Annotated in this window: 97 protein-coding genes, 1 pseudogene and 1 riboswitch (2 of these 99 cut by a window edge); of the genes and pseudogenes, 55 read left to right on the forward strand and 43 right to left on the reverse strand. The window is 69.9% G+C overall.

Features of this window, described 5'->3' with window-relative positions; all coding sequences use genetic code 11:
- Nucleotides 1-5, forward strand: partial view of an IlvD/Edd family dehydratase gene (locus Pme01_RS11220; protein ID WP_168115420.1) — the final stretch only. 1,711 nt of this gene lie to the left of the window's left edge; only the last 5 of its 1,716 coding nucleotides appear in the window; its start codon lies beyond the left edge, outside the window; the stop codon is at nucleotides 3-5.
- 19 nt (nucleotides 6-24) lie between these two features.
- On the opposite strand, the gene Pme01_RS11225 is transcribed toward Pme01_RS11220, so the two are convergent.
- Nucleotides 25-1,128: a GH12 family glycosyl hydrolase domain-containing protein gene (locus Pme01_RS11225; RefSeq protein ID WP_168115419.1), complete on the reverse strand. Its 1,104-nt coding sequence runs from the start codon at nucleotides 1,126-1,128 to the stop codon at nucleotides 25-27.
- Between the two features lie 369 nt (nucleotides 1,129-1,497).
- Here Pme01_RS11225 and Pme01_RS11230 point away from each other — a divergent pair, with 369 nt between their 5' ends.
- Both Pme01_RS11230 and Pme01_RS11235 read left to right on the forward strand, forming a co-directional pair.
- On the forward strand, nucleotides 1,498-3,570 hold the full coding sequence (locus tag Pme01_RS11230) for a prolyl oligopeptidase family serine peptidase (RefSeq protein ID WP_168115418.1): 2,073 nt from the start codon (nucleotides 1,498-1,500) through the stop codon (nucleotides 3,568-3,570).
- Nucleotides 3,571-3,625: 55 nt separating this feature from the next.
- A complete protein-coding gene (locus Pme01_RS11235) occupies nucleotides 3,626-4,060 on the forward strand; it encodes a VOC family protein (protein WP_168115417.1) in 435 nt (144 codons plus the stop codon).
- 22 nt (nucleotides 4,061-4,082) lie between these two features.
- Here Pme01_RS11235 and Pme01_RS11240 read toward each other — a convergent pair whose 3' ends face one another.
- The gene (locus Pme01_RS11240) at nucleotides 4,083-4,979 is read right to left on the reverse strand and encodes an SDR family oxidoreductase (protein ID WP_168115483.1); all 897 of its coding nucleotides are present in this window, start codon (nucleotides 4,977-4,979) and stop codon (nucleotides 4,083-4,085) included.
- Between the two features lie 118 nt (nucleotides 4,980-5,097).
- Between Pme01_RS11240 and Pme01_RS11245 the strand changes: the two genes are divergently transcribed.
- From Pme01_RS11245 to Pme01_RS11255, 3 genes are read left to right on the forward strand one after another with little or no spacing between them, the layout of a single operon-like run.
- Complete coding sequence (locus tag Pme01_RS11245) at nucleotides 5,098-5,901, forward strand: formate/nitrite transporter family protein (protein WP_168115416.1); 804 nt, start codon at nucleotides 5,098-5,100, stop codon at nucleotides 5,899-5,901.
- 35 nt (nucleotides 5,902-5,936) lie between these two features.
- Nucleotides 5,937-9,221 (forward strand): acetyl-CoA carboxylase family protein, encoded by a 3,285-nt coding sequence (locus tag Pme01_RS11250; protein WP_168115415.1) that lies wholly within the window; start codon nucleotides 5,937-5,939, stop codon nucleotides 9,219-9,221.
- 22 nt (nucleotides 9,222-9,243) lie between these two features.
- Nucleotides 9,244-10,647 (forward strand): FAD-binding oxidoreductase, encoded by a 1,404-nt coding sequence (locus tag Pme01_RS11255; protein ID WP_168115414.1) that lies wholly within the window; start codon nucleotides 9,244-9,246, stop codon nucleotides 10,645-10,647.
- 8 nt (nucleotides 10,648-10,655) lie between these two features.
- On the opposite strand, the gene Pme01_RS11260 is transcribed toward Pme01_RS11255, so the two are convergent.
- A complete protein-coding gene (locus Pme01_RS11260) occupies nucleotides 10,656-11,429 on the reverse strand; it encodes a cyclase family protein (protein ID WP_168115413.1) in 774 nt (257 codons plus the stop codon).
- 97 nt (nucleotides 11,430-11,526) lie between these two features.
- The gene (locus tag Pme01_RS11265) at nucleotides 11,527-13,173 is read right to left on the reverse strand and encodes a thiamine pyrophosphate-binding protein (RefSeq protein WP_168115412.1); all 1,647 of its coding nucleotides are present in this window, start codon (nucleotides 13,171-13,173) and stop codon (nucleotides 11,527-11,529) included.
- Nucleotides 13,174-13,353: 180 nt separating this feature from the next.
- On the opposite strand from Pme01_RS11265, the gene Pme01_RS11270 reads away from it, so the two are divergent.
- Nucleotides 13,354-14,460: a lysylphosphatidylglycerol synthase transmembrane domain-containing protein gene (locus Pme01_RS11270; protein ID WP_168115411.1), complete on the forward strand. Its 1,107-nt coding sequence runs from the start codon at nucleotides 13,354-13,356 to the stop codon at nucleotides 14,458-14,460.
- Nucleotides 14,461-14,522: 62 nt separating this feature from the next.
- On the opposite strand, the gene Pme01_RS11275 is transcribed toward Pme01_RS11270, so the two are convergent.
- Together Pme01_RS11275 and Pme01_RS11280 are read right to left on the reverse strand one after the other, a co-directional pair.
- Nucleotides 14,523-16,583: a PQQ-dependent sugar dehydrogenase gene (locus tag Pme01_RS11275; RefSeq protein ID WP_168115410.1), complete on the reverse strand. Its 2,061-nt coding sequence runs from the start codon at nucleotides 16,581-16,583 to the stop codon at nucleotides 14,523-14,525.
- A gap of 69 nt (nucleotides 16,584-16,652) precedes the next feature.
- Nucleotides 16,653-17,609 (reverse strand): LamG-like jellyroll fold domain-containing protein, encoded by a 957-nt coding sequence (locus Pme01_RS11280; RefSeq protein ID WP_239088158.1) that lies wholly within the window; start codon nucleotides 17,607-17,609, stop codon nucleotides 16,653-16,655.
- Nucleotides 17,610-17,847: 238 nt separating this feature from the next.
- Here Pme01_RS11280 and Pme01_RS11285 point away from each other — a divergent pair, with 238 nt between their 5' ends.
- The 6 genes from Pme01_RS11285 to Pme01_RS11310 all read left to right on the forward strand — a co-directional run bounded on the left by Pme01_RS11285 (nucleotide 17,848) and on the right by Pme01_RS11310 (nucleotide 23,470).
- Nucleotides 17,848-18,879, forward strand: coding sequence for a LacI family DNA-binding transcriptional regulator (locus Pme01_RS11285; protein ID WP_168115408.1), 1,032 nt, complete (start codon nucleotides 17,848-17,850; stop codon nucleotides 18,877-18,879).
- A 129-nt stretch (nucleotides 18,880-19,008) separates the two neighbouring features.
- Entirely contained in the window at nucleotides 19,009-20,229 is a 1,221-nt protein-coding gene (locus Pme01_RS11290; RefSeq protein ID WP_239088159.1) for a cytochrome P450, read from the forward strand.
- Nucleotides 20,226-20,873 carry a TetR/AcrR family transcriptional regulator gene (locus tag Pme01_RS11295; protein WP_168115406.1) on the forward strand — a complete coding sequence of 216 codons (648 nt, stop codon included), beginning with the start codon at nucleotides 20,226-20,228 and terminating at the stop codon, nucleotides 20,871-20,873. The genes Pme01_RS11290 and Pme01_RS11295 overlap by 4 nt, the downstream gene beginning before the upstream one ends.
- A gap of 19 nt (nucleotides 20,874-20,892) precedes the next feature.
- Entirely contained in the window at nucleotides 20,893-21,093 is a 201-nt protein-coding gene (locus tag Pme01_RS11300) for a ferredoxin (protein WP_168115405.1), read from the forward strand.
- Nucleotides 21,090-22,277 carry an NAD(P)/FAD-dependent oxidoreductase gene (locus Pme01_RS11305; protein WP_168115404.1) on the forward strand — a complete coding sequence of 396 codons (1,188 nt, stop codon included), beginning with the start codon at nucleotides 21,090-21,092 and terminating at the stop codon, nucleotides 22,275-22,277. The genes Pme01_RS11300 and Pme01_RS11305 overlap by 4 nt, the downstream gene beginning before the upstream one ends.
- 5 nt (nucleotides 22,278-22,282) lie before the next feature.
- On the forward strand, nucleotides 22,283-23,470 hold the full coding sequence (locus Pme01_RS11310; protein ID WP_168115482.1) for a cytochrome P450: 1,188 nt from the start codon (nucleotides 22,283-22,285) through the stop codon (nucleotides 23,468-23,470).
- A gap of 139 nt (nucleotides 23,471-23,609) precedes the next feature.
- On the opposite strand, the gene Pme01_RS11315 is transcribed toward Pme01_RS11310, so the two are convergent.
- Both Pme01_RS11315 and Pme01_RS11320 read right to left on the reverse strand, forming a co-directional pair.
- The gene (locus Pme01_RS11315) at nucleotides 23,610-24,188 is read right to left on the reverse strand and encodes an LURP-one-related family protein (RefSeq protein WP_168115403.1); all 579 of its coding nucleotides are present in this window, start codon (nucleotides 24,186-24,188) and stop codon (nucleotides 23,610-23,612) included.
- Between the two features lie 562 nt (nucleotides 24,189-24,750).
- A complete protein-coding gene (locus Pme01_RS11320; protein ID WP_168115402.1) occupies nucleotides 24,751-25,917 on the reverse strand; it encodes an RtcB family protein in 1,167 nt (388 codons plus the stop codon).
- 410 nt (nucleotides 25,918-26,327) lie between these two features.
- Between Pme01_RS11320 and Pme01_RS11325 the strand changes: the two genes are divergently transcribed.
- From Pme01_RS11325 to Pme01_RS11340, 4 genes are all read left to right on the forward strand, one after another.
- Nucleotides 26,328-26,525: a hypothetical protein gene (locus Pme01_RS11325; protein WP_168115401.1), complete on the forward strand. Its 198-nt coding sequence runs from the start codon at nucleotides 26,328-26,330 to the stop codon at nucleotides 26,523-26,525.
- 139 nt (nucleotides 26,526-26,664) lie between these two features.
- Entirely contained in the window at nucleotides 26,665-27,564 is a 900-nt protein-coding gene (locus Pme01_RS11330) for a Gfo/Idh/MocA family protein (protein WP_168115400.1), read from the forward strand.
- 393 nt (nucleotides 27,565-27,957) lie between these two features.
- Nucleotides 27,958-30,207 carry a carbon starvation CstA family protein gene (locus Pme01_RS11335; protein ID WP_168115399.1) on the forward strand — a complete coding sequence of 750 codons (2,250 nt, stop codon included), beginning with the start codon at nucleotides 27,958-27,960 and terminating at the stop codon, nucleotides 30,205-30,207.
- 2 nt (nucleotides 30,208-30,209) lie between these two features.
- Nucleotides 30,210-30,449, forward strand: a complete 240-nt coding sequence (locus Pme01_RS11340; RefSeq protein WP_168115398.1) for a YbdD/YjiX family protein — start codon at nucleotides 30,210-30,212, stop codon at nucleotides 30,447-30,449.
- A gap of 79 nt (nucleotides 30,450-30,528) precedes the next feature.
- Here Pme01_RS11340 and Pme01_RS11345 read toward each other — a convergent pair whose 3' ends face one another.
- Nucleotides 30,529-31,305 carry a LysR substrate-binding domain-containing protein gene (locus Pme01_RS11345; protein ID WP_168115397.1) on the reverse strand — a complete coding sequence of 259 codons (777 nt, stop codon included), beginning with the start codon at nucleotides 31,303-31,305 and terminating at the stop codon, nucleotides 30,529-30,531.
- A 160-nt stretch (nucleotides 31,306-31,465) separates the two neighbouring features.
- Here Pme01_RS11345 and Pme01_RS11350 point away from each other — a divergent pair, with 160 nt between their 5' ends.
- Nucleotides 31,466-31,846, forward strand: a complete 381-nt coding sequence (locus Pme01_RS11350; RefSeq protein WP_239088160.1) for a DUF5997 family protein — start codon at nucleotides 31,466-31,468, stop codon at nucleotides 31,844-31,846.
- A 56-nt stretch (nucleotides 31,847-31,902) separates the two neighbouring features.
- Here Pme01_RS11350 and Pme01_RS11355 read toward each other — a convergent pair whose 3' ends face one another.
- From Pme01_RS11355 to Pme01_RS11365, 3 genes are all read right to left on the reverse strand, one after another.
- Entirely contained in the window at nucleotides 31,903-32,217 is a 315-nt protein-coding gene (locus Pme01_RS11355) for a MoaD/ThiS family protein (protein WP_168115396.1), read from the reverse strand.
- On the reverse strand, nucleotides 32,214-33,329 hold the full coding sequence (locus Pme01_RS11360; protein ID WP_168115395.1) for a WD40/YVTN/BNR-like repeat-containing protein: 1,116 nt from the start codon (nucleotides 33,327-33,329) through the stop codon (nucleotides 32,214-32,216). The genes Pme01_RS11355 and Pme01_RS11360 overlap by 4 nt, the downstream gene beginning before the upstream one ends.
- A gap of 216 nt (nucleotides 33,330-33,545) precedes the next feature.
- Nucleotides 33,546-34,706, reverse strand: coding sequence for a branched-chain amino acid ABC transporter substrate-binding protein (locus Pme01_RS11365; protein ID WP_168115394.1), 1,161 nt, complete (start codon nucleotides 34,704-34,706; stop codon nucleotides 33,546-33,548).
- Between the two features lie 152 nt (nucleotides 34,707-34,858).
- On the opposite strand from Pme01_RS11365, the gene Pme01_RS11370 reads away from it, so the two are divergent.
- Nucleotides 34,859-36,919, forward strand: a complete 2,061-nt coding sequence (locus Pme01_RS11370; RefSeq protein WP_168115393.1) for a putative bifunctional diguanylate cyclase/phosphodiesterase — start codon at nucleotides 34,859-34,861, stop codon at nucleotides 36,917-36,919.
- 177 nt (nucleotides 36,920-37,096) lie between these two features.
- Nucleotides 37,097-38,536 carry a DEAD/DEAH box helicase gene (locus tag Pme01_RS11375; protein ID WP_168115392.1) on the forward strand — a complete coding sequence of 480 codons (1,440 nt, stop codon included), beginning with the start codon at nucleotides 37,097-37,099 and terminating at the stop codon, nucleotides 38,534-38,536.
- A gap of 261 nt (nucleotides 38,537-38,797) precedes the next feature.
- Here the strand turns inward: Pme01_RS11375 and Pme01_RS11380 are convergent, their stop codons facing one another.
- The 4 genes from Pme01_RS11380 to Pme01_RS11395 all read right to left on the reverse strand — a co-directional run bounded on the left by Pme01_RS11380 (nucleotide 38,798) and on the right by Pme01_RS11395 (nucleotide 42,534).
- The gene (locus tag Pme01_RS11380; protein WP_168115391.1) at nucleotides 38,798-39,001 is read right to left on the reverse strand and encodes a cold-shock protein; all 204 of its coding nucleotides are present in this window, start codon (nucleotides 38,999-39,001) and stop codon (nucleotides 38,798-38,800) included.
- 301 nt (nucleotides 39,002-39,302) lie between these two features.
- Nucleotides 39,303-40,004 carry a class I SAM-dependent methyltransferase gene (locus tag Pme01_RS11385; protein WP_373315483.1) on the reverse strand — a complete coding sequence of 234 codons (702 nt, stop codon included), beginning with the start codon at nucleotides 40,002-40,004 and terminating at the stop codon, nucleotides 39,303-39,305.
- 509 nt (nucleotides 40,005-40,513) lie between these two features.
- Nucleotides 40,514-41,539, reverse strand: a complete 1,026-nt coding sequence (locus tag Pme01_RS11390) for an NAD(P)-dependent alcohol dehydrogenase (protein ID WP_168115390.1) — start codon at nucleotides 41,537-41,539, stop codon at nucleotides 40,514-40,516.
- Between the two features lie 41 nt (nucleotides 41,540-41,580).
- Nucleotides 41,581-42,534: a sugar-binding transcriptional regulator gene (locus Pme01_RS11395; protein WP_168115389.1), complete on the reverse strand. Its 954-nt coding sequence runs from the start codon at nucleotides 42,532-42,534 to the stop codon at nucleotides 41,581-41,583.
- A gap of 156 nt (nucleotides 42,535-42,690) precedes the next feature.
- Here Pme01_RS11395 and Pme01_RS11400 point away from each other — a divergent pair, with 156 nt between their 5' ends.
- The 4 genes from Pme01_RS11400 to Pme01_RS11415 are packed head-to-tail and all read left to right on the forward strand — an operon-like array spanning nucleotide 42,691 to nucleotide 47,455.
- Entirely contained in the window at nucleotides 42,691-44,064 is a 1,374-nt protein-coding gene (locus tag Pme01_RS11400) for an ABC transporter substrate-binding protein (protein ID WP_168115388.1), read from the forward strand.
- 8 nt (nucleotides 44,065-44,072) lie between these two features.
- Entirely contained in the window at nucleotides 44,073-45,074 is a 1,002-nt protein-coding gene (locus tag Pme01_RS11405) for a carbohydrate ABC transporter permease (RefSeq protein WP_168115387.1), read from the forward strand.
- Nucleotides 45,071-45,964 carry a carbohydrate ABC transporter permease gene (locus tag Pme01_RS11410; RefSeq protein WP_168115386.1) on the forward strand — a complete coding sequence of 298 codons (894 nt, stop codon included), beginning with the start codon at nucleotides 45,071-45,073 and terminating at the stop codon, nucleotides 45,962-45,964. Before Pme01_RS11405 ends, Pme01_RS11410 begins: the two co-directional genes overlap by 4 nt.
- 12 nt (nucleotides 45,965-45,976) lie before the next feature.
- On the forward strand, nucleotides 45,977-47,455 hold the full coding sequence (locus Pme01_RS11415; RefSeq protein ID WP_168115385.1) for a mannitol dehydrogenase family protein: 1,479 nt from the start codon (nucleotides 45,977-45,979) through the stop codon (nucleotides 47,453-47,455).
- Between the two features lie 89 nt (nucleotides 47,456-47,544).
- Here Pme01_RS11415 and katG read toward each other — a convergent pair whose 3' ends face one another.
- Entirely contained in the window at nucleotides 47,545-49,758 is a 2,214-nt protein-coding gene (katG, locus tag Pme01_RS11420) for a catalase/peroxidase HPI (protein ID WP_203935551.1), read from the reverse strand.
- A 70-nt stretch (nucleotides 49,759-49,828) separates the two neighbouring features.
- Entirely contained in the window at nucleotides 49,829-50,215 is a 387-nt protein-coding gene (locus Pme01_RS11425) for a Fur family transcriptional regulator (RefSeq protein ID WP_205864082.1), read from the reverse strand.
- Nucleotides 50,216-50,406: 191 nt separating this feature from the next.
- Here Pme01_RS11425 and Pme01_RS11430 point away from each other — a divergent pair, with 191 nt between their 5' ends.
- Entirely contained in the window at nucleotides 50,407-51,600 is a 1,194-nt protein-coding gene (locus Pme01_RS11430) for an MFS transporter (RefSeq protein WP_168115383.1), read from the forward strand.
- A gap of 256 nt (nucleotides 51,601-51,856) precedes the next feature.
- Complete coding sequence (locus Pme01_RS11435; protein ID WP_168115382.1) at nucleotides 51,857-52,369, forward strand: hypothetical protein; 513 nt, start codon at nucleotides 51,857-51,859, stop codon at nucleotides 52,367-52,369.
- Nucleotides 52,370-52,565: 196 nt separating this feature from the next.
- Here the strand turns inward: Pme01_RS11435 and Pme01_RS11440 are convergent, their stop codons facing one another.
- Nucleotides 52,566-52,769: a DUF397 domain-containing protein gene (locus Pme01_RS11440; protein ID WP_168115381.1), complete on the reverse strand. Its 204-nt coding sequence runs from the start codon at nucleotides 52,767-52,769 to the stop codon at nucleotides 52,566-52,568.
- Nucleotides 52,717-53,640 (reverse strand): helix-turn-helix domain-containing protein, encoded by a 924-nt coding sequence (locus Pme01_RS11445; protein WP_168115380.1) that lies wholly within the window; start codon nucleotides 53,638-53,640, stop codon nucleotides 52,717-52,719. Before Pme01_RS11445 ends, Pme01_RS11440 begins: the two co-directional genes overlap by 53 nt.
- A gap of 149 nt (nucleotides 53,641-53,789) precedes the next feature.
- Here Pme01_RS11445 and Pme01_RS11450 point away from each other — a divergent pair, with 149 nt between their 5' ends.
- Nucleotides 53,790-54,038, forward strand: coding sequence for a hypothetical protein (locus Pme01_RS11450; RefSeq protein ID WP_168115379.1), 249 nt, complete (start codon nucleotides 53,790-53,792; stop codon nucleotides 54,036-54,038).
- 11 nt (nucleotides 54,039-54,049) lie between these two features.
- Nucleotides 54,050-54,304, forward strand: a complete 255-nt coding sequence (locus tag Pme01_RS11455; protein ID WP_203935552.1) for a hypothetical protein — start codon at nucleotides 54,050-54,052, stop codon at nucleotides 54,302-54,304.
- Between the two features lie 8 nt (nucleotides 54,305-54,312).
- Here the strand turns inward: Pme01_RS11455 and Pme01_RS11460 are convergent, their stop codons facing one another.
- From Pme01_RS11460 to Pme01_RS11485, 6 genes are all read right to left on the reverse strand, one after another.
- A complete protein-coding gene (locus tag Pme01_RS11460; protein ID WP_168115377.1) occupies nucleotides 54,313-55,719 on the reverse strand; it encodes a helix-turn-helix domain-containing protein in 1,407 nt (468 codons plus the stop codon).
- Nucleotides 55,720-56,151: 432 nt separating this feature from the next.
- Complete coding sequence (locus Pme01_RS11465; protein WP_168115376.1) at nucleotides 56,152-57,717, reverse strand: serine/threonine-protein kinase; 1,566 nt, start codon at nucleotides 57,715-57,717, stop codon at nucleotides 56,152-56,154.
- Between the two features lie 86 nt (nucleotides 57,718-57,803).
- A complete protein-coding gene (locus tag Pme01_RS11470; RefSeq protein ID WP_168115375.1) occupies nucleotides 57,804-60,995 on the reverse strand; it encodes a type I restriction endonuclease subunit R in 3,192 nt (1,063 codons plus the stop codon).
- A gap of 4 nt (nucleotides 60,996-60,999) precedes the next feature.
- On the reverse strand, nucleotides 61,000-62,280 hold the full coding sequence (locus Pme01_RS11475) for a restriction endonuclease subunit S (protein WP_168115374.1): 1,281 nt from the start codon (nucleotides 62,278-62,280) through the stop codon (nucleotides 61,000-61,002).
- Nucleotides 62,277-64,268, reverse strand: coding sequence for a type I restriction-modification system subunit M (locus tag Pme01_RS11480; RefSeq protein WP_168115373.1), 1,992 nt, complete (start codon nucleotides 64,266-64,268; stop codon nucleotides 62,277-62,279). Before Pme01_RS11480 ends, Pme01_RS11475 begins: the two co-directional genes overlap by 4 nt.
- 76 nt (nucleotides 64,269-64,344) lie before the next feature.
- Nucleotides 64,345-66,309 (reverse strand): N-6 DNA methylase, encoded by a 1,965-nt coding sequence (locus tag Pme01_RS11485; protein WP_239088161.1) that lies wholly within the window; start codon nucleotides 66,307-66,309, stop codon nucleotides 64,345-64,347.
- 94 nt (nucleotides 66,310-66,403) lie between these two features.
- On the opposite strand from Pme01_RS11485, the gene Pme01_RS11490 reads away from it, so the two are divergent.
- The 6 genes from Pme01_RS11490 (at nucleotide 66,404) to Pme01_RS11515 (ending at nucleotide 72,310) form a co-directional block, all read left to right on the forward strand.
- Nucleotides 66,404-66,925 carry a DUF4352 domain-containing protein gene (locus tag Pme01_RS11490; RefSeq protein WP_168115371.1) on the forward strand — a complete coding sequence of 174 codons (522 nt, stop codon included), beginning with the start codon at nucleotides 66,404-66,406 and terminating at the stop codon, nucleotides 66,923-66,925.
- A 74-nt stretch (nucleotides 66,926-66,999) separates the two neighbouring features.
- Nucleotides 67,000-67,842 carry a ribonuclease HI gene (locus Pme01_RS11495; RefSeq protein ID WP_168115370.1) on the forward strand — a complete coding sequence of 281 codons (843 nt, stop codon included), beginning with the start codon at nucleotides 67,000-67,002 and terminating at the stop codon, nucleotides 67,840-67,842.
- Between the two features lie 13 nt (nucleotides 67,843-67,855).
- Nucleotides 67,856-70,264: an AAA family ATPase gene (locus Pme01_RS11500; RefSeq protein WP_168115369.1), complete on the forward strand. Its 2,409-nt coding sequence runs from the start codon at nucleotides 67,856-67,858 to the stop codon at nucleotides 70,262-70,264.
- Entirely contained in the window at nucleotides 70,261-70,653 is a 393-nt protein-coding gene (locus tag Pme01_RS11505; protein ID WP_168115368.1) for a hypothetical protein, read from the forward strand. Before Pme01_RS11500 ends, Pme01_RS11505 begins: the two co-directional genes overlap by 4 nt.
- Nucleotides 70,654-70,736: 83 nt before the next feature.
- Nucleotides 70,737-71,450, forward strand: coding sequence for an Rv1352/Rv1906c domain-containing protein (locus tag Pme01_RS11510; RefSeq protein WP_168115367.1), 714 nt, complete (start codon nucleotides 70,737-70,739; stop codon nucleotides 71,448-71,450).
- Nucleotides 71,451-71,509: 59 nt separating this feature from the next.
- Entirely contained in the window at nucleotides 71,510-72,310 is an 801-nt protein-coding gene (locus Pme01_RS11515; RefSeq protein ID WP_239088162.1) for an N-formylglutamate amidohydrolase, read from the forward strand.
- A 178-nt stretch (nucleotides 72,311-72,488) separates the two neighbouring features.
- On the opposite strand, the gene Pme01_RS11520 is transcribed toward Pme01_RS11515, so the two are convergent.
- Nucleotides 72,489-73,616 carry a YncE family protein gene (locus Pme01_RS11520; RefSeq protein ID WP_239088163.1) on the reverse strand — a complete coding sequence of 376 codons (1,128 nt, stop codon included), beginning with the start codon at nucleotides 73,614-73,616 and terminating at the stop codon, nucleotides 72,489-72,491.
- Between the two features lie 611 nt (nucleotides 73,617-74,227).
- Between Pme01_RS11520 and Pme01_RS11525 the strand changes: the two genes are divergently transcribed.
- A complete protein-coding gene (locus Pme01_RS11525; protein WP_308441047.1) occupies nucleotides 74,228-75,091 on the forward strand; it encodes an aminoglycoside phosphotransferase family protein in 864 nt (287 codons plus the stop codon).
- Nucleotides 75,092-75,363: 272 nt separating this feature from the next.
- Here Pme01_RS11525 and Pme01_RS11530 read toward each other — a convergent pair whose 3' ends face one another.
- The 3 genes from Pme01_RS11530 to Pme01_RS11540 all read right to left on the reverse strand — a co-directional run bounded on the left by Pme01_RS11530 (nucleotide 75,364) and on the right by Pme01_RS11540 (nucleotide 78,211).
- Nucleotides 75,364-76,398, reverse strand: coding sequence for an AF_0692 family protein (locus tag Pme01_RS11530; RefSeq protein ID WP_168115364.1), 1,035 nt, complete (start codon nucleotides 76,396-76,398; stop codon nucleotides 75,364-75,366).
- A gap of 68 nt (nucleotides 76,399-76,466) precedes the next feature.
- Nucleotides 76,467-77,135, reverse strand: a complete 669-nt coding sequence (locus tag Pme01_RS11535) for a response regulator (protein ID WP_168115363.1) — start codon at nucleotides 77,133-77,135, stop codon at nucleotides 76,467-76,469.
- Nucleotides 77,132-78,211 carry a sensor histidine kinase gene (locus Pme01_RS11540; RefSeq protein ID WP_239088164.1) on the reverse strand — a complete coding sequence of 360 codons (1,080 nt, stop codon included), beginning with the start codon at nucleotides 78,209-78,211 and terminating at the stop codon, nucleotides 77,132-77,134. The genes Pme01_RS11535 and Pme01_RS11540 overlap by 4 nt, the downstream gene beginning before the upstream one ends.
- Before the next feature lie 204 nt (nucleotides 78,212-78,415).
- On the opposite strand from Pme01_RS11540, the gene Pme01_RS11545 reads away from it, so the two are divergent.
- Together Pme01_RS11545 and Pme01_RS11550 are read left to right on the forward strand one after the other, a co-directional pair.
- Nucleotides 78,416-79,165: an isocitrate lyase/PEP mutase family protein gene (locus Pme01_RS11545; RefSeq protein WP_168115362.1), complete on the forward strand. Its 750-nt coding sequence runs from the start codon at nucleotides 78,416-78,418 to the stop codon at nucleotides 79,163-79,165.
- A gap of 137 nt (nucleotides 79,166-79,302) precedes the next feature.
- Complete coding sequence (locus Pme01_RS11550; RefSeq protein ID WP_168115361.1) at nucleotides 79,303-82,464, forward strand: M36 family metallopeptidase; 3,162 nt, start codon at nucleotides 79,303-79,305, stop codon at nucleotides 82,462-82,464.
- 71 nt (nucleotides 82,465-82,535) lie between these two features.
- Here the strand turns inward: Pme01_RS11550 and Pme01_RS11555 are convergent, their stop codons facing one another.
- From Pme01_RS11555 to Pme01_RS11595, 9 genes are read right to left on the reverse strand one after another with little or no spacing between them, the layout of a single operon-like run.
- A complete protein-coding gene (locus tag Pme01_RS11555; RefSeq protein WP_239088165.1) occupies nucleotides 82,536-83,339 on the reverse strand; it encodes a putative hydro-lyase in 804 nt (267 codons plus the stop codon).
- Between the two features lie 5 nt (nucleotides 83,340-83,344).
- Complete coding sequence (locus tag Pme01_RS11560) at nucleotides 83,345-84,229, reverse strand: 5-oxoprolinase subunit C family protein (RefSeq protein WP_239088166.1); 885 nt, start codon at nucleotides 84,227-84,229, stop codon at nucleotides 83,345-83,347.
- Nucleotides 84,226-84,849: a 5-oxoprolinase subunit PxpB gene (gene pxpB, locus Pme01_RS11565; protein WP_239088167.1), complete on the reverse strand. Its 624-nt coding sequence runs from the start codon at nucleotides 84,847-84,849 to the stop codon at nucleotides 84,226-84,228. Before pxpB ends, Pme01_RS11560 begins: the two co-directional genes overlap by 4 nt.
- Nucleotides 84,846-85,613, reverse strand: coding sequence for a LamB/YcsF family protein (locus tag Pme01_RS11570; protein WP_203935563.1), 768 nt, complete (start codon nucleotides 85,611-85,613; stop codon nucleotides 84,846-84,848). The genes pxpB and Pme01_RS11570 overlap by 4 nt, the downstream gene beginning before the upstream one ends.
- A 19-nt stretch (nucleotides 85,614-85,632) precedes the next feature.
- Complete coding sequence (locus Pme01_RS11575; protein ID WP_168115359.1) at nucleotides 85,633-86,526, reverse strand: C45 family autoproteolytic acyltransferase/hydrolase; 894 nt, start codon at nucleotides 86,524-86,526, stop codon at nucleotides 85,633-85,635.
- Nucleotides 86,526-88,376 (reverse strand): dipeptide ABC transporter ATP-binding protein, encoded by a 1,851-nt coding sequence (locus tag Pme01_RS11580; RefSeq protein WP_168115358.1) that lies wholly within the window; start codon nucleotides 88,374-88,376, stop codon nucleotides 86,526-86,528. Before Pme01_RS11580 ends, Pme01_RS11575 begins: the two co-directional genes overlap by 1 nt.
- Complete coding sequence (locus tag Pme01_RS11585) at nucleotides 88,373-89,263, reverse strand: ABC transporter permease (protein WP_168115357.1); 891 nt, start codon at nucleotides 89,261-89,263, stop codon at nucleotides 88,373-88,375. Before Pme01_RS11585 ends, Pme01_RS11580 begins: the two co-directional genes overlap by 4 nt.
- 34 nt (nucleotides 89,264-89,297) lie before the next feature.
- A complete protein-coding gene (locus Pme01_RS11590; protein ID WP_168115356.1) occupies nucleotides 89,298-90,299 on the reverse strand; it encodes an ABC transporter permease in 1,002 nt (333 codons plus the stop codon).
- Nucleotides 90,300-90,320: 21 nt separating this feature from the next.
- Nucleotides 90,321-91,955 (reverse strand): ABC transporter substrate-binding protein, encoded by a 1,635-nt coding sequence (locus Pme01_RS11595; protein ID WP_168115355.1) that lies wholly within the window; start codon nucleotides 91,953-91,955, stop codon nucleotides 90,321-90,323.
- A 269-nt stretch (nucleotides 91,956-92,224) separates the two neighbouring features.
- Between Pme01_RS11595 and Pme01_RS11600 the strand changes: the two genes are divergently transcribed.
- From Pme01_RS11600 to Pme01_RS30895, 4 genes are all read left to right on the forward strand, one after another.
- Nucleotides 92,225-92,929 (forward strand): GntR family transcriptional regulator, encoded by a 705-nt coding sequence (locus tag Pme01_RS11600; RefSeq protein WP_239088168.1) that lies wholly within the window; start codon nucleotides 92,225-92,227, stop codon nucleotides 92,927-92,929.
- A gap of 144 nt (nucleotides 92,930-93,073) precedes the next feature.
- Nucleotides 93,074-93,235 carry a hypothetical protein gene (locus Pme01_RS30890; protein WP_239088169.1) on the forward strand — a complete coding sequence of 54 codons (162 nt, stop codon included), beginning with the start codon at nucleotides 93,074-93,076 and terminating at the stop codon, nucleotides 93,233-93,235.
- Between the two features lie 156 nt (nucleotides 93,236-93,391).
- Nucleotides 93,392-94,621, forward strand: a complete 1,230-nt coding sequence (locus Pme01_RS11610; protein ID WP_168115354.1) for a cellulase family glycosylhydrolase — start codon at nucleotides 93,392-93,394, stop codon at nucleotides 94,619-94,621.
- Between the two features lie 145 nt (nucleotides 94,622-94,766).
- Nucleotides 94,767-95,108, forward strand: coding sequence for a hypothetical protein (locus Pme01_RS30895; RefSeq protein ID WP_239088170.1), 342 nt, complete (start codon nucleotides 94,767-94,769; stop codon nucleotides 95,106-95,108).
- Between the two features lie 393 nt (nucleotides 95,109-95,501).
- Here Pme01_RS30895 and Pme01_RS11620 read toward each other — a convergent pair whose 3' ends face one another.
- Together Pme01_RS11620 and Pme01_RS30900 are read right to left on the reverse strand one after the other, a co-directional pair.
- Nucleotides 95,502-95,900, reverse strand: a complete 399-nt coding sequence (locus tag Pme01_RS11620) for a PPOX class F420-dependent oxidoreductase (protein ID WP_168115353.1) — start codon at nucleotides 95,898-95,900, stop codon at nucleotides 95,502-95,504.
- Nucleotides 95,901-95,926: 26 nt separating this feature from the next.
- Nucleotides 95,927-96,355, reverse strand: a complete 429-nt coding sequence (locus Pme01_RS30900; protein WP_168115352.1) for a DUF6069 family protein — start codon at nucleotides 96,353-96,355, stop codon at nucleotides 95,927-95,929.
- Nucleotides 96,356-96,435: 80 nt separating this feature from the next.
- Between Pme01_RS30900 and Pme01_RS11630 the strand changes: the two genes are divergently transcribed.
- Both Pme01_RS11630 and Pme01_RS11635 read left to right on the forward strand, forming a co-directional pair.
- Nucleotides 96,436-97,068 carry a TetR/AcrR family transcriptional regulator gene (locus Pme01_RS11630; RefSeq protein WP_168115351.1) on the forward strand — a complete coding sequence of 211 codons (633 nt, stop codon included), beginning with the start codon at nucleotides 96,436-96,438 and terminating at the stop codon, nucleotides 97,066-97,068.
- A gap of 488 nt (nucleotides 97,069-97,556) precedes the next feature.
- Nucleotides 97,557-98,023: pseudogene (locus tag Pme01_RS11635) on the forward strand (transposase); the annotation flags it as partial.
- Between the two features lie 15 nt (nucleotides 98,024-98,038).
- Here the strand turns inward: Pme01_RS11635 and Pme01_RS11640 are convergent.
- Nucleotides 98,039-98,689: an HAD family hydrolase gene (locus Pme01_RS11640; protein WP_168115350.1), complete on the reverse strand. Its 651-nt coding sequence runs from the start codon at nucleotides 98,687-98,689 to the stop codon at nucleotides 98,039-98,041.
- The gene (locus Pme01_RS11645; RefSeq protein ID WP_168115349.1) at nucleotides 98,686-99,570 is read right to left on the reverse strand and encodes an NAD(P)-dependent oxidoreductase; all 885 of its coding nucleotides are present in this window, start codon (nucleotides 99,568-99,570) and stop codon (nucleotides 98,686-98,688) included. Before Pme01_RS11645 ends, Pme01_RS11640 begins: the two co-directional genes overlap by 4 nt.
- A gap of 548 nt (nucleotides 99,571-100,118) precedes the next feature.
- Between Pme01_RS11645 and Pme01_RS11650 the strand changes: the two genes are divergently transcribed.
- From Pme01_RS11650 to Pme01_RS11705, 12 genes are all read left to right on the forward strand, one after another.
- Nucleotides 100,119-101,342 carry an SfnB family sulfur acquisition oxidoreductase gene (locus tag Pme01_RS11650; RefSeq protein ID WP_168115348.1) on the forward strand — a complete coding sequence of 408 codons (1,224 nt, stop codon included), beginning with the start codon at nucleotides 100,119-100,121 and terminating at the stop codon, nucleotides 101,340-101,342.
- Nucleotides 101,343-101,354: 12 nt separating this feature from the next.
- Nucleotides 101,355-102,524, forward strand: coding sequence for an LLM class flavin-dependent oxidoreductase (locus tag Pme01_RS11655; protein ID WP_168115347.1), 1,170 nt, complete (start codon nucleotides 101,355-101,357; stop codon nucleotides 102,522-102,524).
- A 61-nt stretch (nucleotides 102,525-102,585) separates the two neighbouring features.
- The gene (locus Pme01_RS11660; RefSeq protein WP_168115346.1) at nucleotides 102,586-103,554 is read left to right on the forward strand and encodes an aliphatic sulfonate ABC transporter substrate-binding protein; all 969 of its coding nucleotides are present in this window, start codon (nucleotides 102,586-102,588) and stop codon (nucleotides 103,552-103,554) included.
- Nucleotides 103,551-104,399, forward strand: coding sequence for an ABC transporter permease (locus Pme01_RS11665; RefSeq protein ID WP_239088171.1), 849 nt, complete (start codon nucleotides 103,551-103,553; stop codon nucleotides 104,397-104,399). Before Pme01_RS11660 ends, Pme01_RS11665 begins: the two co-directional genes overlap by 4 nt.
- Complete coding sequence (locus tag Pme01_RS11670) at nucleotides 104,372-105,133, forward strand: ABC transporter ATP-binding protein (RefSeq protein ID WP_168115345.1); 762 nt, start codon at nucleotides 104,372-104,374, stop codon at nucleotides 105,131-105,133. Before Pme01_RS11665 ends, Pme01_RS11670 begins: the two co-directional genes overlap by 28 nt.
- 334 nt (nucleotides 105,134-105,467) lie before the next feature.
- A riboswitch (guanidine-I (ykkC/yxkD leader) is annotated at nucleotides 105,468-105,583 on the forward strand.
- A gap of 5 nt (nucleotides 105,584-105,588) precedes the next feature.
- On the forward strand, nucleotides 105,589-107,166 hold the full coding sequence (locus Pme01_RS11675; protein ID WP_239088172.1) for an amino acid permease: 1,578 nt from the start codon (nucleotides 105,589-105,591) through the stop codon (nucleotides 107,164-107,166).
- Nucleotides 107,163-107,855: a DUF1989 domain-containing protein gene (locus Pme01_RS11680; RefSeq protein ID WP_168115344.1), complete on the forward strand. Its 693-nt coding sequence runs from the start codon at nucleotides 107,163-107,165 to the stop codon at nucleotides 107,853-107,855. Before Pme01_RS11675 ends, Pme01_RS11680 begins: the two co-directional genes overlap by 4 nt.
- Nucleotides 107,852-108,508: an urea amidolyase associated protein UAAP2 gene (locus Pme01_RS11685; protein ID WP_168115343.1), complete on the forward strand. Its 657-nt coding sequence runs from the start codon at nucleotides 107,852-107,854 to the stop codon at nucleotides 108,506-108,508. The genes Pme01_RS11680 and Pme01_RS11685 overlap by 4 nt, the downstream gene beginning before the upstream one ends.
- Entirely contained in the window at nucleotides 108,505-110,532 is a 2,028-nt protein-coding gene (locus Pme01_RS11690; RefSeq protein ID WP_168115342.1) for a 5-oxoprolinase/urea amidolyase family protein, read from the forward strand. The genes Pme01_RS11685 and Pme01_RS11690 overlap by 4 nt, the downstream gene beginning before the upstream one ends.
- On the forward strand, nucleotides 110,529-112,181 hold the full coding sequence (atzF, locus tag Pme01_RS11695; RefSeq protein ID WP_203935553.1) for an allophanate hydrolase: 1,653 nt from the start codon (nucleotides 110,529-110,531) through the stop codon (nucleotides 112,179-112,181). Before Pme01_RS11690 ends, atzF begins: the two co-directional genes overlap by 4 nt.
- Before the next feature lie 242 nt (nucleotides 112,182-112,423).
- Nucleotides 112,424-113,848 carry a 3' terminal RNA ribose 2'-O-methyltransferase Hen1 gene (locus Pme01_RS11700; RefSeq protein ID WP_168115341.1) on the forward strand — a complete coding sequence of 475 codons (1,425 nt, stop codon included), beginning with the start codon at nucleotides 112,424-112,426 and terminating at the stop codon, nucleotides 113,846-113,848.
- Nucleotides 113,845-115,343, forward strand: the 5' portion of a protein-coding gene (locus Pme01_RS11705; RefSeq protein WP_168115311.1) for a polynucleotide kinase-phosphatase. Its footprint extends 1,027 nt past the window's final position; only the first 1,499 of its 2,526 coding nucleotides appear in the window; its start codon is at nucleotides 113,845-113,847; its stop codon lies off the right edge, out of view. The genes Pme01_RS11700 and Pme01_RS11705 overlap by 4 nt, the downstream gene beginning before the upstream one ends.

Raw genomic sequence — 115,343 nt, forward strand, 5'->3', positions numbered from 1 at the left:
ACTGACCTCGGTCCCCATCGCTGATCATCCGGCGGTGCAGGCGGTCCCGTTGAGGTTGAAGGCCGTCGGCGACGGGTTGGCGCCACCGTGGGTGCCCTGGAGCACGAACGACACGGTGCCGTTCGGCGCGATCGAGCCGTTGTAGGGGCTGTTGGCGGCGGTCACGGTCGTGCCGTTCTGCGACACGGTCGACGTCCACGCCTTGGCGACCTTCTGGTCCCCGGCGAACGGGAACGTCAGCTTCCAGCCGTGAATGGCGGTCGTGGACGTGTTGGTGATGGCGACGGTGGTGGTGAAGCCGTCGTTCCAGGACGTGGGCTTGTACGACACCCGGCAGCTCTGCGGAGCGGCCGGTTTCGCACCGCCACCGACACCGTTGACGCTGGCGCTGAACGAGTTGAGGCCGAGACCGGTACCGCCCTGCCACGGCTCGAACCCGGCCTGGATGCTGGTCAGGTACCACGAGTCGGTGACCTTGCTGTGCTTCTGGATGTCCTTGACGAAGTCCAGCACGCTGAAGTTCCAGCTCGTGATCGGTGACGTCGCGACGTACGAGACGACGTCGTTCATGCCGTTGTTGCCGGTCCAGACCTCCCAGGTACGGCCACCGACAGTCACGGTACCGGTCTTGGAGCCCACCGGCTGGGGCCCGCCCTGGTGGTTGAACCAGATCATGAGCTCCTGCTGGTTCACGCCGTCTTCCTTCGGCGCCGGGTCCAGCCAGATGTCGTACGCGGCGTCGTAGGCGCCCTTGGCGGTGGGGTACGAGTAGCTGATGCTGCTCGTCGCACTCTCGATCTTGCTGACCTGCATCGGCAGGTTGGTGCCGTTCGAGCAGTTGGTGTAGTGGCAGCCGTAGTAGATCGCCGGGTACGAGGCCGGCGCGCCGTCGGTGCGCTTGCTGTGGTCCGCCGCGACCGTGAACCCCTTGTCCGTCACGTTGATGCACTGCGAGCTGTCGGCGCCCCAGACGTTGTTCATGACAACGTACTGATCCTGAACGGTCGTGGTGTCGGTCTTGCCGCAGATCTTGGCGTCGGCGTACGCGGGGCCGCTGACGGCCACGGCCGAGGCCGAGGCTGCGAGCAGCAGACCGGCAGCCGTCAGGCCGCGAAGTAGACGTGCCACGGTGCTCCTTGATGCGTGGGGAGGTACAGCGATCTTGGGAGCGCTCCCAAACAGTCCGTGCACGCTAGCACGAGCAGTAACAGGGGTCCAGACAGAGGTGGTGTCGCCGGAGTTGCCGTACCGGCTGCCACCCTGACCAACCCGGGCGACACCCTCCACGGGAGCGGCGATCACCGGTACGCCCGGGAGGCCTGGCGGCACACCCTCTCCCTCCTCGACCAACTGCGCCACACAAACGCAGATCAGGTACGCGGAAGGCTCGACGACCCCGACTGCCCGACAGAGTGCACAGTGGACAGGCAGGTCGTGTGTCGGGCGTCCGGCGGCGGCGTCACCCCATGGACATCAATGCCGTGGTAAGAAGGCTTGGTGATCACCGACGCGAACCCGGACGAGCAACCTGCCGATCCCTTCTTCGACCTCGATGCCTACGCCGGCCTGCCGCGGGTCGGGGGACTGTGGCTGTCGCCGGACGGCCGCCGGCTCGTCGTCGGGGTGGCAAGGCCCGAGCGCAAGAAGAACCGCTACACCACGGCGTTGTGGGAGGTCGACCCGGACGGGGCGCGAACGGCCCGGCGACTGACCCGAAGCTCCCAGGGCGAGTCGGCAGCCGCCTTCACGCCGTCGGGTGATCTGCTGTTCGTGTCGGCACGGCCGGAGCCCGACGGCGACGCCGACGAGGAGCCGAAGGGGGCACTGTGGCTGCAGCCGGCCGCCGGCGGCGACGCCCGGGTGGCGGCCTGCCCGCCCGGGGGCGTGCGTGGCGTCGTCGTGAGCGAGGCCGGGACGATCGTGGTCGGCTCGGCGATGATGCCGTCGTCCACCGACACCGCCAGCGACAAAGAGATCCGCACGAAGCGGAAGGAGGCGGGGGTCTCGGCAATCCTGCACGAGGAGTACCCGGTCCGGTACTGGGATCACGACCTCGGGCCGGCACGTACCCGGCTGCTCGTCGCCGACCTCGCCGAGGACCTCGCATTCACCGACGCCCAACTCGATCTGCGGGACGTCACCGGCCACGCCGGCCGGGCACTGGACGACGAGGCGAGCTGGGACATCACCCCCGACGGTCGCACCGTGGTCGCCACCTGGATGGTGGCCGAGCCAGCCGGGTCGCAGCGGTCCACGGTGGTGGCGATCGACGTGGCCAGCGGTGAGCGCCGGGTCCTGGCCGACGACGTCGACCACGAGTACGAGTCGCCGCGGCTGTCCCCCGACGGCGCCCGCGTCGCGGTCGTCGTTCGCCGACGGTCGACCGCGCACGATCCCGGTGACTGCTGGCTGGGCGTCGTGCCGGTCACCGGTGGCCCGGTTCAGGCCCTGACCGAGGCCTGGGACCGCTGGCCGCACTCCGCCCGCTGGACGCCGGACGGCACCGCACTGATCGTGGCCGCCGATGACCAGGGCCACTCGCCGCTGTGGCGGGTGGACGCCACGACCGGACAGCCCACCAGACTGACCCACGATCACGGTGCCTACACCGACATCCGGGTCTCACCGGACGGGCGCTGGATCTACGCGCTGCGCTCCGCCGTGGACAGTCCGCCCGCCCCGGTCCGGGTCGCCCTGGACGGCGCGTCGGCGCCTGCGCCCCTGCTCGGCCCGGCCGACGCGCTCGGCGTCGGCGTCGGGGTACCGGGACGGCTGGAAGAGGTGACCGCGACCGCCGAAGACGGTACCCCGCTGCGCGCGTGGATCGCGCTGCCGCAACAGGCCGGCACGGACGCGCCGGTACCCCTGCTGCTGTGGATCCACGGCGGCCCGCTCGGTTCCTGGAACGCGTGGTCCTGGCGCTGGAACCCCTGGATCGCCGTGGCCCACGGGTACGCGGTCCTGCTGCCCGACCCCGCTCTGTCCACCGGCTACGGCATCGACTTCATCCGGCGCGGCTGGGGTGCGTGGGGTGACGCGCCGTACACCGACCTGATGGCGATCACCGACGCCGCGCAGGAGCACCCCGGCGTCGACGGGAACCGTACCGCCGCGATGGGCGGCTCCTTCGGCGGCTACATGGCCAACTGGGTAGCCGGACACACCGACCGGTTCGCGGCGATCGTCACGCACGCGTCGCTCTGGGCGCTCGACCAGATGAGCGGGACCACCGACGCCTCGTACTACTGGGCCCGCGAGATGACCCCGGAGATGACGGACTCCCATTCACCGCACCGTTCCGCCGATGCCATCACCACCCCGATGCTCGTCATCCACGGCGACAAGGACTACCGGGTGCCGATCGGTGAGGCCCTGCGCCTGTGGTGGGACCTCCTGTCGCGGTCGAAGGCGGAGGACGGGTCGAGCCCCCACAAGTTCCTGTACTTCCCCGACGAGAACCACTGGATCCTGACGCCCAACCACGCCAAGATCTGGTACTCGACGGTCCTCGCCTTCCTCGCCCACCACGTGGACGGCAAGGAGTGGGAACGGCCGGGCCTGCTCGGGTGACGTGACCCGAGGCTGGTGGCCGCGAGAGTGCGGCCACCAGCGGTACGGTGCGGGGATGGAACAACGCATCAGCCTGGTCACGCTCGGGGTCGCTGACCTGACGCGGTCCCGGACGTTCTACGAGCGGCTCGGCTGGCGCGGCCAGGAGGCCGAGGAGACGGTGTTCTTCCAGGCCGGAGGCGCCGTGGTCGTCCTGTGGGGGCGCGCCAAACTCGCCGCCGACGCGGGCGTCGAGGACAAGGGTACCGACGGCTTCGGCGGGATGGCCCTGGCGCACAACGTCCGGTCGCGGAGCGAGGTCGACGAGGTGCTGCGCGACGCCGCCGCTGCCGGGGCCGAGATGACGCGGGCCGCCGGAGAGACGTTCTACGGCGGTTACGCGGGCTGCTTCGCCGACCCGGACGGCCACGTCTGGGAGATCGCCTACAACCCCGGCTTCCCCCTCGGCCCGGATGGCGCCATCACCGTTCCGGACTTCGGTACGTCATAGGCGCGTAGCCGCGCAACGCCGTTCAGCGACTCCCTCCGGTCACCTTGATCACCTCGCCGGTGATGTAGCTGGACTCCTGGGACGCCAGGAAGACGTACGCCGGGGCGAGTTCGGCCGGCTGAGCCGCGCGCCCCATCGGCGACTCCTCCTTGCCGAACGACTCGACCTTCTCGGCCGGCATCGTCGCCGGGATCAACGGCGTCCAGACCGGCCCCGGCGCGACGGAGTTGACCCGGATGCCCTTGCCGATGACGTCGGCGGCGAGCCCCTTCGTGAAGTTGACGATCGCGCCCTTGGTGGTGGCGTAGTCGAGCAGGCCCGGCGAGGGGTCGAACGCCTGGATCGACGAAGTGTTGATGATGGCCGATCCGGGCCGCAGGTGCGGGACGGCCGCCTTGCACAGCCAGAACATCGCGTACAGATTGGTCTTCAGTACCCGGTCGAACTGCTCGGTGGTGATGTCGGCGATCCCGCCCGGCTGCATCATCTGGTACGCGGCGTTGTTGACCAGCACGTCGATCCGGCCGAACTCGGCCACCGCCCGGTCGATCACCCGGCGGCACTGCGCCTCCTCGCGGAGGTCACCGGGCACGGTCACCGCCGTGCGCCCTGCGTCGCGCACCAGCCGTACCGTCTCCTGGGCGTCCTGCTCCTCCTCCGGCAGGTAGGAGATGAGGACGTCGGCGCCCTCGCGGGCGAAGGCGAGCGCGACGGCGCGGCCGATCCCGGAGTCGCCGCCGGTGACGACCGCCTTGTACCCCTCCAGCCGACCGCAGCCGCGGTAACTCTCCTCGCCGTGATCCGGCCGGTCGGGCATCTCCCCCGTGCGGCCGGGGTGCTCGATCGTCACCCCTTCACCCTCCGCGGGCTGCCCGTACTGCTTGCGCGGATCCTGCCTGCCGTACTGGTCCTCCGCCATCGGCACCGTGTCCTCCTCGTCGGTGTGACGTCGTGACCTTCCATATGCCCGGCCGACGGGGCACCCAACCGGGACGCGATCCCGGTTGCTGTCCACCGGCCGCGGGTACTCCGGGGGCATGAGCAACAGTGACGGTCATGAACGGACCGAGCCCGGCGAGGCCCGGGTGGAGCGCTCCCTCGACCGGATCGTCGAGGAGGGCGAACCCCGGCTGCACCGCGGCTGGCCCGCCCTGGTCGCGACCGGTGCGCTCGGTGGGCTGGACGTCGCCACCGGCGTACTGGCGCTACTGGCCGTGCTCGCCGCCACCGGCGACCATCTCGTGGCCGGGCTGGCGTTCTCGATCGGGCTGATCGCACTGCTGCTCGGGCACAGCGAGCTGTTCACCGAGGGTTTCCTGGTACCGGTGACGGTGCTCGCCGCCGGCAAGTCCCGCATGCTCGACCTGCTGCGGCTGTGGGGCGGCACGCTGGTGGCCAACCTCGCCGGCGGCTGGGTCTTCACCTGGTTGATCATCACGGCGTTCCCCGAGCTGTCCGGGCAGGCCGTCGAGAGCGCGCGGCACTACATCGACCTCGGCATCAACCTGCGCTCGTTCTGCCTGGCCGTCCTCGGCGGCGGCGTGATCACGCTGATGACGCGCATGCAGCACGGGACCGAGTCGATCCCGGCCCGGATCGTCGCCGCGATCGGCGCCGGGTTCCTGCTGGCGGGGTTGCAGCTCAACCACTCGATCCTGGACTCGTTGCTGATCTTCAGCGGGTTCCACACCGGGCACGCGCCGTTCGGTTACCTGGACTGGCTGGGGTGGCTGGGCTGGGCGGTACTGGGCAACGTGGTCGGCGGCATCGGGCTGGTCACCCTGTTGCGGCTGGTCCGCACCAGGCATCAGTTGCAGGAGAAACGGGCCGAAAGCGATTGAAGGTACCGGTAGGTGATCGACATTATGATCGCGTCGTGAAGCTGCTCGTCGCCAACCGCGGTGAGGTCGCGCTGCGCATCCTGCGGGCGGCCCGGGAGCGTGGCGTACCGACCGTTGCCGTGTTCGCCGCCGACGAAGCGGACGCACCGCACGTCGCGCTGGCCGACGAGACGGTAGCGCTGCCCGCGAGCGGCCCGGCGGCGTACCTCGACGTCGAGGCGCTGGTACGCGCGGCGAGGGATACCGGCTGTACCCACCTGCACCCCGGGTACGGGTTCCTCAGCGAGGAGGCCCGGTTCGCCCGGGCCTGCGCCGACGCGGCTGTGGTCTTCGTCGGGCCACGCCCGGAGGTGCTCGAAGTCTTCGGCGACAAGGTGGCCGCCCGCACCGCCGCGGTCGCCGCCGGGGTGCCCGTCCTCGATGCGACCGACGGCGACGCCTCGCTCGACGACCTCCACGCCTTCTTCGACGGTCACCCCGGGGGCGTCGTGGTCAAGGCGCAGTCGGCCGGTGGTGGCCGCGGGCTGCGTGTCGTCACCGAGCGTACGGAGCTCGCCGCCGCCTACGAGCGTTGCGCGGCCGAAGCGACGGCGGTGTCGGGCCGGGCCTCGGTGTTCGCCGAGGAACTGTTCGCCGGCGCCCGGCACGTCGAGGTACAGGTCGTCGGCGCGATCGACGGCGACGGCGTACGGGTGCTGGCGCTCGGCGACCGCGACTGCAGCGTCCAGCGGAGCCTGCAGAAGGTCGTCGAGATCGCGCCCACGCAGGGGCTTCCCGACGACGTCCGGCTCCGGCTGCACGCCGCGGCCGCCAGGCTCTGCAGCGGCGTCGGACTGACCGGCCTGGGTACCGTCGAGTTCCTCGTTCGCGCCGACCGGTTCGTCTTCCTCGAAGTCAACCCGCGGCTGCAGGTCGAGCATCCGGTCACCGAGGAGGTGACCGGCGTCGACCTGGTCGAGGTCGCGCTCGCCGTCGCCGACGGCGCCCGCTACCACGACCTCGACCTGCCGGCGGGGGTCAGCGCGACCTCCGGGCAGCCCGCAGCGGGAGCGGTCGCGTCCGCCACCGGGATCGCGATCCAGTGCCGGCTCAACGCGGAGACCGTCGACGCCGCGGGCCGGGTCGCCCCCGCCGCGGGGCGGCTCGCGGGCTTCGTGGCGCCGACCGGTCGCGGTGTGCGGGTGGAGACCCACGCACGGCCCGGCCTGACGGTCAGCGGCCGCTACGACCCGCTCCTCGCGAAGATCATCACGCACGTACGGTCGTCGTCGTTCGACGCCGCTGCGGCCAAGGCGGCGACCGCCCTGCGCGAGACCCTCGTCGACGGGATCGCGGTCAACCGCGCACTCCTGCTGGCGATCCTCGACGACCCGGAGTTCCGCGGCGCACCGGTGACGACCGGTTGGCTGCCGGCGGCGTTGCCGCGGCTGGTCGCGCACGTCACCGACGACACCGCAGCCGGCGACGCCGCGACCGATGACTCCGCGACCGACGACGCCGCGACCATCGCCGCCGGCCACGATCCGGCAGCGGCCGCGCCGGCGCAACCGGCGCTCGGGCCGGACGAGTCGGCCGTCCGCGCCGAGCTGCTCGGCACGATCGTCCACCTCGCCGAGCCCGGCGAGGTCGTGCCGGCCGGCGGTGACCTCGCCGTCCTCGAGGCGATGAAGATGCAGCACCCGGTCGCCGCCCGGGAACCGGTCACCGTGGCCCGGGTGCTGCGGGCGGCCGGCGAGACGGTCACCGCCGGGACCGTGCTCATGGTGACCAGGCCGGTCGCGGCCCACTCCGCGATCGTCGAGGCCGCGGACGTGCCGCTGGACCACGTCCGCGCCGACCTCGCCGAGGTCCTGGAACGGCACCGCAGGACCACGGACGAGGCCCGGCCGGACGCCCTCGCGAGGCTGCGGGAACGCGGCCGGCGGACCGCGCGGGAGAACCTCGCCGACCTCGTCGACTCCGGCAGCTTCGTCGAGTACGGGTCGCTCGCGCTCGCCGCGCAGCGGCAGAGCCGGCCGGTCGACGAGCTCGTCGACGCCACCCCCGCCGACGGCCTCGTCGGCGGGACGGCCACCGTCAACGCGGACGTGTTCGACGCCCGTACCGATGTCGTTGTTCTGTCCTACGACTACAGCGTGCTCGCCGGCACGCAGGGGCTGGTCAACCACGACAAGACCGACCGGCTGCTCGACGTGGCGCGGCGGCGCGAGCTGCCCGTCGTCCTGTTCGCCGAGGGCGGCGGGGGCCGGCCCGGCGACACCGACCGGGTCACCACCGGGCTGACCGTGCGCACCTTCCGTACGTTCGCCGAACTGCGCGGGCGGGTCCCGCTCGTCGCCGTCGTGTCCGGTCGCTGTTTCGCCGGCAACGCCGCGTTCGCCGGCACCTGCGACGTCATCATCGCCACCCCCGACGCCAACCTCGGGATGGGCGGCCCGGCCATGATCGAGGGCGGTGGGCTGGGCCGGGTGCGCCCCGAGGAGATCGGCCCGGTCGAGGTGCAGACCCGCAACGGCGTCATCGACATCCTCACCGCCGACGAGGCCGAGGCCGTCGCGCTCGCCAAGAAGTACCTCGGGTACTTCCAGGGCCGCGGCCGGGACTGGAAAGCTCCGGATCCGCGGACCGCGCGGCACGTCGTCCCGGCCGACCGGCTCCGCGCCTACGACGTCCGAGCGGCCGTCGACGCGATCGCCGACGTCGATTCTGTCCTCGAGCTGCGGCCGGGCTTCGGGCAGGGCATCGTCACCGCACTCGTACGGGTGGAGGGGCACCCGCTGGCCGTGCTCGCCAACGACAGCCGGTACCTCGGTGGGGCGATCGACGCGACCTCCGCCCGTAAGGCGACGGAGTTCCTGCGGCTGTGCCGCGACTTCCGACTGCCCGTCCTGTCGCTGTGCGACACCCCCGGCTTCATGGTGGGGCCGGCCGCCGAGGAGGACGCCTCCGTGCGCCGCTTCGCGGAGCTGTTCGCCGCCGGCGCGCGGCTCACCGCCCCAACGGGCATGATCATCCTCCGCAAGGGGTACGGCCTCGGCGCGATGGCGATGGCAATGGGCCACCTGCAGGCCCCGCTGTTCACCGTCGCGTGGCCGACCGGCGAGCTCGGCCCTATGGGGCTGGAAGGCGCCGTCAAGCTCGGCTTCCGCAAGGCGCTCGAAGCCGAGACCGACCCGGCCGCCCGGCAGCAGATGTTCGACAGCCTGGTGGCCCTGGCGTACGAGCACGGCAAGGCGCTCAACGCGGCCACGCTCAACGAGATCGACGACGTCATCGACCCCGCCGACTCGCGGCGGTGGGCCCTTCAACTGTGCCGTTGAGCGTCGGAGAGGATGGGAAACCGTGACCGACGCCCGTACCGCCCTCGCCGCCGCGCTGCCGGACAGCGACCTGATCACCGATCCGGACGTACTGGCCGCGATCAGCCACGACGACGCCGAGTGGGCGGCGGTCGGTACCCCGGTGGCTGCGCTGCGGGCACGGTCGACCGCCGAGGTCAGCGCCGCGGTGGCCGCCTGCGCCGGGCTGCGCGTACCGATCGTCCCGCGCGGGGCAGGCACCGGCCTGTCCGGCGGCGCCAACGCGGTCGACGGCTGCCTCGTGCTCGACCTGTCCCGGATGAACAAGATCATCGACATCGACGCCGACAACCTGACCGTCGTCGTCCAGCCCGGCGTCGTCAACGACGACCTCAAGAAGGCCGTCGCCGCGCACGGGCTGTGGTACCCGCCGGACCCGGCCAGCGCACCGTGGTCGACCATCGGCGGCAACGTCTCCACCAACGCCGGGGGCCTGTGCTGCCTGAAGTACGGCGTCACCCGCGACTACGTGCTCGGCATGGAGGCGGTCGTCGGCGGGCCGGCCGGGCAGTACGGGACCACCGTCCGGCTGGGCCGGCGGACCACGAAGGGCGTGAGCGGATACGACCTGGCCGGCCTCTTCGTCGGCTCGGAAGGCACCCTGGGCGTGATCACCGAGGTGACGCTGCGGCTGCGCCCCGCCCGTACCCAGCCGCCCCGCACGGTCGTCGGCGCGTTCGACAGCGTCGTGACCGCCGGGCAGGCGGTGGCCGCGGCGACCCGGTCGGGGCTGGTGCCCGCCGCGCTCGAACTGCTCGACCGGGTCTGTCTGCAGGCCGTCGAGGAGTGGAAGCACCTCGGGCTGTCACCGTCGGCCGAGGCGCTGCTGCTCGCCCAGATCGACACCCCGGGCCCCTCCGGTCAGGAGGAGGCCGACACGATGGCCGCCGTGTTCCGCGACGCCGGGGCGCTGTGGGCGGAGCAGTCGACCGACGAGTTCGAGGCGGAGGCGCTCTTCGCCGCCCGCCGGCTCGCGTATCCCGCGCTGGAGCGGTTGAGCCCGGTGCTGACCGAGGACGTCTGCGTGCCACGGTCGGCCGTACCGGCGATACTGCGGTCCATCCTGGACATCGCCGGGCGGCACGGGGTACGCATCGCGACCATCGCGCACGCCGGCGACGGCAACCTGCACCCGCTGATCCTGACCCCGCCCGGCGACGACGCCGCCCGGGCTGCCGCCCAGGCCGCCTTCGAGGAGATGCTGACCGCGGCCATCGCGCTCGGCGGTACGGTGACCGCCGAGCACGGCGTCGGACTGCTCAAACGGCGCGGCATGCGCCAGGAGATGTCACCGGCGGCCCTTGCCATGCAGCGCGCCGTCAAGCAGACCTTCGACCCGCTCGACCTGTTCAACCCGGGCAAGGTCGTCGGCGACCCGACCGGCTGAGCGCCGGCTCAGCGCTCGACCAGGGCCAGCACGCGCGCGGGGCTGCCCGATCCACCGACGATCGCCAGCGGCCCGGCCACGAGGACCACGCCGGTCGGCGGCAATTGGGCGAGGTTCTGCAGCTGGGTCAGGCCGTACTTGCCCGCGCCGTGCATGAAGGTGTGGCAGGGGAACATCGGGTCGAAGCCCGCCGCCGCTCCCGCGTCCGTGCCTACGGTCTCCACCCCGAGCCCGATCACCGGCGACTCGTGGGCCAGCCACTTCGCGCACTCGATGGAGATCCCGGGGGTGTGGGGGCCGTCGGAGTCGGCGTTGAGGAACTCCTCCTGCGAGGAGGAGCGGGCGTCCCAGCCGGTGCGGTAGAGCAGCCAGCCGCCCTCGGGAAGCGGACCGTGCTCGCTCTCCCACTGCTTGATGTGGTCCACTTCGAGCAGGAAGTCGGGGTTGTTCGCCACTTGCGCGGAGAAGTCGAGCACCACCGCGGGGCCGATCAGCCGTCGCGCCGGCACCGACGCCACGTCCTCGCGGTCCCGTCCGGTCACCCAGTGGTTGGGCGCGTCGAAGTGGGTGCCCGTGTGCTCGCCGGTGCGGAAGTTGTTCCAGTACCAGCCCGGGCCGCGGTCGTCGTAACGGCTGATCTCCTCGAGCTCGAACGCTGCCGTCTGGCCGAACTCCGGAGGCAGCGCCAGCGTCGGGGTGTCGCCGGACAGCGGGGCGGTGAGGTCGACGACCTCGACCGAGCCGGAGGCGAGCGCGGCGACGAGGGTGGACAAGATCGACATATAGGGCCTCCTACCAGCCAAGATCGGCACGACTTCCGGGAAATTGTTGCCTCAGGTGCCTTCCGAGACCACTACTTCCCGAAACTTGTGACGATCATCAGTGGCCGCGGAACGCCTCCTCTAGCCACCACGCGCCACGAGCCGAGCTGATCTTGGCGTCGATGACCAAGGGTCGCTCCCGCGCACCGGCGAGCCAGTCGCCGACCGCCCCGAGGTCGTCGACGGTACGGACCGTCACCGCGTCGCAGCCGAAGCCCCGGGCCAGGGCGGCGAGGTCGGTGTCCGGGAACCGGACGGTGTCGAGCGGGTGCCCGTCCGGCCCGAAGTGGTGCACCTCCGCGCCGTAGGCGGCGTCGTTGTAGACGACGACCACCATGGGCAGGCCGAGGCGCACGACGGTCTCGAGTTCGGCGATGCCCATGAGGAAACCGCCGTCGCCACAGGCGGCCACGGGCAGCCGGTCGGGCCGCGCCAGCGCCGCGCCGATCGCGGTGGACAGGCCGAGGCCGATCGACTGGTACGCCTGGGTGAAACAGAAGCCGGCCTCGTCGGGTACGGACAGGAACATGCTGGGGTAGCCCATGAAGTTGCCCGAATCGACGGCGACGGTCCGCTCGGTGGGCAGCGCGTCGTCGAGCCCGATCGTCAGGGTGCGCGGATCGACGTGCGTACCGTCGGAGGCGTCCTGGTACGGGACGTCGCGCCAGCGGTGGCTGCGCCCGATGCGGTCGCGTACCTCGTCGGTGCGGTACCCGGTGGCGACGCCGCCGCGGGCGGCTAACTCGGCGGCGACGGCCTCCGCGGTCGCCCGTACGTCGCCGAGCACACCCAGGTCGATCGCGCGGTGCGCGCCGAGCGCGTCGACGTCGAGGTCGACCTGGACCACGGTGGCACCGGGGGCGATCAGCCGGCCGTGCCGCATCGTCCACATGTTCAGCGCGCAGCCCCAGCCGACGATGGCGTCCGCGCCGCGGATCAGGTCGGCCGCCAGGGGTGAGGCGAAGCCGCCGGAGACGTCAATGGCAAACGGGGCCCCGGTGAACAGCCCCTTCGCCACCGCGCTCGTGGCCAGCAGCGCCCCGCACCGCTCGCCCAGGTCTTCCAGCGCGGCGCGGGCCCCGGACAGCCTGGCCCCCCGTCCGGCCACGAACACCGGCCGACGGGCCGCGGCGAGCACGTCGGCGAGCGCTCCGACCGCCTGCCGGGCGGGGCCGGGCGGCGGCACGTCCAGGATGGCCGGTACCTCCAGGGCTTCCTCCGGGTACGGCGCGTGCTGGACCTCCAGCGGCAGGTTCAGCACGACGGTGCGCCGCTCGCTGAGGGCACGCTGGTAGGCGCGAGCCGCGTCCGCGACCGCGGTCTGCGGCGACCGTACCCGCTCGGAGACGGCGCCGACGGCGGTGGCGAGCGCAGCCTGGTCGACGTAGAAGTTCGAGCCGGGCTGCGTCGCCTCGGCGGTGAGCACCAGCAGCGGTGTACGGCTCTTGGCCGCCTCGGTGATGCCGGTCAGCGCGTTGGTCAGGCCGCAACCCTGATGTACCGACAGGGCCGTGACCCGGCCGGAGACGCGCGCGAAGGCGTCGGCCATGGTGGCCGCGCCGCCCTCGTGCCGGGCGGGCACGAACCGCGCGCCGGCCGCGACGAGCGCGTTGGTGACGTGGAAGTTGCCGCTGCCGACCACCCCGAACACGTGGTCGACGCCGAGCGCCGCAAGGGTACGGCCGACCGCCTCCGCAACGAGCATGGTTGTGCCTCCCGGTCCGGCCTGCGACAGTTCGACCATTCTGCACCCGGGCCCCGGCAGCCCGGTTCGGCGGCGGCCGGTTGGGCGGCGACCCGGTGACCCACGCCACTTCAGCGGATTTCCGTCACTGAATTCCGGGGTTCACGGCCCCGGCCCTGCCGAGCGGGGGACGATCAACGCGTGAGCCCCGACCACGCGACCAGCCTCGACGACCCGCCGGCCACGGCGGAGTCCGATCCGCCGAGGCAAGCCCGCCGCGCACGCCCCTCGGGCTGGCGGGTCGCCGGCGTCGCCGTGATCGCCGCGACGCTCGGCACGGAACTCGTCCTGGGCGGGCCGTCGCTGGCGCGTGCCGTCGCCCAGTTCCGCACTCCGCACCCGGGCTGGTTGAGCGCGGCGGTCCTCGTGGAGATGGCCTCGATGCGCGCGTACGCGCGGATGCAACGAGGCCTCCTCCGCTCCGCCGGGCTGCGCGTCTCCCTCGTCCGGCACATCGCGCTCGCCTACGCCGCGCACTCTCTCAGCGTCACCCTCCCCGGCGGGCCGGCGTTCTCCACCAGCTTCAACTACCAGCAGATGCGCCGCTTCGGCGCCACACCGGCCGTCGCCGCCTCGTGTATCGCGCTCAGCGGCATCATGTCCAGCACGGCCCTCGCCATCCTCGGCGTCCTCGGCGGTATCGCCGCGCACGGCCGGCCGAACTGGCCGTTCATGGTCGCCGAAATCGCGGCCTTCGCAGCGGTCGGGTACGCCGGGTACCGGCTCATCCGCCACCCGGGCGTCCTCGACCGGGCCGGTGGCCTCGCCGACACCGTCATCGCCCGGGTCCGCCGTCGCACCGCCGAACCGGGGCCCGGGCCGGTCACGGCGTTCCTGACACAGTTGCGCTCGGTGCGCATGCGGCCGAGACAGCTCACGGCCGCCGGTGGCTACGCCTTCGCGAACTGGCTCCTCGACGCACTGTGCCTCTGGATGAGCTGCGTGGCCGTCGGCGCCAGTCACCTCACCGCGACCGGCGTGCTCATCGCGTACTGCGCCGGCATGGCCGCCGGGAGCGCCCTTCCCGTCATCCCCGGCGGCCTCGGCGTCATCGACGGCGCACTCATCCTCGGCCTCATCGCCGGCGGGCTCGACGCCGGGCTCGCCATCGCGGGCGTCCTGCTCTACCGGGCGATCAGCCTCGGATTCATCATCGGCACCGGATGGGTCTTCTGGCTGATCATCCGCCGCCGCAGCCACGCCGAACCGGCGCGATCACGAGCCGACGAGCCTGCGGGTAACGGTTGATCGCGGCCTGAACCGCCGGTGCGGGACGGCGGCCATGTTGCCGCCGTCCCCGACCGGACGGTTCAGGCCGGCGTGCCCTTCACTTCCAGGTCACGAATCCGGCCCACGTTGTCGAACGAGCCGAAGCCGACCCGCCCCGAGCCGAACGTGGTGTCCTTCGCGGTCATCAACGGGTCCTTGCTGCCGTCGACGTACACCGCGATCTCTCCGGTGGCCGGCAGGTGCACGACCCGTACCTGGTGCCAGTCGGCATCGGTGATCGCGGGGTTCGCACCGCGGGACCGCCCGTTCCACTGGTACTCGATGCGTTCGCGGTCACCGTTGTTGACCTTGAAGATGCCGTTGTGCGGGTAGATCGTGTTGTCGGTCGACAGGTGGGCGTAGTAGAACTGCGTGTCCGACTGCCAGCCGAAGACGATGATGACGTCCCGGTTGGTGACCTCCACCGGCGTGTCGAGCCGCACCTGCGCCTCGATCTCGACCGACTTCCACTCCGGCCCGGCGTTCAGGATCGCGTACTCGAACGGGCGGCGCGGACCCGGACGGCTGGTGCCGGCCTCGGCTAGGATCACCTCGTCCTTGGTGAACTGCCACTTCGACGGCGTCACCGGCGCCCAGTTCGCAGCCCCCGTGGTGTTGCGAACCTTGGCGTGGCCGACGTTGCCGTCGGCGAAGGTCCTGGTACCGGTCACCTTCCAGACCTTCGCGTTGGCCTTGGCGAGGATGTACAGCTCCCCCGCGGCGTCGGTGCCGAAGCGCAGGTCGACCCGGTTGGGGTCGCCGGGCGCCCCTGGGCCGGAGAGGTCCTGCATCCGTACCGGCCGGCCGGCGGCGTCGAACAGGGAGAGGCGGTGGATCTGGGCGGGCGCCTGGCCTCGGCGCATCTCCTTGGCCTCCGTGTAGAGGACGCGCCCGTCGACGAGGTCACCGAAGATGTACTTGCCCTTCAACGCGGGCACGTCGTGTCCGCGGTAGACGTATCCGCCGGCGACCGCGACCCCGACGTCGGAGGTGCAGTTCCAGCCGGGCGCGGGGTCGTGGTCGTACGCGGCGACCGGGTAGACGTACCCGTTCTTCGCGTCGTCGGCCGGCAGCGGGTACAGACGGTCACAGGGGTTCGCCGGGTTCCGGTCGAAGACGAACGAACCCTCCCGCTCGCTCCAGCCCATGTTGTCGCCGGCCCGGACCTCGTAGATCGACTCGACGGCGTGCTCCCCGATGTGGCCGAGGTACAGCTTGCCGGTGGCGGTGTCCCAGCTGAAGCGGTGCGGGTCGCGGTAGCCGATGGAGTAGATCTCCCCGAGCGCGCCGGCGTGGGCGACGAACGGGTTCGAGGCGGGGATCCCGTACTTCCCGTTGGGAGAGTTGTGGCCACGCGGGTCGATCCGCAGCAGCTTGCCGTGCGGCATGCCGAGGTTCTGCGGGTCGGTGTTGCCCACGCCCTTGCCACCGTCGCCGACCGCGAGGTACAGCAGGCCGTAGTCGCCGTCGTGGCGCTTCGCGGTCGGGTTGAACTTGATCTCCTGGATGCCGTGGATCTGGCCGCCGAACCCGATGCGCAGGACTTCCCGGTGGGTGCCGGTGAAGGTACCGGCGGCCGGGTCGGTCGCCGTCCACTCGGTGATGACACCGTGGTAGATGGTGTTGGGCTGGGCGTAGTCCGGGACCACGGTCGTGGCCGACGCCTGCTCGGTGTGGAGGGTGTAGAACCGGCCGTTGGCGCGGAACTCGGGGTCGAACGCGACGTACCCGAAGCCCTGGCCGAGCCCCCGGCCCGAGAAGAACTGCGGTGCGAACGTGTTGGCCACGTCGAGGTAGACGTGCGGCACGCCGTTGGAGACGAGGTAGAGGTTGCCGTTGAGGTCCGGTACGGCGAGACGGCCGGACCCGTCGGGTACCTCGCTGATCGTGTTGATCCTGGCCTTCCGCACGAGCCGCTGATCGACCGGCGCCGGATTGGGCGACGACTGCGGGAAGCTGGCGTACTCCTGCAGGACCAGCCCGAGGCCGCTCTGGCTCGGCATCTCGGGGATGGGGTCGTAGGTCGCGGTGGCGGCCCGGGCGGGCGTCGCGGCCACAGTGGACAGAAGGACGGTGGCGGTCGTGAGACCCGCCGTCAGCATGGCTCTGCGGATCCTGGAGGTACTGGCGTCTCTTATGCGCACGCGTGTCTCCTTCTCGGGAATCGGGGGTCAGCGGGCCTGGTAGCGGTACTGCTTCTCGACGTCACCCGGCGACACCACGCTGTCGAGGAACATCAGGCTGTCCATGCGGCAATTGCACGGGTTGCGCTCCAGCGTGTTCTGCGGGAAGCTGCCGCCGATCTTGATGCCCCTGGGGTCGGACGCGGTGGTGACGTGCGGCCCGGGTCCCGACACGCCCCACGGGTCGTCGTTGCGGGTGTAGAAGCCGTCCAGCGGCTTGCCGTTGCGGTAGAGCGCCATGGTGCCGCTGGAGAAGTCGTACGTGGCGGCGAGGTGCACCCATTCGCCCCTCGGCAGCAGGGTCTGCCAGTCCTGGCTCGCGGCGAACGTCTGCGAGTTGCCGCCGTCGAGGCGCCGGCCGAGCGCGACCAGTCGCAGCGTGCCGTTGACGTCGATGAGTTCGAGCAGGGCCCGGACGTTGTGGCCTTCCGAGTCGCCGGTCAGCACGCCGGCCAGGCCGATGGCGTTGAACCGGTCGGTCGGGTTCGGGGTGGTGGAGTTGAGGGCCGGACCGTCCATGTCGGACTTGAACCAGCCCATCACCGTCGCGCTCTTGGCGCCGCTGAACGCGCGAAGAGTACGCACGCCGCTCGCCGACCAGGTGCCGGCCTTCCAGTCGTCGTTGCCCGTCACGTCGGGGTTGACCTGCCGGGTCTGGAGGGCGTTGCCGCTGCCCTTGTAGGCACGGTCCGGTACGCGCTGAGCGGCGCCACCGTTGACGAGTTCGATCTCGGTACCGGAGCGGCCCTGGTCGCGCTCGAGCGCGACGTCGCCCTCCACCGGGTGGTCGAAGTCGTAGAACGCGACGAGGTGCGATCGCAGCGCCGGATGGACGTCCTGCCTACCGTCCCGATCCGCCTGGGCGGGTGTCGGCGCGGCGCCCGCCGCCAGGCCGGCCACCAGCAGTGCGGCGGTGGCGACGACGGCGCGTCTGACCTTCGCCAAGGAGGTGCTCCTTTCGTCGACGCGGCACGTGCGTACTGGGTCGAAGCTCGCCGGTACCGCTGTTGCGGGGTGTGTCGTCGGGCGGGTTCGACCGCCGGGATGAAGCTCGCGGGCCATCGGTCAGCGAGCATGTAGCTGTACGTACGTAAGCGGTTACGTAAGCGCTTCCGCACTCTATGCTGTGCCTTGCGCCACAGGCAAGAGCGTGGTGCGGGTCAATACCTCGGAGGAGTTGCGCATGCCCAAGCGCGGTTCGACGCTGCGCCTCATCGACGTGGCCGAACGTGCCGGCGTCTCGCTCGCGACCGCGTCCCGCGCACTCTCCGGCCGAGACGGCGTGAGCGAAGAGGTCGCCAGCCGCGTCCGGAAGATCTCGCAGGAGCTCGGCTACGTCGCGAACCCGTACGCCCGCACCCTCGCTGGCGGCGCAAGCTCCACGGTGGGACTGATCGTCCACCAGATCGACGACCCGTACTTCTCCGAGATCGCCAGCGGCGTCGTCGAGGTGGCCGCCGAGAAGGGGCTGCTCGTCCAGATCTCGCACTCCGGCCGCGACCCCGACTACGAACTCCGCCAGCTCCGGCACCTCATCGCGCAGCGCGTGAGGATCATCCTGATCGCCGGATCGGGTTACAGCGACCCCGACGTGGAAGCCGAGGTGCGCGCCGAGCTGTCGGCGTTCCAGCGGCTCGGCGGCCGGGTCGCCGTCATCGGACGGCACGCGCTCGGCGTCGACGCGGTCCTGCCCGACAACGAAGCCGGCAGCCGGGCGCTCACCACGCACCTACTGGACCTCGGTCACCGGCGGATCGCGGTCGCCGCGGGCACCCCGCAGCTCACCACCGTCATCGACCGGCTCGCCGGGGTCTCGTCCGCACTGCGCGAACGCGGGCTCCCGCTCGACGACCTTCCCGTCGTCCACTCCGACTTCACTCGCGACGGTGGCCGGGCGGCCACCGAGGAGATCCTGCGCGACCACCCGGAGACCACCGCCATCATCGCGCTCAACGACGCGATGGCGATGGGAGTGCTGTCCACGCTACGAGCCCACGACATTCCCGTACCCGAACGGATGTCGGTCGTCGGCTTCAGCGACGTGTCCGTCGCCGCCGACCTCGCGCCCAGCCTCACGACCGTACGCCTGCCCATGACCGACATGGGCCGCATGGCGCTCACCCTTGCGCTCAAGCTCCGGTCGACGCGTCCCCGGCGTCGCCCGACGGGGTACACGCTGGTGGTACGCGACTCGACCGGCCCGTCTCATCGCTGAGCGGGCCGCCGGGCCACTCCCTCTCGGGCCTCGATTAAGTCAACTGATTGACTTACTCCGATGTCCTGGGCAGACTGTGGCGCGGGAACCCCGTCCATCCACGGACGGACACCGTCGAAGGAGATTCCGGTGGCTCAGGATGACGTGGAACAGCTGTTGCGGTATCCGATTCCCAACGAGTCCGCGCTGGAGCCGCCGGCGAACTGGGCACGGCTGCGGCAGCGGTGCCCGGTCGCGCGGGTGGCGCTGGCCAGCGGGGACGAGGCGACACTGCTGACACGGTACGACGACGTCAAGCGGGTGCTGTCCGATCCACGCTTCACCCGGCCGACCCCGGCGGATAACGCGGCCCGGGTCGCCGACGTGGAGTCGGGCGGGGTGTTCAACAGCGAGATGGCCACGGTGCTCCCCCAGCACGGCGAAGGGCACCTGCGGTGGCGGCGCATGATCGGCAAGTGGTTCACGGCCAAGCGGATGAACGCGCTGCGGCCGGGCATCGAGGCGATGGCCGAGCGGCTCATCGACGACATGGTCCAGCAGGGGCCGCCGGCGGACCTCAAGGCGAGCCTGGGTTTCCCACTGCCGGTGTGGGTGATCTGCGACATGCTGGGCGTCCCGGACTCCGACCGGGACAGGTTCGCCGCCTGGTCCGACATGATGTTGAGCATGACCCGCTTCACGCAGGCGGAGATCGAGACGGCGCAGGTCGAGTTCGGCAGGTACATGGCCGGCCACATCGCCGCCAAGCGGGCGGAGCCGGGCGAGGACCTGCTCAGCGCGCTCATCACCGACACCGACTCCGACGGCGAGCGGATGTCCGACGCGACGCTGGTGGCAACCGGCATGGGGCTGCTGATCGCCGGGCACGAAACCACCGCCAACATGATCGGCAAGATGGTCGCGATGCTGCTGGCCGACCGGCGGCGCTGGGAACAGTTGCTGGCCGACCGGTCCCTGGTACGCACCGCGGTGGAAGAGGCGCTGCGCATGGACGCCAACTCCGGGTTCGGCATGGTGCGCTACTTCACCGAGGACATCGAGATCGCCGGCACCGTGCTGCCACCCGGCACCACCGCCGTGTGCAGCATGGCCGCGGCCAACCGCGACGAGAGCGCGTTCGACGCCGCGGACGAGATGAACCTGGGCCGCAGCCCCAACCCCCACCTGGCCTTCGGCGCCGGAGCGCACTCGTGCATAGGTCAGCCGCTGGCCCGTACCGAACTGCAGACGGTGCTCGACGTGCTGCTGCGCAAGCTGCCGTCGCTGGAGCTCGCGGTTGACGTGTCGGACCTGCGCCGCGTCGAAGGGCTCGTCGTGGGGGGCTTGCGGGAACTACCGGTGCGGTGGTGACGAACAAGACCATCCGGGCTGAGCGTTCACACGCGACCCGGGAGCTGATCCTGGCGGCGGCGGAGCGGCTCTTCGCCGAGCACGGCGTGCTCGCGGTGTCCAACCGGCAGGTCAGCGAGGCCGCCGGGCAGGGCAACAACACCGCCGTCGGCTACCACTTCGGCACCAAGGCCGACCTGGTACGGGCGATCGCGCGCAGGCACTCCGCACCGATCGAGGAGATCCGCCGGCGGATGGTCGCCGAGCTCGGCGACAGCACGGACATCCGGGACTGGGTCACCTGCCTGGTGCGTCCCGTCACCGAGCACCTGGCCGCGTCAGGCAGCCCCACCTGGTTCGCCCGCTTCGGCGCACAGGTGATGACCGACCCCTCGCTCCGGCCGATCATCATCGAGGAGTCGCTGTCGTCACCGTCGCTGATGCGGGTCCTGGAGGGGCTGAGCCGCTGCCGTTCCGACCTGCCGGCCGAGGTCCGTGCCGAGCGCGGCGACATGGCCCGCCAGCTGATGGTGCACATGGTCGCCGAGCGCGAACGCGCCCTCGCCGAAGGTACCCCCACCCCGCGGTCCAGCTGGCACGACGCCGCGACCGGGCTGATCGACGCGCTCGTCGGGCTGGCGCTCGCGCCGGTCACCACCCCCTAGCGAGAAGAGGAAGAGCACCGTGAAGGTCTTCGTGGACCAGGACAAATGCTGTGGCGCCGGCACCTGCGTCATGCTCGCGCCGGACGTGTTCGACCAGCGCGACGAGGACGGGATCGTGGTCCTGCTCGACGGACAACCGTCCGAGGGGCTGCACCCGATCGTCCGGGAAGCCGCCAACGTGTGCCCGGCAGGGGCGATCACGGTGAGCGATAACGCGTGAGCGTACCGGACGAGGTGCTGGTGGTCGGCGCCTCGGCCGCCGGCCTGTCCGCCGTGGAAGCCTTGCGCCGCAAGGGATACCAGGGCCGACTGACCCTGCTGGGCGCCGAGCCGCACCCGCCGTACGATCGGCCACCGCTGTCGAAGCAGGTTCTCTCCGGCGACTGGTCGCCCGAGCGGGTCCGGTTGCGGCAGCCTGACGCGCTGTCCTTCTTGGACACGACGTTCATCCTCGGCGACCCGGCGGTCGGTCTGGACGCCGCGGCGCGCACCGTCCACACCGCCGCCGGGCGCGTGTTGACCGCGGACGCCGTCGTGGTGGCGACCGGGCTGCGGCCCAGGACCCTGCCCGGACAGGACGGTCTGGCCGGCGTCCACGTCCTGCGCACGCTCGACGACGCGATGGCGCTGCGGGCGGACCTGCGGTCCTGCTCGCGGCTCGTGGTGGTCGGGGACGGCGTGCTCGGCGCCGAGATCGCCGCCACCGCGCGCGGCATGGGCGTGGCGGTCACCATGGCCGGTCCGCAGCCCGCGCCGCTGGCCATGCAGTTCGGCCCGCTGGTCGCGGGACTGCTCGCCGAGCTCCACACCGAGCGCGGCGTCGAGCTGCGGCTCGGCGCCGCGGTCGTCGGCCTGGCAGGCGAGCACGGGCGGGTCACCGGGGTACGCCTGTCCAGCGGCGACGTGCTGCCGGCGGACGTCGTCGTGGTGGCGTTCGGCGCCGCGCCGGCGACCGAATGGCTCGCGGGCAGTGGGCTTCGAGTGGACAACGGGCTGGTGTGCGACTCCCGCTGCCGCGCGGCCGACGGGATCTACGCCGCTGGTGACGTGGCCCACTGGCATCATGAACAGCTCGATGCGTTGCTACGGCTGGAAAATCGCACCAACGCGACCGAGCAGGCGGTCGCCGTCGCCGGCGCCATCCTCGGCGACGACAGACCCTACACCCCGGCGCCCTACTTCTGGACCGACCAGTTCGACGCCAGACTCCACGTACACGGCACGCTGTTCCCGGACGCCGAGGTGTCGATTGTGGAGGGTGATGTCGCGGAGCGTCGGTTCGTCGCGATCTATCGCCGGGACGGCAAGGTCACCGGCGTGCTCGGCTGGAACATGCCCAAACAGGCGCGCCTGCGCCGGCAGGAACTCGTTGCGACTTCGATGCTCGTGGGAGGTAAGTCTTGACCAGCATGCTGGAGTTCCCGATGGCCAGGGCGGCGGGGTGCCCGTTCGATCCGCCGCCGGCCATGCAGACGTTGCGGGAGCAGACCCCGCTGACCCGGGTCCGGATATCGGACGGCAAGACGGCGTGGCTGGTGACCCGGTACGCGGAGCAGCGGGCGCTGCTGGCCGACCCGAGGGTCAGCTCGGACGTCACCCGGCCCGGCTACCCGAGCCCGATGCCCGTCGGCGAACGCGGCGCGCCCGTCAGCTTCATCCTGATGGACGATCCCGAGCATGCCCGGCTGCGCCGGATGGTGACCGCGCCGTTCACCATCAAGCGGATCGAGGCCATGCGGCCGGGCGTACAGAAGATCGTGGACGACCTGATCGACGACCTGCTGGCCGGACCGAAGCCGGTGGACCTCGTCGAGGCGTTCGCGCTGCCGGTGCCGTCCCTGGTGATCTGCCAGCTGCTCGGCGTGCCGTACGCCGACCACGACTTCTTCCAGGACAACAGCAAGGTCATCATCAACCGCGAGACGGCGCCCGAGGAGCGGCGGGCCGCCGGCGACCGGCTGTACGCGTACCTGGACCGACTGGTCGGCGAGAAGCTCGACAACCCCGGTGACGACCTGCTGTCCGGGCTGACCCAGCGGATCAGGGACGGGGAGCTGGCCCGTTCCGACGCGGCCCAGATGGGCGTGCTCATGCTGATCGCCGGACACGAGACCACCGCGAACATGATCGCGCTCGGCACGCTGGCCCTGCTCCAGCACCCGGACCAGCTCGCGCTGCTGCGCGAGTCGGGCGACCCGAAGCTGGTCGCGGGAGCGGTCGAGGAGCTGCTGCGCTACCTGAACATCACCCACAGCGGCCGGCGCCGGGTGGCGCTCCAGGACATCGAGATCGCCGGCCAGGTCATCCGCGCCGGTGAGGGCATCATCCTCGCCAACGACATCGCCAACCGGGACCCTTCGGTGTTCGAAGACCCCGACCGCCTGGACCTCCGGCGCGACGCCCGCCGCCACGTGGCGTTCGGGTTCGGGGTGCACCAGTGCCTCGGGCAGCCACTGGCCCGCATGGAGCTGCAGGTCGTCTACGACACGCTCTACCGGCGCATCCCCACCCTACGACTGGCGACGACGCTGGAGGAGATCCCGTTCAAGCACGACGGGGCGGTGTACGGGGTGTACGAGCTACCCGTGACCTGGTGACCGCGGCACCGGCCATTTCCGTAACGGAGTGAGGCGCCGCCTGGGAGCACCGGTCGCCGCCGTCAGGATCGTCTGACGGCGGCGACGGGCTGCCGTATGTCTTCCAGCCGCCACGCAGAACTCAGCCGCGTCAGCCGCGTCAGCGGCTCTGCAGCGCGTCCAGACCGACCGCCATCGCGATCACCAGCCGCCGGTCCAGGCGCGGGTCATGGACGTCGACGACGTACCTGTCGCGTAGGCCCCACTTCTTCACGACCGAGAACGCCGGCTGCCCGTCCACCGTGAAGTCGAAGTGGTAGGGCAGCCACGACAGGTAGTCCACGAAGCGCCGCAGCAGGGCCACGACGAGCTTGCGCTCCTGCCCGGTGGCGACGCCCAGGCCGGGCTGCTCGACATGCCACGTCGAGCGCAGCAACGACCTGGCGAAATCCTTACGGAACAGCCCGATCGGGGTACCGGCGGCGTCGGTCACGTCATACGTAGCACCGAGGTCGATGACCTGGCGCGCCCGGAACCCGAGGACCGGCTCGCGCTTGCTGTCGTCGGTGTACAGGGTCACCTGTTCCTTGAACGCGAGCCGCTTCTGCTGGGCGAAGGCCAGCAGCTCACCTTCGGACCCGTCCGGCCCGGCTGCGCGCACCTCGTACTGGTTGACCATCAGCCGTACCCGCTGGCGGACAATCAGCCGCTGCTGGGCCTGAAGTTGGTGTACTTCCATCTTTCCTCCCCATCAATTTGGCTCGGGGAGTGTCGCACACAACGGCAATAACGATCGTCCGCTCTCCGGGCAGCCCCGCGTCCTCCCAGCGTCCGAGAGGATTCGCCTTGCCCAGGTCGCTTTTACGGCGAAGGATCGAGTGGGATCGGTCAAACGTCGTCGGGCCTGCGGTGAACCGACGATTTCGACGGGCGTGGACCACCGCGACAGCCGACGGCAGCCGGCCGGCACGCCCCGGGTTCGTCCACCCCTTACCGGGGTCGCCGCAGGCCAGACTCGTTGACGGCGTGGAGACGTCACGTCGGTGACGCCTCCACGCCATGTCGTCGCCCACCTCCGCGGTCTCTTCGGCACACGGCAGCAGGGACCTGTTGTCCAACCGCCCGCTGGGCGCAGTTGCGGCTTTCCGCCTCGTACCCGTGAAACGTCCGCCAAAACAGCGGTCGATGACCCACAGGCTCATACCGCCCCGTATCTCCAGGACGACGAAACAGCTACGCGGCTGGTTGAGAGGGTTCCCTTCGCGCTGCGCCGACAGTCCGTAACCGCAGCAGGAACGTGCTCAATCGCCCTTCACGTTGACGATCTGCCGCAGCGTGTGCCGGACCTCGACGAGGTCGGCGGCGTCGCGCATCACCACGTCGATCGGCTTGTACGCCTGCGGGATCTCGTCGATGAACGCGTCCGTGTCCCGGTACTCGATGCCGGCCATCGCCTCGCGTAGCTGCTCGTGGGTGAACGTCCGGCGGGCGGCCGACCGGGAGTAGTTGCGGCCGGCGCCGTGCGGCGACGAGTCGAGCGCCAGCCGGTTGCCCTTGCCCACCACGACGTACGAGGCGTCGCCCATCGAGCCGGGAATCAGGCCCGGTACGCCCGCCGCGGCGTTGATGGCGCCCTTACGCGACAGCCACACGTCCTTGCCGAAGTGCTTCTCCCTCGTCGTGTAGTTGTGGTGGCACTGCACCCGCTCCAGCTCCTCGACCGGTCCGCCGTGCCACTCGGCGAAGCACGCCACCACCCGGTCCATCATCTCGTCCCGGTTGGCCAGCGCGAACTCCTGCGCCCAGCGCAGCTCGCGGATGTAGGTCCAGAACTCGTCGGTGCCCTCGACCAGGTACGCCAGGTCGTCGTCGGGCAGCCGGATCCACCAGCGCTTCATCGCCGCCTGGGCGACCCGGATGTGGTGCGACGCAATCTTGTTGCCCACGCCCCGGGACCCCGAGTGCAGGAACAGCCATACCTGGCCGTCCTCGTCCGCGGTCACCTCGATGAAGTGGTTGCCCGAACCCAGTGAGCCGAGCTGAAGCTCCCAGTTCCCCGCGTACCGCGCCGGGTCGAACCCGGCCTTCTCCGCCGCCTTCGTCAGCTGTTCCACCCGCTGCGTCGCGGTGGCGGTCAGCGCGGTGTTGTACGCCCCGGCCGATAACGGTACGGCCCGCTCGATCGCTTCGCGCAGCGCGGCCAGGTCGGTACCCAGTTCGTCGCGGTGGTACTGGGTTCGCACGGCGGCCATGCCGCAGCCGATGTCGACCCCCACCGCCGCCGGGATGATCGCACCCAGGGTGGGGATCACCGAGCCCACGGTGGCACCCTTGCCCAGGTGCGCGTCGGGCATCAGCGCGACGTGCGGGAAGATGAACGGCAGCGAGGCGGTCGCCTCGGCCTGCGCCATCGTCGCCGGTTCGACGATGCTCGCCCAGTTCATCAGCCGCTTGTTGATCTGCTGCATGGGTCACTCCCATCCGGCCGGATGACGGCACCCGGCATTTCCGCGTAAAAGACCGCAGGCACCTCCGCCCTGGCACAGAGGTGCGCAGAGGCCGCGGGAAGAAAGGTCGTCAGGTCCGAGTACGGGCAGCGCCGCCGGCGCTATCCGGGGCAGGACGCTAGCGGCGTCGCCCGGAGCCGGGTTCGGGTCGCAACGACGCCGAACCGCACCGGCGCCGCCGGGGTTCGAGTGGAACTCGCCGTTGCATCGTGGTCTCCCGAATCGTCGTACTGACGGGCCTCACCGTAGGCGGGGCGGTCCCGCCGGGCAAGGCTATTACCCGGCACGGACGGACGCTCCACGATGGAGATTGGCGCGCGAGCCGACTGGGTATTGAGGGCGGTGACACCCCCACCCCCTTGGAGGATCCCATGCTCGCCATGATCGCGGCCGTCGTCTTTGGCTTCGCCCTGCTGCTCGACCTCATCAACAGCAACCTGGGCGCCCCCGATCTTTTCAACTGGAACACCCTCGTCCTCATCGGCCTGTTCTGCCTCGCGCTCCACCTCGCCGGCATCGGCCGGGGCGGCGCCGGCACCGGCGGCCGGTGGTACCGCCGCCGCCGCTGATCCGCCACGGCCCCGCTCCCCTACCGCGGGTGTCCGCACGCGATGACAGCACCTCGTCACGGGCACAACCCCGGCCGGACGTCAACGGTCACGTGTTAGCTTCGGCCGGGTGCACGTGGCGAGGGAGAGGCGGGACGGAATGCGGTTCGGACTTTTCGGTACGGGTCCGTGGGCCCATCTGGCGCACGCGCCCGGCCTCGCCGCGCATTCCGGTGTCGAGTTCGTCGGCGTCTGGGGTCGCGACCCGGACAAGGCCGCCGCCCTGGCGGGTGAGTACGGGGTGCGGGCCTACCCGACGATCGACGGCCTGATCGCCTCCGTTGACGCGATCGCCGTGGCCCTGCCGCCCGACGTACAGGCACCGATCGCACTGGCGGCGGCGCGCGCGGGCAAGCACCTGCTGCTCGACAAGCCGGTCGCGTTCACCGTGGCAGCGGCCGACGAGATCGCCGCGGCCGTGGCCGAGCGCCACCTCTCCTCCGCGGTCTTCTTCACCCGGCGCTTCGTACCGCAGCTGCAGGAGTTCCTCGAGCAGGCCCGCAAGACCGGCGGCTGGGTCGAGGCCCGCGTCGACCACGTCGGTTCGATCTACGAGGAGGGCAACCCGTTCGGGGCGTCGCCGTGGCGCCGCGAGCGCGGCGGCCTCTGGGACGTCGGCCCGCACGCCCTCGCCCTGGTGCTCCCGGTGCTCGGCCCGGTCACCGAGGTGACCGCGATGGTAGGGCCACGTGACATGACCCACCTGCTGCTACGGCACGCGTCGGACGCGATCAGCAGGCTGACGCTCTCGGTCGACGTGCCGCCGGCCGCGGCCCGGCAGGAGGCCGTGTTCGCGGGTAAGTCGGGCGTCCTCGCGGTGCCGGCCCTGCAGTGGGAGCCGGTCATGGCGTTCGGGCGCATGCTCGACGAACTGCTCGCCGCCGCGAACGGCGGCCCGCAATCGCAGCTCGACGTGCGGTTCGGGGCCGGCGTCACCGCGATCCTGGCCGCTGCCGAGGAGGCGGCGACGACCGGGCGGACGATCCGGCTCGCCGCCTAGCCGGACGGGTCGTGCCGAGGCTCTGGGCGGGGCCGTCACTGCTGGTCGCAGTCTGGCCACTATTGACGGACTTGGCTGTACCGGTGGCCGCACCTCGGTGCATGATCCTAATGTGACGGGACCTGCGACCTTCACCCTCGACGACAACCGGTACCGGGGCCGCCGTACGGCACCTCGACAGCCGGGCCTGGTTGCCGGGGTCGGAGCCGCGACTCCTCGGCGCGCCGTTCTTGCCCCGGTACCAGTTCGTCTGGGTTCCTCCCCTGGCAGCCTGCCTGACGTGCGCTTACCCGGCCCGACGGCACACCGGTCGGGCCCCGCCACGATGGGCGCGGACGCCGCCCCGGCCGGTTCCCGAACATCACCGGCATCACGCCGACCACACCCCCACCGATGAACAGGAGCACCATGCGTACCCAGGAGCAAGAACCACCGGTGAGCCTCCCCACCGACCAACCACCCCCGTGGACCCCCAGACGCATCGCCGTCTGGGCCGGCATTGCGCTCCTCGGCGCCGTCGCATGGTCGATGCTGGCCCTGGGCCGTGGGGAGAAGGTCAACGCGGTCTGGTTCGTCTTCGCGGCCCTGTGCTCGTACGCGATCGCGTACCGGTTCTACGCCCGGTTCATCGTCAACCGGGTCCTGCGCGCGGACGACACCCGCGCCACCCCGGCCGAACGGCTCGAGAACGGAATCGACTTCCACCGGACCGACCGCCGGGTGACCTACGGCCACCACTTCGCCGCGATCGCCGGCGCCGGCCCGCTGGTCGGTCCCGTACTGGCCGCGCAGATGGGCTACCTTCCCGGAACCATCTGGATCATCGTCGGAGTCATCTTCGCCGGCGCCGTGCAGGACCTCATGGTCCTGTTCTTCTCGATGCGCCGCAACGGGCGCTCCCTGGGGCAGATGGCCCGCGAGGAGATCGGCCCGGTCGGCGGCATCGCCGCGCTCGTCGCGGTACTCGCGATCATGATCATCCTGCTGGCCGTCCTGGCCCTGGTCGTGGTCAACGCGCTCGCGGAGTCACCGTGGGGCGTGTTCTCCATCGCCATGACCATCCCCATCGCACTGTTCATGGGCGTCTACCTGCGGTACCTGCGCCCGGGCCGGATCACCGAGATCAGCCTCATCGGGTGCGCCCTGCTGCTGCTGTCGATCGTGGCCGGCGGCTGGGTCGCCAACTCGTCCCTGGCCGGGGTGTTCACCCTCGACAAGGTCACCCTGGTCTGGTGCCTGATCATTTACGGCTTCGCTGCGTCCGTCCTGCCGGTGTGGATGCTCCTGGCGCCGCGTGACTACCTGTCGACGTTCATGAAGGTCGGCACCATCGCCCTGCTGGCCATCGGCATCCTGGTGGCCGCGCCGGCCACGACCATGCCCGCGTTCACCGACTTCGCGTTCAACGGGAAGGGACCGGCGTTCTCCGGCTCGCTGTTCCCGTTCGTCTTCATCATCATCGCCTGTGGCGCGCTGTCCGGCTTCCACGCCCTGATCTCGTCCGGCACCACCCCGAAGCTGATCGAGAAGGAGCGGCAGGTCCGCCTCATCGGGTACGGCGGCATGCTGACCGAGTCGTTCGTGGCCATCATGGCCCTCGTCGCGGCGTGCAGCATCGACCAGGGCCTGTACTTCGCGATGAACTCCGCATCCGGCCTCACCGGCGGCACCGCGGCCGGCGCGGCGGACTTCATCAACAACAGGCTCGGCCTGGCCGGCGTCTCCATCGGCGCCGACCAGCTCAACGCCGCCGCGGCCGCCGTCGAGGAGAAGACGCTGGTCTCCCGTACCGGCGGCGCGCCGACCCTCGCCATCGGCCTCTCCACGATCCTCAGCGGAGTCTTCGGGGGCGCCGCGGCGAAGGCGTTCTGGTACCACTTCGCGATCATGTTCGAGGCCCTGTTCATCCTGACCACGGTCGACGCCGGTACCCGCGTCGGACGGTTCATGCTGCAGGACACGATCGGCAACGTCGTCTCCCGGTTCAAGGACACCTCCTGGAAGGTCGGCTCCATCCTCGCCAGCGCCGTCATCGTCGCCGCGTGGGGATCGATCCTGCTGATGGGCGTCACCGACCCGCTGGGCGGCATCAACACGCTGTTCCCGCTGTTCGGCATCGCCAACCAGCTCCTGGCCGCGGTTGCCCTGGCCGTCTGCGTCACCATCCTGTGCAAGTCGGGCCGCGTCCGGTACGCCTGGGTGCCCGGCATCCCGCTGGTGTGGGATGGCGTGGTCACCCTCACCGCGAGCTGGCAGAAGATCTTCAGCGAGAACCCCGCGATCGGCTACTGGGCGCAGCACCAGGCGTACAAGGACGCGATCGCGAACGGCAAGACCAAGCTCGGCCCGGCCGCCAACCTCGACCAGATGGAGCAGGTCGTCCGCAACACGTTCATCCAGGGAACGCTGTCCATCATCTTCGCCGTACTCATCATCATCATCCTGCTCGACGCCGCCCGCGTCTGCCTGTCCCACCTGCGCAGCGGGCGGGCGATCGACAGCGAGCACCCGCACGAGCAGTCGAGGGTGTTCGCCCCGGCGGGGCTGTTCGCCACCGCCGAGGAGAAGAGGATCGAGAAGATGTGGGCGGAGCGCGGCCCGGAACCTGCCGGTACGGCCGGAGTTGCGGCCGGCCGGGAGTGACCATGTCACCCAGCCAGCAGCTCCCGGTCCGGCGCCGTGCCACGTCCCTGTGGTCGGCGCTGGGCCGGGGCTGCCGGTTCGCCGTCTGGTACGTGAAGGAAGTCGTCGGTGAGAACGACTACGAGCACTACCTGAAACATTTGCAGCGGCATCACCCGGACGCTCGACCGGTCCCCAGAAAGGCGTTCGAGCGCGACAAGGTACAGCGGCTCGAGACCAATCCGAAAAGCCGTTGCTGTTAGCCGCCGCCTTCTCCCGTGATCACGGAGAGTTCGTGTCGCAGTAGCTACCTGAGCTCTCCGGGATCATGGGAAGGGCGCGTCACCGTCCCCGCCGCCGCGGGGGCGTACGCGGGTTCGTGCCGCCGCGACGCGCGCCTGGCCGCCCGGACGCGGGGGTACGGCGAGCTGCGCCGCCCTCGGTCGGTGTCCGCCTGGACGGTGGTGCGGACTCCGGCGCCTGGGCCCGGCCGCGGGTGCTGTTCGCGGTCCGGCCACGGACGATCCCGATCATCTCCTCGACCAGGTCGGTGTACCGGTCGCGGGCCCACACGAGCGCGACCGACGACGTCGGGGCGTCGGTGACCACACGGTAGGTGAGGTCGCGGCGGTGGTGCGCGCGGGCGAGGGACTGCGGAACGACGAGGACACCGACGCCCGCAGCCACGAGTTCGACAGCGGCAGCGGTCGTGGCGGGGCGGTCCACTGCCCCGGTCGCGGGCGCGACCGACGCGCCCGTCCAGTCGAGCACGTCGTCCAGGGGCTGCAACAGCGCCTCATCGGCAAGATCCGCGAGGGTCACCTCGTCGGCTGCGGCGAGCAGGTGATCGCGCGGAACCACGACGACCGTCACCTCGGTGTACAGCGGGATGGCGTGGAAGGTGTCCTGGTCGACCGGGAGCCGGACGAGGCCGGCGTCGCCCCCTTCGTCGCCCCCTTCGGAGAGGAGCGGGGCGGCCCGGGCGACCTCGACGGGTACCAGTTGCAGGTCCACCCCCGGCAACCGCTCCGACCATCTGCGGCCCCACGTGTCGACGATGACACCGGGGACGACCAGCAGGCGGAACGTCGCGTGAGGGCGATCCTCGGGGACGGGCACGTTACCTCCGAAACGTCGACCGGCCGCACACCGGAGCAGGGCCGACGCTGTGATGGCGCTGAACCCTGTCAGGGTACCGGGAGCCCGTACCCGGCAGGTGATGGCGGGCAGCCGTTCGGGCGATGGGCCCGGCTGGTTGCCGTGTCGCTACCCTGATCAGGTGAGCAAGCCGAAGAAGTCCCAGCTGATGAAGCCCTCCACCGCGGCGCAGAAGCTGGGCGTGTACCTGCCGGCCACGCCGCGGGAGTTCCAGGAAGGCTCGGTCTCCCGCGAGGAGTTCGACGAGCTCCAGCACAACCCCCCGCAGTGGCTCGTCGACCTGCGCCGGAACGGTCCCCACCCGCGGAGCGTCGTGGCCGCACGCCTGCGGGTGTCGAACAGCGGACTGGCCCGCGGCGGGATCACGGAGCCGCTCACGACCGCGCAGATCGCGGCCTTGGCTGCCGACCCGCCGCAGTGGCTCGCACGTGAGCGCGAGACGCACGCGGAGGCACGGCGCGAGCAGCGGCGACTGCAGGAACTGCAGAACGACACCGACTAGACCATCCAGGCGGGGCTGAGCGCGTCCGCGGTCAGGCCCCGCCGGACGGCGGTGGGCTACCCCCCGGCCATCGCCCCGAGAATGATGAAGGGCTCCTCGCCGGCGATGACCCGCTCGGGCAGTGGTGCGTCGGGCGAATCGTTGGACAGGTCCTCCTCACACGCGTAGAAGCGGATGAACGGCCGGCGCTTGCCGCTGTGACGGTCGCGGATGGTGCCGAGCAGCATCGGGTACTGCGCCTCGAGGGTGTCCAGCACCAGGCGCTGGGTAACCGGCGCGGCACCCTCGACCGGACCTGCCGCCTCGATACGCACCTCGCCACTGACGTGAGCCAGGTTCTTCAGGTGGGCGGGGAGGACGACCCGGATCACGGCAGTACCTGGACTTCCACGGAGAGCACGGCCGGCAGGTCCCGTACGATCGGCGCCCAGCTGTCGCCTCCGTCCGCGGAGTGGTAGACCTGGCCACCGGTGGTGCCGAAGTAGATGCCGCACGGGTCGAGCGTGTCGACCGCCATCGCGTCGCGGAGCACGTTGACGTAGCAGTCGGACTGGGGCAGGCCCTTGGTCAACGGCTCCCAATCGTCGCCACCGGTGCGACTGCGGTAGACGCGCAGCTTGCCCTCCGGCGGGAAGTGCTCGTAGTCGCTCTTGATCGGCACGACGTAGACGGTCTCCGGCTCGTGCGCGTGCACCGCGATCGGGAACCCGAAGTCCGACGGCAGGTTCCCGCTGATCTCGCGCCAGTTCGCACCGGCGTCGTCGCTGCGCATGACATCCCAGTGCTTCTGCATGAACAGGGTGTCGGGCCGGGACGGGTGCTGGGTGATGCGGTGGACGCAGTGGCCGACCTCGGCGTCCTGGTCAGGGATCTCCCCGGAGCGCAGGCCCTTGTTGATCGGAAGCCAGCTGGCGCCGGCGTCGTCGCTGCGGAACGCCCCCGCCGCCGAGATCGCGACGTAGATCCGGTCCTTGTTCGCCGGGTCCAGGATGATCGTGTGCAGGCACATCCCGCCGGCGCCCGGCTGCCACGTCGGCCCGGTCCTGTGTGTCCGGAGGGCGGACAACTCCGTCCACTTGCCACCGCCGTCGCTGGACACGTAGAGGGCGGCGTCCTCCGCACCCGCGTACACGGTATCGGGGTCCTCGTGTGACGGCTCCAGGTGCCAGATGCGCTTGAACTCCCACGGACGCGGGGTGCCGTCGTACCACAGGTGCTCGCCGACCTCGCCCGCGTAGGTGAAGTCGTTGCCGACCGGGGTCCAGCTCTTGCCGCCGTCGTCGGAGCGCTGGATCAGCTGCCCGAACCAGCCGCCGGACTGGGACGCGTAGAGCCGGTTCGGGTCGGCCGGCGATCCGCTGAGGTGGTAGATCTCCCAGCCGCCGAAGTGAGGTCCGTCGACCGTCCAGTCACCGCGCCCACCGTCCGACGCCAACGTGAACGCGCCCTTGCGTGTGCCTACCAGTACCCGTACGCCGCTCATGCCCTGATCCTTCCGTTCTGTCCGACGATGCACCTGGGTAAGGCTGTTCGCGGCGCCGAAACTCGTTGGTCTCAGCCCCGTCCGCCGCTTCGTTCTCGACCCTGGTGCCTCGGATCTCGAAGTGACGGCGGACACAGTCTTACTCTCCCAGTACGACGAATTCGTGCCTTCGGAATCGACAAGAACGCGGCAGTGCGTCGTGGCTATGACCGTCGATCAGGCGGGCCCCGTGGACGAGACGTAGACAAACCGGTTGTCGCGCACGGCGAGCAGCAGGAACGTGGGGGTGACCCGGGTACCGTCGGGGTTGAAGCGCGGGTCGCCGGAGAGCAGGGTGAGCTCGGTGGTGCCGGCGATGGCCCGGCGTACCGCGTCGCGGTCGAGACCGCCGGCGCGGCGGATCGCGTCGAGGGCGAGTTTGACCGCGTCGTAGGCCTCGGGCGCGCTCGGGCCGGGGGCGTGCCCGACCGCCTTGGTGAAGCGGCCCGACCAATCGGCGAGTGCGGGCATGAACTCCGGCACCATGAACGTGGTGCCCGAGACGCCCTTGCTCTGCTCGGGGCTCAGGTTCTCCAGCAGTGGGCCGTCGACCGCACCGTCGCCGACCATGATCTGCCCGGTGAAGCCTGCCGCGCGCAGGTCGATGATCAGCCGGTTGGCTTCGGCGTAGTACCCGGTGAAGTAGACGGTGTCGGCGCCGCTGTCGCGCACCTGCAGGGCGGTACGGGTGTAGCTCGGCGCTCCCTGACTCAGCTCGAACTCCCCGGTGAGCTCGACCCCGCCCGACGTACGGGCGGCGTCGACCGTTGCCCCGGCGAGCGACAGCGGGAAGCTGGTGCCGTCGTGCACCACCGCCAGCCGGTGGCTGCCGAGGCGCGCCATGGACTGCAGCGCGAAGCGGGCCTCCGCCTCCGCGGTGCCGCAGACGAGAAAGACGCTGTCGTACCGGGGCTGGAGCAGTTCGGCGGAGTTCGACAGCGGGATCACCATCGGGATCCCGGCGTTTCGGAAGGTCTTGAGGGTCGGCACGGTCGCGCTGCTGCAGTACCCGCCGACCGACACCGTGATGTCCCGGGCGATCAGCTTGTCCGCCGCGACCACAGCGGTACCCGGGTCGCACGCGTCGTCCTCGACCACCAGTTCGACGCGTCGGCCCAGTACGCCGCCGGCTTCGTTCGCCTCGCGTACCGCAAGCTGCTGCGCGTCGACCATCGCCTGGCCGGAGGGTGAGTTACGCCCTGACAGCGGCACCAGCGCTCCGAGCCGGACCGGTGCGGGCTGCGCCGGTTGCGGTGGCCGCTTCGCTGCGCAGCCGGCCAGAACAGCGGAGGCCAGTACCGCCGTGGCCACCGTCACGACCCCCAGGCGTACGCGCATCGGGCCTCCTCGTGTGTGGACTTCGGCCGCTCCATCGACCGGAACCCGACAGGGCTGAGCGGAAGGGTCAGATCCGATCCCGGCCTGCCGATGTTTCTTGTCGAGGGAATTTCACCCGGCGCGCGGCCCCGACCGCGGCACACGGTGGCGAGATGAGGGGGCCCGGCATGGTGCGTAGCCGCAACACGGCTGTCCCGACGCCGCCGCCCGGTACCAGTAGGGCGGACGCCGAGCCGACAGCTCGTCGCCGGCGCAGCCTCGCCACCACCGGAGCGCTCGCCAGCGTGCTGCTCGCCCTGTGCGCGTACACCATCATCGGTACGGCCTCCACGACGTCAGCGGCTCGCGCACACAGCCAGGCCCTGTCGGTGGACGGCTGGTTCGGTGAGGCGCGCAGCGCGATCGCCCTGGAGGAGGTGCACGCCCGCCACTACCAGGTGGAGCCGTCGGCGGCGGTACGACAGCGTTACGTCGAGGCGGCACACACCGCCGACCAGGCGCTCAGGCGGGTGACCACGGCTCGCACGGCGGCGGCGACGGACGCTCACCGGCTCCTCGCCGAGCAGGCCGCGTACCGCGGCCACACCGACCGGCTGCTGGACATGGTCGCCGACCGGGACCCCGACCGGGTCAGCTTCGACCGGCTCGAGGTCACGCCCGTCTACTACCGCCTCCAGCAGGACATCGATTCGGTGACACGCGCGTACCACGCCAGCGCACAGGTGCAGGCCGCCGCGCTGCAGCGCGCGCAGGTACGGATGCTGGTCGGCACGTCGGTCGGATTCGGGTTGGGATTCGCTCTCGTGGCCTTGATCTGGCGCGTCGTACTCGGTTACCAGCGCCGGCTGGCCGAGCATGCCGACGTCAATGAGCACCTGGCGATGCACGATCCGCTCACCGGCCTGCCCAACCGTGCGATGTTCCACCGCCGGCTGACCGGCGCCCTGCAACAGATGCGCTCCTCACCCGACGGTCACCTGGTCTTGATGGTCCTCGACCTCAACGGGTTCAAGGCGGTCAATGACACCCTCGGCCACCAGGCGGGCGACCAGTTACTCGCCGAGGCCGGACGCAGGCTGCGCGCCAGTACCCGGGAGGGCGACCTGGTGGCGCGGCTCGGCGGCGACGAGTTCGCGGTGCTGATCCCCCGGATCTCGCGCCTGCCCGAGGCGATGGCGGTAGCCCACCGGATCGTCGAGGTGCTGCGTGAGGACTTCCTGCTCGACGGCGGGCCGGCCGCGGTCAGTGGCAGCATCGGCGTCGCGATCAGCCCGCTCCACGGCGTGAGCGACGAACTGGTCCGCCATGCCGACGCGGCGATGTACCGGGCAAAGTCCGACGGTGGCGGGGTGGCCGTCTACGACCCGCAGGTCGACGCCGAAACTCCCGACCGGATGGTGCTCTTCGGTGAGCTGCGCGCGCTCCTCGACGCCGGCGACCCGGACCGACAGCTCGTACCGTTCTTCCAGCCTCAGGTCCGTATCGCCGACGCCACGGTCACCGCGGTGGAGGCGCTGGCTCGGTGGCGGCACCCGAGCCGGGGACTGCTCATGCCCGGCATGTTCCTGCCGATCGCCGAGGCCCGTGGCCTGGAGATCACGTTGACCTATCACATGATCGACGTTGCGGTGGCGGAGGCCGCTACGTGGCAGGAGGCCGGCACACCGCTTGTGGTGTCGGTCAACGTCTCCCCACGCTGCCTGCTCGACCCGCAGTTCGTGCCGCGGGTACGCGCCGCGCTGGCCACCTCGGGACTCGCGCCCGGGCTGCTGCAGGTGGAGCTCACGGAGACCAGTGTGATGACCGAACCGGAGCGCTCGCGGAAGACCCTGCGTGACCTTCGTGACCACGGCGTGAAGGTCTCCATCGACGACTTCGGCACCGGCTTCAGCTCCCTCGCGCAGCTCAAACAGCTACCAGCGGACGAGTTGAAGATCGACAGGACCTTCGTACGGGAACTGGTCGACGACCCCGAGGACATGGTTCTCGTGCGCAGCGCCATCGATCTGGCTCACAACCTGGGGCTGTCCGTGGTGGCCGAGGGGGTGGAGGGGCTCGACGCCCTCGTTCTGTTGGACGAGCTCGGCTGCGACCTCGCCCAAGGCTTCGCGCTCAGCCCTCCGGTCGCTGTCGAGGAGTTGCCGCAGGCGTGCGCACGGGCGCACCAACAGGCGAGCGGTGCCCGCCAGCCGGTACGCCAGGCTCCGGCCTGACCCGGCGTCCGAAGCCGGCCGTCGGGCGACCGTGGCCCGCGCTTCAACCGGCTCGGGTATACTGGATCTACGGCTCGCACCGTTCTGCCTCGAGCCGGTTTTCTATGTCGACCACCACGCGCCGCGACCACTGAGGTCTGCGCCGGGCAGGACGGCCCTTCCACGTTCGGAGATTTTATGGCGGCCCGCCGCCCTCAAAACACACCTTCATCGATCACGTTCACTGACCTCGGCGTGCCTGCCGCACTCACCGAAGTGCTCGCCGCCGACGGCATCACCACGCCGTTCCCGATCCAGACAGCGACGCTGCCCGACTCGCTGGCAGGGCGCGACGTGCTCGGCCGGGGCCGCACCGGCTCGGGAAAGACCTACGCGTTCCTGCTCCCCGTGCTGGCCCGGCTGGCCGCCAGCCCCTCGCCCCGGCGGCCCGGCCGTCCCCGGGCGCTGATTCTCGCGCCCACCCGCGAACTCGCCACCCAGATCGCGGCGTCGATGGCGCCGCTGGCCGAGGCGCTGTCGCTACGGACGCTGACCATCTTCGGCGGGGTCGGCGCCAACCCCCAGATCGCCGGCCTGCGTAAGGGCGTGGACGTTCTGGTGGCCTGCCCGGGACGGCTCGCCGACCACGTCAAGACCGGCCACGCGCAGCTCGACGCCGTCGAGATCACCGTGCTCGACGAGGCCGACCACATGGCCGACCTGGGCTTCCTCCCCGTCGTCCGGCGGCTGCTCGACCTGACCCCCCGCTCCGGGCAGCGGCTGCTGTTCTCGGCGACGCTGGACGCCGGGGTCGACGTCCTCGTGCGGCGGTTCCTCACCGATCCGGTCACCCACAGCGTCGACTCGACGCTGTCACCGGTCGCGGCGATGGCGCATCACGTGCTGCACGTACGCGACGACGACCGGTTCCCGGTGCTGGTCGACCTCACCGCCGCGCCAGGTCGCACGGTGGTGTTCACCCGTACCAAACGGGGCGCAAAGACGCTGACGCGTCGACTCATCGCCGCCGGGGTGCCGGCCGTCGAACTCCACGGCAACCTCGCCCAGAACGCGCGCAACCGCAACCTGCTCGCCTTCTCCGACGGCTCGGCGAACACGCTGGTGGCCACGGACATCGCCGCCCGTGGCATCCACGTCGACGATGTGAGCCTCGTCATCCATGCCGATCCCCCGGTCGAACACAAGGCGTACCTGCACCGCTCCGGTCGAACGGCCCGCGCCGGCGCCGAGGGCACGGTGATCACGCTCATGACCGACGAGCAGGTTCCCGACGTCCGCGACCTGACCCGGAGAGCGGGCATCGCGGCGACCACTACGCGCCTGCGGCCCGGCGACCCCCTGCTGGCCGAGCTCGCCCCAGGTGAGCGTTCGTTCGTCACGCCGCCGGTGGACGCTCCGGCCGCGACCGAAACCGCGGGGCGGGGCCGCTCGGCTCGCAACGCCGCGCGCCGCCCGTCGGCGACCCGCACCGCGTCCAGGTCGATCCCGCCGGTGTCGTCGTCGCGGTCGGGATCCGGGCGCGCCGGTGCCACGGCGGTGGCGACGCCCGCCCGTTCCTCGAGCGCGGCGGCCTTCTCCGCCCGCACCCGCGCCGGCACTCGGCATGGCGGTCGTTGATCAGCGGCCCAGCTCGGGGACGTGAAGGTACCCACCGCCGCGGTCGTGTTCTGCCGCACCGGTGACGAGGTCGACCCGCTGACCTCGGCAGTCCACGGCCGGGTGACGTTCGTCGGTACAAGGCCCTGACAGCATCGATCCCCGCACCGTCTGTCTCACAGACGGTGCGGGGATCGACACAGGCTGGTTTTCCGGGCCGATCGGCCCGGCGTTCATCGGTGTGCCGCCACGCGTGTCAGTGGCGGCACACGCCAGCTGCTATCAGATAGGGCGGACCTGCTCGGCCTGCGGGCCCTTCTGACCCTGCGTGATCTCGAACTCGACCCGCTGGTTCTCCTCCAGCGACCGGTAACCGCTGGACTGGATGGCCGAGAAGTGAACGAACACGTCGTCGCCACCGCCGTCCTGGCTGATGAAACCGAAGCCCTTGTCGGCGTTGAACCACTTCACGGTGCCCTGTGCCATTGCCAATCTCCCTTATCAGGCGAGGACCTGCGGGCGCAGATCCGGAAGCCCTTGGTCTTGAGGCCCCACATCGCCCAACCCGCTGACCACGCACTCGCGACTTGCCAGCCGGCTGGGATAAGGCGAACCACATACCCAAAAAGCTCGATCACTCTAGCAAGGATCCAGGGGATCGGCAGGGATGCGCCCCCCATAGTGCCCGTTCGAGCAACCGGCGGCTCGTCCGTCCAGGGCAGTCGGCCGGTCGACATGGAGCCCGTTTGTGGTGGCAAATGGACCGGTAGTCGCGTCTCCCGGCTCCTCAGCGAGACGGTTGAAGCACGTGGGCCTGCCTGATCTCCGCGTCCTCGGGAGCGCCCATCATCGACACCTGGTAGCTGGCCACGACCTCCAGTCGGTCGTGGGGAAGGTAGGCCCGTCCGGGATCACCCACCAGGACGCGGGCGCCCCTCGCCGCGGCGCGTTCCAGGAATCGCAGCATCCGCTCGGCCATGGACCGGCTGTAGAAGACGTCTCCGGCGAGCACCACCTCGGCCCCGTCACCGTCACCGTCGAGCAGATCGCCTGGCCTGACGCCGACGGCGACGCCGTTGGCCCCGGCGTTCAACCTGATCGCGGCGAGCGCGTACGGGTCGACGTCGTTGGCGGTGACCACGGCCGCACCGGCCACGGCGGCGGCGATCGCGACCAGACCAGAGCCCGAAGCCACGTCGAGCACCCGCCTGCCGGCGACCACCTCGGGGTGGTCCAGGACGTACCGCGCGACGGCCTGACCACCGATCCAGGCATCGGCCCAGAACGGCGACGGCAACGCCCCGCCCGCCTTCGCCTCCAGCCTCGCCCGTAAGACGATGGCGTCCTCGGCGAGGTGCAGACGAACCCCGGGCACGAAGGGCACCTCCGCAAGGCGCAGCCCGTCGGGGCCGGCTACGCCGGACTCCACGAAGGAGTCGAGTACGGCGCCTTCGACGCCGGCAGGAACACGTTCCGTTTGACTGATCACTCGCCCAGCATGAGGTACGAGCCACGAACTCGTCGGTAATTGGTTGAGGTCAACCCCCGGCGCTCAGGTCGGCGAGCGCCCCGTGCCCCATCCGGGTCGCGGTCAGGACGAGGGTCGCGGCCCGCCGGAGGCGTTACCAGGAAACGTGTAACATGGATGAAACAGTTTCTTGTTCGTGGTGCTTTCCCTGCTCGGCTACGGGCCGGACCTGTCCGTGCACCACACCGGGATCCAGGCCGACGGTTTCAGCGAGGCCGTCCGCTCGATCTGAGTCATGCTCCCGGGCCCGCTGTGGCCCGGGCGGCGCTGTACAGCGCCACGGTGCTCGGGCCCCGCAACGCTGCCCTGTGCTGCGGGGCCCGACCTCACCGCCCTCGCCCCCGGGTCGGCTCTGTCCTCGTACGCGATGGCGTCGTCGCAGGCAGTGGCCCCGGATGTCACGATGTTGCTCATGACGGTGGAACGGACGATTCGGCTGTGCCTGGGGCACGTGTCCCGCGCTGCGGTCATCAGCGCTGCTGGGGGTGTACGACGGCCTTGACCGCGGACGGGTCGGACGAACCGGCGGTGAGCGCCTCCTCGGTGTGGTCGAGGTCGTACCGCCCGGTCACCAGCGAGCGGAGTTGGATCCGACCGGCGGCGGCGAGCGCGATTGCCTTCGGGTAGGTATTGGCGTACCGGAACGTGCCGGTCAGCACGATCTCCCGATTCTGGATCAGTTGCAGCGGCACCACGGCGTCCGCGGCGGGCCCCATGCCCACGGCCACGGCGGTACCGGCCGCGGCGAGCGCCCTGATGCCGTCGACCAGCGCCTGCGGCGCGCCCGAGCATTCCAGCAGGATGTCCGCGCCGAGGTCGGCGGGGACGGACTCCCGGGTCAGGTCGATGACCGAGGTGGCGCCGAGGTCGGCGGCGAGCCCGAGCCGGCGGCGGTTCAGGTCGGTCACGATGACCTCGGCCGCACCGAGGGCGCGCGCCACCTGGACCGCGACCAGGCCGATCGGTCCGGCCCCGGTCACCAGGACCCGTTCACCGCCGCGTATCCCGGCCCGCCACGAGGCCCACAGGCCCACCGACAGCGGTTCGATCAGGGCGGCCTCGTCGTCGTCGAGCGTGTCCGGTACCGGGTACGCGAAGTCCTGGTTGATCGCCACGTACCGGGCGAACGCCCCGTCGATCGGCGGGGTGGCGAAGAAGCGGACGTCCGGGCAGAGGTTGTAGTGGCCGGTGCGGCACCGGGTGCAGCGTCCACAGGGGATGCCGGGCTCGATCGCCACTCGTTCGCCGACGCGGCTCGCGTCGGCTCCGGGTCCGGCCGCGACCACCACGCCCGACGCCTCGTGGCCGAGCACCAGCGGCTGCTCCACGACGTAGCGGCCGATGCGGCCGTGCTGGTAGTAGTGCACGTCGGAGCCACACACCCCGACGGAGCGGACCTCGACCAGTAGTTCGCCCGGCCCCGGCCGGGGCGTCGGTCGGGCCTCGATGCGCAGGTCGTTCACGCCGTGCAGGACGGCTGCGCGGTTGTCGTTCACGACATCTCCCTTCTCGCCGCCGACGGTGCGTGGGCGGCGCCTCAGTCGTCGGCGAGCAGCGCGGTGGCGAGCGTGGTGTGCGTGACCAACCCGCTGACGAGCCCGCTGCGCAACACCGCGCGGGCGGCCGGGGCTTTGGCCACGCCGTACGCGATGGCGATGACCTCGGGGATCGCCCGTAGCTCCGGGGCACTGATGCCGATCATGCGCTCCGAGAGCCCGGCGTGGACCGGCTGGCCCTCGGCGTTGATGGTGACGCCGGAGATTTCGGCACAGGTACCGAGGCGTCTCATCAGCTTCCGGTCCCGTTCCTCGGCGGCGTCGTAGATCGTCGACTGTCCGGCAGCCCACCGCCCGACCCCGACGACGGCCTTGGTCACCGAGCCGAACAGGCCGAAGGCCCGCGCGATCTCCGGCTGCTTGCGCATGGCGCGCGCGGTCGCGGCGTTCGGCACGACCAGGGGGGCGTGGAAGAAGTGCGCCGGGCCGCCGGACACCCGGGCCGCGGCGCGGACCAGGTCGATGGAGCTGTCGTCGGTCTCGGCGCGGGCCAGGGCGCCGGTGAGTTGGACGATCGGGACGGGAGCCAGCCGGGTGAGGGCGACGGTCATGGCGGCCACCGATCGGGCCCAGGCCAGCCCGAGCACGTCGTCCGGCGTGACGATCTCGGTCAGCAGGTCGGCCGCGGCCTCGCCCAGGTTCCGGTGGAGGGAGACGGCGTCTTCCTCGAGCGTGTCGACCACAACCGCGTGCCGGAGTCCGTACCTGGTCTGCAGGCGGCCGGAGAGCTCGACGTCGATCGTCCCCGGGTACCCGATCTCGATGCGCACGATGCCGGCCGTCAGCGCGGTCTGGATGAGCCGGGCCACCTTGAACCGGCTGAGACTGAACTCGTCAGCTATCTCCACTTTGGACTTGCCGTCCAGGTAGTACCGGCGGGCGACGGAGGCGGTGAGAACCAGCTCGGCCGGGCCGCCGGGAAATCCTGCCGACATCACCCCTCCCCCGCCGCTCATACGAGCATGTCAACCCACAACTGTCGCAGGGCCGTTGACTCCGATCCTTGGCGACTACCAGACTACAGATGAGTTCAAGCCCGCTCATTTGCGCATTCGGGCGGATGGATGGCTGCCCGACACCAGGAGGCAGTAATGGCTCGATGGCAGGCAGTAACTCCTCGATTGGCGGTCGCCGTCACGGTGATCGCGCTGTCGGCCACCGGCTGCGCCGGATGGGGCGGCGGGGTCGGCGGTGGCGGGAAGGGCAGCATCAACGTCCTGATGGTCAACAACCCGCAGATGGTCGACCTCCAGCGGTTGACCGCGGCCAACTTCACCAGACAGACCGGCATCACGGTCAACTTCACCGTGCTGCCGGAGAACGACGTCCGTGACAAGATCAGTCAGGAGTTCTCCAGCCAGGCGGGCCAGTACGACGTCGCGTCGCTGAGCAACTTCGAGATTCCGATCTACGCCCGCAGTAAATGGATCGCGCCACTGGACGCCTACATCAAGGCCGATCCCCAGTTCGACCAGGACGACATCCTCAAGCCGATGACGCAGTCGCTCACCGCCGACGACGGCAAGATCTACGGAGAGCCGTTCTACGGCGAGTCGTCATTCCTGATGTACCGCAAGGACGTGCTGGCGTCGAAGGGCATCACCATGCCGGACAGGCCGACCTGGCAGCAGGTCGCCGACATCGCCGCCCGCGTCGACAACGCGCAGCCCGGCATGCGCGGCATCTGCCTGCGCGGGCAGCCCGGCTGGGGCCAGGTCTTCGCTCCGCTCACCACCGTCGTGAACACCTTCGGCGGCACGTGGTTCTCCAAGGACTGGACCCCGAAGGTCAACGCCCGGGAGTTCAAGGAGGCCACCAGGTTCTACGTCGACCTGGTCCGCGCGCACGGCGAGGCCGGGGCGTCGCAGTCCGGCTTCACCGAGTGCCTCAACAACACCGTCCAGGGCAACACGGCGATGTGGTACGACGCGACGTCGGCCGCCGGCTCGCTGGAGGCGGCCGACTCCCCGGTCAAGGGCAAGATGGGCTACGTCGCGGCCCCGGTCGTCAAGACCCCGAGCTCCGGCTGGCTGTACGCGTGGTCCTGGAGCATCGAGCAGGCGAGCAGGAAGAAGGACGACGCCTGGAAGTTCATCTCCTGGGCGTCCAGCAAGCAGTACGAGGAACTGGTCGGCAGCCAGCTCGGCTGGTCGAAGGTCCCGGCGGGCAAACGCGCGTCGACCTACTCCAACCCCGAGTACCTGACGGAGGCGGGCGCGTTTGCCCAGCCCACTCGCCAGGCCATCGAGAGCGCCGATCCGCGTAATCCCGGCGTGCAACCGCGACCGGCGATCGGCATCCAGTTCGTCGACATTCCGGAGTTCACCGACCTGGCCACTCAGGTGTCGCTGGACGTGAGCTCCGCGATCGCGGGCCGGATGAGCGTGGACGCCGCGCTCGACCACGGGCAGGCCCTGGCCGGCGACGTCGCCGAGCGGTACCAGGCCCGTGAGAAGAAGAAGTAGAGGTCGACATGAGTGAGCCAACCGAGCCTCCGCGGGGTGCGGCCACGAGCGCCGCTGTCGATACCTCCCGCGACCGGAGCCGGGCCGCCCAGAGCGCGCGCGTGTCGGGCCCGCTGCGGCGAAGCGGCGACTGGGCCCGCCGGGCGCCGTTGCTGCCCGCGCTGATTTTCATGATCGTCGTGACCCAACTGCCGTTCGTGGCGACGTTGGTCATCTCGTTCATGGACTGGAACGCGTACTACCCCGATGAGCGCGGCTTCGCCGGCTTCGCCAACTTCCGCCGGGTCTTCACCGACATCAACCTGCGCAACGCCGTGATCACGACGATCATCCTCACCGCGGCCGTCGTGCTCATCAGCCTGCTGCTCGGCATGCTGATCGCGCTGCTGCTCGACCGGAAGTTCCGCGGCCGGGGCGCGGTGCGGACCATGTTGATCGCGCCGTTCCTCATCGTCCCGGTGGCCGCCGCGCTGGTGTGGAAGCACGCCCTCTACAACCCCGAGTACGGACTCCTCAACGGCGCCCTCACCTGGATCTGGCACCTGTTCGGCGCCGACCGGCCGCCGCAGCCGGACTGGATCAGCTCGATGCCGCTCGGCGCGGTCATCGCGGCCCTGATCTGGCAGTGGACCCCGTTCATGATGCTGATCCTGCTGGCCGGCCTGCAGAGCCGTCCCCTGGACGTCATCGAGGCCGCCCGGATCGACGGCGCGAGCGGCTGGGAGATCTTCCGCTACATGACCTTCCCGCACCTGCGCCGGTACCTCGAGCTGGGAGGCCTGCTCGGCTCGATCTACGTGGTGCAGAACTTCGACCACGTCTTCACCATCACCTCGGGCGGACTCGGCACGGCCAACCTGCCGTACACGATCTACCAGATCTTCTACAACGCCCACGACTACGGCCGGGCGTCGGCCGCGGCCGTCGTGGTCGTGATCGGCACGATCGTCATCGCGACCTTCGCGCTGCGCACCGTGTCGACGCTGTTCCGGGAGGAGAGTTCGCGATGACCTCGATCACCGATACCGCACCCGTCCCGGCGACCCGCACGGCGGCCGGGGCGCCGCGCGAGAAGCGGCGCAGCCCTTCCGGGCTCGTACTGACCCTGCTCGCCTGGGTCGTCGGCGTCCTCTTCGTCCTGCCGGTGCTGTGGATGGCGCTCACCTCCCTGCACAGCGAGCCCGCCGCGGCCACCAACCCGCCGTCGATCGCGGCTCCGCCGACCCTGCAGGGGTACCGTGACTTCTTCGGCGCGGGCGCCGGTACGACACCGTGGCCGTCGCTGGCCAACTCACTCACCGCCAGCGTCACCTCCACGATCCTGGTACTGCTGCTGTCGATCCCGGCCGCATACGCGCTGTCCATCAAACCGGTGCGCAAGTGGACCGACGTGCTGTTCTTCTTCCTGTCCACGAAGATGCTGCCGGTCGTCGCCGGCCTGCTGCCGATCTACCTGTTCGCCCAGAGCGTCGGACTGCTGGACAACATCTGGCTGCTCGTCCTCTTCTACACCTCGATGAACCTGCCGATCGCGGTGTGGATGATGCGTTCGTTCCTGGCCGAGGTACCGGTGGAGATGCTGGAGGCGGCGTCGATGGACGGCGCCGGCCTGACCCGTACGCTTCAGTCGGTCGTCGCGCCGGTCGTCATGCCCGGCATCGCCGCGACCTCGCTGATCTGCTTCATCTTCAGCTGGAACGAGCTGCTGTTCGCCCGGGTACTGACCGGCACGGTGGCGCAGACCGCCCCGGTGTACCTCACCGGCTTCGTCACCAGCCAAGGGCTGTTCCTCGCCAAGGTGTGCGCCGCGGCCGTGGCCGTGTCCCTGCCCGTACTGATCGCGGGATTCGCCGCGCAGGACAAGCTGGTGCAGGGTCTGTCCCTCGGTGCCGTCAAGTAACAGGAGGACGCCATGCCGACGCCGCTGAACACCGAAACCCTGCCTGCGCTGCGGGACCGCGTTCCGGTACCGGCCTATGACCGCGGCCGGCTCCGTACCGGGATCGTCCACTTCGGAGTCGGAGGGTTTCACCGCGCCCACCAGGCCATGTACCTCGACCGCCTGATGGACGAGGGCAAGGCCCTGGACTGGGCGATCTGCGGGGTCGGCGTGATGCCGGCCGACCGGCGCATGAAGGAGGTGCTCGACGCGCAGGACGGGCTGTACACCCTGGTGGTCAAGGCACCCGACGGCACGATGCAGGCCCGGGTGGTCGGTTCGATCCGCGAGTACCTGTTCGCGCCCGACGATCCGGAGGCGGTTGTCGAGAAGATGGCCGACGAACAGACCCGGATCGTGTCGTTGACGGTCACCGAGGGCGGCTACAACGTCAACGCCGTCACCGGGGAGTTCGACGCGACCAACCCGGACGTCGGGCACGACCTCCAGCCCGGCGCGTCCCCCCGGACCACCTTCGGGCTGATCACCGAGGCGCTCGCGCGCCGCCGTGACCGCGGCCTTCCACCGTTCACGATCATGTCGTGCGACAACATCCAGGGCAACGGCGACGCCGCGAAGCGCAGCTTCGTCACGTACGCCAAGCTGCGCGACCCCGAGCTCGGGGAATGGATCGCGCGGGAGGTGCGGTTCCCCAACAGCATGGTGGACCGCATCACCCCGGTGACCACCTCCGACGACATCGCCGAGGTCCGCCGGCAGTTCCAGATCGACGACCGGTGGCCCGTCGTGTGCGAGCCGTTCACCCAGTGGGTCCTGGAGGACCGCTTCAACGTCGGACGCCCGCCGCTGGAGGACGTGGGCGTACAGCTCGTCGCGGACGTCGAGCCGTACGAGCTGATGAAGCTTCGCCTACTCAACGCCAGCCACCAGGCCCTCTGCTACTTCGGCTACCTGGCCGGGTACCGGCTGGTGCACGAGGTGTGCCAGGACCGGCTGTTCGCGGAGTTCCTCCTGGACTACATGGACCGGGAGGCGACGCCGACGCTGGAGCCGGTGCCCGGCATCGACCTCGACGGGTACAAGCACAACCTGATCGCCCGCTTCTCCAACGCCGGGGTACGCGACACCGTCGCGCGGCTGTGCGCGGAGAGTTCCGACCGCATCCCGAAGTGGCTGCTGCCGGTGATCCGCCACAACCTCACAGGCGGCGGGGAGATCCACCGGTCGGCCGCCGTGGTCGCGAGCTGGGCCCGGTACGCCGAAGGAGTGGACGAGGAAGGCCGGCCCATCGAGGTGGTCGACCGGCTGAAGGACGTCCTGATGGCCAACGCGCGGCGCCAGTGGGAGGACCCGCTCGCCTTCGTCGCCAACCGGGAGGTGTTCGGGGATCTCGTCGACAACGAACGCTTCGTCACGGCGTACCGGTCGGCGCTCGGGTCGCTGCACGACAAGGGCGCTCGCGCGACCCTCGAGGAGCTCGTCACGAGGTGACCGTCGGACGTGCCCGGAACCGGGCTTGGCGCGACACCCCCGGCAGATGTCCAGGTCGGCCGGTAAGCGGCCGACCTGGACATCTCCGATCAGGCGAGGTCGAACCGATCGAGGTTCATGACCTTGTCCCACGCGGCCACGAAGTCACGTACAAACTTCTCCTTCGAGTCGCCGCACGCGTAGACCTCCGAGATGGCTCGGAGTTGGGAGTTCGAGCCGAAGACGAGGTCGACGGCGGTGGCCGTCCACTTGACCTCTCCGGTGACGCGATCCCGGCCCTCGTACACGTTCTCGGCCGAGGCGGATGCCGTCCACTCCACGCCCATGCCGAGCAGGTTCACGAAGAAGTCGTTGGTCAACGTCTCGGGCCGGTCGGTGAAGACGCCGTGCCGGGCTTGCCCGACGTTGGCGTTCAGGGCCCGCATGCCGCCCACCAGAACCGTCATCTCGGGGGCGCTCAGGTCCAGCATGTAGGCCCGGTCCACCAGCAGGGTCTCCGGTGACAGCTTCTCCCCGGCCCGCAGGTAGTTGCGGAACCCGTCCGCCCTGGGCTCGAGCACGGCGAACGAGTTCACGTCGGTCTGCTCCTGTGACGCGTCCGTACGCCCCGGCGCGAACGGGACCGTGATGTCGTACCCCGCGTTCTTCGCCGCCTGCTCGACCGCCGCGCAGCCGCCCAGGACGATCAGGTCGGCGAGCGAGATCTTTTTCCCGCCGGTCTGTGCGCCGTTGAAGTCCTGCTGGATCTGCTCGAGCTTCCCCAGCACGGTGGCCAGCTCGGCCGGGTTGTTGACCTCCCAGTCCTTCTGCGGCGTGAGGCGGATCCGCGCACCGTTGGCCCCGCCTCGCTTGTCGGTGCTGCGGAAGCTCGCCGCCGACGCCCAGGCCGTGGAGACCAGCTGGGAGATCGACAATCCGGACTGGAGGACCTTGGCCTTCAGCGCAGCCACGTCCTCGCCGGTGACCAGTTCGTGGTCTACCGCGGGCACCGGGTCCTGCCACAGCTGGGGCTCCGGAATCCACGGACCGAGGTACCGCGAGACGGGGCCCATGTCGCGGTGCAGCAGCTTGTACCACGCCTTGGCGAACGCCTCGGCGAGTTGGTCCGGGTTCTCGTAGAAGCGCTTCGCGATCGGCCCGTAGATCGGGTCCACCTTCAGCGCGAGGTCGGACGTGAGCATCATCGGCGCGTGCCGCTTCGACGGGTCGTGGGCGTCCGGCACCGTGCCCTGCGCCTCGGCATTCTTGGGCGTCCACTGCTTGGCGCCGGCGGGGCTCTCCGTCAGCTCCCAGTCGTACCTGAACAGGTTGTCCAGGAAGCCGTTGTCCCACTTGATCGGCTCGTTGGTCCAGGCGCCCTCCAGGCCGCTGGTGAGCGCGTCGGCGCCCTTGCCGCTGCCGTAGGTGTTCTTCCAGCCCAGGCCCTGCTGCTCGATCGGGGCGCCCTCGGGCTCCGCACCGAGGTACTCGGGCTTGACCGCACCGTGCGCCTTGCCGACCGTGTGGCCGCCGACGATGAGGGCAACCGTCTCCTCGTCGTTCATCGCCATGCGGCCGAAGGTCTCCCGGATGTCCCGGGCGGAGGCCAGCGCATCCGGGTGACCGGCCGGCCCCTCAGGGTTCACGTAGATGAGGCCCATCTGGACGGCGCCGAGCGGACCGGCGAGTTCCCGGTCGCCGCTGTAGCGCTCGTCGCCGAGCCAGGTGTCCTCGGGCCCCCAGAAGATCTCCTCGGGCTCCCAGATGTCCTCCCGCCCGAAGCCGAAGCCGAAGGTCTTGAAACCCATCGACTCGTACGCACAGTTGCCGGCGAAGACCAGCAGATCGGCCCAGGAGATCTTGCGGCCGTACTTCTGCTTGATCGGCCAGAGCAGCCGGCGCGCCTTGTCCAGGCTCGCGTTGTCCGGCCAGCTGTTGAGCGGCGCGAAGCGCTGCGAGCCGCTGCCGCCGCCGCCGCGACCGTCGGCGATGCGGTACGTGCCGGCCGCGTGCCAGCTCATCCGGATGAACAGCGGCCCGTAGTGGCCGTAGTCGGCCGGCCACCAGTCCTGCGACGTCGTCATCACCTCGAAGATGTCGCGCCTCAGCGCGTCGACGTCGAGGGTCTTGAACTCCTCCGCGTAGTCGAAGTCCTCGCCCATCGGGTTGGACCGGGGCGAGTGCTGATGCAGAACCGAGAAGTCCGGCTGGTTCGGCCACCAGTCCCGGTTCGTCCTGGGTCGCGTCGCCTTGGCAGTGGGCGCGGGGATTGCCGGGTTCTCGCTTTCGCTGACGCTCTCGGTGGCGTCCTTCTTGTCAGACACGTTGGTCCTTCTCTCGTCTTACCGTTCTTCTGATGGCTGGCTGATCAAAGCTGTGTTGCTCTGTCCGCGATCAACACAGCGGGCACCGACCCCAGTAGATGACCTCGGCTTCGTCGATCCGGTAGCCCGCGTCGTCGGCGGCCGTCAGGCAGGGTGCGGGTCCGACCGCACCGTCGACGTCGGCGATCGCGCCGCACGACCGGCAGACGACGTGGTGGTGGTTGTCCCCGACCCGCGCCTCGTAGCGCGCCACGGAGCCCGCCGGCTGGATACGCCGCACCAGACCCGCAGCGGTCAACGCGCGCAGCACGTCGTAGACGGCCTGGTGGGACACCTCACCGAGGTCCTCGCGCACGACGCTGATGATCGACTCCGTCTCGGCGTGCGGATGGTCGTGCACTGCGGACAGCACCGCGACCCGGGGACGCGTCACACGCAGAGCAGCCCCGCGCAACATCCCCTCAAAGTCCGAGGTCGTTGGCACACTCCGAAGTCTTCCCCATCTTCTGGAACCAATCAAGTATCAGGTGCGGCCGGTCAACCGGACGATACTGCTGTCGGGCGGCTGCCGATCATCCATTGCGCTCGGAGCGTCGTTCCTTGATGCTCACATCCCGACGCGAAACATCTCCACGTCAGGAGGCGGTCATGGTCGGTTCTCGGGACCGTCTCGCGCGCACCGGGGTGGCCGGCGTTTACTTCGTCCAGGGGATGTGCTTCGCAGCGCTCCTGACGCGGGTCCCCGCGCTGCAGGAGAAGTTCGGCTTCTCCGAGGGGCAACTCTCGCTGGTCCTGCTCGCTGTTCCGGTGGTGGCCGGTGTCGGCAGCGTCCTCGCGGGACTGCTGGCCACCCGTTTCGGAAGCGCGATCGTGCTCCGGGTCGGTGGTCTCGGCGTGTGCGCCTCGATCGTCGGCACCGGCCTGGTCGCCTCCCGGACCACGCTGTACCTCGATCTGGCCGCGGTCGGGCTGTTCCTCGGCCTGGTCGACGCCGCCATGAACATGCAAGGGGTCGCCGTCCAGCGCCGGTACGGCCGCCCGGTGCTCGCCTCGTTCCACGGCGTCTGGAGCGCAGGGGCAATCGCCGGCGCGCTCGCGACCGCCGTGACCGCCCACTGGCGCTGGGCGCTGGGGTCCGCCCTGGGCGCGGTCGCGCTCCTCGGGGCCGCGATCGCCCTGGCTGCCGGGCCCCGCCTGCTGCGCCCGGCCGAGGAGGTCAGCCCGGTCCGCGACAACGCCGTCACGCGGATCCCGTGGGCGCCGATCGTCGCCGTCGGCACCGCGATGATGCTCATGTACATCGCCGACTCGGCGACCTCCAACTGGAGCGCGGTGTACCTGCACACCGGTCTGCACAGCAGCCAGGGCGTCGCGGCGCTGGGGCTCGCCGCGTACCAGACCTGCATGGTCGTCGGACGAGCGTTCGCCGATCGCCTCGTCGCCCGCCACGGTCCCGTACGCGCGGTCTCCATCGGCGGCGCCGTCGGCGTGCTCGGCCTCCTGGTCGTGGTCGTGGCGAGGAGCCCGGCAGTGGGCATCGCGGGGTTCGCCGTGCTCGGTCTGGGCCTGTGCGTTGTCGTACCGCAGTCGTTCTCGGTGGCGGGTCAACTGGATCCGGGCGGGACCGGGATCGCGGTGGCCCGGGTCAACCTGTTCAACTACGTCGGCTTCGTGGTGGGGGCGGCCCTCATCGGCCTGGTGGCCCAGAGCCGGGGCTTGCGGGCGGCGTTCCTCGTGCCGGCCGTGCTCGCCGTCGGCATCGTCGTGCTGGCCCGCTCGTTCCGTCCCCGAGCCGTGGCTGCCGGGGACGCGCGTGGGGTTCGTCCCGTCGTCGGCGGGTAGTGCGCCGCCAGCCGACAACGGGGCCGAGACTGGCAGGCTTCATCAGGACCCGGTGGCTGAAAATTCCTGGTGGAGGTCAGACGATCGTGAGGGCGGCGGTCAGGGCCGGCAGGTCGTAGGGTACGACCACCGCCAGCGGCGTGTCGGTCTTACGGCCGAGCTGACTGATGATCAGCGCACCAACGGAAGACTCTGCTTGCCAGACCCCTCACCCCTGCAGCCCAGCGGTTATGGTCGATCACGCACAATCTGCGACATGATCAGCACCGCTTCCTCCCGCGTGCCCGAACCCCAGCCAGCACGCAAACTTGTGTACGGCCACGCCCAGGCCCACGACTGCCTTGCCTTCGCTGACGCCGAAACCGCCGCCGAGGAGGCGAACGAAATCGTCGCGATCGCCTCCGCGCGCACCTGGGGCGAAGCTCGTAGTGTTGCCGTCCGCCACACCTGGAACCCGGCCGGTCCCGAGTACGTGGAGCTGGACGAGCACGACGATGCCGAACCCTTCGACATCAATGAGCTCGGCGCTGTAGCCGACGGCAACTGGCCCAAGATGGTGACGAGCCGCGGACTCACCCTCCTGCCCAAGGACCTCCAAACCCGATTCGGCACGAACGCGGACACCGTCTTCAACGGCGACTACCTGGAGATTCCCCTCGCCGCCGAGGCTGAACTCGTCGCGGCGCTGCGGGAACGCGGCCTCGAGATGACCCGCGACGACGATCTGATCAACACTCTGGACGGCCGTACCTTCAACCCGGCGGACTGACGGCATAGCGCGATGTCGGCGCTCGTCGCCTTGCCGACCTCGGACGGCAGCAGGCGAGCCTGATTGAAGGGCTGGACCTGGACGTCCACGCGAACTTCGTGACGCTCCGGCGGCAGGTCCGCGCGGCCCTGGCCGCACATCCTGCCGCCATGGAGATCGACGCCATCGTGCGGGAAATGCTGAGCTAAGCCCATGCTCAGGGAAGGTTGAACTCGCCCTTGCTTACACCGTCGAGGAACGCGTCCCACTCGTGATTAGTAAAGACCAGAACCGGCCCGGTGCGGTCCTTGGTGTCGCGAACCGCGACGCCGTCGTCCAGGAAGGCGACCTCGACACATCCGCCGTTGTTACCGGACTTCGTGCTCTTGCGCCACGCGGCGCGGGACAGATCGGGTGTCACGGTGCTCTCCGGCGGCGTCGGCGTACTGGCGGGCGACGGCCGTGATCAACCGGGTCGACTCCTGCCTGCTGAACGCGGCCGCCGTCATGTGGTTGTAGGCCAGCGTACACCGGCGAAGATCGTCGTCTTTCTCCATGTACAGGTTGCCGGCCTGCCCCTCGACGTAGGCGACTGGCGAGTGCATGCGGTCGTCGAACTCGAAGATCGTCAGTGCACCGCGGACACCCGGGTAGCCGCCATGTGAGAGCGGCACAACCTGCAACGTCAGCCGTTTGGTCATTGCCGCCAAGTGCTTGAGCTGCGCTGCCATGACTGCCTTACCGCCGACCTCGCGACGCAGCACGGACTCGTCGAGTATCACCCACAGTTCCGGTGGCTCATCATCGAGCACCCTGCGCTGCCGTTCCAGCTTGATCTTTACCTGGCGCTCGACCTCTTCATCGGTCAGCAGGCCGCCGTCCCAGGTCTCGGCGATGGCTCGTGCGTAGTCCTCGGTTTGCAGGAGTCCATGCACGATCATCGGCTCGAAAATCCTGATACTCGTCGCCGCGCTCTCCAAGCCGAGGAACGTCGCGAACGGCGCCGGTACCTGGCCGAACGTCGACCACCAGCCGCGCTGCTTACCGAGTCGCTGCAGTTCCATGAACGACTCGCGCGTTTCCGCGTCGCTCACGCCGTACACGTCGAGCATGAGAAGCAACTCGGCGCGCACGATCCCGACGTCACCGGCTTCGATCTTCTGCACCTTGCTGACCGAGCAGCCGAGCCGGTCGGCGATCTCCGCCTGGGAGACGCCGGCCGCTTCACGCATGCGGGCGAGCTGCTCACCGAGCTGCCAGCGCGGAATCGTGGGCCCGATCGGCTTCGGCATCGCACCGCTCCCCTCAGATGCACCAAGTCTTATCGATGCCGATTGCAGAGACAAGCATGATGAGAAAACTTACGACATAAGATTGACGGCCGACGAACGCTGATGCAACGCTGACGCCGGGTTCACGACGGTCCAAAGAGGAGTCGACGGTGGACGACGACGACCACAGGCCCGATCATCAGCAGCGGCCGTTCACGGTGCCGTTCAGCGCAATGGCGTCCGAAGCAGACATGACGACGGCGCGCCGACTGCTCGCCGTTCACCGGCCACGTACCGTCGCCCGGCAGGTCTGCACCGGCTGCGGCAAGGCGTGGCCCTGCCTGGACATGCTCTACGCCTGGGCGATGATCAACGAGAAGCCCGGGCCGACGGATCCAGGCGTGACGGACGGGCACTGACCGGGATGGGCGTGTACGAGTCCCAGGTCGTCGCCTTCGCGCGCTACGCGGCGGCCCAGGTCGCGTACCACGAGCGGGTGGTCGCGCAGCACCAGATCGATGGCACCGGGTGCTGCCGGTCCTGCGGCCGGGTATGGCCCTGCGACCAGCTCCAGCACAGCCGGGGAATGGTTGACCACTTCAGCCAGTGGGCACTGGCGGAGAAACAAGCCATCCCGGATCCCGAACTGGTACGGCCGTACGTCGAGCCGGTCGGCGACGGATGATCCGGTGTTTACGGCTCGACACGTACCCGACCCGCAAGTTCGCGCAGCTCAGGCATGCTCCGCTGGCCGGGAGACGAAAGGAGCGACCGGACCAGACCACGCACCACCGGCCGGGCACGTACCTCTTCCGGCGCGAGCCGCTCAGCGGTGAGCAGTGCCCGGTAGCACTCCGCCGGCTTGTCCCACCGGCAGTACGCCCGGGCGACGTCCACCCAATAGCGTGCCTGCCGTTCCGGCAATCGGATCGAACCCGTGGGGACGCTCGCGGCGAGATCGATCGCGGTACCGAAGTCGCCCAGGGCGGACGCCGCACTGATCTGGAAGAGCGTGACGTTGGTGGGACCGAACGCGGTCCACCTGTCGTTGCGGTCCCGGCCCAACTGCCGGGCAATCGCACCGGCCTCAGCAAAGAGATCCCGTGCGGTCGTGCGATCCCCCGCTTTCGCAGCGGTATATCCGGCATTGGTCAACAGAATGCCGCGTACGGACAACGCCTCCGGCGCCGGCGTCGCGCCCTCGACATGCAGTCGATCAGCGAAGGTCACCGCCCTCGTCAGCGCCTGGGTGTGATGCCCCGCTCTGCGGGCGAGCATGGACAGTGTCCGTGTCGACTCCGCCTCGGCGAGGACGCTACCGCTGGCGCGCGCCGCCGCCATGGCGCGCTCCGCACTGATCCAGTCGATCCCCCCGGCGTCGAACTTCACGCAGGCATGGGCAACGACGTTGTACGTCTCCGCCAGCGCTTCCTGCACCGCGAGTCTGTCGTCGCCATCGACATGATCGGCCGTACTGGCGGCGGCGATCACCAGCCGCGGTAGCTGTGCCGCCAGCGACGAGTACCGGCAGGCTTGAAAATCGTCCTTGACCGCGCTGAGCGCGGCTTGCAGACGAGCGAGCGGAACCGGGTCGGCGGTCGGCATCCGATCGCGCAGGAGCAACTCGGCGAGCCGGGAGACCAGGAGATCAGCAGGCTCGCTCGGGCCGGCCGCCGAGGCCGGCTGCCATGGAATCGCGGACAGCGCGACGGCACCGCTCATACCGATCAGCAGGTCCCGCCGTCGCACCGAGCTTTCACCGCCTCCTTGGCTCACCTCAGCGCCCACCATAAAGCCCTGCCCGCCCAATTCGAAGTAATGCGGGCTGCCCGTCGCATAACGATCGGGCGCGAGACCGAACAGGTGCGGAGGTATCCCCAATACCCCGGCGAAGCGCCGGAGGACGTCCACATCGGTCAACGGTTGCCGGCCGCTCTCCAGCCGGGAGATCTGCGAGGCGGAGTACCCGCAGAGGGCTCCGAGCTCGGCCTGGGTGAGGCCACGCGCGACACGTACCTGGCGCAGTATCGCCCCTGCTCCAGGGCCACTGGCACGATCACGGGCGCGCACCCGCCCCGGCGTCGTGTGGTCGACACCCATCGTTGGCTCCGCGGGGATTAGGCCTACGCCCACGGTAAGGCCGGCGCACGTGAATTCCGCAATTCACGTGCAGAACCTGCATGTCGTGTGTGCGATCCACCGATCGCCTTCCGGCTGCCGTCACCGCACCCGTTCATGGGATCAGAGCCAACGGTCCACCGGAGGAGCAACGATGTGGCACGCATCAGGACCCGATCCGCTTTCCCTCGTCAGCCAGCTGATCGGTCTGTGTGTAGGCCTGGCCCAGGCTGTTACCGCAGTGGCGATTGCTCGGACCGCGCTGAGGCGCCGGTCGCCCCATCGTTCGCGGCGGAGGAAAGAACCGGGAGACTGAACGGGGAGCGCCCGCACAGCTACCCGATATCGAATCAGGGCTCAGCCTGATTCCACCGTCACGCTTGGTCGAAGCCGGGTCGGCTACCCCAGTACGGATCATCCGCCGGCAAGCCGGAGGCGGGCCAGCACATCAGCGACTTCCTGACTGTCCTCATGCTGCGGGCCGTAGACGACGCAGAGATCGTCGTACAGCGGCTGCAACTCGGCTACCGCCTCCGAGGCCTTGCCCTCGGAGAGCAGCAGCATGCCGATGTTGCGGCGCAGATCCAGGGCCGTGGGGCTGGCGTCCCCGTCGGCGGCGCGCACCTGGGCCAGCACCTGCTCGAACTGACGCAGGGCCGCCGTGGCCTGGCCGAGCTCGGCCCGACAGTAGGCCGCCTCCCGGAGGCAGTCCAGGGCATCCGGACTGGCCGGACCTGCCGTACGCGCGTAGGCCGCGGCGAGGGCGTCGAACTCCGGCAGGGCCCGGCGGAAGTCCCCGCCGAGGACGAGGATGGCCGCACGACGCGAACGCAGCCCCAGCACGCGGGGGCTCTCGGCGCCGAGCGCAGCGGCTGCCGGGTCGATCACCTTCTGGAGGACCTCCGCCGCCTGGGCGAAACGCTCGTCGTTCAGCAACTCGTCGGACTGCGACACCGCCGCCTTGATCGCGTCCCGTAGTTCGGCGTCAACGACCGCTGCCGGCCTGACGGTCGGGGCGACGGGCCTCGACACGGGCGGGGTCTCAGGCCGGGGACGCGGCGAGTTCGGCCGGCGGTACAGGAGCGTGGGGTCGGGCATCCCGACCGGTCCCCGCTCGGTCACCGCCGCGTCAGCCCCGGGCAGCGGCAGGAAGGGCAGCAGTCGCTCGTACACCTCGTAGGCATCGGCCGGCCGCTTCTCGGGCACCTTGGCGAGCAGCTCGAGTACCAGCTCTTCCAGCGCGGCGGGCACGTCGGAGCGCAGTTCACTCAGAGGACGCGGCGCTTCGTAGACGTGCTGGTGCATGAGCCGGAAATCATTACCGCCCTCGAACACGGGTTGCCCGCTGAGGAGTTCATGCAGCACGCAGCCCAGGGCGTACAGGTCGCTGCGGGGTGTGATCTGCACGCCCTGGATCTGCTCCGGCGGCATGTACCGACTGGTGCCCATGGGGCTGCCGGTGACGGTGAGCCGGGTGACGTCGGTGCGCAGGATGGAGGCGATGCCGAAGTCGAGGAGCTTGACCGCGCCACTCTCGGACACCAGGACGTTGTCGGGCTTGAGATCCCGGTGGACGACGGGGACCGCGTGGGCGTGGGAGAGGACGGTGCAGATCTGGGCGGCGACGGCGGCGGCCCACGTGACGGGCAACGGCTGTTCGGGGTTGATGAAGGCGCGCAGCGAGGTGCCCCGGACAAGCTCCATCACCAGGTACACCCGGTCGTACGAGCGGTCGAGCACGGCGTCGTAGACCTGCGGCACGCCGTGGTGCTGGATGCGGGCGAGGACGCGGGCCTCCCGGCGGAAGCGCTTGGCGAACTCCTCGGCCTGCTCGGGAGTGGAGACCACATCGGAGCGGATGAGCTTGACGGCGACCTCGCGGTCGAGCACCCCGTCGTACCCGCGCCAGACGCGTCCCATACCTCCCGAGTCGAGCTGCTCGACCAGCTCGTACCGGCCGGCGATCGGCCCTGCCTGCACTGTCCCCGCCTTCACGTGGGCTGCCCTGTCGATGGACCAGTGTCCCCGCCGAGGAGATCAATCGTCCAGAGCTGCCTGCCTCCATCTCAAGCGGCGTCGTCCACCACGCCTTCCTGGCGCCGGATCATCCGCCACGCGGCACTGCGGGCGCTGCGGTTGAGGGAACTGCGGAAGTTCTTCTCCGGGTCGAAGTACTTCTGCCCGAGGTCGGCGATGGTGTCGAAGTGGTCCATCATCTTGTCCTCGAACACGGGGTCGAAGACGTGACCGAAGTTCTCCTCGTCGTTGGCCACGGCCGCCAGACGCACCTTCGGGTCGGCGATCGCCTCCTCGAAGGGCTTGATGACGTCCTGCTCGGTGAAGTCCGTGCCGTACTTCTCGTTGAACTTCTCGATGAGCTCCGACAGCAGGGACTTCTCCGGCTCCTTGGCGCCACCCGAGCCGTCACCGAAGCCCTTCATCAACGTCGGCCCCTCGGCGACCAGGCTGACGTCATGCTCGCCGGTCTTCTCCACCCGCATGTGACTCAGGTCGATCTCACCGATGTCCACCCCACCATCCTGCCGTCGCGGCAGCCGGTTGAGCAGGTGCCGGCCGTAGAGGTACAGACGCTCCAGGTCGGAATCGGTGTAGGGGACGATCTGGGAGAGGAAGCTGTACTTGCGTACATAGTCGTTCAGGTCAGCGCGGAAGGCTTCGGCGGTTTCCTGGTCGTCCTCGTCGTCGCTGTCGAGCAGCGCGCTGAAGCGGGCGACCGCCGGACCGAGGTGCTGGTACAGCTCGGCGTGCAGCTTCTCCCACTTGGCCACATTGCCGGCGGCCTGCTCCTCGGCCGCCAGGTACGCCTCGACAAAGGCCTGCATCTCCGCCTCTACGAGCAGGGCCGGCGACATGACCTTGCTCTGTGCCGTGTAGAGCAGGTTGGGATCGGACGGGAGGGTGGCCGCCTCCTCGAAGTACGGCCGGAACGCGTCCTTGATGTCCTCCGCGTCGTTGACGAAGTCCAGCACGGCCAGGTCGGACTGGCTCTTGCGCTCCGCGGTGCGGTTGAGCCGGGACAGGGTCTGCACGGCGGAGATGCCGGCCAGCTTCTTGTTGACGTACATGGTGGTGAGCAGCGGCTGGTCGAAGCCGGTCTGGTACTTCTCCGCGACGACCAGGATCCGGTACTCCCTCTGGCCGGCGGCACCGGCCTGGGCCGCCTTGTCGTCCGCGCGGGTGTAGGCGAACGCCTTCGGCAGGGCGCTCTCCGGCAGGCCGCCGTTCTCCTTGGACTCGGTCGTCTCCTCGCCGTCGTAGGTGAGGGTGCCGGAGAAGGCCACCAGGACACCGGGGTCCGGATAGCCCAGGTCCTTGATGTACTTCTTGATCGAACGGGCCATCTGCACCGCGCTGTGCCGGGAGGCGGTGACCACCATGGCCTTGGCCCGGCCGCCGAGCCGGCCGGCGGTGTGGGCCCGGAAGTGCTCGACGACGATCTGCGCGTGCTGGGCGACCGTGGAGTCGTGGGTCAGCGCGTAGCGGGCGAGCAGGGAGTTCGCCTTCGAGGGATCGACCTCGCGCTCGTCCGGGTTCTCGTTGACCAGCTTCCAGTACGTGTTGTACGTGACGTAGTTGCGCAGCGGGTCGAGGATGAAGCCCTCTTCGATGGCCTGCCGCATCGAATAGGTGTGGAACGGCCGGTAGGTGCCGGTCTCGTCGAGTGTGCCGAACAGCTCCAGTGTCTTGTGCTTGGGCGTAGCAGTGAAGGCGAAGTAGGACAGGTTCGCGCTCCGCTGCCGCTTCTTGGCGTTGGCCGTCAGCTTCGCCTCGGTGTCCTTCGGCGCGGTGTCTTTCGGCGCGGCGGCGCTGGTGGCCCCCGGGTCGTCGGAGTCCGAGTCCAGGCCCAGATCCCGCAGCACGGCGCGGACGGAGGTGGCCGCGTCGCCGGACTGCGAGGAGTGGGCCTCGTCCACGATGATCGCGAATTTGCTGCCCTGGATCTCGGTGGGGTTGCGCTTGAGGTAGTCCACCAGGGCCGGGAAGGTGTGCAACGTGACGGTGACGATCTTCCCGGTCTCCTGGGAGAGCGCCTTCGCAAGCTGCTCGGACTTCGCCCCCTGCTTCTCGTCGATCTTCACGACCAGCCCGGCGGTCTGCTCGAAGCTGCCGACCGTGTCCCGCAACTGCGAGTCCAGGTTCCGCCGGTCGGTGATGATGATGACCTTGTCGAAGACCGGAGATCCCGACCTGAGACCGGCCTTGACCGCATCCGGGTCGAGCTCGGCCGGGTCGGTGGACGTGTGCAGTGACGACAGGCGATGGGCGAGCCAGGCGATGGTGTTCGACTTGCCGGAGCCGGCCGAGGCCATGATGAGGTAGTTGTGACCGGCGCCGTGCCGGGCCGCATGGGCGGTCAGCTTCTTCACGGCGTGCCACTGGTGGTAGCGCGGGAAGATCAGACTCTTGCGGGTACGCCCGTCGGCGCCCTTCTCCTTCTGGAGGTGGACGAACCGCTCCAGCAGATCCAGCCAGTTGTCCCACTGCCAGACCTCTTCCCACAGGTACGAGGTGGCATAGGCACCGAAAGCGCCGGCCGGCGGGTTTCCCTTGCCTCCCGGCTTACCCGGACCTTCCGAGCCGGTGTTGAACGGCAGGAACCGGGTCTTCGCGCCGCGAAGCTGGGTGGTGACGAAGACCAGGTCCGGATCGACCGCGAAGTTGGCGATGACCCGACGGGAGAAGATCAGCTCGGACGGGTCGCGGTCGGTGCGGTACTGCTCCTTGGCGTGCTCCACCCCCTGGCCGGTGAGCGGGTTCTTCAGCTCGGCCGTGGCGACCGGGATGCCGTTGAGGAACAAGGTGAGGTCGAGCCGGTTACCCCAGTCGGACTGCTTGGTGGCGTACGCCAACTCCTTGACGACCGTGAGGCGGTTCTTCCGGTATTCGGTGAGGATGTCGTCGGACTCCACAAAGGACGGCTTGAAGTACGCGACGCGGATGCGAACACCGTGGTCCTTGACGCCCTTGCGGAGCACGTCGAGCAGGCCGTCGGTCGTGATCGCCTGGTCGAGCCGCTTGGCGAAGCCGTGCTGCGCGGCGTCCCGGTCGCCACCGTAGAAGGTGACCAGCTCCTCCCACTCGTCGGCCTGAGTGGCACCGATGAAGGTGAATAGCTGCGCGGTGTCGATGCCGAGGTCGGCTCGGTAGTCGGTGTTGTTGCCGAGCTCCCACCCGTTGGCCAGGAGGGAGGCGACGATCGCGTCACCGAAGACGGACTCGTGGTGGATGGGGCTCATGTGGTCAGTCCTCGATTCCTCGGCCGCTGGCGGTAGAGACGTCGATCTGGCCGGTGACGGCCGCGGTGATCAGGGCTTGACGACGCTCTGCCAAGAGGTCGAGCTGGCGATCGCATGCATCAATCGCTGCCCGCATCTTCTCCCAGCCCTTGTAGGTCGCCCGCGCCACTGAACGTTGAACGCTCAGCGCCGGAATGGGCAAGACCGCCGATTTGACGATCTCGAGATTGATCATCGCCCGCGTGGAACCCCTACCCTCCATCGCCCCCGCCCCTAATGGCGATGACAGCAGTAACGCAACAAAGCCCGCATCCGCCACAGACGGTTCCAACCGAGCACGGAAGCATTTTCCCTTGACAATCGCTGGACCCAGATCCGGCGCCACACAGCACCGACCTGCATGGTTTCGCGCATCACCGAGGCCCGCGATAAGCAAATCTCCTTCACGAACTTCATACGGCCGAAATTTCGCAAACATGTCGAGTGAAATTTTGGCCTGATCCTGATGCCTATACTCTGCGAAACCAATGTTCCCTAGGCGGATCACCTTCGCCCCTTCCGCCCCTTCGTCGATATAGTCTGCACTCGAGAAGGCACTTCCGAAGGGACCATCAATAATGGAACGCAGTACCCGGCGCAATGGAATTTGCCCTGCAGGGACGTTATCGAGAGCGTCTTGAAAGTAGGACCAGCGACGTAGTTCAAGTAAGGCTCGCTGCGAACTACGAGCCCTTACCAGAAGGTCAACGTGAGCAGTCTCGGCGTCGAGGAAGTCGGCGATGCGGCGCTGCTCCTCCAGCGGTGGGACCGGAAGCTGAATCTCACGAGCCACCTCAAGGTTGATTCGGGCGCGCGTCGATCCACGAGTCAGCGTGGATACTTGGTCGGCAACCAATGATGAACTGAGCGCCCATGCAGCGAACCGGTGAGTAAGGCGGCGCTCATCTAGCCGCGCACGGAAGCAGTCTGCCTTAACAATTGCTGGGCCAATATCACTGGGAACAATACAGGCACGCCCCACTGGATGGCGTTCATCGCCGAGCCCCGCTATGACGAGATCGCCAGGCCTCGCTTGATGACGTCGCAACTCTTCGAAGTATTCCAAGGGAATATACGCAGCGTCGGCGCCTCGGAAATGCGCAGAACCGATATTGCCGAGCCGAATGACCCTCGCCCCGTCGTCAGAGTAATGACTGCTTGTTAAAGAGCTTCCAAAAGGTCCGTCGACAATTTCCTCTATAAAACGACGAAGCGGCAACCGAGGGTACTGAGAGGTCATCGTCATCCGGTCACCTCACCCAACAATGCCTGGATCTCGACCTCTAGTGTCTTGAGTTCCGCGTCGATCTCGGCGAGCGACCGTGGGGGTTGATACACGTAGAAGTATCGCGTGAGTGGAATCTCGTACCCGATCTTCGTCTTCTCGTAGTCAACCCAGGCATCCGAGACATGCGGCAGCACCTCACGCCGCAGGTACTCCTCCACATCCTCGTTCAGCGGCACGTTCTCGAGGTCGCGCAGCTCCGGGTCGGGTTCGGGAACACCCTTGACGAGCTGCACCTCGCCCTCGGGGTCCCGGACGCCGATGACGTCGCGCAGCGCCTTCTGGAACGGAGCACCGGATGGCCAGACCAGACCGGCCTCGGCCATCGCCGAACGCAGCGCGTCCCACGCCGCCCGCTTCGTCATCCACACCTGACCCAGCAGCGGCTTCAACGCAGCTTCCAGCGCGTCGACATCCAGCGCCTTCTGGATCGCCTTCGACTCGCGTACCTGCCCCAACGTCTCTTCGGTCACCTCGAAGCGGAGCTTCAGCGGCCGCTCCACGGTGATCCGGCGATACCCGAAGTCCTCGTTGGCGAAGACCTTCACCTTGCCGTGCAGCGGGTGCTCCGGGTCCTGGGCGACGTCCAGCGCCTCCCCGTACAGCCGGGTGATCTCGGAGATGTGTTCGGCGGTCAGATACTTGCGCTTGTCCCCCAGTGACTTGCGCATCTTGGCGAAGTAGTCGCGGGCGTCCAGCAGGACGACCTTGCCGTCGTGGTCGTTGTCCTTGCGGTTGGTCAGGATCCAGAAGTACGTGGAGATACCGGTGTTGTAGAAGAGCTGATCCGGCAGGGCGACGATGCCTTCCAGCAAGTTATTCTTGATGATCCACTGCCGGATCCGCGACTCTCCAGAGTCGGCCGCACCGGTGAACAGCGGCGAGCCGTTGAAGACGATCGCGATCCGGCTGCCACCCTTGCCGTCCGGGGCGACCGGCTTCATCTTCGAGATCATGTGCTGCAGGAACAGCAGCGACCCGTCGTTGATGCGGGGCAGGCCGGCGCCGAACCGGCCGCTGTCGCCAAGCGTCTCGTACTCGTGCTCGATCTCGTCCTTGACCTTCTTCCACTCCACACCGAAGGGCGGGTTGGCCAAGAGGTAGTCGAAGTGGGCGCCGCGGTGGCCGTCGTCGCTGAAGGAGTTGCCGAACTTGATGTTCTCCGGGTCCTGACCCTTGATCATCATGTCGGAACGACAGATCGCCCAGGACTCTGGGTTGAGCTCCTGACCGAAGACCTTGACCGTTGCGGCCGGGTTGAGGCGGGTGATGTGTTCCTCGGCGGCAGAGAGCATGCCGCCCGTGCCGCAGGCCGGGTCCATCACCGTACGGGACACACCCGGCACACTCAGCGCGTCGTCGTCCGGAGCGACGAGGAGGTTCACCATCAGCTCGATGACCTCGCGAGGGGTGAAGTGCTCACCCGCCGTCTCGTTGGACTGTTCCGCGAAGCGACGGATCAGCTCCTCGAAGACGTACCCCATCTGGTGGTTGGAGACCACCTCGGGTGCCAACGGGAGATCCGCGAAACGGCCGACCACCCGATACAGCAGGTTCGCGCCGTCGAGCCGCTTGACCTGCTGGGCGAAGTCGTACTTCTCCAGTACCTCGCGCGCGTTCTCGGAGAACGCGCCGATGTACGGGAGCAGGTGCTTCGCTGCCTGGCTGGGGTCACCCGCGATCGCCTTCAACGTGTACTTGCTGGTGTTGTAGAAGCTGTGGCCGGAGGCGCGCCGCAGGAACCGGGCAACGTCGATGTTCTGGCCAGCCAGTCGCTCGTACTCCGCCAGCACCTTGTCCTTGGTCGGCGCGAGCACGCACTCCAGGCGGCGCAGCACGGTGAACGGCAGGATCACCTTGCCGTAGTCGGCCTGCTTGTAGTCGCCACGCAGGAGGTCGGCTACCGACCAGGCGTGGTTCGCCAGTTCGGTGTGCTTGCTGTGGTTCAACGGGTTCCTTCCGCTGCACCGCCCGAAATGAGGGCGGGTTGGGACATGGGTGGCGGCTGCTGTTTGTCGTTCAGGTTCAGGATCCGGCCGGATCAACGTCGGGTGGGAGCAACGCGCCGCCGGTGAGACCGGATCCGAGCGCCCGGACCGTCTCCTCGGCTAGGCGGCTCGTGAGGTCGGCCGCCGCCCGAAGCGCCTGCAGCTGCCGGAACGCCGTGCCGTACCGCCGCTGCTCATGCAGCGGCAACAGCGGTACCCGTAGCCGGCGGACGTCCAGGCGCACGACCGACGTGCCGGTCGCCGCCGCGTTCAGGTTGTCCTCGGCCGCCAGGAATCCGGCGAGGAACCAGGGGTCGAGGCGCTCCGGATCCGGCCGGAGCAGGAACAGGTTCCGGCCGAGGAGCTGTCCGGCGTCACGCGCGTCCGCCACCCGGGCCGCGCGAGCCCCGCCGTGGAGCACCTCGGGGAGGATGACGTCCCCCTCCCGGATCTCGATCCCTTCGCCCGGGGCGCGCTCGTCGCCCGCCCCGGAGGCCGACCGGCTCGCCGCCACATCCTGCGCGGTCAGGGTACGGATAGGGGCCTCGTTCTCCGCCCGGTCGGACGTCGTGCCGCGACCGGCGGCGGCCACCCGCTGCAGGGTGAGCGCGCCACCCCGCAACAGGTCGGCGACGGTGGCGCTACGCCAGGACCGTGGTTCGGCACCCGCCGGTGGCCAGCTCTCGCCGTCGCTCAGGGCCGTCAGGTCGGCAACCGCCTGGCGCATTCGGCTGCGCAGTGCGCTTGCCGTCGCGACCTGCTGCTCAGGCTTGGCGGCCGCCGGTGCGGTGCGGACATGGCGGGCCGGGGAGAGGTCGACCTCTTCGTCCAGCAACTCGATGACCGGGACCGCGCGCGCGAAGCCCGGCTCCTCCGCCGGGGATTCCGGCGTCTCGGTGAACGCGCGGTAGGCCTTCAACACCCGCGCGCATACGGCACCGAGGTCCCCATCGGTTCCGTCGGCCAGCAGTACCTGAGCCGGCGGCGACGCGTCCGGCGCGGGGCGGCGCAGGACCCACAAGTGCAGGGGTACGCCGTGCGGCGCCGCCGCCCGAGCCGGCAGCGCGATAACCGCCCGCAGCGCACCACCTCGCAACAGTTCGGTTCGGATGCGCCGGCCCGCGCGGCGGCTGGCCGCTGACGGCGGCATGAGGATGACGGCGGTACCCCCCGGCCGCAGGTGCGCGAGGGAATGCTGGACCCAGGCCAGCTCCGGTTCGGTACGCGGTGGCGTCCCGTACTCCCAGCGCGGGTCGTAGCCGAGCTCCTCCTGGCCCCAGTTGGTGTCGCCGAACGGCGGGTTGGACACCACCGCGTCGACGGTCAGGTCCCCGAAGGCGTCGGCGCGCAGTGAGTCCCCGACGTGGATATCGCCGGGGACGTCGCGCATCGCGAGCCAGAGCGCGATCAGCCGCCCGGTGTGTTCGTCGATCTCCTGCCCGTACGCGGCGGAGCAGCCGGCGCGGACCGCAGCCCGAAGGACCCCGCCCGTGCCGCACGCCGGGTCCAGCACCGAGCCGCCGGCTACGTCGGCGAGCCCGACCATCAGGTCGGCCAGTTCGTCGGGCGTGGCACCGATCCGCCGCGCCTCCCGGTCGATGAACCGCCGCCACAGCTCGTCGAACGTCGCCTGCGGCCCCTGCCGGTCCACCAGGTCAGCGACCGCCTGGCGCACCGTGGCGTCGACGTCCGGCAGCGACGGTGACTCGCCGCGCTTGCGCGAGAGAAGGTACGCACCGACCTCTCCGACGGTCGCCGCCAGATGGTCGCTCGCTGCCGACAGGTGCGACCAGAGCCGGTCCTCCGTGGACACCTCCGGCAGTTTTCCCTGGTCGCGCAGCCAGCCCTCAACGTCGCCGAGGGCGAACTCCGGGCTCGCCGCCGTGCCGCCGACCGGCGCGGGAAAGTCCGCATGGCGTTTACGCCAGTTGCTGACCGCGGCGCGACCGACACCGGCCAACCGGGCGATGTCGGCGGCGGTAACCGTCGGAGTCTCTTGCACACGAGCAGCATACACGGCTGTCAAGAGATTCGTCTGTTGACAGAGTTGTTGGACGATGTTCTCATTGACGCCGACATCGAAACGAGGAGAAGCAATGCGTAAAGGGACTCTCATTGGACTGACCGTCGGAGCCGTCGTGGCGCTCGGCTGCGGGGCCGGCAGCACCACGGCGACGTCCGGCGGGTCTGGCAACAGCGGCGGGAAGACCGCCGCCAAGACCGCCAAGGTCGGCGAGGCGGCCCGGGACGGCAAGTTCGAGTTCACGGTGCAGCAGGTCAAGTGCGGCGTGCCGTCGCTCGGCAACGACATGCTCGGCAAGAAGGCGCAGGGCCAGTTCTGCCTTGTCACGGTCCAGGTCAAGAACATCGGCAAGGAGGCGCAGGCCTTCAGTGACAGTGGCCAGAAGGCGTTCGGGGCGGACAAGACGCAGTACTCCACGGACAGCACCGCCGGCATGTACGCCAACCAGGACGCCGCCACCCTGTTCAACCAGATCAACCCCGGCAACCAGGTGACCGGCGTGCTCGTCTACGACATCCCGGCCGGCGCCACCCTCGCCAAGCTCGAGCTGCACGACTCGTCCTTCTCGGGCGGCGTGGACGTCCAGCTCGCCTGATTGCCCGACGCCCTGGGGCGGGCAACCGCCCGCCCCGAACCGCCCCCTCCCCTACGGCGTTCACAGGAGACGTCATGCGTGCCGACGAGTTCACCGACGCCCTTCCCCTGCTCCCCGACGCGCTCCGCGACCGCGCCGAGGCGCTGCGCCCCTACCTGACGCGTAACCGGTGCGAGCGCTGCCGGCAGATCAGCGACGCGGTACAGCTCGCCCTGATCGTGGCCCGCTACGACGAGTTCGAATCAGCGGCGCACCAGCTCGAGGCCGCCGAGGCGCTCGCCGGAGGCCACGACCGGCTCGCCTCCGGTACCTGCCGGGCCGGGGTACGCCGCGACGGGTCGGCCCGCGGCCGCGGGCTGGTGGCGCGCTGGACGCACACGACCGGCGACCCGGTCGCCGCGACCGACGCGAGCTGGAAGGGGCGGGTCGGTGGGATCGCGTACGTGGTCAGCGACGGCCACTTCGGACTGCGGGGTCGCCACGCCGGCCGGCTCGACCCGACCGGCCCGTCCCGCGCACTCATCAACGAACTGCGCGCGGTCGAGTACCTGCTGTCGGGGTTCGTCACCCCGCCCGAGCGCCTGACCGTACTGGTCGACAGCCTCGGCGCGCTGTCCTATCTGCACCGCTGGCAGGAAGGCGACACGACGGCCATGCCGGCCGGGTACAGCCTGCGCCCGCGTATCCACGCCGCCCAGCCCACGCTGGTCCGGCTCGCCGAACTCCTCCCCACCCTGCCCGGAGTGACCTTCCAGCACGTCAAGGGTCACGCCGGCCATCCGCTCAACGAAGCCGCCGACGCGCTCTCGCACATGGCCCGTCGCCGGCTGACGGAACAGTTCGACCTCCACGGTCGGGCGAAAGATCTCGTCAACGCGTTCCTCCGCGACTGGCACACCGCCAGCGCCGCAGCGTGAACCGGAGGCACCAGTGAACCGCGAAGAGCCCCTCCTGGAGCTGATCTTCGATCGGCTCGCCGCCGACGCCGTACCCACCGACACCGCCGACCTCGTGCTCGCCGCCCTGTGCGGGAGCGACGACCTGTCCGCCGCGCTGGCCGGGCAGCCCACCAAGCTCGACGTCCGGCGTGCGAACGCCGACCAGCCCGAGCACCACCTCTACCTGTCCTCGGTGACGGTGGCCGGCTTCCGGGGCGTCGGCCCGGAACGGGCCCTGCCCATCCGCCCCGGACCGGGCCTGACGCTCGTCGTCGGCCGCAACGGCTCCGGCAAGTCCAGCTTCGCCGAGGCCGTCGAACTCGCCCTCACCGGTGACAGCGCGCGGTGGGCCGACAAGAACAGCGTCTGGCGTACGGGCTGGCGCAACCTGCACGCCCCGGACCCCTGCCGGATCGCCGTCGAGCTTCGCGCCGACGGGCAGGCGGCGCCGGTACGGATCGAGCGGTCCTGGGCGGCCGACGCCGAGCTCGCGGACGCGAAGGTCGTCGGAAGCGACGCCGTCGACGGCCTGACCGAACCGCTCAAGCTCTACCGGCCGTTCCTGACCGCCGCCGACCTGGGCAAGCTCGTCTCCGGTACGCCCAGCCAGCTCTTCGACGCGATCTACGCGATCCTCGGTCTCGACGCGCTCGCGAAGGCCGATGGGCTGCTACTCGCCGCAGCGAAGCCGTTCGAGAAGACAATCAAGGAGGTACGCGCGCAGCGTGAGCCGTTGCGTGACAAGGTGGCCGGGATCGACGACGACCGGGCTCGGCGCGCCGCTGTCGTCCTGACGTCCAAGCAGCCCGACCTCGACTTGCTCGACGCGATTCTGGCCGAGCCGCTCGACAGCGCCGCCGACGCGACGGTTGCGCTGTGCCGGCGGCTGGCCGCCCTAGCGCTGCCCGCTCGTGACGACGTGGCACGGTTGGCCGGCGACCTGAGCGGGGTGGCGGCGGAGGCGCAGCGCTACGACGGATCACGGTCGCGGACGCTGGTGAACACCGCCGAACTGCTCCGGCTGGCGCTCGACCAGCACGCGGAGGCCGGCGACGGGCCGTGCCCGGTCTGCGGTACCGGTACCCTCGACGCCTCCTGGCACACGGGCGCCGAGGCCGCGCTGAACGACCTGCGCGTCACCACCCTCGCGGCGCAGCGCGCGTCGACCCGCCTGGCCGAGCTGTCCCGCAAGGCGCGCGACCTCTGCGACGGCGTCGACGTCCCAGCCGGTGACGTGCCGGGCGTACGGCTCGACGAACTGCGGGCCGCCGTGGCTGCACTGCGCGACGCTCCCCGTACCGCGGAGGAGCTCGCCACCCACCTGCTCGCAGGGTACCCGGCGGTCCTCGACGCCGCCGAGACGGTACGCGCGGACGCGGCCGACTGGCTGCGCCGGCGCGACAGCGGCTGGCAGCGGGTAGCGGCCGACGTGCGCGCCTGGGTTGACGCCGCCCGGCAGGTACCCGAGCACGAGCGTTCGCGCGACAGGCTCAAGAACGCCCGGGCCTGGCTGACGACGGTCGGCGAGAAGATCCGTAACGAGCGGGTGGCGCCGTTCGCCGAGCACTCCCAGCGGATCTGGCAGGAGCTGCGCCAGGAGAGCAACGTCCGGCTCGGCACGATGACGCTGGCCGGTACGAGTACCAGGCGCCGGGTGGTGTTCCCGGTGAGCGTCGACGGCGCCGACAACGGCACGGCACTGGGCGTGATGAGCCAGGGCGAGATGCACGCGCTCGGGCTGGCGACGTTCCTGCCGCGCAGCTGCGCCGACGAGAGCCCGTTTCGGTTCATCGTCATCGACGACCCGGTACAGAGCATGGATCCGTCCAAGGTGGACGGGCTGGCCCGGGTGCTCGCGGACGTGGCCGACCAGCGCCAGGTCGTCGTGTTCACCCACGACACCCGCCTGCCGGACGCCGTACGCCGCCTCGAGATCGACGCCGACGTGATCGAGGTCGTACGCGCCGAGCAGTCGGTGGTCACCCTGCAGCCGAGCCTGGATCCGGTCAGCCGGTACCTCGACGACGCGAATGCCCTGGCACGGTCGGCGGAGGTTCCCGACGACGTTCGCGCGCCGGTGGTCGCTGAGCTGTGCCGCTCGGCGCTGGAGGCGGCCTGCCACCGCGTCACCTGGCGGGTGCGGCTGGCGCACGGGGTCCGGCACGCCGACGTCGAGGACGCGATCGAGCGGGCGCGCAAGAGCGTGCCGACCACGTTCGCGCTCGCGCTCTTCGACGACGCCGACCGCGGCGGCGAGGTGCTGGGCTACCTGAACCGCAGGCACGGGTCCTGGGCCGCCGACGCGTACCAGGCCTGCCGCAAGGGCGTCCACGGCGCGTACGCGGGCGACCTGCGCCTGCTCGCCACCGACACCCGCAAGCTGGCGGAGGCGCTGGCATGACGACCGTGACCCCGGACCGCTGCCTCGCCGCGGCCGACCAGATGCTGCGCGCCACCGGGCCGCTCGGCGCCACCGCCGTCGCCGCCGGGTGGTGGCCGAAGGCCTGCGCCTGCCTGATCCGTCTGGCGCTCGAAGGGGGCATCGACGCCTTCTGGCAGCGGCTGTCCCCGCCGGTCGCCGTCTGCGCCAACGGGCGCACCAAGCACCTGATGCTGCGGCGCTACGACCGTACGGTCGCCCGCCGGGTGAGCTTCGCCTGGGCCGCGCTGTCCAGCGCCACGCACCACCACTGCTACGAGATGGCGCCGACCGCCGGTGAACTGCGCCGGCTACACACCGAAGTGACCGCGCTGCTCGCAACGTTGAACGGCCCCGAACTCCCGTCCTGACGTCGGCTCGTCACCGCGGCCGCTGCCGACCCGGACGACCACCGAACCATCCCACCGAGTACGCCCAGAACGGAGAGACCCCCATGAGCGCGCAGGTACCGACTGAGATGCCCTCCGACAACCCTGTCGACGACGCGCCGGCTGCGCTGTCCGCCGGTGAGCCAGCCCCGGCCGATCCGCCTGACATGCCTGACGACGAGCCACCGACGGCCGCACCCGGCGGGGACGGCGAGCGGGGACCACTGCCCCGCCTGCTGCGCCGGCCGCGGTTCTGGATGGCGTCCGTACTCACGGTCGCCCTGGTCAGCGGCTGGAGCCTGACCTTCTACTACCACCACACCAGCGAGACCCATCGCCAAGCCGGCGAGAAGAGCCGTGCCGCTGCTGCCGACCTCGGCAAGCGGCTCGAAACCGTAAGCCAGGAGCGCGACACCTACAAGGCTCGCGCCGACCAGATGCAGACGCGCGAGGACGCGGTGAAGCAGCGCGAGGACCGGGCCCAGGCCCGTGAAGACGCGGTGAAGCAGCGCGAGGACGCGGCGACGCAGGCGGAGAAGGTCCAGGCCCAGAACACCATCCGCGAGGGCACCTGGGCGGTAGGCGTCGACATCCAGCCCGGTACGTATCGAGTGAAGGAGGCCGTCTCCGGACAGTGTTACTGGAAGATCAACTCGGACGCCAACGGGCGCAACATCGTGGCCAACGACCTCGTCAGCGGTGGCCGGCCGACGGTGTCCCTGTCGAACGGCCAGTACTTCACGACCCAGGACTGCGGCGACTGGATCAAGGTTTCATGACCCACCCGGCAGTGCTCGGACTCTTGTCAGCAGACGCATTCAGATACCAGGGAGAAGGTTTGTCCACCAACGGCATCGAAGAGGTCTACCAGGTCGGCCGGGGCGCGGCGGACTCCCCCGTCATCCTGCACGTACCGCACAGCTCCCGGCACATCACCCCGGCCGCCCGGTCCCACATCCTGCTCGACGACACCGCGCTGGCGGCCGAGCTGGACCACATGACCGACTCGCACACCGGACTCATCGCCGACCGCGCGGCGGCCGGGACGAAACGAGCCCCGTGGACGTTCACGAACCTGGCCTCCCGCCTCGTCGTCGATCCGGAGCGGTTCCCGGACGAGCGTGAGGAGATGCGCGCCGTCGGTATGGGCGCCGTCTACACCCGCACCTCACACGGCCACCGGCTGCGCGACGACGACCCGGTACACGAGAAGGCGCTGCTGGCCACACACTACGAGCCGTACGCGGCGGCCATCGCTGACCTCGTCGACGAGCGACTGGCCGCCACCGGTCGCGCGGTCATCATCGACGTGCACTCCTACCCGGCCGTGGCCCTGCCGTACGAGTTGCACGCCGGCGGCGAGCGGCCGGCCGTCTGCCTCGGCGTCGACGAGTTCCACACCCCGCCGCAACTGCTCTCCGTCGCCGAAGCTGCCTTCTCGTCGTGCGGGAGCATCGCCGTGAACACGCCGTTCGCCGGCTGCTACGTCCCGCTCAAGCACTACGGGACGCAGCGGGCCGTGACCGCGCTCATGGTCGAGATCCGCCGCGACACGTACATGACCGAACCTGGCGGACCGCCGACCGCCGGCATCGACCGGATCGTCGAGGCGCTCACCCACCTGGTCGACATGGTGTAGAGGTCATCGGCCCCGCCTGAACCTACGCCGGCTGGCTCCGCGGTTTGTCAGCCGCCTGATGGACACCTTTCGCCCCGTCGGTGCGGTAGCGGTCGGCCATGGCTTCGCCGTGGTGCCGGGAAGGAGCGTGCGTAACACGCTGCTCGTGCTGGCCGCCCTCGTCGGCACCGGCAAGCGGTCAGCCGATGGCTGGACCATTCCAGTCAGCCGGTAGGTGGGCCAGGCGGACCCGCTGGGGGTGGTCGCCGACCGGGATGGAGGCGATCTTCCGTCCGGTACCGAAGTCGATGGCGGTGACCTGGTCGGCCCCGCTTCCGGAGATGATGCGGGCCTTTCCGTCTCCGCTGATGGTGGCCCAGTACGGCTTGGATGCGGTCACCAGCGGTCCCTCCTGCAAGGTGGCGCGGTCGACGACGGTGGCGTAGTCGTCCATAGTCCCGGCGATGCACAGCCTGGTGCCCGCGGGGTTCATGGACATGCCGTGGTGGCGGGAGTCGTTGACATAGGTGGTGCGGTCGTCGCTGGTGGCGGGATTCTTCGGAAGGGTCTTCATGCGGGTGATCTTGTCGGTGGCGACGTCGTACCCGAAGAAGCCGTTGAAGAAGGAGACCTGGAGGTACATCTTTGACTCGTCGGGGGTGAAGGCGACCGGGCGCACCGCGTCGGACATGTCCTTGCGGCCGAAGGCGTCCAGGCGCTGCCGCATGTCGATGACATTGACCTGCCTGAAGGTGGCGCCGTCGACGACTGTGATCTTGCGGTCACCCTTCAACCAATCCTGGGACGGGTCGTCAAAGTCGTTGTTGACCTCGCCGATTGACATGTTCCAGATGTACGCGCCGTCATGGGTGAAGACGTTCTCGTGAGGCTTGTCGCCGGTGGCGAAGGAGCCGATCTGCTGGCCGGTGCGAATGTCCAGCACATGGACGGTGTTGGCGGTGGAGGCCGACACAGCCACTCGGGAGCCATCCGGGGAGACGGCCATGTGGTCGGACCGGTATCCGGAGACGGGGAACCGCCAGTTGAGGTTGCCCGTGACGATGTCGATGGAGACCACATCGGCGAAGCTGGGGCGTGAGACCACGATCGCTGAGCCGTCGGGAGTGGAGTACATGTCGTCGACGAACTGGTCGTGACCCTCGCCGACGGTCTGCCGGATGCCCAGGAAGTATGCCAGCCGGACGGGGTCGAGGTAGATCTCGCGCAGTCGCTGGTCCTTGTCGGGGATGACGTTGATCCGCCCGATCTTGGCGAAATCAGCGGTGGACTTGATGGCGTCGGCGGTGCCTTCCCCAGTCGCGGGCACGCCCGGCCCGCAGGCGCCGGTGCAGATGGTTCCGTATCCCGGCCGACACACACACCCTGTTTGACCGGACACCACAGGCCGGCACCATCCCCTCCTCGGACCGCCACGAGGGGCGGATCCGACGACGACGCCGTGCAGGACGCTACGCACCGACGCCTAACCAGCAGGGGCGCCGCTGGGCACCGATCACCGACATCAACGACTTCCGGCCGACTACTCCGACCGCGTCATTGCCCGAGTAATTCGGCGGTGTGCACAACTGGGACCACCGGTACTACTGGCTGCGAATGCCACGCCCCACGTCGTTCGACCAATTCAAGTACCCGATCGTTCGTCTTCATGGTGGAGCGGATCACGACCCGCGTCTGGAACCTAGGCCCGCGTCGGAGCTGGGAGCCAAGCCGATTAAGGGCTGAGCACTTCTGCTGCACTTCGCCGAGCGAGGCGGTAGGCACGCTGACGGCAGGCGTGGAGCAGAATGCGCGGTCGCCGCCGCAGGATTCCGCTGCTTCAAATCAGTTGCCATCGGGCGTCTGTCTTGTGACGTTGCCAGCATGACCTCTGATCCAGACACCGTCCCGGTACCTCATCGTCGCCTGGTCGACCCGAGCGTGGTGCGACGGCTGATCGCCAGGCAGTTCCCGCAGTGGGCCCACCTGCCCGTCCGGCCCGTCGCGACCAACGGTTGGGACAACCAGACCTTTCATCTCGGTGACCGCATGTCGATACGGCTGCCCACCGCTCGGGAGTATGCGCTGGCGGTCGACAAGGAGCACCGATGGCTGCCGATACTTGCGCCACGGGTGCCGCTGCCAATATCCGTGCCGTTGGCGAAGGGCGAACCCGATGAGGAGTTTGCCTTCCACTGGTCGGTCTATGAGTGGATCGACGGCGAACCCGCTGACATCGACACCATCGGAGACATGACCGAGTTCGCGGAAAGCCTGGCCGGCTTCCTCGTCGCTCTGCGACACGTCGATCCGACCGGAGCGCCCGAGCCGGGGCTGCACAACTGGTTCCGTGGTGGACCCCTGCAGGTCTACGACTCGCAGACGCGACGGGCGGTCGGGGTGCTCGATGGTCAGGTCCTCCGGGACGCAGTCACGGCGGTCTGGCAGTCGGCGCTGCGGTCGCCCTGGGATGGCCGGCCGGTGTGGTTCCACGGCGACGTGGCGCTGGGGAACCTCTTGGTCCGTGACGGCGCGTTGGCTGCCGTCATCGACTTCGGCACCTGCGGTGTCGGCGACCCCGCGTGCGACCTGGTGATCGCCTGGACACTCCTGTCTGGAGCGAGCCGTGAAGCGTTCCGTGCCAGTCTTGACGTGGACCCCGGGACGTGGGCCCGTGGGCGGGGGTGGGCGCTGTGGAAGGCGCTGATCACTTACGCCGGTGCACTGCAGAGCGACCATGCCGCGGCTGCGGAGGCGAAGCGCGTCATCGACGAGGTGCTTACCGAGTACGCGGAACCCGTTTGAATCAGGGCTTCGACGGTGACCGACGCCGGGATGGACAGAGCCCTCGGCTACCAGGTGTGGCGGGCGTCCAGCCTCGGCGCCCCGACGGCCCAAGTCGAGTGACAGATCGATGTCCGGACTGCGCCGAAGCGCTTCGCATGGGCTCATCCGCTGCCGTCATCACTGGTAATGCCGGGTCTGGATATGGGGTCTGGGCGATGCTCATGCGCAAGACCAGCGACAGCGCGCACCGGTGCTGCGGGCACCCCATCTCCGGTCGGGGACCGGCGGTCTCAGCCTGAGGCAGTGCGCCGGTCCCGGCGGTCCAGTGCCGCGAGCAGAAACACGGTGACCAGGCCCCAAGCGAGCTGCACGGCCACGTCCGGCGCACCGTGCGCTGCGGCGACGGCGGCCGCCCCGAACGCGGTGTGCGCCAGCAGCGCTCCGCCGAGGGCGGCGAGCTGGTGACGCGGTGTCCAGCCCGGCGCGGTGGACCATCGCCGTAGGGCCAGGCCGGCCGAGACGGCAACGACGGCCGCGACCAGCATCGGGACCAGCACCCACAACCCCTCTGTGAAGGCTGGCTGTCGGGCCCCACCGAACGGGTAGAGCAGTCCGAGGTAGCCCAGCACCGCGGCGGCGCAGCCTGATCCGACGATGGCCGGACGAGGTGGCTCGACGCCGTCCCGCATCGAGCCGCCCGCGAGCCGGACGGCGGCCAGCACCAGCGCTGCGACCAGGACGGCGAGTGCGGCCAGGGCAGGAATCGGCAGGGCGTAGCCGGGATCTTCCGACGGCGGCACAGACGCCCGCAGCAGTCCGACGCCGAGAATCGCCACGATCGCGGTGGCGATCAGGCCACCGCGGCGCAGGAAGTGTGTACGCCGCAGGGAGGGAAAGATGCGCTCCACCAGCGCGATGGGGATCGCCACGCTGAAGACGGCGTGGTAGGGCAGGTTCAGCTCCGCGTAGGCGCTGTTGATCCCGAAGGGACGAGGACCCCAGCCGGCGGCACCGTACAGGTGCGGGCTGGTCAGACTCTGCAGGGCCACCCCCTCCTCGACCAGCCCGTACGCCAACCCGAGGAGCAGCATGCTGCCCCAGCCTCCGCCGGTGCGCCGGACGAGCTCGCGGATCACCAGGACGCCCGCGCCGTAGATGGGCAGGTAGACCAGAACGACCCAGATCATCGCGAGGGGAACCGTACCGAGCGTCACCTCGGCGACCAACGGTGCGAGGGCGACCAGAGTCAGGGCCGCTCGGCGGCGGCCGGGAATGCGTTCTGAGGCGCGCACCTGGGCCGGTGTGGTGACGGGGTGCTCGGTCATGCCACCGACGGTAGGGAACCGGCTGTCGACAGCGCCTCCGTCGGTGGACGGGTCTTCGGGCTACGACCTCAGGAGGAGCGCCGCGGGTGAACCACTCCGAGGTCGTACGCGAGGACGACGGCCTGCACCCGGTCCCGGGCGCCGATCTTGCGCAGAATGGCCGACACGTGTGTCTTGACGGTCGCCTCCGTGATCACGAGCCGGGCCGCGATCTCGGCGTTGGACGCCGCACGGGCGACCAACTCCAGTACCTCCAACTCCCGGCCCGTGAGCGCAGACAGCTCGGGACGGCGCACCCCCACGTCGTTCGGCAGCGCCGTCACGAACCGGTCGAGCAGCCGTCGCGTCACGCTCGGGGCCAGCAACGCCTCACCCGAGGCGACCACTCGGATGGCGTCGACCAGCTCCGCCGGGCGGACGTCCTTCAGCAGGAACCCGCTCGCCCCCGCCCGGAGTGCGGCGTACATCGGTTCGTCCTCGTCGTATGTGGTCAGCACGACCACCCGCGGCGCGTCGGGGAGTGCGACCAGCCGACGGGTCGCCTCGATCCCGTCCATCCCCGGCATTCGCACGTCCATCAGCACGACGTCCGGACGCAGCCGGGTCGCCAGCCGCACCGCCTGCTCACCGTCACCGGCCTCGCCGACAACCTCCAGGTCGTCCCGGGTTCGCAAGATCATGCCGAAGCCTGTGCGTACCAGCTCCTGGTCATCCGCGACCAACACCCTGATCGTCATGTCCGGCCCTCCATCGGCAGACGGGCATGCACCCGGAACCCACCGGTCGGGTCAGGCCCCGCCTCCAGCGACCCACCTACCAAGGCCGCCCGCTCGAGCATCCCGATGATGCCGTGCCCATGCGGCCGGACCTTCGATCGGGTCAGCCGGCTCACCGGGGGCCGGCCGTCGTCGCGGACCTCGACGACGAGATCGCCGCCGACGATCCGCAGCTCGACCTCCGCACGCTGCGCGCCGGCGTGACGAAGGGTGTTGGTGAGGGACTCCTGGACGATGCGGTACGCCGACACCTGCACCCCCGGCGGGATCCCGGCCCGCTCGACCCCCTCGCACCGGACCACCACCTCCAGCCCCGTCCCGGACAAGGACTCCACGAGCCGATCGATGTCACCAATGCCTGGCTGCGGCTCACCGTGCTGCCCGGCGAGCTCACCGGGTGCCCGCGCGGGCGCTTCGACCGGCTCGTCGAGTGGACGTACGGTCCGCAGAAACCGTCGCAGCTCCCCCATCGCCTCCCGACCGTAGGACTCCATCCGCCGCACTGCCTGCCTGGCCTGCGCCGGATCGGCGTCGAAGACCTCGTCCGCCGCAGCCGCCTGAACCACCATGACCGACACCGTGTGCGCCAGGACATCGTGCAGCTCGCGGGCGATCCGAGCGCGCTCCTCCAGCACAGCCCGACGCGCCTCGGCCCGCCGACGCCCCCAGTTGGCCCGGCCCAGCGCTCCCCAACTCCACGCCAGCAGCGGTCCCGCGCACCCCAACACGACCCCGACCCGGCCCCCGCCGGCGGCCGCCGCGGCCGTCACGAAGAGCCCCACCGCGGCACCCAGCGCCCACAGCGACATCCTCGCCGGTAGCACCCAAGCGATCGTGCACAACACGATCAACGCGACCCCCGGCCCGACCGACGGGTACAGCACCTCCAAACCGGCCCCGGCACCGAGCACCACGGCCGTGGCCGCGACCGGTCGGCGTCCGGTCCACCACACCGCAAGCGCCTGCAGCCCCACCAGCGCCGCCCCCACGACCCGACCGGACACCGAAGACATGTGCTGCGGGACGAGCAGAGACACCGGGACGACCACGGCAGCCGCGCAGGCCAGAAAAACCGGCCGCCACCAGCGCGGCAAGGCGTTCTGGCCAGGCGCAGCCCGCATCAGGCTCAGACTCGTTCCGGACACCACACCATGGTCGCGCACCGGTATGGTTCCGTGGGTCTGGGAAATGGGCCGGACGCCACCGGCCCTTCCCGCAGAACGCCCCGTGGAAGGCACCCGATGACCCCGGCACCGACCCAGCAGGAGAAGGCCCGGCGACTGCGCGCGCTGCACGTCGAACCCACGATCCTCGTACTCGTCAACGCCTGGGACGTCGCCTCGGCCCGTACCATCGCGGCGGTGCCGGGGTGCCGAGCCGTGGCGACGGCGAGCCACTCCATCGCGGCCGCCCATGGCTACGACGACGGCGAACAGATGCCGGTCGACCTGATGGTCGCGGCCATCGCACGTATCGCCGCGGCGGTGGACCTTCCGGTGACCGCCGACCTGGAAAGCGGCTACGGCGATGTGGCGGGGACCGTACGCGCTGCGATCCGCTCCGGCGCTGTCGGCGGCAACATCGAGGACGCCATGAAGCCGCTCGACCAGGCCGTGCGTGCGGTGGAAGCCGCCGTGGCCGCAAGCCATGCGGAAGGCATGGCCTTCGTACTCAACGCCCGTACGGACGCCTACCTCGCAGGCCCACCCGAGACCGCCCTGGCCGACGCGATCGAGCGCGGCACGGCCTATCTCGCGGCAGGCGCCGACTGCGTCTTCGTGCCCGGGTGCACCGACCCTGACCACATTCGCGAACTAGCCGCAGCCTTCGGTCAAGGCCGACTCAGCCTCCTGGGAGTGCCCGGCCTGCCGGCGCCGGCAGAACTGGAGACCCTCGGCGTCGCCCGCGTCTCCTACGGCCCGTACCCGCAGCGCTGGGCGCTTGTGGCCCTCACCCACAGAGCTGAGCACCTTCTGGCCGGTGGCGGCTGACACCCGATCGCCAACCCGGGAACGCTCACCCCAGCCCGGTGATCACGCCCTCCCCCGTTCGGTGGACAACTGTTACGCAGTACGCATCGCCTTCGATAAGTACTGCAACTGGCTCCACCGAACCCCCAGGAGCATCGATGCACTTACGTAAACACCTCGCGGCCGGGGCTGCGGTCGCCGCCGTTCTGGCGCTCTCCCCGGCACCCGCCCGCGCGGTCGTCGACCTCGGACCCGGGGCAGCGGGCGACGCGACAGCCGACGTCCGCCGGACCGCCGAGGCGGTACGGCCGACCGACGCCCAACTCACCGCCGTCCGCGACCTGATCCAATCCGCGGGGGCGGGTAGCAGGGTGACCTGGGACTCCCGCTTCGGCACCCCGCGGACCATCCGCAAGGACGGTGGCTGGCTCACCGGGCCGCGCGCCGGCGACGCGGTGACCGTGGCCCGCGCCTTCATCGACGACAACCGCGACGCGTTCGGCCTCTCCACGGCGGACGTCGCGGCGCTCACCGTCGTGCGCAACCACGAACTCGTCGGGACCGGCACCCGTGTGATCAACTTCGCGCAAAGCTACGCCGGGCTGCCCGCGGTCCGCGGTGGACACCTCGGCGTCGCCGTCGCCGGCGACGGCAGGATCCTGTCGTACGCCGGCGACTCCGCCCGCGGCGGCAACCTCCTCGCCGCCCACCAACTGTCGGCCGGACAGTCGCTGCAGAAGGTGGCCGGCAGGCTCGCGGCGGGCGTGAGCTACACCGCCCAGGCCACGGGCGAGCGGGCGGGCTTCCAGGTCTTCGCCAAGGGCCCGTTCGCCGCTGACTCCTACGTGCAGAAGGTCGCGTTCCCGGTACGTGACGGCGCCCGCCCGGCCTACCGGGTGCTCTTCGTCAAGAGCCTCGACGAGGCGTGGGACACGGTGGTCGACGCCACGACCGGGCAGACGCTCTACCAGGCGTCGCTGGTGGCGCACGAGGCAGAGGGCACCGTCTACGAGAACTACCCCGGCGCCCCGGCCGGCGGTAACCCGGTCATCAAGTCCTTCGGGCCTACCCAGGCGTCCCCGTCGGGCTACGTCGACCCGACCGGAATCGCCGGGCTTGCAGGTCCGACAACCCTCGGCAACAACGCCAACACGTACGCCAACTACTCGAACTACCTGGCCCCGGTCGACCAGGGGCCGCGCCCCGTGAGCCCCACCGGCCAGTTCAACTACGCGTACGGCACCAACTGGGCGCGTACGAAGGGCCAGACGCTGCCGCCGAGCTACGCGCTCGACCTCGACCCGGCGGCGACCAACCTGTTCTGGCAGCACAACCGGATCCACGACGAGTTCTACAACCTCGGCTTCACCGAGACGGCCGGCAACTTCCAGGTCAACAACGCCGGTGGGGGCGGCCAGGGTGGGGACCCGATCCTCGGGCTGGTGCACGCCGGCGCCGCGAGCGGCGGCTCGCCGACCTACACCGGGCGCGACAACGCGTACATGCTGACGCTCCCCGACGGCATCCCGCCGTGGAGTGGCATGTTCCTCTGGGAGCCGATCAACGACAGCTTCGAGGGCCCGTACTCCGACGGCAACTTCGACGCCTCGGTGATCGAGCACGAGTACGCGCACGGTCTGTCCAACCGGTACGTCAGCGGTGAGGACAACGCCCTCAACACCCACCAGTCCGGCTCGATGGGTGAGGGCTGGGGCGACTGGTACGCGATGAACTACCTGTACGGCAAGGGCCTGGCGAAGACCGCCGTCATCGGCCAGTACGCCACCGGCAACACCGTGCGGGGCATCCGTAACTGGAGCTACGACGAGAACCCGACCACCTACGGCGACGTCGGGTACGACCTGGTCGGGCCGGAGGTCCACGCCGACGGTGAGATCTGGACGGCAACGCTGTGGGACGTGCGCAAGGCGCTCGTCGCCCACTTCGGCGAGGCGACCGGCGGGGAGATGGCGGCCCGCATGATCACCGACGCGATGCCACTGTCACCACCAGATCCCTCCTTTGTGGACATGCGGGACGCGATCCGCACCGCGCTCGACAACCGGTACCACAGCCGGACGGACTACGACACGGTCGTCGACCTCGTCTACGGTGCCTTCGCCAAGCGCGGCCTCGGGTTGCACGCCACCACGCAGGGCGGCGACGACACCGACCCGGTCCCATCGTTCACGCACCAGAACCCGGCCCGCAACGGCACCCTGACCGGCACGGTGATCAACGCTGCCACGGGCAAGCCGGTCGCCGGCGCCCGGGTCATGCTCGGGGTGTTCGAGGCGCGGGTCACGCCGCTCGCGAAGTCGTCGTCGACCGGCGGGTTCTCCGCGTCGGTGACCGACGGCGCGTACCCGGTCACCATCGCCGCGCCCGGCTTCGGCGCGCGGACCTTCCCCGGCGTGAAGGTGGCGGCCGGTAGAACCACGTCACTGCGCTTCTCGCTCGCGCCCAACCTCGCGGCGACCGCCAACGGCGCGACGGTCGTGTCGGCCACCGCGGACGGCGCGGACAAGATGCTCGACGACACCGAGGCGAGCACCTGGAAGGCGACGCCGCGCACCGGCAACGCCGTGGTGAAGCTGGCCGCGCCGGCGAAGATCTCGTCGGTGCAGGTCAGTGCGTTCTCCCCGTCCCGCTTCGAGGGGCTGCGCGGGTTCACCCTGCAGACCTCGAGCGACGGGGTCAACTGGAAGACGACGCTGGCACAGCCCGACGCGTTCGGCTACCAGACGCCCCGCCCCACAGCGCCCGACCTGCACTACAAGCAGTTCACGCTGCCGAATCCGGTGCAGGCCCAGTACGTCCGGCTCTGGACCGACAGCGCCCTCGGCGAGACGAAGACCAGCGTGCAGGTCGCCGAACTGCAGGTCTTCGCGCAGAACGTGCAGGGCGTCGAGCCGCTGCCGCCGTCGCCGCCGGACCCGCCGGTGACCGACAGCGGGACGATCGTCGCGGGTAACCCGTCGAGCGACGCGGCCGACGGGGCGACCGGCGTCACGGCCACCGCGTTCACGTCCGCCTGCGCGGTCCCGTCCGCGCCGGCACAGGGCGCGGACGCGTGGGTGACCAAGCTGCCGGACAGCTTCGGTGACGGCCTGCACAGGGTTGAGGTACGCGGCGGCGGTGCCGGCCCGTACGACATCGACCTGTACTTCTACGACGCGTCGTGCACGCTGATCGGCACGGCGGGATCGTCGGCCGCCGACGAGTCCGGCACCCTGCCGAGCGGCACCCGGTACGTGCTGAGCCAGCTCTGGCTGGGCGCGGCGGTGCCGATCACACTCACCGCGACCGACCCGCAGTAGTTCGCGTACAAGGTGGGGCGGCTACCGGGTTCCCGGTAGCCGCCCCACTGGGCTGTTTTGCGGCCCAGGCCTCAGACGGACCAGTTCGTGTCTGCCACGTCTGTGATCAGCATCTGGCCGGGAGCGTGGGATATTGCGAATGGAAGCTTGGCCGCGACCGCAGCAGCCTGGGGCGTGACGCCGCAGGCCCAGAAGACGGGGACGTCACCGTCACATGTGATCGGCGCATCGCCGTAGTCGGGCTGGTCCAGCGCTGCTATGCCGAGCCCTGCCGGGTCACCGACATGTACCGGCGCGCCGTGCATGCGCGGATACCGGCTGGTGATCTGCACTGCGGTGGCGACTTGAGCGGCGGGAATGGCTCGCATGGAGACCACGAGTGGACCCTGTATCCGCCCGGCTGGCCGGCAGAGTCGATTCGTACGGTACATGGGCACGTTCTTACCGCTGCTGAGGTGCCGTACTGGAATGCCTGCATCGAGCAGTCCCTGCTCGAAGGTGAAGCTGCAGCCGATGAGGAAGGCTACGAGATCGTCGCGCCAGTATTCGGTGGCGTCCGTCGTTTCGGCGACGAATTCGCCGTGCTTGTAGACGCGGTAGGCCGGCAGGTCGGTGCGCAGATCAGCGCCTTCGGCCAGGCTGGTGCGCGGGTCGCCAGGTTCGGTCACGTCGAGCACCGGGCAGGCCTGTGCGTTGCGCTGGGTAAAGAGCAGCAGGTCGTAGGCGTACTCCCGGGGTACCGCGATGAGGTTGGCCTGGGTGGCGCCCGCGCACCATCCACTGGTGGGAGTGCTGAGCCCAGTCCGGAACACAGCGCGGGCTGCGGCCGGCGTCAGGGCTGCGGGGTCGGCGGGAGTTCCGGTGATTGTCTGCACGAAAGTCACCTTGTCCTCGATTGGTGGATGGAGCGGAAACGCAGGGACTGGCCGGGACGCAGCTGGGCCGCCCGGTCAACGTCGGCGTCCACGACGACCGCGATCACCGGATAGCCCCCGGTGACCGGGTGATCGGACAGGAACAGGATGGGCAGCCCGGTCGGTGGTACCTGAAGCGCGCCACGCACCATTCCCTCGCTGGGAAGCTCGCCGCAGATGGCCCGCGCCAGCGCGGTGCCGCTCAACCGCATGCCGACCCGGTTACTGTCCGGGGTCACCGTCCACGAGGTCCGCAGCAGCGTGTCGTGGGCCTCGGGGGTGAACCAGTCGTCTCGCGGTCCCAGGCTGACATGGAGGGTCACCTCGCCGTGCGGTGGGTCGGGTACGGGTGCCATGTCGACGTTAGGAAAGGTCGGCGGTGCCGCTCCGACCGGAAGCAGCGAATCGGCGGCGACGACGGCGGGACCGAGTCCGGCCAGAACATCAGTGGATCGGGAGCCGAGCACGGGCTCGACGTCGATGCCGCCGCGCACGGCCACGTAGGTCCGAAGGCCGGCGACCGGCGTGCGTAGGCGCAGTACCTGCCCGCTCTGCAGGGACAGCACGCTGTTGTGTCCGACCGGACAGCCGTCCACCGTGGCGTCACATCGGGCACCAGTCAGCGCCATGATGACCGCTCGGCGCGCGCGCAGCTGCAACCCACCGAGGACCACCTCGAGCGCCGCCGCGTGCTCGGGGTTGCCGACGAGGCGGTTGGCCAGGCGTAGCGAGCGACGGTCGGCTGCCCCGCTCGCGCCGACGCCCCAATCGGCGTAGCCGGGCCGGCCGAGGTCCTGGATCGTGGTCAACGGACCGGCGGACAGCACCTCGAGCACCGCAGTCTGGCTCACCGGGCCGGCACCTCGACAAATCGCACACGAATCCCGGGAGCCAGCAGCGACGGTGGGTTCCGCTGCGGGTCCCACATCCGCCGATGGGTGCGTCCGAGCAGTTGCCAGCCGCCCGGCGACTCTCGGGGGTAGATCCCGCTGAACTCCCCGGCCAGGCCGACCGCCCCGGCAGGCACACGGGTACGCGGGTTGGCCCGGCGGGGTACGTGCAACCGATCGTCTTCGCCGACGAGGTAGCCGAAGCCTGGGGCGAAGCCTGCGAACGCGACGGTCCACGTCTGGCCGGTGTGTGCCGCCACGACGCCGCGTTCACCGAGCCCGGTCAGCCTGCCGACCTCGTACAGGTCCTCACCGTCGTATATCACCGGGATCTCGACGGTGCGGGCCTCGCGCTGGCGTCCGGTCCCCAGCCGCACCGCGGCGACCGCCCGCGTCACCGCGTCGACGCCAGTCTGCCGGGAATCGACGCGCAGCAGCAGGGTGCGCGCGGCGGGTACCAGGTCGACCACGCCGGGCGGCGTGTCGCCGACCAGCTCCGCGTGCAGTGCCAGAACCGCGTCGAGGTCGTCGAGCTCGACCAGTACGGCGGAGTCGCCGCACGGCAGGAACCGCATGCTCATCGGTGGTCGACTCCGACGGCGAAGGCCCGCAGCCGGATGCCGGCGGCGGTCAACGCCGCACGTACCGCCCGGGCCATCGCCACGGCGCCCTCGCTATCGCCGTGCAGACAGACCGAGTCGGCGGTAAGGCGCACGGAGGTGCCGTCGACGGCAATCACCTCGCCGTCGACCGCCATCCGCACCACCCGCCGCGCCACCTCGCCGGGGTCGTGCAACACCGCGCCGGGCTCCCGCCGCGACACCAGCGTGCCCTCCCGCGTGTACGCCCGGTCGGCGAACGCCTCACCGACGGTCGCCAGCCCGGCCTCAGCGGCGGTCTTCAGCAGCACGGAGCCGGGCAGGCCGAGCAGTGGCAGGCGATCGTCGTACTCGCGCACCGCCTGTACGACGGCTGCCGCCTGGGACTCGTGGTGCACCACCGTGTTGTAGAGGGCTCCGTGCGGCTTGACGTAGGTGACCCGGGAACCGGCGACGCGGGCGAGCCCGTCGAGGGCGGCGATCTGATAGAGCACCGCGTCGGTAAGCTCGCCAGGCTCCATATCGATGAAGCGCCGGCCGAACCCCAGCAGGTCGGGGTAGCCGACCTGGGCTCCGATCGACACGCCGTTGCGGGTCGCCTCCTTGCAGGCGTACCGAATCGTCGTGGGGTCCCCGGCGTGGAAGCCGCAGGCGATGTTCGCGCTGGTGACCACCGCCAGGAGGGCGGCGTCGTCGCCGAGGCGCCACCGACCGTAGGACTCGCCGAGGTCGCTGTTGAGGTCGATCGTGGGCTGTGACATCGGATCAGGCAGGCAGCGGCGCCGTGGCGAGGACACGTGCTCCGGCCGGGGTGATGAGCCCGTCGACGGTCACCAGCTCCGCGTCGGCTTCGATCCTGTCGACGCTGAACGGCACGTAGGTGCCCCACGACGATCGCTGGACGTTCTCATTGCCCCGGGCCTGTCCGCACGGCCAGCCGTAGCACCACCACAGCGTGCGGCTGCGGGTGTCGAGCAGTTCGCTGGAGATGGTGCCCATCTGGGTGCCGTGGCTGCAGATGGACTTCGCGCGACCGGCGTCGTCGACGTCGGCCCGGTCGTGGTCGCCGAGCACCTCGGCCAGCGCCGCCCCGGTTCCGGCGCCGAGCATCGTCCAGGAGCGCTCCGAGCGCTCCGGGGAGGCCGACTCGGCCGGCCAGTTGTCCGGTACGGCATCCGGGCTGGTCTGCCAGACGTTGGTGCAGGCGATCGCCCCGTCGCGGGACTTGGTGAGGGTGAGTCGACCGCCGGAGACCTCGGCGATGACCGGCTCACCGTGCCGGTCGCCGATCAGGTAGTTGCCGGTCAGGATCTGCCCGGCGCGCTGCTCCATGAAGCGCAGCGCCTCGTCGACGGTCGCCGCCGACGCCAGCATCTCCCGCGTCCAGGTCTGCGGGGGAAGGCTGTCGTCCTTCACGATCGGAGTGTCCGAGTGCTCCGGAACGTAGGCGTACGTGAACGCCAGCCCCGCGGAGTTGACCCCGCGGGTCACCATGCCGTCCCAGGCCACCTCCTGTCCGGGGCAGAGCACCTCCACCGCGACGTACGAGTACGGCGTGGCCACGCAGGAGATGACGTGGTTGGTCACGTCGTACGGGTTGTCGCTGTTGCTGGCCAGTACCCACTGGGCACCGGTGTGACGACCGACGAGAGTGCACATCAGCGCTCACCAACCTCTGCGGTGACGGCGGGAACCGTCAGGGGAAAATGACAGGCCAGTACCCGGTCGGGCATCGCTGTGAGGGCCGGGATCTGCTCCCGGCACAGGTCCTGGGCGCGCGGGCAGCGCGGGTGGAACCGGCACCCGGGCGGCGGCGACGTGGGGTCGGCCGGCTCGCCCAGCGCCAGCACGTCGGGCAGCCGCCCGATGTGGCGCGGGTTGGGCATGGAGTGCAGCAGCGCGGACGAGTACGGGTGCATGGGCTGCTCGTAGTAGGCCGCGGCCTGCGAACTCTCCATCACGGTGCCGTTGTAGAGCGTCACGAGGTTGTCGCAGACGTCGCGGATCAGCGCCAGGTCGTGCGACACCATGACCAGGGTCAGCCCGTCGTTCGCCGACAGGTCCCGGAACACGTCCATCACCTGCGCCTGGATGGACACGTCCAGGGAGCTGACCGGTTCGTCGGCGATCAGCACCTCGGGCCGCGGCGCGAGGGCCCGCGCGATCGCCACCCGCTGGCGCTGTCCGCCCGAGAGCTCCCGGGGGTAGCGGCCGAACAGCGACTTGGGCAGCCGGACCTGATCGCTTAGTTCGGTGAACCGCCGGGCCACCTGCGCGGGGTCGGTGACGCCGTGCGTGTGGAGGGCTTCCCGCAGGGTGTCCTCCACGGTGTACCGGGGGTCCAGGCTCGAGGTCGGGTCCTGGAAGACGAACTGTACCTTGCGCCGGAACGCCCGCATGTCCTGTTTGGACATCCGGGTGAGGTCCTGGCCGTGGAAGAGGACCTGCCCGCTCGACGGGGCGTCGAGCGCGCCGAGCAGCCGGGCGAGGGTGGACTTGCCCGACCCGGACTCCCCCACGATGCCGGTGGAACTGCCCTTGGCGATCGACAGCGAGATGCCGTCGAGGGCGTGCACGGTGGTCTTCCGGCCCCGGCTGCCCGACACGAAGTGCCGGCTGACGTCGGTGAGCGTGTACACCGCCGCGTCCTGGTCGACCGGGGTGTCCGACGCGGCCGCGCCGTGCTCCTCCCGGACCACGATCGGATCTCCGGCCTCCACCGGGTCGGGCAGGCTCGGCGCCGCGGCCAGCAGCGTCTGCGTGTACGGGTGCTGCGGGTCGCCGATGATGCGTGCGGTCGGGCCGGACTCGACGACCTCCCCGTTGCGCATCACCGTGACCTCGTCGCAGAGCCCGGCGACCACCCCGAGGTTGTGGCTGATGAACAGGAGGCCCAGCCCGTCGTCGGCGAGTCGGCGCAGCAGGCGCAGGATGCCCGCCTGCACGGTCGGGTCCAGTGCTGTGGTGGGCTCGTCCGCGATCAGGATCCGGGGCCGGTTGGCCAGCGCCAGGGCGATCATGGCGCGCTGGCGCATGCCGCCGGACAGCTGATGCGGGTAGCGGCGCGCCTGCGCCTCCGGTTTCGGCAGGCCCACCTCGCCGAGCACCTCGATGCAGCGCGCTTTCGCCTCCGCGCGCCCGACGCCGTGGTCGCGAAGCGAGTGGACGATCTGGGTGCCGATCGACAGCCCCGGGTGGAAGCTGCTGAGCGGGTCCTGGAAGACCATGGCGATCGACGGACCGCGCAGCGTCCGGCGGTCGCGCTCGGGCAGCGTGAGTATGGCCTGCCCGTCCACGGTGATCTCTCCGCCGACCGCCTCCACGCCGGGTGGCAGCAGGCCCAGGCAGGCCAGCGAGGTCATCGTCTTTCCGCTGCCGGACTCACCGACCAGTCCGACGACCTGGCCTTCGGCCACGCTCAGGGAGGCGCCTCGGACGGCCTGGGTGCGCTCGCCCCCTCGCCCCGCCTCGACGACCAGGTCGCGTACCTGCAGTCGCATCGAACTCATGCAAGCCTCATCACGGTGTCGGTGTCGATGTCGATGCCGGTCTGCGCGGCGTCGACGGAGCGCTTCCTGCCGCTGGCGGCGCTCAGCCGGTCGCGGACGCTCTCGCCGGCGAGCGCGAAGCACACGACCGTCAGGGACAGGACCAGGCCGGGGAAGACACTGATCCACCACTGTCCGGTGGGCACGTAGTTGGCTCCGCCTGAGATCAACGCGCCCCACTCCGGCGTGGGCGGGCGGACACCGGCGCCGAGGAAGCTCAGCGCCGCGGTCAGCAGGATGGCGCCGCCCAGCGCGACGGACGCGTTGGCCAGCGTGCTGTCCAGCGAGTTGGGCAGCACGTGCCGCAGCAACGTGGCCCGCTCGCTCAGCCCGACCGACCGGCAGGCCTGCACCAGCCCGCCCCGCTCGGCGCTCTTGAGCGAGGCGCGGAGCAGCCGGGCGAAGACGGGCACGTTCACGAACGCCACCGCGGCGATCACGCTCGGCATGCCCCGGCCGAACGTCGCGACGAGGGCGAGCCCCAGGATCACGACAGGGATCGACTGCACGAGGTCGAGCAGGCGGTCCACCGCCTTGCCGAGGATGCCCAACGGCCGGCTGCCGCCGAACGAGTATCCGGCCAGGACGCCGAGCACAATGCCCACCACCAGCGACAGCGCGACCGCGGCGAGCGCGATCAGCAGGTCGGTCCGGTATGCGGCCACCGTCACCGAGAACACGTCGAGGCCCGAGGCGTCGGTGCCCATGGGGTGGCTGATGGAGGGTGAGATCAGCACGTCGGCGGTGGGCCGCTCCGGGTCGTAGGGCGTAATCCACGGCCCGGCCACGGCAAGGATCAGCGACAGGCCCCCCACCAGCACGGCGAGACGCCGACCGACCTTGTTCACGTCGATCACGGTTCCTTTCGGTGACGAAGGGCGGTCAGTCGCGCAGCTTCGGGTCGAACACGGTGTGCAGCACGTCGCCGAGGGCGTAGACGACGGCGGTGAACGTGCCGGCGACGATCACGAAGCCCTGCACGGCCGCGTAGTCGGACTGGGTGACCGCCGCGACGCCGTACTGGCCCAGGCCGCCCCAGGAGAAGACGGTCTCGACGAGGACGGCTCCGCCCAGGAGGAACACCACCGTGGACGCCAGCGCGGTGATCAACGTCGGCGCGCCGTGGTGCAGCACGTAGGCGATACGCCGCCAGGACTTGATTCCCCAGGAGTTCGCGAAGCGCATGAAGTCGCTCTGCATGGTCTGGGTGGAGACCGCCGACATGATGCGCACCACGGGTGCGGTGTAGACGATCGCCAGGGTCAGTACCGGCAGCAGCAGGTGCAGCACCGCGTTGCCCGCAGCCTCCCCCTCGCCCGCCAGCATCGCGTCGATGAAGGCCACACCGGTGACGTTGTCGACGAACATCCGGGCGTCGAGTTGGCCGCTGGGCGCCGCTCCCAGTCCGAACTGGGCGTACAGCAGCGAGATCAGCGCCAGTCCGATCCAGAAGTCCGGTACGGCGCCGGCGAGGAAGCCGTACCCGCCGATGGTGCGCCGCGCCACTCCCCTGGGCCGCGCCAGGAACCACCCGACGAGGCCGAGCGTGAGCACGATGATGACGACCAGCGACAGCAGGATCAGCGCCAGCGTCGCCGGTGCCCGCTGGAGCAGGTCGGTCGTGACGCTGTTGCCGGTCTGCACCGATTTGCCGAAGTCACCCTGTACGGCGTGGGTCAGGAACCGCCAGTACTGCGTCCAGATCGGCTGGTCCAGTCCGAGATCGTGCCGGATCGCCGCCACCTGCTCGGCTGTCGCCTGGGACCCGGCCAGCCGGAAGGCCGGGTCCCCTGGCATCAGCCGCGACAGGAAGAAGACGATCGTCACGACGCCGAGGACCTGCAGGGGCAGAACCGCGAGGCGGCGAAGGATCAGCCTGCTCATGTGTCAGCTTTCCCGTCCGTACTAGGCCGGCTTGATGTCCTCGAAGCGCACCCCGTTGTTGGGGTACCAGGTGAGGCCGGAGACCCCTGCCGAGTGCGCGACGTGCCAGCCCGGGTTGGCGAGCAGGACCCACGGCTGCTCGCGCATGTAGATCTCCTGCGCGGTCTTCGCCAGGGCGTACCGGCGCTCGTCGGCCGCCTCCACCAGCATCTGGTCGACCAGCTTGTCGAACTCCGCGTTCGACCAGGCGCCGACGTTGTTGAACGCGGTGGACTTCCAGTACACGCCGAGCGCGTAACCGGGGTCCGCGACGAACGGCCAGTTCGTCACCAGGTACGCCTGGCCCTTGCGGCTGTAGAGCTTCTCGGAGAACGTCGCCTGGGGCAGCCCCTCGAGCTCCACGGTGATGCCGAGGTCGCCGAGGGCGGCCTTCACGATGGGCGCGATCAGCGGGTCGTCGTAGTTGGTCGTCTCGTAGCTGAGCGTCAGCTTGAACCCGCTCACACCGGCGTCGCGCAGCAGCGCGCGGGCCTTGTCCATGTTGGTGGAGTAGGACCAGTACTCGTCGGTGTAGCCGGGGTACGACGACGGCAGCGGGCTACGAACGGCGGTCGCGGTACCGAGGTAGACACTGGACAGGATGTCCTCGTACGGCATGGCGTAGGCGATCGCCTGCCGCACCCGGTAGTCGCCGAGCGGGCCGTACTTGGTGTTCAGCTGCATCGACTTGATCTGGTTGGCCTGGTAGCTGGTGACCTTCAGCTTGGCTGCCTGCGCCTGCTTGAGCTGCGGCGGCGTGAGCTTGACGGCGATGTCGGCGTCGTTGCCCTGCAGCAGCGCCATGCGGTTGGCGCTGGTGGGCACCGCGTTCCAGACCACCTTCGAGTAGGCCGGCGCGCCCTTGAAGTAGTTCGGGTTCGCCTCGAGGTTGACGAACCGGCCCTTCTGCATCGACTTGACGGTGTACGGACCGAAGCCGGCCGTGTTCTGCGACAGCCAGTCGCGGGCCCACGGGTCCTGCGCGGTCGCGTGCGCCTTGGCGGCGACCGAGTCGAACAGTCCGGCGTAGAGCTTGGCCGCGTTCACCTTCAGGAAGATGGGGCTGGGGCTGGGCAGGCTGAAGCGCACGGTGCTCGCGTCGACCTTCGTGATCTGACTCGGGTCTGTGATGCCCATGGCGTTGGTCATGAAGGCGCCGGTCTGCTTGAGCGCCAGGCTGCGCTGGTACGACCAGACGACGTCATCGGCGGTGAGGGTGTTGCCGAGCGCCGACTTGACGCCGCTGCGCAGGTGGACCGTGTAGGTGCGCAGGTCGTCGGAGACGTCCACGCTCTCCGCGAAGCCCATGTCGATACCGCCCTTGGTGCCGCGGGCGAGCATGTCGGCGATCAGCACGCCGTTGGGGCCGGACACCTTGTTGAAGCCGAAGACGTCGCCGCCGTAGCAGTTGGCGACGATGCTCTCGCCGGTGTCGACGGCGCCTCCGGTGTCGGTGTCGAAGCTCGGCGGCGTGTCGGAGTCGGCGTACACCAGGGTCTTGTTGCCACTGCTCTTGCCGGATGAGGAGCCGCCGCCGCACGCAGCGAGGGCCGACAGAGCCCCGGCGCCGAGGGCGCCTTGAAGCAACGTACGGCGCGAGACCTGAGGAAGATCCATGCTTATGCTGCCTTTCGCGGGATAATGGGCACAAACGGCTATTTACGCCGCTACCGGTCGGCGGGTAACCCGAGATCGAGCGATGCGGCAGCCAAGACACCTCCCGACATCCCGGCGGCTGCTACGCCAGTGAGCCTGGACACTACAGATTGCTCAACAATCCCTCAATCATCTTTTTGAACGAGTCTCCGATAGTTCCTTTTGGACGGCTGTGACAAGCTGGACGCCCGGCGCACCGCGCGCGCCGCGGCACGAAGGCTGGAGGAGCCGTGGAGAAGCTGCTGGAGCCTCAGCCCGGTTGGGTCGACTCGCTCAGTGAGACCCGGTCGGCGCTGGCCCGCCTGAGCACGGCCGAACGGGTCGCGGACGTCCTGCGCACCCACCTGATCGAGGGACGGATCCTCCCCGGAACCCGCCTGTCCGAAGACACCATCGCCGGTGCGCTGGCCGTATCCCGCAACACGCTGCGCGAGGCCTTCCGGCTTCTGGCGCACGAACGGCTTCTCGTGCACGAACTCAACCGGGGCGTGTTCGTGCGGCAGCTGACCGTCGACGACGTCATCGACCTCTACCGCGTCCGTCGCATCCTCGAGTGCTCCGCCGTACGGGCGACCGCCCAGTACACGCCTGGCGTGGTGGCCCGCGTGCGGGCCGCCGTGCACGAGGGCGAAACCGCCGCACGGGACGGCGGATGGCAGGAGGTGGGCACCGCCAACATGCACTTCCACCTCGCGCTGGCGGCCCTCTCCGGCAGCCCGCGGGTCAACGAGCTCATGCACCAGCTACTCGCCGAACTGCGCCTGGTGTTCCACGTGATGGCCCGCCCCCAGCAGTTCCACGAGCCGTACCTCGGCGACAACGCCCGCATCTGCGGCCTGGTGGAAGCCCGCGAGGGCGAGCGCGCAGCGGCGGCCCTGGCCGATTACCTCGACCGGGCCGAACAGCAGCTCGTGCACGCCTTCACCGCCGGTTAGAGACGTGGGTACGTGTGCCTTCTGTACACCTGAGGCAGGTTTCGCGTTGCGGGCAAGAGCGCTCAGCGCAGTTCGATGCGCCGTCCTCGGTGAGCTGACCATCGACAGCGAGCGCGGCTTTGGGTGGCTCCGACGCCCCCGTGTTTGTCGAAGGACCTGATCCGCGACCGTGACAGCCGCTGCACGGACGCCGTCGACGCGGTCTTCCACGCCGAGGGCATCGCCACTGTGAAGACCGGCATCCGCGTCCCGCGCATGAAGGCGATCATGGAGCGCTGGGTGCGGACCTGCCGATCCGAACCCTGATCGTCAACCGGGCTCATCTTCTCCACGCGCTCCGTGAGCCGGCAACGTCGAGTCCGTGGAACGCCATCTCGGCGCTCCGGCCACCGGGTAACCGCGTCACCCTGGGGTAGCTGCCGCAGTGGATCCGGTCCGCCCAGGCTTCCCTCGGAGGTGACTGTGAAAAGAGGACTGCAGGCGGTGTACGCCACGCTGCTCGCGCTCCTTGCCTCGCATCTCATCCTGGCGCATCCCGCGCACGCGGCCTCCGGACTGCGGGTCAAGGACGGCCGGCTGGTCGAGGCCAACGGCCAGGACCTCGTCCTGCGCGGCGTCAATCACTCGTACAGCTGGTACGCCAGCCAGACCAGCGGGGTGTTCGCCGCCATCAAGGCCGCCGGCGCGAACTCGGCGCGGCTGACGCTGTCCATCGGCCATCGCTGGAAACCGGCTACCACGGCCGCCGACGTGTCCTCCGCCATCTCGCTGTGCCAGCAGCACCGGCTCATCTGCATCCTCGAGGCGCACGACGCGAGTGGCTACGGCCAGCAGCAGGGCGCCGCCACCCTCGACGAGGTCGTCGGGTACTGGATCAGCATCCGCGGTGCGCTCGCCGGACAGGACAACTACGTCATTCTCAACGTCGCCAACGAGCCGTTCGGCTACCACATCACGTCGACCTGGACCCAGGACACGATGCGGGCGATCGGGCGGCTGCGCGCCGCGGGGCTCCAGCACACGCTCATGGTCGACGCGCCGGACTGGGGCCAGGACGACTTGTTCACCATGCGCGACAACGCTCCGAAGGTGCTGGCCGCGGACCCGGCCCGCAACACCGTCTTCGACATCCACATGTTCGGCACGTTCAACACCCCGGCGAAGGTCCAGTCGTACCTCCAGTCGTTCGTCGCGCGCCGGCTCCCCATCGTGGTGGGGGAGTTTTCGAGCAACCACCCGTACGGCAAGCCCGCGACCGACGCGGTCCTGCAGTACGCCCAGGCGTACCGCATCGGATTCCTGGGCTGGTTGTGGAGCGGCGACACCGAAGCGGCCTACCTGGACATGGTGAACAACTTCAACCCCAGCCTCCGCACCCCGTGGGGCGCCCGGTTCCTCACCGGCGTCAACGGCCTGCGTACGAACGCCCGCGAGGCGACCGTCTTCGGCGGCGCGGCGAGGCGGACGAAGCACAGGTGGAACTGGTCCGACCTCTGGCCGTGGTCGATGGCGCAAGCCGCCGCGGTCCGTCCCGTCCCGTCCCGGCGTAGCCGCCCCCTCACCCGGCGCCCCCGGCGTGCACCCGAAGACCCCGCGCCTGGCGGCGGCCGTGCGGGCCGGGGCTCCCGGACGCCCGTCGGCGGCCGCCGACGTGACGACGCACCACGCGAGCAGGGTGTTCAGACCCGGTGAGTCAGTCCTCGTGGAGGTAGACGCCGCCGCGGAACAACGAGATCACCGCGATCCTCGCCGACGGCGGGATCACGGTCGTGCGCAGCGGCGTCCAAGCCCCCCGAATGAACGCGATCATGGAACGCTGGGTACGGACCTATCCCCCGTGAACTGCTCGACCGGGACCCTGATCTGCAACCAGCAACATCTCCTGCACACCCTGCGCGAGTACGAGACGTTCTACAACGCACACCGGCCACATCAGGGCATCGCCAACGCCCGACCACCCGCAGCGCTACCCGAACCGATCACCAGCCTTGACCAGCTCGCCCGGATACGCATCCGCCGACGCGATCTCGTGGAGCTGCTGCACGAGGACCGGATCATCGCCACCACCAAGGCGTACATCGAGTTGCACTCGCGGCCCGGCACGACCCCTCTTGTTCTGCCCGGTGTGGACCCATCTCAGGTCCAGCCCGGTCACGTCGTACGTGCCGCTCGCCAGTAGAAGACGCCGGATATGAATCACCCGATTGTAAGGTCCGGCCAGGCTCAGCAGTTGCAACGTCCGGCGTTTGCCAACTGCCGTACGGGTGGCCGCCCGGCCGACAGTACGGCATGGTTGTTGTCACCGCTGTTGTCAGCCTCTCGACGCGTCTCTTGCCGGTAGCTGCTGGCCTCAGTCGCCACTGTGGCCGACGAAAAAGATCACCTCGGGCGTTCCGCCTCGGTGTCCGACGATGTACGTGCCACGCCAGCGGCCGTACAGGTCCAGCTTGCCCGGCCTACGTCCAACTGGACGGCTTTGACTCCTGCTGCCGCGTCGACGGCAGCAGGAGTCAACGATCCTCTGGCGGTTCCGGCGCCGTCCCGACTCCCGGATGCCCGTCCCAGGCTCGGCTCAGCCATCGGGCGCCGGGGCCGGCAGGCCGGTCCGGCTGGTGCGCGCCGTGTGTCCGGCGCCAAGGCCCCAGCTGACGATCCGGGTCGGTCGGATCCGGATCAGGGGCTCGGGGCCGTCGACCGCTTCGGCTTGTCCACGGACCTCGACCCCGCGGGGCTGCCACGGCGGTAGCACGTCATCGATGACGATGGCCGCCCGCCCCGTGGCGGCGACGTCGCGGAACTTCTTGGTGTTTGCAAAGTTTCGCCCGGTGACCGTGATGGTCTCGCCATCGGTGTCCAGTCGCCAGCCGACCGGCGCGATGTGCGGCATGCCGTCCGGCCCGACGGTGGCGAGCCGGCCGAGCAGGCGCTCGCCCCGCAGGTAGCGCAGTTCCTGGTCGGTGAACATGCTCATCGTCGTCCCCTCCTTGATGCCCGGTCCTACCCGCGCACCGCAACGATCCGACGCATGCTCGGCACCAGGACCGCGGCGACCGCGACGTGCATTAGGGCCAGGAATGCGCGTACACCGGCGCTGGCCTGCACCGACAGGATCGGCGCGAACGAGGCGACCAGCGCGGCCAGTGCCAGGGCGGTCCACAGCGTGCGCGCCCGCCGGGTGACCCGGCGCAGGACGGCCAGGGCGGCCCAGCCGACGAGTCCGGCCGCCAGCGCCGTGCCGGCGACGGCCGGCAGCGCCACGACCATCGAGGACTGGCCGGGCGGGGTGACCCGCAGGTCGGTGCCGCTGAGCCAGGCGGCCAGCCACACCGCGACCGCGGCGCCGGTGGCCGCGACGACGGCGAGGGGGGCCGCTGCCGCGGCCCGGGTCGGACGGGATGTCGTGGCGGACGTACCGGTGACGGTCATGGCCTACTCCCTGGATCGCGGAGAAAACTTCACATGATGTGCAGTTAAAAAGTACACGCACTGTGAATTATTCTGCAAGGGTGAACGTCATCGAGGAGCCACGGAACGCCCGCAGCCGCCGCACCGTAGCGGCGCTGATACACGCGGCGCGCGAGCTGATCGAACACGAAGGGTTCGCCGCGCTGACGATGACCGCGGTCGCTGAGCGGGCCGGAGTGACGCGGCGCGGCGCGTACCTGCACTTCTCCAGCCGCACGGAGCTGCTCGCCGCGCTCTACCGCGACCTCGGCCAGGCAGAGGATCTCGCGAACTCGCTGCAACAGGTCTGGGACTGTCCCGACGCGGCCGCCGGGCTCACCGAATGGGCCGAGCACATCGCCCGCTCCCACCCCCGCATCCTCGGCGTGCTCCGTGCCGTCGAACGCGCCCGCTACGACGACCCCGACGCCGCCGAACTGTGGCGCACCGCGCAGGGCAACTGGCTCAAGGGCAGCCGGCGACTGATGCACTGGCTCGCCGACGAAGGCCGGCTCGGCCCGCGCTGGACCGTCGACACCGCCGCCGACATGATGTGGGCGCTGATGTCCATCGACGTGCTCGACCGGCTCCACAACGAACGCCGCTGGTCCACCCGACGCGTGGCAGAGCACCTCGCCGCACTGTTTCACGCCACCTTCACCGCGACGCCAGCCACGCCTGCCGACGACCGCTGAACCAGCGCACTACTTTCGGCAGATCCGTGCGTTCAGGCTCCGCCGACCTGCCCTAAGTTCTAGACCACCTGTCGCACATCATCTGGCGGAAATGTCGCGGATCAGTTGACGGATCACACTGGTACGACACCACCACCGGCCGCTTCACCCAACAAGACAGCCTCAACACTCGTGGGATTCCACAGAGGTTGGTTCACAAGCGGCTTCGACAGCTGAGGGGCCGGCCGTCGAACAGGAGAGACAGAAGGTGGACGCGATGACAACGGGACGCGACGTTCCAACCCCCATCAGACTGCGGTTTCAGATGGTCATGGCTGCGTTGATGGTGCTGCTGGGAGCCGTGGGCCTCTTCGGTTCCTACTGGACCGGAAGCCTGCTGGCGATTGCCCTCGGCGCTGTGCTCGGCGTAGCGACGTGGCGGCAACTCCGAAGACTGGGCAGCCCAGGGGGGTACCGCAGCAGCCGTAAGGATTAACGGTCATTCCGGTACCTGCGTAGTCCACTTGCTACGGAACTCGTTCCGGTACGCGGCCGCCAGGACAGGGACAAGATCGTCAATGCGCTGCGGCCGGTCTACACCGCGCCGACCGAGGACGCGGCCACCGAGCGGTTCATGAAGTTCGCCGACGCGTGGGGCACCAAGTACCCGGCGATCGTGAAAGCTGTGGTCGGACGCGTGGGCGCAGTTCGTGCCGTTCCTGGCCTTCGACGTGGAGATCCGCAGGGTCATCTGCTCCACCAACGCGATCGAAAGCATCAACGCACGCATTCGCAAGGCCGTCCGCGCCCGCGGCCACTTCCCGAATGAGGCCGCCGCCCTCACGTGTGTCTACCTGCCCTGATGAGCCTGGACCCCACCGGCGCCGGCCGCCGGCGCTGGACCATGCGCTGGAAGGCGCCATTGAACGCGTTCCAGATCGCGTTCGAGGGCCGACTCACCCCGGCCAACAACTGACCAACCCAACCAAGATCAACCGTTAACTTGACACTCCCAGGTGAGCACGGTGATGACGTCGGTGGGATGGTAGGCGACGTCCGGGCGCCCGGGCGCGCTCTGGACATGCGCGGACCAGCGGGCATGGATGGGGATCGCTCCGGCGGCCAGGGCGCAGCTCAGGTCGGTGTCGGCATCTCCGACGTACGCGGTCGCCGAGGCGGGGACGCCCAGGAGGCGGCAGGCGTCCACGAGACCGTCCGGGGCGGGTTTGGGGTTGGCGACCTCGTCGCCGGTAACCACCACAGGAAAGTAGTGGTTCAAGCCGGTGTACGTCAGCATCATGTCGGCGACCCGGCGGGTGGCGCTGGTGTATACCGCGAGCGTCCTGCCGCTGTGGCGCAGCGCTTGCAGGAGTTCCAGGACACCGGGGAACGGCCGGGTCGACTCGGCTGCGACGGCGACGTGGTCGTAGAAGCACTCCAGGTCGCTGCCGGTGACGGTCCGACCCAGAAAGTGGGTCAGGACCACCGGAGCAGGACCGAGATGCCATGACGCGATGAGCTGAGCGAGAGTCAGGTCCGGGCCGCCGAGCTCGCCGATGGTCGCGACGTAGGCATACGGCACCGAGGTCATGGTGTCGAGCAGGGTGCCGTCCAGGTCGAACACCACCGCCTGGACGGTCACCCGACGTCCCCGGTGCGCGGGGAGACCGACACGATGTGGCCGAGGACGGCGGTGTAGTCCAGCTCACCGAGCCCGCCGGCCACGGCGTCGGCCAGCCACGCGGCCACGGCGCCGGCGATCCGCAACTCGGCGCCGCCGCTTCGGGCCGCATCGGTGATGAGGTCGGCATCCTTGCGGGCAAGACGCAACGCGAACCGAGGCGGGAACCGACCGGTTTCGATGGCGTCACGACGTCGCCGTGCCTGCGCGGCCAACGGTGTCGTATCCAGCAGGCGCCAGAGCGTGTCGCGGTCGATGCCCGACGCATCGGCCAGTGCCAGGGTCTCGCCGAGAAGGGCCACGCTGCCCATCAACGCGAAGTTGGCCACAAGTTTCGCCGCCGCCCCCGCGCCGGGCTGCCCCACATGAAGCACCTCCCCCAGTGACGACAGCACCGGCCGGCAGCGCTCCACGGTCTCGCCGAACCCACCGACCAGCAGCTTCAACGTCCCGGCCGCAGCCTCGGCAGTGCTCCCCAAAACCGGCGCATCCAGCACTGCGACCCCAGCCGGCAGCTCCGCCCCGAGCGCGGCCACGGCGGCGGGCCCGGTCGTGGAGAAGTCGACCAACGTACTCCCCCGCACGATGCCCGTCATGACGCCATCGGGCCCATGCACCACCTCGGCCACCGCGGCGGCATCCGTCACCATCAACGCCACCATCTCGGCCTCGGCTGCCGCCTCCGCAGCGGTCGCCGCCACCCGCACATCGGTGCGACCGGCCAGGACCTCGGCTCGCTGGCGAGTACGGTTCCACACCGTCACCCGATGACCGGCCTCCACCAGGCGCACGACCATCCGCGAACCCATCGAACCCAACCCGATCCAGGCCACAGCGGCCATATGTCCCTCCCTGCCCGCTCCTGCCCAGGGACGCTACCGACCCCTTTTCCGCTGGGCAGCCGACCGGCAAGCGACTCTGCGACAATCTTGGCTCCCAGCCACGGAACACCGACGACAGGATGGGCTCCGAAGCCCGGCCGCACCACATACTTCTCGCGCGTCTGGTCGAAATCGATCGGCACCGCAGGGTTCCTGGTGTTGAGGTAGACATAGAGCCCGTCTCTCTCGACAGCTGACGCCACCGCAGGACCGGCGATCCAGCCCCGCACGTCCGGGGGTGCGCGCCGCGGCCGCCGGCCAGTCTCGATACCGGTCATCGTTTCCCCTTCGGCATCGCCGGCGAACAAGACCACGTGCGCCGCAGCCGCGCGGGTACGGTCGCGGTCGGTTTCGAGCAGGAACCACGGTTGACATCGATAGGCTATCTTTCCGGTAGGCTAAGTAGGAAGCGATCGCGGGGCGTCGATCCGGAGCACGGCGCGCTGTTCCTGCCGCACGGGACGCCGTGATCGCAGCCGTCCACTCCGGACCGGGAACGAGGCGGACCGATGACCACGCACGACACCCCGACCACCGCCACGGCCAGGCCGGCTACGCACGTCATCGCCGACGACGCGGAGGCGGTCGCGGTGGCCCGCGCGCTCGCGGCCGAGTTCGCGGTGGACGCGGCCGCGCGCGACGCCGAGCGGCGGCTGCCCGCCGCCGAGCTGGACCGGTTGTCCGCCAGCGGTCTGCTCGGCGTGACGGTGCCCCGGCAGTACGGCGGGGCGGACGTGCGTGCCGAGACGATCGCTGAGGTGTTCCGGCTGCTGGCCGCCGCCGACCCGAACATCGCCCAGATCCCGCAGAGTCACTTCGTGTACGTCAACGTCCTGCGCCAGCAGGGCAGCCCGGCCCAGCAGGCGTTCTTCTTCGGTGAGGTGCTGGACGGCAAGCGGTTCGGCAACGCCCAGTCGGAGGCGGGGACCAGGCACGTCCAGGACTACCGCACCCGGCTGGCGGCCACCGGCGGCGGCGGCTTCGTGCTGCGCGGCACGAAGTACTACAGCACCGGCGCGCTGTTCGCCGACTGGATCCCGGTCCTGGCCAAGGGCGACGACGACAGGCTGTACGTCGCGTACGTGCCCCGCGACGCCCCCGGGGTCACCGTCGTCGACGACTGGGCGGGTATGGGTCAGCGCACCACCGCCAGCGGCACCGTCACCCTCGACGACGTGGCCGTACCCGCCGACCGCGTGGTGCCCCACCACCTGACGTTCACCGGCCCACAGCTGCACGGCGCGCTGGCTCAGCTGCTGCACACCGCGATCGACGTCGGCATCGCGGGCGGCGCCCTGGCCGAGGCGGTCGAGTTCGTCCGGACGAAGGCACGGCCATGGTTCGAAAGCGGCGCCGACAGCCCCACCGGCGACCCCCTGGTCGTCCAGCGCGTCGGTGAACTGGCGATCAAGGTACGGGCGGCCGAGGCACTGCTGGCCCAGGCCGGGCGGGCCGTCGACGCCGCCCGCGCGCACCTCGACGACTCGAGCGCCGCCACCGCCTCGATCGCGGTCGCCACCGCCAAGGCGTTCGTCGATCCGGTCGCGGTCGAACTGGGCAGCGCGATCTTCGAACTCGGCGGCACCCGGTCCGCCGCCGACCCGCTCAACCTGCACCGGCACTGGCGCAACGCCCGTACCCACACCCTGCACGACCCGGCCCGCTGGAAGATCCAGCACATCGGCCGGTACGTCCTGACCGGACAACTCCCACCGCGACACGGCCTGCTGTAGACGAGGTACCCGATGACCCTGACCTTCCACTGGTTCCTGCCCACCTACGGCGACAGCCGTGACATCGTCGGGGGCGGGCACGGCGTACCCGCCGGCACGGCCGGCGGCGCCCGGCCCGCCACGCTCGCCTACCTCGGGCAGATCGCCCGCACCGCCGAGCAGCTCGGCTTCGTCGGAGCACTGACCCCCACCGGCGCCTGGTGCGAGGACGCCTGGCTGACCACCGCGATGCTGGTCGAGGTCACCGAGCGGCTGAAGTTCCTGGTCGCCTTCCGCCCCGGGCTGGTCTCCCCCACCCTCGCCGCCCAGATGGGTGCCACGTTCCAACGGCACTCGCGCGGTCGCCTGCTGCTCAACGTGGTCACCGGCGGGGAGAGCCACGAACAGCGCGCCTACGGTGACTTCCTCGACAAGGACGCCCGGTACGCCCGGACCGACGAGTTCCTGCACATCGTGCGGGCGCTCTGGCGCGGCGAGACGGTCGACTTCACCGGCGAGCACCTGCGTGTGGAGGGCGCGACGCTGGCCCGGGTGCCCGACCCGACCCCCGACATCTACTTCGGCGGCTCGTCGCCGGCCGCCGGCCGGGTCGCCGCCCGGCACGTCGACACCTACCTCACCTGGGGGGAGCCACCGGACGCGGTGGCCGAGAAGATCGCATGGGTCAACGGGCTCGCCGCGGCCGAGGGTCGCACCCTGCGTCACGGCATCCGGCTGCACGTCATCAGCCGGGACACCGCCGAGCAGGCGTGGGCGCAGGCGCGACGGCTACTCGACGGCATCGACCCGGAGACAGTCGCGCAGGTGCAGGCCGGGCTCGCCCGCAGCGAGTCCGAAGGGCAGAAACGCATGCTCGCGCTGCACGGCGGCCGGCGCGACAACCTCGAGATCGCCCCGAACCTGTGGGCCGGCGTCGGACTGGTGCGCGGCGGCGCCGGGACGGCCCTCGTGGGCAGCCACACCGAAGTCGCCGACCGCATCGAGGAGTACCACCGGCTCGGCATCACCGAGTTCGTCCTGTCCGGGCACCCGCACGTCGAGGAGGCGTACTGGTTCGGCGAGGGCGTCCTGCCGATCCTGCGCGCCCGCGGGCTGTGGGAGCACCCGGCCGTCGTCGCCGACACGCAGCCGGCCGGCATCCCGTTCGCCGCGGCGACGCCGGCGCCCGCCGGCGCCCGATGAGCGCCCGATGAGCGCCGACACCGCCCCCCGCGGAACCGCCGACCGGCCAAGGAGCACGACCATGCACACCCGAGCCACCATGCGGCGGATCGGCGCCGCTCTCGTCGGCCTCCTTGCCGCCGCCGCGGTCAGCGCGGTGGCCGGCTGCGCGAACGGAGAATCGCACGCGGCCGGCGCGAGCGGTCCGTTGCGCGTGGGATACCAGCGTTACGGCAGCGAAAGCCTCGTCAAGGCGCGCAACGCCGGCGGTGACGCGGCGTGGTCGCTGTTCGAGAGCGGCCCGGCGTTGACCGAGGCGCTCAAGGCCGGCGCCATCGACATCGGCGAGACGGGCGAGGCGCCTCCGGTCTTCGCCGCGGCCGCCAAAGCCGATTTCAAGGTCATCGCCACGTCCGCGCCGGTGCCCCGGGGTGAGGCGGTGCTGGTCCACGACAGCAGCGGGTTCACCAGCTTCGCTGATCTCAAAGGCAGGACGATCGCCCTGAACAAGGGCTCGAACGTGCACTGGCTGCTGGTACGGCTGCTGGCGGCGAATCATCTGAGCCTGTCCGACGTCAACATCAAGTATCTCAAGCCGGCCGAGGGTCGCGCGGCGTTCGACAACGGCCAGGTCGACGCGTGGATCATCTGGGACCCGTACTTCGCGCTCGCCGAACAGCCGGGCGTCAAGGTTCTGGTCGACGCCACCGGGCTGGCCGGCAACCGGGAGTACATCCTGGCCTCGCCTGAGGCGCTCAGGACGAAGCCCGACAAGATCCGGCAGTTCCTGGTCACGCTGCGCCAGACCACCGACTGGGGCATCGCCAATCCCGACGAACGGGCCCGCGTCCTGGCCCCGGAGTTGAAGATCGACGAGAGCGTGGCAAAACGGTCGCTGGACCGCAGCGCCAAGGCGCTCACCCCGGTCACCCCGGACATCGCCGCCGAACTGCAGGACATCGCCGACGGGTTCACCGGCCTGAAACTGATCCCGGGCAAGGTCGACATGAAGGGGCGCATCGACGACCGGTACACGGCGGTCCTCCGGTGAGCGTCACGCAGGCCACCGCCGCCGGCACGGTGTCCGGCCTGCGGGGTGCGGCCGTACCCGACAGTGCACGTCCCCGCCGCCGGACGGCCGCCCGCCGCTGGCGTCGTGCGCTCAGCCCCCTGCTCATCGTGCTGGTCTGGGAGGCGGTCACCCGTACCGGGCTCGTACCCGACAGCAAGCTGCCCGCGCCCAGCGCGGTGCTCGGCGCCGGCTGGCGCCTGGCCCTGGACGGCACGCTCGGCGGCCATCTGCTCGACTCGCTGACCCGGGCCGCGATCGGTCTGGCCGTCGGAGGCGGTCTCGGCCTCGTACTCGGCGCCGCCGCCGGCCTGATCCGGCTCGGCGACGACCTGATCGACCCGCCGGTCCAGATGGCCCGGATGCTGCCTCACCTCGGCCTGGTGCCGCTACTGATCATCTGGGTGGGCATCGGGGAGCCACTGAAGATCTCCCTGGTCGCGCTCGGCGCGTTCTTCCCGGTCTACCTCAACGCGTACGCCGGCATCCGCGGCATCGACGAACGGCTCGTGGAAGCGGCACGTACCTGCGGGCTGTCCGCGCTCGCGCGGCTGCGCCACGTCGTGCTGCCCGGCGCCCTACCGTCGCTGTTCCTAGGGCTGCGCCTGGCATTCGCCGCCGGCTGGCTCAGCCTCGTCGTCGGCGAGCAGGTCAACGCCCAGAGCGGGATCGGTTTCATGATGATGGAGGCCCGCGAGTTCAGCCAGACCGACGTGGTGGTGCTCGGTCTGCTCGTGTACGCGCTGCTCGGACTGCTGTCGGACTTCGTGTTACGCATCGCGGAGAGGAGGGCGCTGGCATGGCGACGCGGACTGAGAGCGACGTGACGGACCTCGATGCGGCGACCGGCCGGGGTGCCGCCGTGGTCGTCGCGACCGGGTTACGGCGGACGTTCGGCGCGGCGACCGTACTCAACGGGGTCGACCTGGTCGTCGGCCGGGGCGAAGTGGTGGCCCTGCTGGGCAGCAGCGGCTCGGGCAAGAGCACCCTGCTGCGCATCCTGGCCGGGCTCGACGCCGAGGCCGACGGCGAGGTGACCACGAACGGCCGGGTCGCCGTCGTGTTCCAGGAACACCGGCTCATGCCGTGGAAACGGGTGGCCGACAACGTGGCGCTGGGACTGCGCGGCGCCGACGTGCCCGAACGCACCGCCGCGGCACTGGCGGAGGTCGGGCTCGCCGAGCGTACCCGGGCATGGCCGGCGGAACTGTCCGGCGGGCAGTCCCAGCGGGTGGCGGTGGCCCGGGCCCTGGTCCGCCAGCCTGACCTGTTGCTGCTCGACGAGCCATTCGGCGCACTGGACGCGTTGACCCGCCTGAAGATGCAGGCGCTGCTGCAACGGCTGCGCCTCGAACACGGGTTCGCCGCGCTGCTGGTCACCCACGACGTCGATGAAGCGCTGCTGCTCGCCGACCGAATCCTGATCCTCGACAACGGCGTCATCGCCCAGGACGTCCCTGTGACGCTGGCACATCCGCGCGCGCACGACCGGCCGGGCTTCAGCGAACTGCGTCGTCACCTGCTCGCCCGGCTCGGGGTACCGGCGGATCCGGACGGGTGATCCCGCGGCGTGAAGGGTGCCACCTCAGGAATCAGACCTTGTCGACCCTTGCCCTGGCCCACCTGTCGGTCGACGGTTGCGGTCGCTCCTCCGCTCGCCACCAGTTCCAGCTGGCGGGCATCCGGGTCGGCTACGCCAATATGTCTGGCGCCGGCCGCTGCTGCACGTCGCACCGCCACCTGCTCGATCGGTCCGGCTTCGATGGTGAGAGCACGATGGACGGCTGTTACCCGCGTGCAACAAAACCCGATGGCCGTACACAAGCTCTTTACTGACTTGACCTCGTCATGAGACTCCGGAGCCGTTGACTTCATCTCGACCCGCAGCACAGTCTGCGGGGCGCATCTAGGGTTCCGTCGCCGGGTTCGGCGGGTCTGGTCCGAGAGATGCAGGCGGTGACGCCGGTTGCCGGCCGTCCCCGTCCCACGGCGGGAGAAAAGCCCGGGAGGCCAGGAGTGGCCCGGGCCGTGCCGTGTCCGGGCCCCGCAAGGGAAGGGCCTGACATGACAGCACTTGCGGACTTACCCAGCACCGCCCAAGACGCCGCTGACGCCAGCGACCTTGAGAACTTCGGCTACCGGCCACAACTGCACCGCAGTATCGGCAGCTACGGTTCGTTCGCGGCGGGATTCTCGTTCGTATCGATCCTGACGACGGTGTTCCAGCTCTTCAGCTTCGGTTTCGGCTTCGGCGGACCGGGGTTCTTCTGGACCTGGCCCATCGTCTTCATCGGACAGATCCTCGTCGCCCTGTGCTTCTCCGAAATGGCCGCGCGGTTCCCCATCTCCGGCGCCATCTACCAGTGGTCGACCCGGTTGGGCGGCGCCCTTTGGGGTTGGGCGGCCGGGTGGCTGATGCTTGTCGCCCAGGTGGTGACCGTCGCAGCGGCTGCCATCGCGCTGCAGATCGTACTGCCATCGATCTGGAGCGGTTTCCAGTTGGTGACTAATCCCACCGCGAACGCGGTGCTGCTCGGCAGCGCGCTGTTGACCGTGACCACGGTGGTCAACGCGGTCGGGGTACGGACCATGTCGGTCATCAACAGCGCAGGCGTCACGTGCGAGCTGGTCGGAGTCGTTCTGCTGTGCATCGCGCTGTTCTCGCACGCCGAGCGCGGTCCGGGTGTGGTCCTGCACACCGGCGCGGGAGTCGGGCACGGCGCTGGCTACCTGTGGTCGTTCGTCATTTCCGGGTTGATGGCCGCCTACGTCCTGGTCGGTTTCGACAGTGCCGGTGAGCTGTCCGAGGAGACGAAGAGGCCGCGCCGGACGGCTCCACGCACCATCCTCCGGGCGCTGGTCGTGTCCGGCATCGGCGGGGCGCTCATGCTCCTGGCCACCCTGATGGCCGCCCCGAGCGTGACCGACGGCGCGCTGGGTGACCCGGCCCGCGGCCTGCCCTATGTGCTGACCAGCCGGCTCGGCGACACGCTCGGGCGGGTGTTCCTCGTCGACGTCGCCGTCGCGGTAACCGTCTGCACGCTGGCGATCCAGACCGCCACCACCCGGATGATGTTCTCGATGGCCCGGGACCGGGCGCTGCCGTTCTCGGCGGCACTGTCGCGGGTCAACACCCGCACGGGGACGCCGATCCTGCCGGCCGTCGTCGTCGGCGTGCTCGCCGTCGGCCTGCTGGTGCTCAACGTCGGCAACGCCGCCATTTTCCTGGCGCTGTCCAGCGTCTGCATCATGCTGCTGTATCTCTCCTATCTGATGGTGACCGCACCCCTGCTGGTGCATCGCCTGCGCGGTCGGTGGTTACGCGGCGATGGCTTGTTCTCGCTCGGCCGCTGGGGGCTGCCGGTCAACCTGGGAGCGGTGGTCTGGGGCATCGCCATGGCGGTAAACCTCGCATGGCCACGGGAGAAGGTGTTCGGGACCGACTGGTACCTGCGGTTCTTCCCGGAACTGTTCTTGGCAGGCGCGCTGGGAGTGGGCGCGATCGTCTACGCGACGCGGCGGTCTCACGTACGCCAGGGCGCCGTGCGTCACCCTGCTCCTTTCGACGCCCTCGCGATGGAGGCGGCACAATGATCCTCAGCCACGAGATTCCCGCCGCGTCGTACTGGTCGCTGCGACTGCGCGCCGGCCGCCTGCTCCGCCTGACCGCGCTCGATGGCGGTGCCGTCTGTTCGACACTGATCTTCGCCGACTCCGACCCGGTGGACCGGCTGAACGTCCCCGACACGCTCAAGGCCCAGATGAGCGCCCGGATCCGGCCACCGATGGTCCTGATGTCCGACCGCGGCACCGCCCTGTGCTCGGTCACCGGATCGTCGCTCGACTGGCACGACTGCCTCACCGGCCACTCGCTCGACGCCCACGTCGACGCGCCCGGCCCCTCGTCGTATGCGACCGACCGCAACGACTGGCGGCGGTCGGCGCGCTACGGATTCCTGAGCGAACTGCGCAAACACGGCCGCGGGCCGGCCGACCTGCACGGCTGCGTCAACTTCTTCGCCAAGGTGGCGATCGGTCCCGACGGCACGTTCGCCTACGAGCCGAAGCACGCCACCGCCGGCGACTGGGTCACGCTGCGCGCCGAGCAGGATCTCCTGTTCGTCTGCTCCACCGCACCGCACCCGATGAGCCAGACCTGGATGCCGGGCGCGGTCCGCGCCGAGGTCGAGCCCGGCGAGCTCTATGGCCCGACTGACCCGTCCGTCACGTTCCGTCCCGAGAGCACCCGTGCGCTCGCCGCAGCAAAGGCGGTCCTGGCATGACCACTGCTGTCTCCCTTCCCCTCGTCGAAAGCCCGCTCCAACCGGAAGCCGCCGTCCTCGACGTCACCGTCGCGGCCGGGGACGGCTACGTCGGGCGGATTCCCGCCGGCGGGTCGTTCCGGATCGTCGACCTGCACGGCAACCAGGCGGTGGACACCCTCTTCTACGACGCGGAGAATCTGGCCAACCGGTACAGTGCGATGGACACCATCCGCGAGCAGGGGCGCGCCTACCTGACCACAGGGTCCCGGCTGCTGTCGGTCGACCTCGACCTTCTCGTCACGATCACCGCGGACACCTGCGGGCGGCACGACACCCTCGGCGGGGCGTGCGCGCAGGAGTCCAATGTCGTCCGGTACGGCATGCACACCCGCCACCAGCACGCCTGCCGCGAGACGTTCCTGCGATACGGCGCCCGGGTCGGTATCGGGGCCCGCGAGCTGGGCCACAACATCAACTTTTTCATGAACGTCCCGCTCAGCCCGGACGGCAGCCTCACCTTCGCCGACGGGCTTTCCGCCCCCGGCAAGTACATCGAGGTCCGCGCCGCGCGCGACGTCCTCGTCCTCATCAGCAACTGCCCCCAGTTGAACAACCCGTGCAACGGCTGGGACCCCACCCCGGTCCGACTCCTGGGCTGGTGGTCTCGATGACCGTCGTGGACTCGGCCGTCCGGACCGGTACCGTCGAGATCCTCAGCCCCGGCCTGCAGACCAGCGTGCAGGACCTCGCGGGCCGGGGCGGCCTGTGGGACGTCGGCGTACCACCGTCCGGGGCCTGGGACGACCTGTCTTTCGGGCTGGCCAACCAGGCCGTCGGCAACCCACCGGACGCCGCCGGCCTGGAAGCGGCGCTGACCGGACCGACGTTGCGCTTCGCGCAACGCACGCTGGTCTGTCTGGCGGGCGCGGTCTGCGAGGCGACGCTCGACGGCCGGCCGGTCCGCCCCGGTGTGGTGACCGTCGTCCCGGCCGGCGGCGTGCTCGACATGGGTCGCTGCGGAGCGCCGGGTATGCGCGGCTACCTGGCCGTGGCCGGCGGCATCGCCGTTGCCCGGGAGCTCGGCAGTCGCTCGACGTTCCTGCTCGGTGGCTTCGGTGGCCTGGACGGCCGCGCGCTCGCCGCGGGCGACGCGCTGCCGCTCGGCCGGCTGGAAAACCTCACCGCTCCCGTCGACGTCGCACCGCTGCTGCCACCACTGGTCAAGGACTGGACATTGCGGGTCCTGCCCGGGCCACACGGCGCTCCGGAGTACCTGACCGAAGCCGGTGTGGCGGCCCTGTTCGCCACCGCCTGGACGGTCGACCACCGGGCCGACCGTACCGGGATCCGGCTGGTCGGCCCTGCACCACAGTGGGCCCGCGCCGACGGCGGCGAGGCCGGTCTGCATCCGTCCAACATCCACGACAGCGCGTACCCGGTCGGCGGGGTCATGCTTTCCGGCGATACCCCGGTCATCGTCGGACCAGACGGACCCAGCCTCGGCGGGTTCGTCGTCCCCTGCGTCGTCATCAAGGCCGACCGGTGGATGCTCGCCCAGCTACGTCCGGGCGACACCGTCCGCCTGCTGCCGGTCTGCCCCGACACGGCCGACCGGGCGAACGCCGAGCGAGCGGCGCTGCTCGCCGAGCCCGCTGCCGCCGTCGCCCGCAGGTTCACGACAGCCCTGGGGGGCCGGCCGCCGGTCGCCGCTCCGTCGCGGCCCGGTCCGTCGGCGGTACCGGCGCTCACCGAGCTGGCCGGGGACGGTCCGCGGCCGCGGCTGGTCATCCGCCGGGCCGGCGACCACCATTTGCTCGTCGAAGCCGGCCCGGCCGAGCTCGACCTTCACGTACGGGTGTGGATGCATCTGCTCGCACAGCAGCTGCGCGGACTGCGGCTCGTGGGAGTCCGCGAGCTGGTCGAGGGTGTCCGTTCCATGCTCATCCAGGTCGACGACCGCGCGCTGCCGCTGCCGCTGCTGGCCGACCTCCTCGCCGGCTTGGCCACGGAGGTGCCTGACCCGGAGACGGTCACTCTCGATGTCCGTGAGGTGATGTTGCCGCTGGCCCTCGACCACGCGAGCGCGCATGAGGCGATGGCCCGCTACGCCCGATCGGTCCGGCCGGACGCGCCCTGGTGCCCGGACAACGTCGAGTTCATCCGGCGCATCAACGACCTCGACCGCCGTGAGGACGTGTTCGACATCGTCACGACGGCGACCTACCTGGTCGTCGGCCTCGGCGACGTCTACCTGGGCGCTCCCGTCGCGGTACCCATCGATCCGCGCCATCGCCTGGTGACCACCAAGTACGACCCGGCACGGACCTGGACGCCACAGAACGCCGTCGGCATCGGCGGGATCTACCTCTGTGTGTACGGCATGGAAGGCCCCGGCGGCTACCAACTGGTCGGGCGAACGGTGCCGGTCTGGCGGCACGTGGTCGGCTCAGACGAGCGACCGTGGCTGCTGCGCCAGTTCGACCGACTGCGGTTCGTTCCCGTGTCGGCCGACGAGCTCGCCGAACGGCGCGCCGCCATCAAGGCCGGCGCGGCCGACCTCGACGCCCGACCCGCCACCTTCTCCCTCGCCGACGTGCGCGCGCTGGAAGCCGCGCACGGCACCGAAATCGCAGCAGTCCGAAGCCGGCGCCGCGCCGCCTTCGATGCCGAACGCGCCCGCTGGAGTACACGATGAGCGTCCTGACATCCGCGATGCTGAATGCCGCCGCCGACCTCGATCAGCCAGCCTTCATCCGACGGCTCGGCCCGGACGAGATCGCCGCCCTGCGGCCGGCCGCCGACGGGCCCCTGGCGGGCGTGCCGTTCGCGGTGAAGGACAACATCGACGTGGCTGGCATCCCGACGACAGCCGCGTGCCCGGCGCTGACCGAGCCGGCCCCGCGCTCGGCGACGGCGGTCCAGCGCCTGCTCGACGCCGGTGCAATCCCTATCGGTAAGACCAACCTCGACCAGTTCGCCACCGGCCTGGTCGGCACCCGTTCCCCCCACGGCGCCTGCCACAGCGTCTTCTCCGCCGACCATGTCAGCGGTGGCAGCAGCTCCGGCAGCGCGATCGCGGTCGCCGCCGGCGTCGTCCCGTTGGCGCTCGGCACCGACACCGCCGGCAGTGGCCGGGTGCCGGCGGCGTTCAACGGCCTGGTCGGCGTGAAACCGACCCGTGGGCTGGTACCGACCCGCGGCGTGCTGCCGGCCTGCCCGTCGCTGGACTGCGTCACCACGCTCACCCGCACGGTCTCGTTGGCCCGCACAGCGTTCGAAGCCCTCATCGGGCCGGACCCCGACGACCCCTGGTCGCGGGCAATGCCCGTCGTGCCGCCGCCGGAGGTCGCCCGCACAATCCGGGTGATCGCAGTGCCGGACACGCCACTCGATCTCGACCCGCCGCACGCGGCGGCGTGGCAGGCGGCGTGCGCACATGCCGCCTCGGTCGCGCGCCTCGTGCCCGTCGACGTGTCGGCGTTCCTGGAGGCGGCGCAGCTGCTCTACGGCGGACCGTTCGTCGCCGAGCGGCTGGGTGCCTTCGGGCAGCTACTCGAACCCGACGGACCCCATCTTGACCCGACCGTCCGGCGCATCGTCCGCGCGGCCGCGACCATCACCGGCGCCGACGTCTTCCGCGGCCAGCAGCGACTGGCGGAACTGCGCGCCACGGCACTGCGGGTGTTCCTGTCCGTGGACGCACTGCTGCTGCCGGTCACTCCCGGCCACCCCACCCTCGCGGAGGTCGCGAGCGACCCGGTCGGGGTCAACGCCCGACTCGGCACCTACACCAACATGGTCAACCTGCTCGACCTGTGCGCCGTGGCGGTACCGGCCGGGCACCGTGACGACGGCCTGCCGTTCGGCGTCCAGCTGATCGCCCCCGCGTTCGCCGACCGTCCGCTGCTCGACCTGGCCTCCCGCTGGCTCGGCGAGCCTGTGCAGCCGCCGTCCGTCCGCAGCCTGCTCGCCGTCGTCGGCGCCCACCTCACCGGCGAACCCCTCAACCATCAACTGGTCGCACTCGGCGGACGGCTGCACGCCCGCGCCCGCACCGCCGGCGGCTACCGCATGTACCGGGTCGACGGCCCACTCCCCCGCCCTGGACTCGTCCGCGGTGCCGGCGGACCGGTCTCCGGCCTCGAGGTCGAAATCTGGGACCTGCCCGCCGCCGGCATCGGCGAACTGCTCGCCACCGTCGCCCCTCCCCTCGCGCTCGGACCGGTCGACCTGGACGACGGCAGCACCGTCCCCGGATTCCTCACCGACCCGAACGGAGTGGACGCCACCGCCGACATCACTGAGTACGGCGGTTGGCGCGGCTACCCCGGCCGGGCAGGCTGACACAGGTCTACCAGCCCAAGTGGTCCGCCACTCCGGCGGCCACCTCAAGGTCGACGTGAAGCGATGCTGGCGGCGGACCTCCTGCGCCGTTTCTATCCATCGGCAAAGTTTCAGCACTGCTCAAGCCTGAGTTGTCGGCGGCCACAGTGTCCCCGCGGTTCCACGCCGACCGGACCCGTTCCGTCTAGTTTGGTCGTTTCGAGGGACAGATATTCGCTGGTTGGCCCTGCGATGATCCTCGTGTGCTGTTGACGATCTCCACCACCCACTCTCCGGCTACCGACCTGGGCTTTCTGCTGGTCAAACACCCTGATCGGGTGCAGTCGTTCGCGACGACCGGCGGGACGGCGTACGTCTGGTATCCGGAGGCCACCGTGGAGCGGTGCACGGTCGCGCTCCTCCTGGATGTCGATCCGGTGGAGTTGGCACGACCGTCAAAGGGACAGAAATCGCCCGATAGCTTCTCGCTCGGGCGTTACGTCAACGACCGCCCGTACGCCGCCTCGAGCCTGCTGACCGTTGCGCTGGGCAAGGTGTTCCGCTCCGCAATGAAGGGTGCGAGCAGGGACCGTCCCGAGTTGGTCGACCTCGCTCTGCCGCTGGAGATCCGGGTTGCCGCGCTACCGTGCCGCGGCGGGTCCGAGATCGTGGAAAGGCTGTTCGCCCCGTTGGGCTGGACCGTGACAGCAGACCCGGTCCCACTGGATCCCGCCTTCCCCGAGTGGGGCGTCTCGCGGTACGTGCAGGTGAGGTTGACCGGCCGCCTGAAGCTCGCCGACGCGCTCAACCATCTGTACGTGCTGCTGCCCGTCCTCGACGACGCCAAGCACTACTGGGTTTCCGAGGACGAGGTGGACAAGCTGCTGCGCGCCGGCGAAGGCTGGCTGCACGAACACCCGGCCAAGGAAGTGATCACGCGCCGGTATCTGGCCAATCGACGTTCCCTGGCCCAGAGCGCCCTCGAGCGACTGCGGGCCGCCGCCGATGAGCTGGAGGCGATCGCCGCGCCGGAAGCGGTGACAGAGCAGCTGGCCGAAGTCGAGGCCGCCGAGCGGAGGAAGCCCCTGGTCACGTTCCGGCACGAGGCGGTACTGGCGGCGCTCGCCGAGTCCGGCGCCACCCGGGTACTCGACCTGGGCTGCGGCTCGGGAACTCTTCTGCTGCGGCTGATGGCCGACCGACGCTACACCGAGATCGTCGGCGCGGACGTGTCGAGCGTGAACCTGCAGATCGCCGAGCGGCGATTGAAGCTCGACCGGCTGCCGGAGCGGCAGCGGTCACGGATCACGCTGATCCAGTCGGCGCTGACCTACCACGACGATCGGCTCACCGGCTACGACGCGGCAGTGCTGATGGAGGTCATTGAACACGTCGACGAGGTGCGCCTGCCGGCGCTGGAGCGGGCGGTGTTCGGCCACGCCGGTCCGCGGACAGTGATCGTGACGACGCCGAACGCCGAGTACAACGTCCGCTACGACGGTCTGGCCAACGGACATCTGCGCCACGACGACCATCGGTTCGAGTGGACCCGGGCACAGTTCGCGGCATGGGCGGACCGGGTCGCCGAGGCGTACGGCTACGCCGTCGACCTCCGACCGGTCGGAGACCTCGATGCCGAGGTCGGCTCCCCCACCCAGCTTGCGCTCTTCCGGAAGGCCGCCTCGTGAACCTCGACATTCCCGAACTGTCGTTGATCGCCCTGGTCGGTATCTCCGGCTCGGGCAAGTCGACGTTCGCCCGCCAGTACTTCAAGCCGACTGAGGTGCTGTCCTCGGACGCGTTCCGGGCCATGGTCGCCGACGACGAGAACGACCAGTCCGCCTCCAAGGACGCCTTCGAGGCGCTGCACCACGTCGCCGCCATCCGGTTGCGCGCCGGCCGGCGGGTGGTCGTGGACGCGACCAACGTCCAGCAGCACGCCCGCGCCGAGTTGGTCAAGCTCGCCCGCGAGCATGACGTCCTGCCCGTCGCGATCGTCCTCGACACCCCCGAGCCGGTCGCCTGGGACCGTACCCAGGCTCGGCCCGACCGCACCTTCGGCCGGCAGGTCCTGCGTCGTCAGCAGCAGGACCTGCGCCGCGCACTCCGCCAGCTGGGGCGCGAGGGGTTCCGCAAGGTCCACATCGTCACCGCCCCCGACGACGTCACCATCACCTACGAGAAGGCGTGGAACGACAAGCGCGAGCTCACCGGGCCGTTCGACATCATCGGCGACGTGCACGGCTGCCGCTCCGAACTGGAGACGCTGCTCACGACGCTCGGCTGGACGCTGGAACGCGACGAGGCGGGCCGGCCGGTCAACGCCACCCACCCCGAGGGCCGGCAGGCGGTCTTCGTCGGTGACCTCGTCGACCGCGGACCGGACTCCCCGGGCGTGCTGCGCCTGGTCATGGGCATGACCGCCGCCGGCACCGCGCTGTGTGTGCCGGGCAACCACGAGCAGAAACTGCTGCGCAAGCTACGTGGCCGCAAGGTCAGCGTCACCCACGGCCTGGCCGAGACCCTCGCCCAACTGGAGGCCGAGCCGCCGGAGTTCGTCGCGGCCGCTGCGGCGTGGATCGACGGCCTGGTCAGCCACCTGCGCCTCGACGGAGGCCGGCTGGTCGTGGCGCACGCCGGGCTCAAGGAGGAGTTCCACGGCCGCGCCTCCGGACGGGTGCGGGCCTTCTGCCTGTACGGAGAGACGACCGGCGAGACCGACGAGTACGGCCTGCCGGTGCGTTACCCGTGGGCCACCGACTACCGGGGCCAGGCGATGATCGTCTACGGGCACGTACCGAACCCGAAGCCCGAATGGGTCAACAACACGATCTGTCTCGACACCGGCTGCGTGTTCGGCGGCCAGCTCACCGCGCTGCGGTACCCGGAGAAGACCCTGGTGTCGGTGCCGGCTGAGAAGATGCACTACGAGCCGGTCAAGCCGTTGATCGACGCAGTCCCGACGCGCGACGGCACGACGCTCAACCTGGCCGACGTCACCGGCCGGCGCCACATCCGCACCGAGTACGGCACCGTCATGGTCGACGCCGACAGCGCCGCAGCCGCGCTGGAGGTGATGAGCCGGTTCGCGGTCGACCCGCGCTACCTGCTGTGGCTGCCACCGACCATGTCACCGCCCTCGACCTCCAGCCTGGACGGCTACCTGGAGCACCCCGTCGAGGC

Source organism: Planosporangium mesophilum, from assembly GCF_016863255.1.
Taxonomy (GTDB): Bacteria; Actinomycetota; Actinomycetes; order Mycobacteriales; family Micromonosporaceae; genus Planosporangium; species Planosporangium mesophilum.

Bases quoted from the DNA above. Each gene is read 5' to 3' on its own strand.
- Pme01_RS11655 (WP_168115347.1), top strand. From the start codon at position 101,355: ATGACCCTGACCTTCCACTGGTTCCTGCCCACCTACGGCGACAGCCGT.
- Pme01_RS11265 (WP_168115412.1), bottom strand. From the start codon at position 13,173: ATGCTCGTTGCGGAGGCGGTCGGCCGTACCCTTGCGGCGCTCGGCGTC.
- Pme01_RS30900 (WP_168115352.1), bottom strand. From the start codon at position 96,355: ATGACCGTCACCGGTACGTCCGCCACGACATCCCGTCCGACCCGGGCC.
- Pme01_RS11535 (WP_168115363.1), bottom strand. From the start codon at position 77,135: ATGACGATCAGGGTGTTGGTCGCGGATGACCAGGAGCTGGTACGCACA.
- Pme01_RS11490 (WP_168115371.1), top strand. From the start codon at position 66,404: ATGCGTAAAGGGACTCTCATTGGACTGACCGTCGGAGCCGTCGTGGCG.
- Pme01_RS11690 (WP_168115342.1), top strand. From the start codon at position 108,505: ATGACCGTCGTGGACTCGGCCGTCCGGACCGGTACCGTCGAGATCCTC.
- Pme01_RS11410 (WP_168115386.1), top strand. From the start codon at position 45,071: ATGACCTCGATCACCGATACCGCACCCGTCCCGGCGACCCGCACGGCG.
- Pme01_RS11330 (WP_168115400.1), top strand. From the start codon at position 26,665: ATGCGGTTCGGACTTTTCGGTACGGGTCCGTGGGCCCATCTGGCGCAC.
- Pme01_RS11335 (WP_168115399.1), top strand. From the start codon at position 27,958: ATGAACAGGAGCACCATGCGTACCCAGGAGCAAGAACCACCGGTGAGC.
- Pme01_RS11645 (WP_168115349.1), bottom strand. From the start codon at position 99,570: ATGGCCGCTGTGGCCTGGATCGGGTTGGGTTCGATGGGTTCGCGGATG.
- Pme01_RS11320 (WP_168115402.1), bottom strand. From the start codon at position 25,917: ATGCAGCAGATCAACAAGCGGCTGATGAACTGGGCGAGCATCGTCGAA.
- atzF (WP_203935553.1), top strand. From the start codon at position 110,529: ATGAGCGTCCTGACATCCGCGATGCTGAATGCCGCCGCCGACCTCGAT.
- Pme01_RS11475 (WP_168115374.1), bottom strand. From the start codon at position 62,280: ATGACGATGACCTCTCAGTACCCTCGGTTGCCGCTTCGTCGTTTTATA.
- Pme01_RS11340 (WP_168115398.1), top strand. From the start codon at position 30,210: ATGTCACCCAGCCAGCAGCTCCCGGTCCGGCGCCGTGCCACGTCCCTG.
- Pme01_RS11415 (WP_168115385.1), top strand. From the start codon at position 45,977: ATGCCGACGCCGCTGAACACCGAAACCCTGCCTGCGCTGCGGGACCGC.
- Pme01_RS11235 (WP_168115417.1), top strand. From the start codon at position 3,626: ATGGAACAACGCATCAGCCTGGTCACGCTCGGGGTCGCTGACCTGACG.
- Pme01_RS11590 (WP_168115356.1), bottom strand. From the start codon at position 90,299: ATGAGCAGGCTGATCCTTCGCCGCCTCGCGGTTCTGCCCCTGCAGGTC.
- Pme01_RS11275 (WP_168115410.1), bottom strand. From the start codon at position 16,583: ATGCTGACGGCGGGTCTCACGACCGCCACCGTCCTTCTGTCCACTGTG.
- Pme01_RS11245 (WP_168115416.1), top strand. From the start codon at position 5,098: ATGAGCAACAGTGACGGTCATGAACGGACCGAGCCCGGCGAGGCCCGG.
- Pme01_RS11550 (WP_168115361.1), top strand. From the start codon at position 79,303: ATGCACTTACGTAAACACCTCGCGGCCGGGGCTGCGGTCGCCGCCGTT.
- Pme01_RS11360 (WP_168115395.1), bottom strand. From the start codon at position 33,329: ATGAGCGGCGTACGGGTACTGGTAGGCACACGCAAGGGCGCGTTCACG.
- Pme01_RS11650 (WP_168115348.1), top strand. From the start codon at position 100,119: ATGACCACGCACGACACCCCGACCACCGCCACGGCCAGGCCGGCTACG.
- Pme01_RS11660 (WP_168115346.1), top strand. From the start codon at position 102,586: ATGCACACCCGAGCCACCATGCGGCGGATCGGCGCCGCTCTCGTCGGC.
- Pme01_RS11505 (WP_168115368.1), top strand. From the start codon at position 70,261: ATGACGACCGTGACCCCGGACCGCTGCCTCGCCGCGGCCGACCAGATG.
- Pme01_RS11445 (WP_168115380.1), bottom strand. From the start codon at position 53,640: ATGCCGAAGCCGATCGGGCCCACGATTCCGCGCTGGCAGCTCGGTGAG.
- Pme01_RS11405 (WP_168115387.1), top strand. From the start codon at position 44,073: ATGAGTGAGCCAACCGAGCCTCCGCGGGGTGCGGCCACGAGCGCCGCT.
- Pme01_RS11430 (WP_168115383.1), top strand. From the start codon at position 50,407: ATGGTCGGTTCTCGGGACCGTCTCGCGCGCACCGGGGTGGCCGGCGTT.
- Pme01_RS11310 (WP_168115482.1), top strand. From the start codon at position 22,283: ATGCTGGAGTTCCCGATGGCCAGGGCGGCGGGGTGCCCGTTCGATCCG.
- Pme01_RS11680 (WP_168115344.1), top strand. From the start codon at position 107,163: ATGATCCTCAGCCACGAGATTCCCGCCGCGTCGTACTGGTCGCTGCGA.
- Pme01_RS11375 (WP_168115392.1), top strand. From the start codon at position 37,097: ATGGCGGCCCGCCGCCCTCAAAACACACCTTCATCGATCACGTTCACT.
- Pme01_RS11495 (WP_168115370.1), top strand. From the start codon at position 67,000: ATGCGTGCCGACGAGTTCACCGACGCCCTTCCCCTGCTCCCCGACGCG.
- Pme01_RS11325 (WP_168115401.1), top strand. From the start codon at position 26,328: ATGCTCGCCATGATCGCGGCCGTCGTCTTTGGCTTCGCCCTGCTGCTC.
- Pme01_RS11260 (WP_168115413.1), bottom strand. From the start codon at position 11,429: ATGTCGATCTTGTCCACCCTCGTCGCCGCGCTCGCCTCCGGCTCGGTC.
- Pme01_RS11365 (WP_168115394.1), bottom strand. From the start codon at position 34,706: ATGCGCGTACGCCTGGGGGTCGTGACGGTGGCCACGGCGGTACTGGCC.
- Pme01_RS11580 (WP_168115358.1), bottom strand. From the start codon at position 88,376: ATGAGTTCGATGCGACTGCAGGTACGCGACCTGGTCGTCGAGGCGGGG.
- Pme01_RS11285 (WP_168115408.1), top strand. From the start codon at position 17,848: ATGCCCAAGCGCGGTTCGACGCTGCGCCTCATCGACGTGGCCGAACGT.
- Pme01_RS11395 (WP_168115389.1), bottom strand. From the start codon at position 42,534: ATGTCGGCAGGATTTCCCGGCGGCCCGGCCGAGCTGGTTCTCACCGCC.
- pxpB (WP_239088167.1), bottom strand. From the start codon at position 84,849: ATGAGCATGCGGTTCCTGCCGTGCGGCGACTCCGCCGTACTGGTCGAG.
- Pme01_RS11575 (WP_168115359.1), bottom strand. From the start codon at position 86,526: ATGTGCACTCTCGTCGGTCGTCACACCGGTGCCCAGTGGGTACTGGCC.
- Pme01_RS11595 (WP_168115355.1), bottom strand. From the start codon at position 91,955: ATGGATCTTCCTCAGGTCTCGCGCCGTACGTTGCTTCAAGGCGCCCTC.
- Pme01_RS11685 (WP_168115343.1), top strand. From the start codon at position 107,852: ATGACCACTGCTGTCTCCCTTCCCCTCGTCGAAAGCCCGCTCCAACCG.
- Pme01_RS11545 (WP_168115362.1), top strand. From the start codon at position 78,416: ATGACCCCGGCACCGACCCAGCAGGAGAAGGCCCGGCGACTGCGCGCG.
- Pme01_RS11670 (WP_168115345.1), top strand. From the start codon at position 104,372: ATGGCGACGCGGACTGAGAGCGACGTGACGGACCTCGATGCGGCGACC.
- Pme01_RS11370 (WP_168115393.1), top strand. From the start codon at position 34,859: ATGAGGGGGCCCGGCATGGTGCGTAGCCGCAACACGGCTGTCCCGACG.
- Pme01_RS11435 (WP_168115382.1), top strand. From the start codon at position 51,857: ATGATCAGCACCGCTTCCTCCCGCGTGCCCGAACCCCAGCCAGCACGC.
- Pme01_RS11510 (WP_168115367.1), top strand. From the start codon at position 70,737: ATGAGCGCGCAGGTACCGACTGAGATGCCCTCCGACAACCCTGTCGAC.
- Pme01_RS11315 (WP_168115403.1), bottom strand. From the start codon at position 24,188: ATGGAAGTACACCAACTTCAGGCCCAGCAGCGGCTGATTGTCCGCCAG.
- Pme01_RS11460 (WP_168115377.1), bottom strand. From the start codon at position 55,719: ATGGGTGTCGACCACACGACGCCGGGGCGGGTGCGCGCCCGTGATCGT.
- Pme01_RS11240 (WP_168115483.1), bottom strand. From the start codon at position 4,979: ATGGCGGAGGACCAGTACGGCAGGCAGGATCCGCGCAAGCAGTACGGG.
- Pme01_RS11425 (WP_205864082.1), bottom strand. From the start codon at position 50,215: ATGTTGCGCGGGGCTGCTCTGCGTGTGACGCGTCCCCGGGTCGCGGTG.
- Pme01_RS11470 (WP_168115375.1), bottom strand. From the start codon at position 60,995: ATGAGCCCCATCCACCACGAGTCCGTCTTCGGTGACGCGATCGTCGCC.
- Pme01_RS11620 (WP_168115353.1), bottom strand. From the start codon at position 95,900: ATGAGCATGTTCACCGACCAGGAACTGCGCTACCTGCGGGGCGAGCGC.
- Pme01_RS11400 (WP_168115388.1), top strand. From the start codon at position 42,691: ATGGCTCGATGGCAGGCAGTAACTCCTCGATTGGCGGTCGCCGTCACG.
- Pme01_RS11380 (WP_168115391.1), bottom strand. From the start codon at position 39,001: ATGGCACAGGGCACCGTGAAGTGGTTCAACGCCGACAAGGGCTTCGGT.
- Pme01_RS11530 (WP_168115364.1), bottom strand. From the start codon at position 76,398: ATGACCGAGCACCCCGTCACCACACCGGCCCAGGTGCGCGCCTCAGAA.